Origin of the sequence: Marinomonas algae (assembly GCF_047525555.1) — a bacterium.
Taxonomy (GTDB): Bacteria; Pseudomonadota; Gammaproteobacteria; order Pseudomonadales; family Marinomonadaceae; genus Marinomonas.
In genome coordinates this window covers 783,872-896,424 of the sequence record NZ_JBLIXK010000001.1, presented here as the reverse complement: position 1 = coordinate 896,424, position 112,553 = coordinate 783,872, and the positions used below count along the sequence as shown (strand labels likewise).

Below are 112,553 nucleotides of genomic sequence, written 5' to 3'. Positions count from 1 at the left end.
ATCGAGCCTAAATGCCAACTCCAAGCCAATAGAAGGAATCCACGGAATAGCCGCTTGGAAGCGTTCTCCTTGGACAATGTCACCAGCGTTCATCAATACCAGTACTAGCGTTAATGCTGGTAACACCGCGGTCAGAAAGGCACATTCAGTGCGGCTAAGGCGGTTTGAAATAAGTGGGATTAAGGTTCCTAATAATGGAAGAAAAGGTAGCCAGATAAGAGAGTTCAAGAAAAAAGCTCCTCTACTATTAAGAATAAGTCAAAATCAAAGGATGGTGCGCGCATGGTTATCGTCCTAACAGGCGGTCTCATATGTGCTGCTTTCTACCAACTAAATTGAAAACAATGTGGATTTAAGAATAAACAAGCATAGCCTTTTACTAATCGAATCAATAGTCTAAAACCAAAGACATAAGAAAAATATCATAAATGCTTGGAAAAATATTACTATTTTAGAAAGAGGGTAACAGAAAAAGTTCCTTCGTTTGCGCCTTTAATGAGTTGCCCTTCGAAAAAAGAGACCTGCCTTTCCTTTTCAAAAAAAACTTACGCTTATCGTATTGAGGAAAGAAACGTAATTTGCCCTAATTTTCGTTTCTTTGAAGCTTATGTTCGGGAATTATCTTCTTCAAATTAAAAAATAAAATTCTTTTGTAATATTTTTGATCCTTGTAACGACTAACTTCATATACCTAATACTTAAACGCCTTGCTTATGGCTCCTTTCCTGTATGGAAAGAGCATGCAATACCGTTATTCGAATAAAGGAGTGAACTTTGATCGCTGAGTTACAGGCCTTTCTTGCTGAAGGGCAGTCTTCAAATATCCTATTGTTTTTCGGCATTATTTTGCTGTCTTACTTTTTGGAAGATTTAGCGATTGTGACGGCTGGTACTTTGGCGGCACAAGGAAGCATTATGCCTACGACGGCGCTTTTAGCTGTTTTTGTTGGCATTGCAACAGGGGACTTTCTACTTTATTGCCTTGGCCGTTATGGGCGTAAAGTGCGTTTTTTACGTTACAAGGCGTTGACGAATCCTTCCTTTAAAAAGCTGCGCGCTCGCTTCCACCATAATGCTTTTTTAAACCTTTTTATCATTCGATTCATTCCAGGTTTAAGAAGTGTTGGCTTTACTCTAAGTGGCTTTTTCTCGATTCCTTTGTTCGTATTTTTCTGTGCCGTGGTTTCAGCAACGGCAATTTGGACGGCGGCCATCTTCTACGTCATTTACTTCCTCGGTAGCCAAGCTTGGTTGCAAACGACTCAATACCAATGGGTCTTGATTCCTATCGCGATTGCCGTCTTTTTCATTGTTAATCGTCTAATTAATAAATCATTTACTAAAGGTCTATCATGAATTCGATGTCAGATATTCGCCTCATACCATCAGATAAAATCAATGCTGGCATGCCCGTTCTTGAAATAGATCAAGAGCGAAGCGTGTCCCGCTATGAGTTTTTCCCTAGTTGGTTTTTCTACACGCCAGTGGTATTGCAAAGCTTATTACAAGGTGTGTATTACCGTGATTTTCGATTGCCTTTGGTTGCCAATCCAAGCATCAAATTGAGCGGCATGGTTGGTGAATCCAAGCAAGATATTATGAATTTGGCGGGCTCGGTTGCATCACCTTGGATTTCTCCGTTTGTAACGCAAACCAAAAACCAAGAAGGTGTCTCTAGCCAAGCTTCCCATGCTTTGGCTGCAATGCAAGCCGCTGACCTGTCTTTTCCTGTTGTTGCCAAGCCAGATTTAGGTTGTCGTGGTGTTGGCGTTAAGCTGCTGCGTAATGAAAGCCAGCTTGAACAATATATTGCAGACTTTCCTGATAACGCGCGATATCTGTTGCAAGAAAAAGCGCCTTATCAAGCGGAAGCGGGTGTGTTTTATGTGCGCCAACCTGGCGAAGCGCAAGGCAAGATCATTTCGATCACATTGAAATACACGCCTACTGTTGTAGGCGACGGCCAGCATACATTGAAACAACTGATCGAGCGTTGCCCGCGCGCAGGTCAACTTAGTCATCTATATTTACCTCGTCACACAGATAAGTTGGATTGGATTCCAGAAGACGGCGAAGAGTTCCAACTTGCTTTTGCTGGCAGCCACAGCCGAGGTTCTATCTTCCGAGATGGCAATCAATACATTACAGACGAGTTAACTCGCAAGCTGGATACGATTCTTCATGATGTAGAAGGTTATCACTACGGCCGTTTGGATATTAAATTCGATAATCTTCACGACTTTATGAAAGGTGAGAAATTCACCATTTTAGAACTTAATGGCGCAAGCAGTGAAGCTGCCCATATTTGGGACAGAAATACGCCACTGAAAAATATATTCAGCATGCTCTTAACTCAGTACCGACTTTTATACGCGATTGGCGCGAAGCAAAAGAAACGAGGGCACAAACCGCCATCTTTTAAAACTTTATTAGCCGCTTGGCGCGAAGAGAAAAGCTTAACCGAACATTACCCAAGTACTGACTAAGTAGGAATAAGTCCATCGGGTTAATGAATTAACGAATGAAAGAGAATTGTATGTTTGCTACACCAAAGAATCATCAAGGCGTGCCAGTTGGCCGAGAACTGCCAGTGCTACAAGGTTGCATAGAAGCCTTAGAACAAGGCCATGAATGTTTGAGTTCATTAACGGACGATCAATATTTATGGTCTGCGCCACCGCATGTTACCAGTACGATTGGAGAGCACTTTCGTCATCTCTTGGATTTATTTCATGCGGTTTATAACGCCTATCATTTGCATGGACAGAGTCAGAATGCCCCAGAAATGATTGATTATGATTACAGACGTCGCGGTCACTCGGTGGAAACTTCGCGTCAGCGTGGTTTATCCGAAATTGAGCACTTAATTCATTGGTTAGAAAGCGTTTCACAAAAGCAGCTTAAAGCGACGGTTACATTATCCACAGAAGTTTCTTTAACCCACAAACAGTCTCAGCAAATGCAGTCCACTTTAGAGCGTGAGCTAACGTTTGTGGCACTGCATGCGAATCATCATTTTGCTATGACGAAAGTCACCATCAGCTTGTTGGATATTAAAGTGAATGATGACTTTGGTTTAGCGCCGGCTACTTTGTCCTATATGAGAGGCCAATAATCATGTGTTCTGTTACTTGGCTTGTGAATAGCAAAGGCTATGAGATTTTCTTTAATCGTGATGAGCAGAAGGCGCGCGCCGCCGCTTTGCCTCCACGAGTTCAAAATATGGACGACATGAAAATTCTGATGCCAATTGACCCTGTTGGGCAAGGGAGTTGGATTAGCACAAACGAGGTGGGTTTGAGTCTTTGCTTATTGAACAACTATCAAGGTCAAATGCCTGAGCACGTGTTGTTTAGCCGTGGTTTGCTGCTCAAAACTTTGTCGAAAGAAAAGAGTATCAAAGATGTTTGCATGGCATTTGAACGTTTATCTTTGCCTCAATTCGCTCCTTTTATCTTGTTGGCGTTTGATCTCAGTATTTGTCAGCAAGGCCAGCCAGTAATGGCCATTAAATGGGATGGCGTCGATAAAGTCATCGAGCCGATTGAAGCGCCGTTGTTTTCTTCTGGCGTAAAGTTGGAGGAAGTGATGGCTTATCGTTACGCCATTTATGACCAAGTGGTGGGCAGCGAGCCGACTCAAGAAAGTCTGTTAGCTTTCCATCAACATCATCACCCAGAACATTCTCACTTGTCTGTTTGTATGCATCGTGACGATGCTGAAACAGTCAGTTTTACGCGTGTTTCTGTATCTGCAAAAACGCAAAGTATGTCTTATGTGGCTGGAGCGCTTTGTGGTCATTTGACCCAAGAATCTCTTGCTAAAAATACCGTCAGTTTCCCTAACAAAAAGGCGTTAGAAGTCGCCCTATAAAGGAGTGTAAATATGAAAATTGTACTTTCAGTTTTGTTATTGGTTGTAAGCCAATTTAGTTTTGCAGCCGATGCAATTTCAACTGGTTTTTTAAGCAATAAAGCTGTGAGTGGTTACGATACCGTCGCTTACTTTACGGAGAATCGTCCAGTGAAAGGAAGCAGCCAGTATAAAACAAAATATCAGGGCGCAAACTGGTATTTCTCTTCACAAGAGAACTTGGATTTGTTCCTCGCTGAGCCTGAAAAATACGCGCCTCAGTATGGTGGCTATTGCGCTTGGGCGATTTCGGCTAAAGGTGATTTCGCTCCTTCTGACCCTGAAAAATGGGCGATTGTAGACGGCAAATTGTATTTGAACTACAACCAGTCGGTGAAAGAAAAGTGGGACGCTGATCGTGCTTTACACATTCAACAAGCCGATAAAAACTGGCCTAACTTAATAAAATAAAAAGGAAATATTTATGTCATTTCAGCCAAGCAAGCATCTTCCAGCCGTTTTTATTGGTTTTGTCTTTGTGCAGTCTTTGTTCTTCAAATTTACTGGCTCATTCGAAACTGAGTACATTTTCGGCACGCTAGGCGATTGGTCTGGTTTGGAATTATTCGCACAATATGGCGCCTATGTGATTGGCTCGGCTGAACTGATTGCGACCATATTATTGTTCTCTCGCTGGCACGGTCTTGGTGCTTTGATGGCGGTCGGTATTATGTCCGGCGCGATCATCTTCCATCTATTTACACCGTTAGGCATCGTGATGCCTGAGTTCAATGAAGCGGGTGACATAGTCGGTTATGACAATGGTTTATTGTTCGGCATGGCTTGCTTGGTTTGGTTATCGGCTGCTTTCCTATCGCTGCGAGACCTGAAAAGCGAATCTGGCGTTTTGAGCCGCTTGTACACGACATTTTTTAAATAATAATAAACCGTATAAATAAGAGAAAAGAGTATGATGAATAGCCCATTTCGTTTACCAAGAATAACGCCTTTTGGCTTAGGTGAGAGCTTCTTGGAATGGGTGACGGGATTGAGCAAGCTAGATGGCTTTTATCAACAACGTCCTGAAACACATTCCACCTTTGAGTTCATGAATTACACATTGAAAGCTTTGAATGTGGAATACAGCATTGCCTCAGGTTCGTTGGATACTATTCCCAAAGAAGGTCCTGTTGTGGTGGTGGCAAATCACCCATTGGGCGCGATTGAAGGTGTGATTGTGGCAGACATGCTTGCAGAAGTTCGCCAAGACGTGAAAGTACTGGCGAATGAAATGCTAAAGCGCTTGCCTGAAATCAGTGATCTATTTATCGGTGTGAATGTCTTTGGTGGTGATAAAGCAAAGAAAACCAACAGCTTAGCGATTCGTGAAGCCAATAAGCATTTAGCGGATGGCGGCTTGTTAGTGATATTTCCGGCTGGTGAAGTGTCTACTTATCCTAAAGGCAGCAAGGTGCTAGCAGATGTAGAATGGCGCAACTCCGTCGCTAAGTTTGTTAGTCGTAGCCAAGCGACAACCGTGCCTATTTTTATTGATGGCAAAAACAGCTCTCTGTTTTATCAGGCTGGGCGTATTCACCCTTTGTTGCGTACGGCTTTACTTGGTAAAGAGTTGCTTAATAAACAATCGAAAACCATTAATTTATCTGTCGGAAATGCGATCCCTTTCTCTGAGCTAAAAAGCTTTGAAGATGAAAAGGATTTAGTGAATTATCTCAGGCTGAATACTTACCTAATGAGTCCAGATCGTAAAGAAGCTGAGCTGGATGCGCCACAAAGTCATGACTTACCTATTATTGCGCCTATTGAGACCAATCTTTTATTAGATGAATTGACTCAGCTACCAGAAGATGCCTTGTTGCTTGAGCAAGGGGATTTTGCTGTTTATTGCACGCCTACGAAAAACATTCCTAACTTGATGCAAGAGATAGGTCGTATTCGAGAAGAAAGCTTCCGCGGCGTTGGTGAGGGAAGTGGCCTTGCGTGTGATCTCGACCAATACGATGAGTATTACCAACAATTGTTTGTTTGGCACAAAGAAGACAAACAAATCGTCGGCTCATATCGTTTGGGTTTTGTCGATCAATTGATGAAAGAGCGCGGCTTAAATGGTTTGTATTCCCGTAGCTTGTTTCATTACGATGAAGCTTTTCTCAATACCTTGGATCAAAGCATTGAAGTTGGCCGTTCTGTGGTCGCGGAAGCGTATCAGAGGAACTTGAATTCCTTACTGTTGTTATGGAAAGGCATTGCGGCCTTGGTGTCGCGTCATCCTAAATACACGCATTTATTTGGCCCTGTTAGCATCAGTAATGACTACAGTGAGAATGCCCGACAACTGATGGCGCAAGCTTTGTCTTTACATCATTACGATCAGGAAAAAGCGCAATTGGTTACTGCTTCTACGCCATTGCGAAAACGTACTACAGAATTCTGGCAACCTAACTTGCTGTCGGCTTTGGCCAGCGTAGAGCTGTTATCAAAAATATTGGCTCGCATGGAAAATGGCAAAGGCTTACCTGTTTTGTTGCGACAATATTTGAAGATGAACGGCAAGCTTGTCAGCTTCAATGTGGATCACGCTTTCCATGACACGCTTGATGGTTTGATCGTCGTGGACTTACGACAAGTGCCGCTTAAAACCCTTGGCAAATACATGGGAAGAGAGGAAGCGGAAACCTACTTGGAAAAGCATCATAAAGAAGAAACCTAAGCGCGTCGGTTACAGATAAATAGGCAATGCTTTTCGTTTGATGGCTTGCCTAACCGACAAGTGTGTGTGGATGTCTTTAACACTGGTTATTTTATGGAGTTTGTTTGTAAAAGCTTCATAGCCTTTTAAATCTGCGCTAACAACTTCTAATAAATAATCATACGACCCTGAGACAATATGACCATTAATCACTTCCTCCATATTGTCTAGGGCGGTCTCAAACTGATTAATCGATTCTTCTTGGTGATTGCTTAAACTCACCTCAACAAAAAATGTCATCGAAATGCCTGCTTTGGTTTTATTCAAGTTCGCTTGATAGCCTTCAATATAACCTTCGTCTTCAAGGCGTTTTAAACGTCGTGCACATGGTGAAGGTGACAAGCCAACAAGGTCTGATAACTCTGCTGTAGAAAGGCGACCTTGGCTTTGGAGGATTTCTAAGATGTGGCGATCAATTCTGTCCATGCTTTTCTCTCTTGGCGATTTACACTAAAAAAATACCATCTATTGATGGTAAGCACTAAGCTTTCTCTAATTCTATATCATTATTGCCGGATAAAAGCGTACAAGTTGACGGATAATTTCACGAAATCAAATTTTGGAAATTACCTTCTAGGACAAACTGTATGCTGCGAGTTACTGCGCCGAGTGAGAAGCCGAGATTTTTATCACCTTTAGCAAAAGGCTATTTGGTGATGTTAATGGTGCTGCTGATCTGGTCTGGATTGGCTCTAACTGTGCGCGGCATAAGTATGTCGCCACTGCAATTTATTGATGTCGCTTTGATACGCTTCGCGGTTCCTGTGATTTTATTCGCTCCTTTCATATCGGCTCATTATGCTGAGATAAAACGAGCTCGAGTGTCCGACTTGTTATTTATCCTACTGGGTGGAATTCCTTTTCTGCTCTTCGCGGCACTGGGAGCAGAAACAGCACCAACGGCTTATGTTGGAACCATATTGGCTGGAACTCCGCCGCTCTTCGTTGCCGTTTTGAGCTTTGTAGTTTACCGAAAAAGCCTTCCTATTAAGCGCGCGCTTGCTTTATCTCTGATCTTAATGGGCGTTGTAGTGATGGTTGTTGGGCGATCAGATGTCATGTCTGCCAACATTCATCATGGTGTGCTTTATTTGCTGAGCGCGGCCATTGTGTGGGCGTTTTACACAATAGGCTTAATACGCGCAGGCCTTAGTGCTATTAGCGTTGCGATCATTTTATCTTATAGCTCATTTCTTATTGTGCTGACGTTGCTCTTGCTCGGTGTTTTCCCGACATCATTGGGCAGCTTTTCTTGGCAAGACGCTCTGCCTTTTATCTTGGTTCAAGGTTTGGGTATTGGTGTGTTGGCGACATTAGGCTTTTCATACGCTGTTCAGCGTTTGGGTTCGGCAAAGTCATCTGTCATCGGATCCATTTCTCCAAGTGTGACGGCATTATTAGCTGTTCCCATCTTTGGCGAGTCACTAACTGTGGCGATTGTCGGTGGAATTTTGCTGACCATCGCTGGCGTCATTTTATCTAATCGTATTTAATTTCTAGGGAGTAAAAGCAATGTTGGCTCAATTACCGCACATGAAAGGCGACCCTCTTTGGCAGATTCTAAGTGAATTCAATGAAGACTCTAGAGCTGAAAAAATAGACCTTTTAGTGGGAGTTTATCGTGATGAAACAGGGCACACTCCAATGATGAAGAAGGTTCAGGAAGCCGAAAAACAGCTGGCTGAAGAAGGTGCATCAAAAGCCTATCGCATGCTTTCAGGTAACATGACATTTAACCGTCAAATAGCAAAGTTCTTATTAGGAAATAATCGTTTAGATGACCATTGCACCATACAAACTGTGGGTGGTTCTGGCGCATTGCGAGTATTAGCGGATTTCATTGCCAAATTGTCCCCACAAGCCACAGTGTGGAATACCGAACCAGGCTACCTAAATCATCGACCATTAATGGAAGGTGCAGGTTTAACTGTAGAGCCGTTTCGCTGGGAAGACAAAGGTGGTCAGTTAGACATAGAAAAATGCTTGATGGATTTAGAAGGTGCGAAAGAGGGCGATATTCTCTTGCTTCATGGTTGTTGTCATAACCCAACAGGAATAGACCCAACTCTGGATCAGTGGCAAGAGTTTATCGACTTGTGTCAGAACAAGAATCTGATACCTCTGATTGATATGGCGTATCAAGGTTTTGGTGATGAGCCTAGTCAGGATGCGGCGGGCCTACGATTGGTGCTTGATCAAATGGATTTTGTCTTGATCGCCAGTAGTTGCTCAAAAAATATGGGCTTGTATTGTGAGCGTACAGGCGCGGCGCTGGTTGTTACCAAAGATCAAACTCGCCATAACGACATTCGTGCTTTGTTAGAATTAATCACCAGAGCGAACTACTCTATGCCGCCAGATCATGGCTCAGCCATTGCTGCCATGTTACTGGATGACCCTAAAGACTGGTTGAGAGAGTTAGCTACATACCGTAATCGTGTTATTCAAATTCGCCAAGCATTAACCGATGCTTTGATGGCGCTCGGCGCGCCAGAAGCTTTTCGAAGCATCGCAAAGCAAAAAGGCATGTTCTCGCTATTGCCACTCAGCCAAGAGCAAATGATGAGATTAAAAGAGGAATTTGCTATTTATGGTGTGCCAAATGGCAGGGTCAATATTGCAGGGCTTAATACTTCGCAAATCCCAAGATTGGCTCAAGCTATTATGGCTGTCGTGTGACAAATATATAGGCATAAAAAAACCACCCTAAGGTGGTTTTTTTGAATTGGTGAAGATGGGGGATTCGAACCCTGTCTGAAATATTATAAAAATCAGTAAGTTATTGGTTTGTGGAGATACATATACAGTATTTTTGGGCGTTTTTAGTGGTTCGGTTGTCGGATGCGTGTCATTTCATACAGGCGTATAGTTAAATTTGAAGTCACTTTGGCAAGGAACGGCTTGATACAATTTAATGATAGGATTGTGACTATTGGCCCATTTTTCTATGTAGCTAATTGTATCTGCACTTGCATTAGCTCCAAGGTAAATACCTTTGACTTTCTCTCTTGATAGCGTAAATGTGTGAATATCTAACTTCTTAGCATCAAGGCTATCTTTCTTAGGAAAAGACTTTAATGGTGCAATCCATCTATACTCTGATTCATGCTTCCAAGAATTATCTTTTACAAAAAACGTATTGAATATATCTGATCTGTTTTTAGGTCTTTTATGAGTATATATGACCTTGTCAAATCTAGAAGCATTGAAAAAATCAATGCCTTTTTCTTTTGGGATCTCTATTGATTTATGATCAATGCAGACCATAAAGCCAGTATGATTTTCACCATAATATGCCCATAATGATCTATGGTCTTTTTTTCTGCTGAAAGACAGTATTCCAAAGAGGTGCGCTGATAGTTTTTGGGAACTATCACAAAAATCTTGTGCTATATCTGGTAGGATTAAATCATGAATCAAGATCTTCGCGAGTGGCTCAACTTCCATCTCATCGAGTTTCTTATCCATTGCTGTTATTAGTTCCTGAGGATACTCCTCTATTACAGGGGTTAATTCAAATGGGTCATTTAGTGCTTCTTTCTGTGAAAATCGAAAGCTAATATCTCCTGATTTTAATAAGATGAACTCTTTTGACTTAGGTGGGTAATATTTATAAAGCTTCATAACTTTCCTTGTTTTATTTAATATTTGATAATGGGTTTAGTCTTGTGGCTTCCTCTAGTAAGTCGGGGGCTAGGTGTGCGTAGCGCATGGTCATTTTTATGTCACTATGGCCGAGTATCTTTTGTAAGGTCAAGATGTTTCCGCCGTTCATGATGAAGTGGCTGGCGAAAGTGTGCCGTAATACGTGGATGGCTTGGCCTTTTGGTAGTTCGATTGTTGTTTTGGCGAGTGCGCAGCGAAAGCCAGCGATATAAAGCTATTTTAGGTTTTGAGGTGCATCTTCCCCTTGCGTAACAATTTTATTGTCTTTCCACATGACATTATATTGCCCGAGCTTTTTCTTGCGTTCCAAGGCTGCTTGAACTGCCTTTTTTAATGTGATTTGGGTTGATGCTACAAGCGCATTTTTAGAAGGAGTTGTCATAATTAGCCTCTTGAATTTATAACTTAGTATAAGTTGCACTACAAACTAATAGTGACACTTAATTATAAGAAGCGCTTTTACTTCTGTGGTGTTAATAAAGTATAGGCCAATGTGCCAATGTGCAGCTTGATTTTAAGACATAAAAAAACCACCCTAAGGTGGTTTTTTTGAATTGGTGGAGATGGGGGGATTCGAACCCCCGTCCGCCAGTCCTCTGCCATCGGATCTACATGTTTAGTCACTTCTATTGTTTGACCACGAACCGCCCGAAGGACAGGGTGTTAATGGCGAGCCTACTTAGTCTTAGAACCTTATCCCTAGGCGGGGCATCAGTTAGCATCTTGTAATTTATGATACTGCGGAATCTCTGGCTACAAGCAACCTGAGGGCAGCACACTAGCAGGGGTTTAGGCTGCTAAAGCGTAGTTTTCGTCGTTTGCGACTATATAATTGATGCGGGGGATTTACGAGATCACGCATCACTCTCGACATGCACCTCAGGTTTTGTAACCGGCGTCGAAACCAAGTCATCCCCGAAGTTGCGGCCATTCTAACGGAAACCAAGTGGTTTCGCTAGACGTTCACCGTCTTAAACGCTGTGTTTCATTAATCGTTCTTTATCTCGAGCCCAGTCGCGCTCTTTGGCTGTATCGCGTTTATCGTGATCTTTTTTACCTGTCACTAGGGCCACTTCACATTTGATTTTGTTGCCTTTCCAGTAGAGCGCCATGGCGGCACAGGTTTTGCCTTTTTGTTCCGTCACTTGGATGATGCGATCAATCTCTTTGCGATTTAGCAACAGTTTGCGCTGACGCACTGGCTCACAAACCACGTGAGTGGAAGCACTTAATAGTGGTGTAATGCGCGCACCGACTAACCAAGCTTCGTTTTGGTGAATGATAACGAAGGAGTCAACCAGTTGGGCTTTGCCTTCACGTAGGCTTTTCACTTCCCAACCTGATAACGCTAAGCCGGCTTCGAATTTCTGATCGACAAAATAGTCGTGCTTGGCGCGTTTGTTGAGGGCGATGGTGCCTGTGCTGTTGGATTTTTTCTTTGCTTTACTCATAGTGGGAAATTATACGGTCGATAGAGGTAAAAACCTATGCTTTTCTTGAGGTATGCGCTCGAATGTAAGAAAATTCATACCTATTAGTTATTTTGATTGGTTAGGTGTTGCGAATGTGTCGCTAGGTTTGTATTTGCCACCTATCCTTTAGTGTCCTTATTGTTATTTAGAGCGTAATTTATGCCGGAAAGTCGATGTTTACAAGGTATCTGGTCCAGTCCGTGGATATTTATTTTTGCGGCGAGCGGATCTGCGGTCGGGTTGGGGAACATTTGGAAGTTTCCTTATGTGCTAGGGCAAAATGGTGGTGGCGCTTTTTTGTTGGTGTATTGCCTGTGTTTGCTCTTGGTTGGCTTGCCTGTTTTGATCGCAGAAGTTGCTTTGGGTCGAACCGTACGCTCTAACCCTATTGATACGGTAAATGATTTAAGTGAGCGCCGTATTGTCCATTCCGCTTGGGTGATTGTGCCTTGGATCGCCGGCATAACGGGCTTTTTGATTCTGTCGTTTTATAGTGTGATTGCGGGTTGGTCTCTTGCTTATTTAGAGAGAGCCATATCTGGTGATTTCATGGGGATTACAAGCTCTTCTGCAGCCGATATGTTTACTGGCTTGTTGGCTGAACCGACTGAAATGCTGTTGTGGCATTCCGTGTTTGTGGTGTTGGTTGTGGTGACTGTAGGTCAGTCAGTTACTCGTGGCTTGTCTGCTGTTGTGCGGTTTTTATTGCCTGCGCTCGTTATCACTTTGGGGGCATTGGCTGTTTATTCTGTCTCAATAGGCGATATGGATTCCACGCTACGCTTTATGTTCCAGTGGTCTTGGCAAGATGTCACGTTTGATGTGGTTCTTGCTGCTGTTAGTCTTGCGTTATTTAGCTTAAGTGTTGGTATGGGCGCTATGTTTGCTTACGGTGCCTATATCAGTAAGCGTATGTCGATTGCCCGTGCTTGTACGATTGTCGTTGGCGTAGATTTGCTGGTGGCTTTGTTGGCAGGGCTAGTGATTTTTCCTTTGGTGTTTGCTTTTCAAATTGATGTGGAAGCAGGGCCAAGTTTGACCTTTGTTTCTTTGCCTATCATCTTCGGCAATTTAATTGGCGGTCAGTTCTTTGCCAGTATTTTCTTCTTATTATTGGTGATAGCAGCATTAACTTCAGCGATTTCTATGTTGGAATTGTTTGTCGCTTGGCTGCACGAAAAGTTCTACATTGCCCGTTTGAAAGCCGCGTTTTTGATGGGCGTGTTGGTTTGGTTTGTCGGTGTTGCCGTGCTGTTGTCTTTTAATCATTGGGACAGCGATATTGTTTTAGGGCTGAACTTCTTTGAAGTGTTGGACTCAGTAACCTCGTTGATTCTATTACCTATTGGGGCGATTCTTTTGTCTATATTGGTGGCTTGGTTTATTCCGCATTCCATGTTGCAAAATGAGATGATCACAAAGCGCCTTAGCCATTTTCAATGGTGGTATAAAGTCCTGAAGTATATAAGTATTCCTGCAATGGTGATGATTACGGTTGCAGGTTGGATAGGAGTTTAGTTTGAGTCATGTAGAGCGGTTTGCTCATGTTAATTATAGTTGCGAGCAGATGTTTGCTTTGGTTAATGATGTTGATGCTTACCCAGAGTTTTTACCTGGTTGTTTAGGCTCTAATTTAATTTCACAAACAGCAACAGAGATAGTGGCGTCTTTAGATGTTGGTAAAGGACCAGTGAAACAATCCTTTACAACAAGAAATACATTAGAGCAGTACAATCGCATCGAGATGGCTTTGGTGTCTGGGCCATTCAAAAGCTTGCATGGCGTTTGGACTTTTACAGAACTGTCACCGACAAGTTGTAAAATTATGCTGAGTATTGAGTTTGAGCTGAGTGGTATGTTGAAGTTCGCCTTTGGTGGGGTGTTTAGCCAAGTTGCTAACGCCATGGTGGACTCTTTTAGTAAACGCGCAAAAGTAGTGTACGGTGAATAGAGTATGAGAGTTGAAGTAGCTTATGCTGAGCCTGATAAGCAAAAAATTGTAGCCTTAGAGGTTGAAGAGGGCTGTACTGTTCGCGATGCAGTACGTCGTTCAAATATAACGACATTTTTTCCTAACATTGATGTGGAAACGATCAAGGTAGGTATTTTCGGTAAAGCGGTAAGAAATGCTGACGATCAAGTATTAAAAGAAGGTGAGCGTGTAGAGCTGTACCGAGAACTGAAGGTTGACCCTAAACAAGCTAGAGCCAACCGAGCAGCAAAAAACAGCTAAGCTTAGTTGTTTTTGATTTGTGTTAAAACACCGTCACTGAAGGTAAGCACTAGGTTGTTCACTTCACTGGTTTTGGTGTCTGTTGCTGGATGAAGAACAGTAAACATATAATGCCATTCGTCTGGTTTAAATGTGTCTCTTATCATAGGATTACCTAGTAGGTAAGTGACTTGAGATTCAGACATGCCAACTTCTAGCTGTGATAGTTGCTCCTGTGTCACAAGGTTCCCTTGAGTAACTGGAACTTTGTAAGGTGTAAATAAACTGCATGCACTGAGTGAAAGTGCGGCACATAAAATTAAAACTGATTTTTTCATTTGTATTATCCTTACTCTGGTGTGCTAATGATAAAGTAATTATCAACAAGAACGAATAGAGAATGACTCATGACTAGCGAAAATCAAGAGCTAAAGAAAGCGGGACTCAAGGTAACTTTGCCACGAGTGAAAATTTTACAGATCCTTGAGAGTGCAGGCGAGCGCCATATGAGCGCTGACGATGTATATCGTACTCTGCTTGATCAAGGCGAAGACGTAGGTTTAGCAACGGTTTATCGCGTGTTAACTCAATTTGAAACAGCGGGCTTGGTTCAGCGTCATCACTTTGAAGCTGGCACAGCGGTGTTTGAATTGGCGAAAGGCGATCATCACGATCACATGATTTGTTTGGATAGTGGTCGAGTAATTGAGTTTGTTGACCCTATTATTGAAAAACGTCAGCACGAAATCGCGGAAGAGCATGGCTTCGAGATTGAAGACCACAGTTTGATTTTGTACGTACGTCCAAAACAAAAGTAAGCACTGGCTTTTAAAAGATTTACTCTTTAAAGCTTTGCTCTATAAAAAAGGAGGTTAAGTTTAATGCTTAACCTCCTTTTTATTTCGCTGTGTGGTAACTTTTTCTGAGTTATTGAAGCTGTACGTTACCTAGCATTTCTCTGGCGTGGGCGAGCGTTTGTTCTGTCAGTTCTAAGCCGCCAAGTAAACGGGCAATCTCTTGTGTGCGATCTTGATCTTTGAGTAAGTCCACTTGTGACGAAGTGGCTTCATTAGACACGTTTTTACTTACTCTTAAGTGTTGATTACCTTGCGCGGCCACTTGAGCTAAGTGAGTAACGCAGAATACTTGGCCACGTTTACCAACAGATCGCAACATGCGTCCAACCACTTCAGCAATACCACCACTGATACCCACATCGACTTCATCGAAGACGAGGGTTGGAATAATAGACGTGTGTGCTGTGACCACTTGAATGCCCAAACTGATGCGAGACAATTCACCACCTGACGCAACTTTCCGTAAAGGTTGAGCGGGTTGCCCTGGGTTGGAAGCAATCATGTATTCAATGTCTTCGAAACCATTGGCTGTGACTTGGTTTAATGGTTGGCATTGAATAAAGAATCGAGCATGAGGCATGCCTAGACCATGAATTTGCTCTTCTACTTTTTTGGCTAAATCGTCTTTGGCTGTGATGCGTTTTTCTGTCAAAGTTGTCGCCAATGCTGTGAGTGTTTCATAGGCTTGTTCTTCTTTTTCTTTCAACGCTTCTAGGCTTTCTTCGCTGCCTTGCAGTCCTTCTAACTCTTCTTCAACGCTTTCTCTCAGTGAAATCAAGGCTTCTGGTAAGACTCTGTGTTTGCGTGCTGTATCGTAAATGTCGGACAAACGTTGCTCTATTTCAGCTAATCGCTCTGGGTCTTGCTCTAGGGTATCTTGGTAATGATGCAAACTGTCCGCGGCTTCTTGCGCTTGAATGAGAGCGTCGTTCATCATTTCCAGTGCGCTTTCTAGCTCTTTTGTTGCAGGGCGAATTTGGCTTGCGCTGCTAAGAGCTTGATTCAGTAGAGAGCAAATATTGCCTTCGTCGCTATCAATTAAAATATTGCTGGCTTGATAGGCTTTTAACTGAGAGTCGGCAATGTTGGATAAAAAGCTCTGCTCGTTTTCAAGAGATTCAATTTCACCTTCTTTTAAGTCAAGGCGTTGCAACTCTTGTGCTTGATAGGACAGAAGTTGAACTTTTGCGTCTTGTTCAGAAGATCGACTCTGTTTTGCTGACAACTCTTCTTTTAGCTGTCGCCAAATGGTGTGCTGAGCGCTAACTTTTTTTGCTAGATCAGTGAGTTGCCCATAAGCATCCAGTTGTTGCCTTTGAGCATTTTTTTTAAGTAGCGACTGGTGCTCATGTTGACCATGAATATCAACTAGATGGCTGCCAACTTCTTTTAAGTCGCTCAAAGTGCATGGGCGGCCATTAATATAGGCTTTTGAGCGACCTTCTTTGCTGATGACACGACGTAAGATGCAATGCTGATCGTGCTCTAGATCTCTTTCTTCAAGCCATTCATGTACGTGCGGATAATGCTGTATATCGAAGCTCGCACTGATATCGGCTTTTTTCTCTCCGTGCCTGACGACAGCAGCATCCGTACGATCGCCTAAACAAAGCGATAAAGCATCCACCATAATGGATTTACCAGCACCGGTTTCACCTGAAATCACTGTCATGCCTTGTTTAAACTCAAGCTCTAGGGCTTCAGCAATCGCGAAATTGGAAATAGCAATGCTAGTCAGCATAGAGGGCTCCAAAAGAGAAAAAATACATATGGTTATTTATACAGTAGTTGGCTGTTTTTTGACAAGTGCTAGAGTCAGTTATTTCTTTTCTTTTGTTCTGTGTAAAGAGTTTAATAGTATTGGCTGGTGCTTAGAGAAACAGGGTAGTATTGTGTATCTAGTTAACATATTTGGAGAATAAGGCTAAGGATGGGTATGCAGGTGAAGAAGAAAAGACTGACTTTGTTGGTGTTCATTAATGCGCTTTCCTTGGGTGCTATTGCCCTACTTATTATTTCTGCTTTATGGGTAGAAAGTATTTATGAAAAATATGAACTAGACTCCAATCGCCTTGAGCGATCCCATATCAGTCAAGTCAGATCTCAACTGAAAAACCGTGTAGATACACTGGTTAACCTCGCTCAGTATCGAAACAATAAAATTGAACAGGATCTTAAGGATGACTTAAAAAATCGGGTTTATGAACTGAATAGCCTGATGATGGATATTTATACCAGTAATAAGGGTATTAAGTCGGACGATGAGATTAAACAGCTGATACGCGAAACAGTGCGAGGCCTTAGATACAATCAAGGACGAGGTTATTACTTTATCGATACTTTGCAGGGGGATGTAATTCTTTACCCTGTTTACCCTAAATCAGAAGGCACCAATTTATATGATCTGCAAGATGATCTAGGAAATTACCCGCTGCGAGACGAAATAGAAGTAGTGAAGCGTCATGGTCACGGCTTTACAGAAGGTTATTGGAAAAAGCCAGGTGACTCTGAGAATCGCTTTAAGAAAATTGTCTATGTGAAAAAGTTTGCGCCATATGATTGGTATTTCGGAACAGGCGAATACGTCGATGTTGTAAGGCAATCGGTTCAGGAAGAAATGCTGGATTATGTGGATCAACTTAGATTTGGTGAACGTAATAAAGAGTATGCTTTTATTCATGACCGAAAAGGCGTGCAGATTGCGAACGGTGTTTATCCAGAACTAATTGGTAAAGAAAACTATGATCTGACGGATGCGAATGGAGTGAAAATCATCCAGCAGCAATTAGCCTTGACGGAAAAAGCACCGTTTTATGGTTTTTTCTCGCATTTATGGCCAAAAAACACCATGTCTGATCCACAAGGTTATTACAACTCTTTAACTTATGTGGCTGCGATTCCTGAATGGGATTGGGTTGTCGGATCGAATGTCGATATGACTGAGTTACAGGCTGCAATAGAGAAAAACCAACAAGAGCTGAATGACAGATTGCAGTCGAGTATTTTGAATATTTTGTTGTTAATGTTTGGTTTGGGGTTACTTGGTGTTTTGGTGGCGCATTTTACGACCAAGCGGATTCGGCGAGGTATCGAGTTTTTCTCGGATCATATGCAGAAAAGCTCCGCACGAATGAATCTAATTAATCATGACGACGTGACTTATCAAGAGTTTGACGACCTTGCTAAAGTCTTTAATGAAAAGACGGAAAAGATTAATACATTGCTGCATCAAGATGACTTAACGGGCTTATTTAACCGACGGTTTGTTGACGCTAAGCTGCAAGCCTTATTGAACGTCCCAGTATCTGATCAACAATCGTTGGCATTGATCCTTTTTGATATTGATCACTTCAAAAGAATCAACGATGAGTATGGTCACTTGGTTGGGGATGATGCCCTATGTGAAATAGCAAAATGTATCCAATCACAAACCCGTAAACAGGACTTTGTTGGGCGCTTTGGCGGAGAAGAAATACTCGTTATTTTGCCAGATATCTCTAATGATGAAGCCTTGGAAGTAGCGGAGCGTATTCGAGAAAAAGTCGAGAGCTTAACTATTGAAGGTATTGATCGAGTGATTACTGTTAGCGGAGGAATCAGCTGCCGATCTGGAGAAACGCCAGACAAAATGATCACTGAAGCAGATAATAAGCTGTATCAAGCGAAGAAAAATGGTCGTAATAGAATAGTGTCGTGACAATTTATTATTTTTGAACCTGAGTTTGTTGTTCTGTTTAATATTAAGGGCTGCTGTTGCAGCCCTTTTTTATGCTTGTTTTTATTCAGTTTTTTTTATCGGTGGTTGTTCTTTTTTATGCTTTATAAATGAAGTTAAAAAATCCCATAAAATTAATGCGGTTTTACTGTTGAAAGGCAAAAAGCTGTCCCCATATAACCACCACAGAGAATGAATTGTTTCTGTTATTTGGAGTAAAAGATGAGTGATCAGCAGAAAAATCCTAACCTAGAAACGGAGCCAGACTTGAAAAGCGAAACACAAAATGAAGCAGTAGAAGAACTTTTAGAGCCTGAAGCAGAGCTACTAGAAGAAGTTACTGAGAATGATGAGCTTGCTAAAGCATTAGAAGAGGTTGCTCAGTACAAAGAAGCAGCACTTCGTGCTCACGCTGACGCACAAAATGTTCGTCGTCGTGCAGAGCAAGACGTTGAAAAAGCGCACAAGTTTGGTATTGAGAAATTTGCCAAGGCAATTGTTGGTGTTGCAGATAACCTAGAGCGAGCTCTTGCGTCTACGGCAGCAACCGATGAAGAAGATCTTGTTCGTGAAGGTGTAGAGCTAACGCTTAAAGATTTGCTTGAAACCCTAGCGCGCTTCGAAGTGAAAGCGATTGATCCACATGGCGAACCGTTCAACCCTGAATTGCATCAGGCGATGACTATGGTGCCAAATCCAGAACTAGAACCGAATACAGTAATGGATGTGGTACAGAAAGGTTATACGCTTCATGGACGTCTATTACGTCCAGCAATGGTAGTGGTTTCTAGCGCAGCATAATTTACTGTCATTTTTTTGACACTAGGCGCTTGAAATACTCAGAAGCGTACCCAAATACAGAATTATCATTGAAATAAACGAAATTATTGGAGATACAAACGATGGGTAAAATCATTGGTATTGACTTAGGTACAACGAACTCTTGTGTTGCTGTATTAGATGGCGAGAAAGCTCGCGTTATTGAAAATGCTGAAGGTGATCGCACCACGCCTTCCATCGTTGCTTTTGCTGACGATGGTGAAGTACTTGTTGGTCAATCAGCTAAGCGCCAAGCAGTAACTAACCCAACAAACACTTTGTTTGCGGTTAAGCGTTTGATTGGTCGTAAATTTAAAGACGACGTTGTTCAGAAAGACATCTCTATGGTGCCTTACAAAATTATGGCTGCAGACAACGGCGATGCGTGGGTAGAAATTAAAGGCGACAAGAAAGCGCCACCACAAATCTCGGCTGAAGTTCTTAAGAAAATGAAGAAAACAGCGGAAGACTACCTAGGTGAGAAAGTAACAGAAGCAGTTATCACGGTACCTGCTTACTTTAACGACTCTCAGCGTCAAGCAACAAAAGATGCTGGTAAAATTGCGGGTCTAGAAGTGAAACGTATTATCAACGAGCCAACAGCAGCGGCTCTTGCATACGGTCTTGATAAGAGCTCTGGCGATTCTACTATCGCGGTTTATGACCTTGGTGGTGGTACATTCGATATCTCTATCATCGAAATCGCTGACGTAGATGGTGAGAAGCAGTTCGAAGTATTGTCTACAAACGGTGATACTTTCCTAGGTGGTGAAGACTTCGATATGCGTGTTATCGAATTCTTGGCAGCTGAATTCAAGAAAGATACTGGCATCGATCTACACAACGATCCATTGGCTCTACAGCGTCTTAAAGAAGCGGGTGAGAAAGCGAAGGTTGAATTGTCTTCTTCTTCTCAAACAGAAGTTAACTTGCCTTACATCACTGCAGATGCGACGGGTCCTAAGCACTTGAACGTTAAATTGACTCGTTCTAAGTTGGAATCTTTGGTAGAAGAGCTTGTGATCAAGTCTCTTGAGCCTTGCCGTCAAGCATTGAAAGACGCTGAATTGTCTGCTTCTGATATCGACGAAGTTATCTTGGTTGGTGGTCAAACACGTATGCCATTGGTTCAAGCGAAAGTAACTGAATTCTTTGGTAAAGAGCCACGTAAAGACGTAAACCCTGATGAAGCGGTTGCGATCGGTGCTTCTATCCAAGGTGCGGTATTGGCTGGTGACGTAAAAGACGTTCTTCTTCTAGACGTAACGCCTCTGTCTCTAGGTATCGAAACCATGGGCGGTGTTATGACTGCTTTGATCGAGAAAAACACGACGATTCCTACTAAGAAATCTCAGACATTCTCGACTGCAGAAGACAACCAAAATGCGGTAACTATCCACGCATTGCAAGGTGAGCGTAAGCAAGCGGCTCAGAACAAATCTCTAGGTCGTTTCGACTTGGCTGATATTCCACCTGCTCCACGTGGTGTGCCACAAATTGAAGTAAGCTTCGACATCGATGCTAACGGTATCTTGAGCGTGTCTGCGAAAGACAAAGCAACAGGTAAAGAACAGTCTATCGTGATCAAGTCTTCTTCTGGTTTGAGCGATGAAGAAGTCGAAAAAATGGTTCAAGACGCTGAAGCGAATGCGGAAGAAGACCGCAAGTTCGAAGAGCTTGTACAAGTTCGCAACACAGCTGACGGCATGATCCACGCGACTCGTAAAACATTGACTGATGCGGGCGATAAAGCGACTGAAGAAGAGAAAGCAGCGATCGAAACAGCGATTTCTGAACTTGAAGAAGCGCTAACATCTAACGACAAAGAGAAGATCGAAGAGAAAACCAATGCGTTGACTCAAGCGTCTGGTTCTTTGGCTCAGAAGATGTACGCTGAAGCGGAAGCAGCTGGCGCAGAACAACCTGCAGGCGAACAAGCTACTGCTCAGGATGACGCTGTTGACGCAGAATTTGAAGAAGTAAAAGACGATAAAAAGTAAGCGTTAAGTTACTTATATCGTTCCCTCTTTTTAAAGAGGTTGTTTATAGCAGGCACGGTTCTAGGACCGTGTTTTGCTATTTACAATTTGCTCAGATAACGATTTTTGTAGTCTGAATTTTTAAGTTCAGACTTTTATTGTTTAAATTTTATGATTCAGACTTTTCAATTCGGGAAACTCCTGCAATGAGCAAAAGAGACTATTACGAGGTTCTTGGTGTCGCCAAAGGCGCTGATAAGAAAGACATCAAAAAAGCTTATCGTTCCTTAGCGAATAAGTATCACCCTGATAAGAACCCAGATAATCCAGAAGCGCTGGAAAAGTTTAAAGAGCTTGCAGAAGCTTATGAAATTCTGTCATCCGATGACAAGCGTGCAGCTTATGATCGTTTTGGTCATGAAGGTGTAAACGGCCAAGGCGGCGGTTATGGCGGCGCGGGTGCGGGTGGCTTTAGCGATATTTTTGGTGACGTATTCGGTGACATCTTCGGTGGCGGAGGTGGCGGTGGCCAGAGTCGTACTCGTCGAGGGTCAGATTTACGTTACACGCTAGAACTTGATCTTGAACAAGCGGTTTGGGGATGCGAAGAAAAAATCCGTATTCCAACACTAACGAACTGTAAGAAATGTGATGGTTCTGGTGCCAAGAAAGGCTCTACACCGAAAACCTGTGGAACCTGTGGCGGCGCTGGTCAAGTTCGTATGTCACAAGGCTTTTTCTCTGTTCAGCAAACTTGTCCAGAATGTCATGGTCAAGGTCAGGTTATTTCTGATCCATGTTCAGATTGTCATGGCCAAGGTCGAGTACAAGAATACAAAACGCTTAATGTTAAAATTCCAGCGGGTGTTGATACAGGTGACCGTATTCGCTTGTCTGGTGAAGGTGAAGCCGGATCTCAAGGTGGCCCAGCAGGCGACTTGTTTGTTCAAGTTTCTGTTAAACCTCACAGTATTTTTGAGCGCGATGGCGCGAATTTATATTGTGAAGTGCCAATTAGCTTCACGACTGCAGCATTAGGCGGTGAAATTGATGTGCCGACATTAGATGGTCGTGTGCGTTTGAAAGTCACAGCTGAATGTCAGACAGGCAAATTGTTCCGCTTGCGTAATAAAGGTGTTAAACCTGTTCGCGGTGGTCCAGTAGGTGACTTGATTTGTAAGGTTGTGATTGAAACGCCTGTGAACTTAACGTCACGTCAGAAAGAGTTGTTTACTGAATTGGCTGAAAGCATGGGTGAAGGAACGGATCATTCACCTAAGCAAAAAAGCTGGTTTGATGGCGTGAAACGCTTCTTCGACGATATTAAGAAGTAAGTGGTTTTCTAGGTCACATTGGATATAAAGTAAAAAAGGCGCTTATTTAGCGCCTTTTTCTTTTAGTAGGTAATCAATGTGGTTACGCAGCAAGTTCGCAGCATTGGTAAAGCTTTTGTTATTCGGAATAATAAAATCCGCTTTATTACGAATATCAATGGTTTTCAGGGCTGCTTGACGAACGTGGCGCATGTAGCGGCTTGTTACTTCGTTTACATCACGGCCGCGCTCTGCAATATCACGCTTTAGGCGTCGTACAATGGCGATGTCCATGTCGGTATCAACAAACAGAAGATAATCGACCGCATCACGAATACCTGGGTCTTGGAACATCATGTGACCTTCCACCAGCACAACGTGTGTTGGGTCTAGATTGCGGTAACCAGTACGCTTGTGTTGTGAATGATCATACACAGGAATTTCATTTGGCTGCTGGCGGTTTTTGCAGTTATGGATAGCCAGAGTAAGACTTTCAAGATCCAATGAACTCAAATCGTCAAAATTATAGACGTCAGGGTCAATGCTACCGCAACCATTGTAGAAACTGTCTTGGCATAGAACGGTGATTTTGTCGCCTTGTCCTTCTGCTAATAAAGAACAAAGTCGACTTTTCCCACTTCCTGAGACGCCAGTGATACCAATAACAAGTGCCATTTATTACCTCAAATAAATAAAGCTCAAAAATAAATCGAGCTTAGAAAATAAAGTTTTGCAACGCCTTGAGTAGAAGGCGCTTATAGTGTTGTATTATATATCAGATTTGGTGTTTTTTGCCTGTTTAAACTGGATGATGTTTTAGAGGGAAACTATTAATGCGAGAAAGAAAAGCGTCAATTGTGTTTATCTGCCTGCTTTTTTTGAGTGGGTTAGGAAGTTTATCTGTTTATGCTGCAACTCAGAGCGCTGTAGGGACTTCAAGTTACGCTGAATTGTTTGGTTTACGATTCAACGATTTAAGTCTAAGCAGATTAAATAGCAAGCTGCGAAGCATGGGAATAACAAGTTATCCGTCCTATAAAGAAGGTCAAACCAGCTACAGCTTGGGAACAGAAGGAATCTTAGGCGTAACCAATGCTACCGTGTTCACAAATTCATCTGGATATATTCAACAGGCTTTATTGTCTGGCGTAGTTGAGAGCAATGAAAAGCGCCAATCTCTTGGTAAATTGTTAGAGCAGAAATACGGATCGCCAGCAGCGGGTTATTTATCTGATGGTATTGGCAAGGCGAGATGGCTTTTCCGAGAAGGCACGACGATTGAGCTGCGCAATACCACTTTTGATGTGTCGCTCGCTTATGTGGATGAACGACCTAGAGTGCAATCTAGATCGGGAAAAATTGATGTAGAGGCTTTGTCTCGAAAGAACCAATAGCATTGCTGGCAGTTGTAAATATTAACTCTTAATTAGAAAGTTGTTTGATTCATTAACCATGCTTATTCTCGATTTAAATCTTCGTTTAGCTCACCTTGTTCAATCTCATTTGCATGATATTTCTTTGGCACTAGTGGCGACTTGTTTGGTCATTTATGGCGACAAAATAAATGGTTTTCTGAAGAAGCTGGTTTCTTCTTGGATTTTCATTGCGCGAGTGTCGGCTTTTATTCTGATGTGTACTTTTGGATACGGCTTACTGACGCTTTGGAGTCAGCCATTGGTTTACTGGGGGATTACACAAGTAGATTTGATATATCGCCCTGTTCTTGTGTTCGCTTGCTTTTGTTTATTGGGGATTTTAGCTGAACGAAAGCGCCATTTATAAAATAATTCATGAAAGTTTCTACCAGTTTTTGTTGCCAAATTACCACATAACCTTGTTGTTTTTAGGTGAATTAGCTTTTGCTTTGAGATTATGTGGTAAAGTTTCTAGCCCTTTCTATTTATTTCGTTATTTCTCTAAAAAAACACTCTAAATTACCGATTTTAAAGGTTTTTTGTTGCCTTGTTACAATTTGTTTTTGTCTTAATCTGCCGTTAAGCTGCGATCATATTTTGGTTTGACAGTGTGTTTTCGAGGGGCAGAACATGACAAATACTTGGTTACAAACACTTGCTCAGGCGGAATCAATGATTCCTCTTTTGGGTAAACTTGGGCGTGAAAAATCAGTGAAAATTGAATTGGCTGGTAATCCATTAATGGCTGATTCAGTGACAGGTTTGATGGCGGCTTTTGATCAGTATCCTGAATTAGATCTCACTCAAGTGTATCAAGTGTTAGAGCAAGTATTAGCAAGCGATGTCTCTCATACCGTTGTTGAATTAGAGTCTTTGCTGGCTGAAGCGGATATTGCATCTGTATTGGCTGCGAAGCCTAAAAATGGTGCGGAAACACCTGTTGTTTTATATGGCTTTGGTCGAATTGGTCGTTTATTGGCTCGTCGAATGTGTACTTTGGGACACACTACGCCGGGGATGAATTTGGCGGCTATTGTGGTTCGTAAAGCTTGCGACAATGATTTGTCCAAGCGTGCTAGCTTGCTTAAATATGATTCTGTACATGGCGTCTACGAAGGCTTAGTGAAAGTAGATGAGGTTAACCAAACCTTGGTCATTAACGGTTCGCCAGTAAAGATTATTTACGCATCTGACCCTGCAGAAGTGGATTATCAAGCTCATGGTATTGATGACGCTCTGTTAGTGGATAACACAGGTCGCTGGCGTGATCGTGATGGGTTGAGCGTGCATTTGAATCGACCTGGTATTAGTCGTGTTGTATTAACGGCACCCGGCAAAGAAATGAAGAACATAGTATTTGGAGTGAATGATAGCGATGTTACCGAAGATGACCGTATCATTTCCGCTGCATCTTGTACGACCAACGCCATTACTCCAATTCTATCTGTGTTAGAGAACGAATACGGCATTGAGTCTGGTCATGTAGAAACCGTTCATGCGTACACCAATGATCAAAACTTGATTGATAATATTCATAAGGGTGATCGTCGTGGTCGTGCTGCCAGTATGAATATGGTGATGACAGAGACTGGCGCAGCGAAAGCGGTTTCAAAAGCCATTCCGACATTGGAAGGAAAGTTAAGCGGTAGCGCGATTCGAGTGCCAGTAATTAACGTTTCCATTGCGGTATTGAGTTTGAATTTAAAATCCGCTGCGTCAGCAGGAGAAATAAATCAGCTGTTAAAGCGTGCTTCCAACAGTGCTGAGCTGACAGGTCAAATTGGCTACAGCGATGGTGCCGATGCTGTGAGTTCTGATTTTATTGGCTCTCAGCAAGCGGGTATATTGGATTCTTTATCAACCAAAGTGCGTGGTAACCAAGCGATTTTGTATGTCTGGTACGACAACGAATACGGTTACAGCTGCCAAGTGGTTCGCTTAATGGAGAAGTTGGCTAAGCTCAACGCTTCCAATGAAAAGAAAGACGTGACGTTACAAACAGATCAAGCGGCTTAAGTTCATCACAGAAGTCTCTTTGTAAAAAGGCGACCTTAGAAGGTCGCCTTTTTTATGTTTTTGATATTCGCTGCTTTCTAACAGGCGTTAGTTGTCGAGCAAGAGTTTCACAGAAATAGCCAGACACATAATGATAACCATAGGTCGAATCAGAGTTGCTCCTTTGGTTATAACGAGGCGTGATCCAACCTGAGCACCAAACCATTGACCAAATCCCATGGCAATGCCCAATGCCCAAACAATGTGCCCACTGAAGGCAAACATAGCTAAAGAAGCCAAGTTGCTGGTGGCATTTAGTACCTTAGTATGAGCCGTTGCGGAAACAACGGTTAACCCCATAAAACAAAGATACGCAGTAGAAAAGAATGCTCCAGTTCCTGGTCCTATTAGTCCATCATAAAAACCAATTCCTGTACCAATGATCAATGAAAACTGTAAGTTGGTAAGAGAAAAACGGCTGGCAATATAAGGCTGAACTTTAGGTAAAAAGAAAAAGAAAATGGCCACAGCAATGAGAATGATAGGAACGGCTTTTAACAACAAACTACTGTCTAAATAAGAGACTAGCAAAGTACCAGAAATCGCTCCTATTGCCGTCATGGCAATAGCGAACCACATATCAGAGAGCTTCACCTGGCCTTTCTTAATAAAATGGTACGACGCAGAAACTGTTCCCGCGCAACCTTGTAATTTGTTGGTTGCTAAAGCCTCAGCTGGAGACAAACCAGCGGCCAATAAAACAGGAACCGTAATGAGTCCACCACCGCCTGCAATGGCATCGATTGCGCCGGCAAAAAAAGCGACAACAAAGAGTAGAAGATAGACCCAAATCGATATATCGAAAAACACTAAATCCATAAAGGCCATGAAATCTATTCCTTGTTTGCAAGATTGGGGGAGAGGATTCAGTAGAGCAAAAAAAATCTACCTAAGCAATGACTTAGGTAGATTGGATGGTGAACATTTATAAAGGTGATATTTGAAGCTTTTTAGATTTTGCTTTGTAGGTAGCTTTCAAGCTCGGCGACTTGCTCATCAGTAAATTCCAAACCTAGCTTACTGCGTCGCCATAGAATATCTTCTGCAGAATGAGCCCATTCATGCTTGATCAAATAATCTACTTCGATTTGGTATAAAGAATGACCGAAATCTTTTCCTAAATCACTTTCTGAGTTCGCTTTATTTAATAACAGATGAGTTAAGGTACCGTAACTGTGAGCAAAACGACGGGCAAGAGCGGCGCCAATAAATGGATAATCTTGCTGTAGCTTTATGGCAAAGGCATCTAAAGACATATTCAAATCGCCACCAGGTAATGGCTTGCTATGAGTCCAAGCGTCACCAAGGTTAGCAAAATAAGGCTCCAGTTTGCGCATAGCGGATAGGGCAAGTTTTCTGTAGGTCGTAATTTTGCCACCAAAAATACTTAATAATGGCGCTTGGCTTTCTTGATCATCAAGATGCAAGGTGTAATCTCGTGTCACCGCGGATGGATCTGAAGATTCATCTTCCAATAACGGACGCACACCAGAATAACTCCACACAACATCTTTTGATGTTAGATTCTTTTTGAAGTGATCGTTGGCCACATTCAAAATGTAGTTAGTTTCGTCATCATTGATGGCGACCTCATTTGGATCGCCTTTGAACTCAACATCGGTTGTGCCTAACAAGGTGTAGTTTTCACGATATGGAATGGCAAAAACGATACGCTTGTCGGTGTTTTGCATGATGAAAGCATTGGGGTGTTCGTAGAGTTTAGGAACCACTATGTGGCTACCTTTGATCATGCGGATGCCGTAAGGCGCTTTTTGTTCTAACTTGGTTTCGATAAAAGATGACACCCAAGGGCCGGCAGCATTGACGAGTGCTTTCGCTGTCACGCTATGAACTTCCTTCGTGATTTGATCTTCTAGATCAATAAGCCATTCGCCGTTAACTCGCTTTGCGCTGGTGCAGCGGGTGCGAGCAAAAATCTGAGCGCCGTTTTCTTGAGCGCTCAAAGCATTAGTAACGACCAAACGAGCGTCATCTACCCAGCAATCCGAATACTCAAAACCTTTTGTGATGTCTGTTTTAAGTGGACTGTCGTTGCCATATTTCACGCCTTTTGAACCTAGCAGCGTTTCGCGTTTACCTAAATTGTCATAGAGGAATAAACCGATTCGGATAAGCCAAGCAGGACGTAAATGTGGTCGATGTGGCATTTGGAAGCGCATTGGTGTGACGAGATGAGGCGCGATTTTTAAGAGCACTTCTCGTTCGTTCAAGGCTTCTTTCACTAAACGAAACTCATAATGCTCTAAATAGCGTAAACCACCATGAATGAGTTTACTGCTCGAGGATGAAGTTGCATGGGCCAAATCTCCCATTTCACAAAGGCCAACATTTAGGCCTCGTCCAGCAGCGTCTGCCGCAATGCCTGTGCCGTTGATTCCACCGCCAACGATAAATACATCAAAATGGGATTGGTTCATGCTAAGCCTCGTGATTACGAAAATGATATGTTCGAAATCGAACATTTGTTTTCGATATTAAACCTCATAAGACAGGAAGACAACCTGCTATTGTGAACTTTTGATGATTTATTAGACGAATAAAAGTTTCAGGCCCGTGACGTTTGAGCCTATTTAGGCGTGCAAAGTTCTAATCGAACATCATGCTCTTTCATTAAATTGATAATGGCTTTTGGTGGTTGTTCATCTGTGAAAATACGATCAACCTGAGTAATGTTTCCTAGACGAACCATAGCATTTCGGCCAAATTTTCCGCTGTCTGCAGCAAGGAAAACGGTTCGAGAGTTGGAGATGATGCTTTGTGCGACTCGAACCTCTTGGTAGTCATAATCCAATAACGAACCGTCGTTTGGGTCAATGCCACTGATGCCGATAATGCCGAAATCAACGCGGAATTGATTGATGAAATCAATGGTTGCTTCCCCCATGACACCGCCGTCTCTGGAGCGTACAGTGCCGCCAGCAATGATGACGGTGAAGTCTTCTTTCCCGCTCAAGATAGCAGCAACATTCAGGTTGTTGGTGATAACTTGTAAACCTTGATGGTTCAATAATGCACGAGCAACGGTTTCAGTTGTTGTCCCGATATTGATGAATAAAGAAGCGTTATTGGGGATTTCTGCTGCAATGCGTTTTGCTATTTGCTCTTTTGCTGGCAGCTGCAATATTTGTCTTGTGGCATAAGCAACATTGGTGGTGCTGGAGTCATAACTGGCGCCGCCATGATGTCGGCGTATTTTATCCGCTTTTGCCAATTCATTAATATCACGTCGTATGGTTTGTGGCGTGACAGCAAATTGGCTAGCCAGTTCGTCGATTGTCACATAGCCTTGGTCTTTTACAATGCTGACAATCTTGTCTTGGCGGGAAAGTTGACTCATGTTGTTTTCTTCTCCTTGCAAAGGTTACTGCTTGCTTAATAGGTACGCATTGGTTTTTAATGTGTATATTCGTATTTGAATATTTATGTTCAAAAAACAAAACAAAAACAATAAATCATTCACTTTTTGAATGGTTGTGATTTCAAAGAGAATTCACTATGCCTAATTATATTCTTGCTATCGACCAAGGTACCACCAGTTCCCGCGCTATTTTATTTGATGAGAAAGGCTCGCGAGTAGGCCAATCTCAACAAGAATTTCCTCAAATATTTCCAAACGATGGTTGGGTTGAGCACGACCCTGAAGAGATTTGGTCATCGACTTTATCGGTTTGTCAGTCTGTTCTCAAGGATACAGGGATAGATGCGCAGGCGATAGCGACCATAGGCATTACCAACCAACGTGAAACAACCATTTTGTGGGATACAGAAACAGGCAAGCCGGTTTATAACGCCATTGTTTGGCAAGATCGTCGCACAAGTGAGTTTTGTCAGGCTTTGAGTGAGCAAGGTCTTGGTGAGAAGGTTCAAGAAAAAACTGGCTTATTAATTGACCCTTATTTTTCGGCGACAAAAATCCGTTGGGTTTTAGATAATGTTGAAGGTGCACGAGAAACTGCCAAAGCTGGGCGTTTGGCTTTTGGAACGGTTGATAGTTTTTTGCTGTGGCGATTAACCAATGGAGCGTCTTATAAAACTGATGCCACCAATGCGGCTCGTACAATGGCATTTAATATTCATACTCAAAAATGGGATAGCGAGCTAATTGACGCTTTAGGCATTGGCGATGTGCTGTTTCCTGAAGTAATGGATTGCAGTGCCGACTTTGGCGTTATTGATTCTTCTTGGTTGGGTGCGGAAATCCCAGTGAATGGTATTGCTGGTGATCAACAAGCGGCTTTAGTTGGTCAAGCTTGTTTTACTCCAGGAATGGTGAAAAGTACTTATGGAACAGGATGTTTTCTTATCTTGAACACAGGCGATAAACCGATTCGTTCGGAGCATAAGTTACTGACAACAGTAGGTTATCGTTTGAATGGAAAAGTTTCTTACGCGTTAGAAGGCAGCATTTTTGTCGCGGGTGCAGCGATTCAATGGCTACGCGATGGTTTGAAATTGTTTTCAGATGCGAAAGAAACCCAAAGCTTAGCTAAAAAAGCCTTGAATGATGACTCGGTTTATCTTGTTCCTGCATTTACTGGATTGGGTGCGCCTTATTGGGACCCTGATGCGCGTGGTGCCATGATAGGTTTAACCAGAGACACAAGCGTTGAAGATATTGTGAGTGCTGGGTTGCGTTCTGTTTGTTATCAAACAAGAGATTTGGTTGGTGCTATGGCGCAAGACGGTGCCACTTTCAGCTCACTAAGAGTGGACGGTGGTATGGTGATCAACGATGTGATGGTGCAGTTTTTAAGTGACTTGCTTGAGATAACAGTTGAACGACCTCGGGTTACAGAAACCACTGCGTTGGGTGCTGCATTTTTGGCGGGCTTGCATACAGGCTTGTTTAAGTCTTTGGATGATGTGTCTACTCTTTGGCAAGCAGACCAAAGTTTTGAACCTTCTATGGAGAAAGGAACGGGCGATAAGTTGTATAAAGGATGGCAAAAAGCGGTAGACAGAGTACGCACAAAAAGCTGATTGCATCTAGTTTACGTTTTACTACATGTGAGGGCTTGTATCACTGAGTTATTGCCGCTAAATTTTGTTTACGAATGGATTTTAAAAAGGTTTGAAAATGTCAAAACAGTTTGCCGAAGTACAACAAGACGATTTTATGAAGTTTGGCGGTGAGCGCCCAAGTTATTTAGAAATTGAAGACGCGTTAATGGCGCTAGGCGGACATGGCGTTAATGGTAATAACTTTAAGAACGAAATGGTGAAGTTAGCCGGTTGGACGGGTGGAGCGTTAACCACTTACGCTCAACGCGCAGCGGTTGCGCAAGGTGCCTTTAATAAGATCCGAGAAGCGCTTCCAAAAGCAAAAACAGCAGATGAATTAAGAGCTTTATTAGCCGGATCTTAATGGCCAGAACTTAACCTAAACCGTTAAGTAATAAAAAATAAGGGAGAAATGATTTTCATCGTTTCTCCCTTATTTTTTGCGGTGGTTTGAGCATGCGATTATTCTGCGTCTGCGACCGCTCTTATTCCGTATTCTTCATCTAAAATGCGCCCGATAACGTTATCACCAGCAAGGTGATGAGCGTACTGCATGTGTAAACAGCGGATTTGATCCCAGTTTGCAATACCACCAATACCTAGTTTTTCGAATAAAGGCTTAAAGCCCTTTTCTTCTATGATGGCTTTATGTTCGTCGCTCATAACTTCCCAACGGCGAGCAACATAATCGCGATGAGAGGCATGGTAAGCTTCTCTTAATGTTTCGTCTTCTTTTATGCGTTGCTCTAGTTCTTTCACCACACCTTGGCTTTCTATTTTTGCCAATGCTTTATCTATGGCTTTGCTTGATAACCAGTAAAGTGTTGGGAATGGCTGATCAAAAACCCAAGTTTCCATTTCTAAAACTTGTGGCGTGCCATTAGGAGAGTAGTGAGCAATGGCGTTAATGCCATTTGGCGCTCGTCCTAATTGTGCGGCAATAATATCGAGATCGTGCTGAGAGAGTGTATTTGTCATCTTGTCTTAATTTCGTGGGTGATTGTGTGTGAAGCTGGCTTTGTCTGTTTTCAGTTTAGACATTAGCTTTTAGATTGTGAAAGCTGGAAAGCTTGCGGCGAACTTTTGTATCCATTCTGCGGCGGCTTCATTGTAATTGAGTCTACGGCCTGCAATTTTTGCTTGGCGTCGATAATGCTCAATCTGGGAGAGTTGTTCGATCATGCGAACACAGTAACATTCTTCTTTGGTCGGGAATTCAATTGAGATTCGATAACCATCCATTTCCTGCTCGCATTGGACAACACGACCAGATACGCAGAAATTAGGGTCTATCTCTTCTAATGTGATTCTTACCGAACGTCCATTATCAAAAGGACGAGAGGTGAAGGATGTAATACCGACAAACCCAGCTCTTTCCTCATTAATCTGAGGGAATGGCTGATCCTCAATTAGAGTGATCTCTAATGGAAGGTCTCTCGGATGTGCAACAAATTCCATCGCAACAAGCCAGCTACTATTATTTTAGACAGTTAATTAAGTTATCGGCCGATAAAGCCAAGTGTTTAAAAAAGAATGCGAATTGTACGCTTTTTGTTCTGTCTGTACAGACGAATTTTAAGATGTCAGAACGTCTTTTCATAATCTCTACTTATATAAGATGAGTCGTGTTTTATGGGGTAAAACTTATTCATTCTGCTCTAATTGTTGGTGGCAAAGTTCCCCGAGCATTTTTAGTGCGCTATCTGTGGTGTTGTCCCAATTCTGAGCGTAGTTTAATCGGAAATGATGGTGGAATTGAGCTGTTAAACTAAAGGCTAGTCCAGGTAATAAGCCAATGCCACTTTTTAATGCTTGGGAATGTAACGTCATCGTATTGATCGTGTTAGGGAGCGTCACCCAAAGTAAGAAACCACCTTTTGGTGTTGAGGTTTTTGTACCTTTAGGGAAATGTTCAGCAATTAAATTCTGACAGCGAGTGAGGTTTTCTTGATATGCAGCTTGTGTTTTTCGTAAATGACGATCATAAGCGCCGTTTTCAAGAAAATTGGCGATGGCAGTTTGTGTGAGAGTTGGAATCGCCAAAGATTGAACATAGGCTTGATGTTCTATTTGGGCTTGGAACTTCCCGCCGACAATCCAGCCGATACGAAATCCTGGTGCGATGCTTTTGGAAAAAGAGCTGCAATAGATAACATTGCTGTTTTGGTCATCGGCTTTTAACGCACGCTCTCTTTTATCGAAATAACTGAGCTCTCCATAAACATCATCTTCAATAATGGTGAAGTTGTGTTGCTCAGCTTGTTTGATAATACGTTGTCTTGCTAAGTGATTAAGTGTGGCGCCGGTTGGGTTTTGGTTGTTTGGGGTGACGATACAAGCTTTAATCTCCCATTCTTTGGCGGCTTTTTCTAATAAATCTAAATCAATGCCCGATTCAGTAGAGCAAGGTATTTCAATGGCTTTAAGATTGAGTGCTTCAATTGCTTGCAACAAACCATGATAAACAGGGCTTTCTATGGCTACCGTATCACCCGATTTGGTAATGGCTTGCAAAGAGAGCATTAAAGCATTTTGGCAGCCTAATGTGATGGTGATGTCGTCCGGCTGAAGTTGGCAACTGCTGTCTAGCATCCGAATTGCAATTTGGCGACGCAAGTTGAGCGAGCCAGGTGTGAATTCATAAGCCGCACAAATCTCAGGTTCTAAACGCATTAATCGACCGACAGAGCGTTGTAATTGTCGTATCGGCAGAAATTGGCTATTGGGAACAGGGGCGCCAAATTGAATGATTTTCTCGTCTTGAGATGTTTGAAGCAAATGCTGCAGTCGAGTTTGCATAGAACCGTCATTGCTTGCGGGTTCTATTTCTGTGCTTTCTGGCGTTTGGCGCTGTGTTTCTAGAACAAAGTAGCCTTTTTGTGGGCGAGCTTTAATGATGCCTCGGTCTTCTAAAAGACTGTACGCTTGAAGTACCGTGGCCACACTTACTTCCATGCGCTTACTTGATTTTCTTACCGATGGAATCTTTGCTCCTGGTAAAAAAATACCTTCATGAACTTGGAGCTCAATTTGATTGGCAATTCTTTCGTAAAGAGGTGAATCCATAAAGTGTGAGTCAAAGATTAAAAACAAAGGGTCAATCTATCAGATTGATGAATCGAAAGAAATCGATCTTAGTATTAGGGGGATTTTGTTTACTAAAAAATATTTTTATCCTTGTCATCTAATGAAAATAGAATGATGTTATAGTTTCTTGATTAAATGGTCAGATTATTGCATTGGCATTTCTGCTCCGTACTTTTGAGTACAAAAAGTTTATACAATCGAAAATTTAGAGGTCGATTATGTCGTTGTCTGTTATTCAGAGAATTTTATTTGGTTTTGGCATTCTGCTGTTGCTTTTGCTAACAATTGCAGCGTCCGGTTTTATAGGGATTAATAAAATCGAAGACAGACTAGGAGTGGTCACCGGTAAAGTTGCAGACATTAATGCGACGGCTCACCATTTAAAAGAAGAGTTGAGTTTGGCCAATGGCGCTGTTTTACAATATTTATTGAGCAACTCCTCAGAATCATTAGAAGGCTTGTCGAACAATTTCGATGGTTATAAGCAAGGTTTTATTGATGTTTCTTCTTCATTAGTCGAAAAGCTTCAAGGCTTTCATGCAATGGAAGAAGCTTTAAAAGGTATAAATACAGAAGCAGAAGTTTTCTTTGGTTATACAGACACGGCGTTTTCAAATCATAAAGAAATGTTGTTTGTACAAACTGTGATTGCTGAACAGAAACAAGAATTGAAAGATACGATGATTTTCATGTCTGAAGATTTAGCCATATTAGAAGAAGATGGCGAAAATTTTGAAGTTCAGTTTTCAGCGTCTTATATGCAAAGTCGATTACAAAGCTTGCAAGCCTCTGTATCCGATTACTTTGATTTAACCAGCTTGAGTGATATGGAGGCGCTTCGTGATTCTATGGCTTCTACGATTCAAGGTATGCGAGACAAACAAGTTTATCTTAAAGACAGCAACATCGATGGTCTTTTAGATGAGGTTGAGCAAGGCGTCTTGTCTGATGACAGCGTGATTACTAAGTACTACAACAACACTCGTTTAGCCCAAGAGTCAGAAGTATTGGCTCAAGAGTTGTCTAGCAGCATGAATTTAATTAATGAAAATGTACAGACGCTTTTATCTGAAACAACACTCATGAGTGACAACGCAACGCAAGAAGCAAACGATGCTGCCAGCATTTCTCAGTCAATTATGGGCGCTGTTTTAGTGGGCTCGATTATTATCGCGGTTCTGGTTGCTTTGTGGGTTAGTCGCAGTATTCGCCTACCATTGAAAGAAGTGATGAGTGTGCTAGGGAAAATTGCCGATGGTGATTTCACTCAACGCAGTAAAGTTGCCACGAAAGACGAATTTGGCGAGTTGTCTACTTGGGTAAATGGCTTGGTGACCAAATTACAAAGCGTGATGACAGACATTGATCAGGCGTCGAATAAAGTCTCGGAATCCGCGGGTAACAACGTACATTTGGCGAATGATGCCAAGCGTCTAATGAGTTCTCAAAATGATCGTACGACGGAAGTGGCATCGTCCATAACTGAAATGGCTGCGACGGTGAACCAAGTTGCGAAAAGCTCAGAGATTATTCTGCATCAAATACAAGGTGTGGACCAAAGAGCCGCACAAAACCGTGAACAAATGGATTCAAATATCGAGACAATCGAGAAGTTACTTCTGAAAATTGAAGAGTCTACACTTGTTGTTAACCAACTTGATGAACATTCGAAAAACATCGGTCGTATCTTGGATGTGATTCAAGAAATTGCTGAGCAGACGAATTTACTGGCGTTGAATGCGGCAATAGAAGCTGCACGAGCAGGAGATCAAGGTCGAGGATTCTCTGTGGTGGCGGATGAAGTGCGTACTTTGGCAAACCGAACTCACAGTTCAACGGAAGAAATTCAAAGTGTGATTGTTCAGTTGCAACAGGGTGTGACTAAGACGGTAGGCAGCATGGATGAAAGCCGTAAGAGCGCGAACGACAGCGCCGAAGAAGCACGCTTAGTTGGAACCTCATTAGCTCAGTTACAAAATGAAATGGCGGAAATTCGTGACCTGAGTATTCAAATTGCTACAGCGGCGGAACAGCAATCAACCGTTGCTCAAGAGATTAGACAAAATGTGATCGAAATATCCGAAATGTCAGAAGAGGCTGCGCTTGGTTCAGATAAGAGTGAAAAAAGCAGTGAAGGCTTGTCAGAACTTGCTTCACATCAGAAACACTTGCTCAGCCAATTTAAAATTGTTTGATGGTTTTTTTAGGGCGTTACGTTAATATAAGCGCAATTTAATTATCCGGAGATACAGTGAATGTCGATTCTGATTGGTGATATGTTGCCACATGGTTCTTTTCAGGTAATGGGAGAAGAAGGCCCAGAAACAATCGATGTAACCGAGTTTTTCACAGGTAAAACCGTATTAATGTTTGCTGTTCCAGGTGCGTTTACTCCGACATGCAGCACGAGTCACTTGCCTGGTTTTGTTGTGCATTTTGACGATCTAAAAGAAAAAGGCATAGATGACATTATTTGTCTTTCCGTGAACGATGTTTTTGTCATGGATGCGTGGGGTAAAGCGAATAACGCCGAGAACCTTATTATGGCATCGGATGGTTTGGCTGAACTTACCTGCTCATTAGGGTTAGAGTTGGACATTTCCGCCGCTAAAATGGGGATTCGTAGTCGCCGTTACGCCATGCTTGTTTCGAATGGCATTGTTCAGCAGCTTTGGCTGGACGAGCCAGGTGAATACAAGGTGAGCTCTGCCGAATACGTATTGTCTCAATTATAACATTGAGGTGTATATTGAGTTTCAGAAAGCGCTCTTAGAGAGCGCTTTTTTATGTCTTGTGTTTGATGCTAGGATTAACTGTATTAGCAACGTTTTCTGGGAATAAATAATTATGCCTAAAATTATGGTCTTAAATGGCCCGAATTTGAATTTACTTGGTACTCGTGAACCAGAAACTTATGGTCATGAAACCTTGTCTGATGTAGAGAATTTGTGCCGAGAGACTGCGGCTTCGCTAGGCTACGAGATTGATTTTCATCAGTCTAACTATGAAGGTGAGCTAATTGATTTAATTCATCAAGCTGGCCTTTTAGTGAAAAGTGGAGAATTGCTTGGGGTTGTGTTTAACCCAGCTGCTTATACACACACTTCCGTGGCGTTACATGATGCGATTAAAGGCGCGGCGGTTCCGGTTATTGAAGTGCATATTTCAAATGTTCATACGCGAGAAGCTTTCCGACATCATTCTTATATTTCTTCTGTGGCAGCAGGAATTATTGTCGGAATGGGAGTGCAAGGGTATGCATTGGCCATTCAAGGTTTAGTGCAGAAACTGAAAGGCTAAGCTTAGTTTTATAATGAAAAAAGCCGAAGAATGGATTCACCTTCTTCGGCTTTTTTGATCTTGTGGGGAATGCTACTTGCTGGTTACTTGAAACTGACCAATCAGAGAGTTCAGCTTCAATGCAGATAAACCCACTCGGGATGAACGGTTTTGCAAGGCGTTAATAGAGCGCTTCATTTGCTCTGTTGCTGCGCCCATTTCTTGTACCGTATCCGCGTTGGCTTTATTGGTATGATTCAGTGACGAAATGGCTTTAAAAATGGCATCGACTAATTCATACAAGGCTTTGTCGCCAGTATTGGTTTGTTCATTCGCTTGAAGGTTTTTATCGACATTCTCAGCGCCTTTTTCCATGAAGGCGACCGCTTTACGAGTTTCTTCCTGAATGCTTTCTAGCATTGCCTGAATTTCCTCTGCGGCGAGAGCGGTTTTGGACGCCAAACTGCGCACTTCATCAGCAACGACTGAAAACCCACGGCCATGTTCGCCAGCACGTGCGGCTTCAATAGCTGCGTTTAACGCGAGCAAGTTTGTTTGGTTAGTAATGTCCGAGATGGTTGAAATAATGCCAGCCACTTCGTTGGTTTTTTGATCTAACGATTTGACTGAATCGGCTGTGGTGCGAACGACATCGCGTATTTCTTGGGTGCCACTTTTTGCAGAAGCAAGGCGAGATTGTGTTTCGGCCACCACTTGATCCATAGTTTGCTTTAGTGACTCTGCGGTTTGAGAGGCATTTTGCACATCTGATATTTGCTGTTTGAAAGCCTGTAATATGCTATCTACGGACGTTTCTAAATACTGAGACGCTTGCTTTGCTTCTTCGTTGGTGCGAACCATAAAGTCGTTGGAACGCTTCACGTTTGAGCTGGCAGAAATGACTTGCCCCATTGTGTTGTCTAGATTGTCGATGAAGCTGTTCATCCAGCGACCCATGTCGCCTGTTTCATCGTGTGTCAGTTTATCGTCCAGACGTTGTTGTAAGTTTCCTTCCCCTTCCGCAATAGTTTGGATAACTTCTGTCATCTTGTTCATATTATCGCTGATTTTTTTGGTACCAAACTTGTTAAACAGGATGCCTGTGACCGCTAGGCTAGCAAACGCAGAAAGGCTAGTAACCGCAACGGAAAGGTTGCTGTAAGATTGCAGCGCAGCGCTCACAATCAACGGTGTGCTAGACGCTAATAAATAGCTTTTCATGAGTTTAATGTTAATGGATCGGCGACGATACACTTCTTCTAAATCACCTTCACACATCATGCCCCAAGTGTCTGTGCTGCCTTTTAATTGGAATGTTGTGCCTTTGCCGATAACGGGAATGTGGCGATAGTCTGAATAGCCAGGGTAAGTAACAAAAAGGTTTTGACCCTTTTTGATGGTTTCACGAACTCCAGGGTGAAGTTCTTTTGTCGCTGGGTCTGTGAAGCGGATTTCAAATTCCGTGTGGTTATTAACTTTTACCACTCCCCAATCGGTGGTTACTCCGCCTTTTAAGTTTTCTCCGTGGCTGAAAGCATCATCTTCAAAGCGAGACCGAGATAATGCTGTGCCAGGTAAAATGCTTTTGTCGAATTCTGACTTCACCATGAATAAATAATTGTCGCCAGACTCTTTATAGATATGACCTGCTTCACGTTGGATTAAGTCACCTAAAACATCGTTAGGAACGCGAGCACAAACAGCGCCCACATTGACGCCATTTTGCTTAATAGGTAGATAAAACATCAAAGTAACAGCGTCGTGGAATTTAGAGCTAGAAGGTCCGATGTCTAAGGTGTTTGGGTCAATGTAGGGGCCGTGTAGAAATTCGGCTTTTAAACCTTCTGTGACGGCTTTTTGATTTGCTTCTACTGTGTTTAAGCGAGCATTGGTTGTTGATTGGATTACCTTTCCTTGCGCATCAATAACAAAATATTCAGATACATCAGGTACGATATCTAATCTTTCTTGAAGCGTCTTTGTCGAGATATTAGGGAAGGAATCACTGACCAGATCCAATAGTACTTCTAACTGTGACCACTGGCTGTTTACCCATGTTTTTAGGAGTTTTACGCGAGTGCTAGAAATGCTCTCAAATGTCTTTTCGACATTTTGATACATCTCTTTATTTAGGTGACATGACCAAAAAAGAGAAAAACGACCATTACTTCCAAACCAAGGTAGCCAACTAAGTTCTTGTGCTGATAGCGACATCTGACTGCTTTTCAAATTCATATTTCTACTGCTCCGTTGCTCAAATGCTACCTCGTTGCAGCATTCATTTAGGAGTAGTGCGAAAAGCAATATGTCTGCCAGACTATTAGTCTGTGAATGATTTTGGTGCGATCTTCTGAGGAACTATAAAAAAGCATTATGTTTATTCTGCAATAAAACTCAAAAATAGTGTTTTATTAAGCAAATAAATGTCGCTTTTTGTTAAGAAACGTTGGTTTCATGTGTGTTTTTCGTGAAATCGCACTTATATTGGTCGTTTCGCCTCTCTTAGAAGACCCTTTGTTTTGTTTTGGTGCGATTAGAGATTTGTCGTTTCCTGTTTAGAAAACGCTTCTCTTGTAAGGTTTTCTGAGGCTGTTTCTTTTGCAACCACGTTGTCTTCAATTCGAATGCCTCCATATTGCATGAACTGCTGTATTTTTGATAAGTCGCAACCATGGTTGCGTATCTCGGCTTGCATTTTTTCTAGTAGCATGGGAATAAAATATAAGCCCGGTTCAATAGTCACCACCATATTTTCTTCTAGTGTACGAGTGCATCGTAAGAAGGGCGCGTGTTCAGCGGGAAGACTTAGGTTTCCAGCTTTGTCTGCTTGGTGTCCGCCCACATCATGAACCTGTAAACCAAGTAGGTGACCTAAACCATGAGGGAAAAAGACTTGAGGGATTCGTTTCTCAAGTTGCTCTTCAATACTGAGAGAGCAGATTTTGTGTTCATGTAATAAGGTTGAAATGCCGATTAAGGTGTCTTGATGTAAGGCTCTATATTCAACGCCAGGCAGCACCTTTGCACAAAGAGATTGTTCCATCTTGTCTAGACTGTCGACCAAGGCGCTAAACTCATCGTTATGGCGAACAAAGGTACGAGTAATATCACTGGCGTAGCCGTGTTCACTGGCACCAGCATCAATTAGTAGCGTGCGAGAATTAGTCTGTCTTTCTATGGCTTTATACTCATAGTGTAAAACCGCGGCATGCTCATCCAAACCCACTATTCCAGCATATGGCTCTTGAAGAGCGTGTTGCTGACTTGCCTGTAGAAAAGCCAGGTGAATCTCTAACTCACTCATACCATCTAGAAAAGCGTGTTTGGCCGCAATATGGCCTTTCGCCGCTCGATAATTTGCTTTTTTTATCGCATTTATTTCAAAGGGAGTTTTTACGGCTTTGCTGAAATCTACGTAGGCTTTTAGGCCGTCACAAGGAGTTGAAAAACTCATAGGTTGAGGTCCAAGCCAAGCAGTTTTTTCTGGAAGCTCTGCAAACCATTTATCAGCCTTTTTTGCTTCTACTATGTTCCAGTGCTGTTGCCAATCACCCGCAGGAACGGGATTTGGTGCGTGCCAGAAATCATCTCTCACAGGCCAAACCAAAGTCGGTTTTTGTCCTGCTTTTATAATTAAGTAAGTTTCAGCGCCGAGTGTAAAAGGTAACCATTGTTGGGCGCCAGAGTAGGCATGGAATGGGTGTGTGTGATCATCTTGAAAGTAGTAGCTTTTCTCTCCAGACGCCAAAACAATGGCATCTAGATTGAAATGAGAGAGAGCATCTTCATAACGATTTGTGAGTTCAGTCAAGTGTGCTTGATAAAGTGTCGTCATAATCAGAAATTGCCTGTCATTCGTTAAGAGTGTGTTCGTCTCTTTGAGTGTTCCGCTTTGGAAAGGTGAAATAGCTAACGCACTTATGAAGGGTCTTTAACAATCCACTTTTGCACGATAAACATAGACCCGCGATAAACTAGAAATGAGCATAATAGTGCTGCAAAGACGAGTACCACGTTATTTTGGTTGCCTAGAAACATCTTAAATAAGAAGAAGAAAGAGAGAGTTAATATAATTCTAACTAGGCTACCAACGGCTTGCATGATTCTTGGAGAACGTATCACTTTTATTATTTCCCTTATTCAATTTGAACCTGAGACTTTCCCATAAAAAGCATTGGAAGCCAATTATTTAATCGGCAAAGAGACGAGCGTTACATAGTCTTTTGCGTTGTCAGTTTGGGTTGTTCCGACTTCAAATATCTCCACACCATAAGAGCGCTTATTATGCTTTAGCTTATTGAGTCTTCGATAGTTGTGAAGTACGTGCCAAGCTAAAGATAGGTTCTGATATGAGCCAATATAACGTAGTTGTAGATACTTCCCGCGCAAGACAATTCGCTCTGGGCATAACACACAGGGAACCACATTTTGTACAGGGACGCCGAGACGGCCAGAGAAATAATGGTGAACAATATCGGCTTTTTTGTACAAAGCAAAACAGGGTCCTGCTGGTGGGTTTTCTGGTCCTAATTCTGTAATCAAATCATGAAAGCCTTGGTGCATTTTTTGTGACATAGGTTGGTCGCTCACGACAAAAGGGCGAGTGACAGCGTCTAGGTTTTGCAGCTTGTTCTGACCAAGCCATTCGAAAGACGGAAGAGAGTGTTCTCTTGCAGATGTTGGGTTGTATTTTGCCAAATAGGCTAAGAGTTCCAGTAGCGCCAGTTCGGCATCTTTGCTTGCTCTTACTTTGTAATCTTTTCCCATCCAACGTTTAAAGAAAGGCAGATCTCCCGTTATTTGAATGGTGATTAAGGTGTGTTCCTTTTGTTTGCTTAGATCAATATTAAAATGTACGTCATTCGGAAAAAACGCCGGTGCTTCTAATATAGAATGAAAATAGTGAGTGCCAGAGCGAGCAGGTTGCAGTGATAGGTGACTTTCTTTTGTTAAGTGCCCACGCCATACTAAGCAGGAAGGTAAAACGGTTCGGACTCCAGAGCTATGATATTCATAGAAAACATCCAGATCTTTGTCGTACAGAAGCCAAGGCAGCCAGTTTTTCCAGTTGGTTAAATCGCTTAGGTCTTCAGATATGACTTCAATAGGTACATCAAGAATGGCACTTTGTCGGCAAAAAAAGCGCCCTTTAAAGAAAGATGAATAAAAACATAATAAGAGAATGGTAAGTGTGAACAGGAATAATATAACGAGCATAGCTATTTTTTCCTTCATCAATAATGTACTTAAAACATTCTCTTACTGCTGTTTTTAATAAATGATTAAAGACAATAGAGTAGAAATGTCTTCTCACAGCATAGTGTTTAATATCAGGTTTTGGCAATAGACTGTTTAAACAGAATGACGTTATATCGAGGTAAAACTAAGATGAAATCGACATTAGTATGGGATTGGCCAATTCGTATGATGCATTGGCTGATGGTTTTGCTGTTTACCGGATTGATTATAACGGGCAAGTCTGACGCAGATTATATGCAATATCATTTTTATATGGGTTACGGCTTATCTGCCGTCATTATTGCGCGGGTTCTTTATGGTTTTTTTGGTTCCCATTACGCGTTATTTGGTCAGTTTGTAAAAGGCCCAAAAGAAATCTTGTCCTATGCCAAGGATTTTCTATTCTCTCGACCTAAAAAGTACATTGGACACAATCCTTTAGGTGGCTTGATGGTCGTTGCCTTGCTTTTAGCATTAACGGTTCAGTGGGCAACAGGCTTGTTTAACAGTGATGATATCTTCTGGTTTGGGCCTTTTAGTTCGCTCGTATCGGAAGATATGATTCAGCGTTTTTCCTTTATTCACCACTTGTTACCAGATTGGTTGCTGGGAATGGTCGCCATTCATATCTTGGCGGTTTTTTATCATGAACTTTGTTTAAAAGAGAGACTTATCGATGCCATGATTTTAGGAAGGAAAAAACATGGTATGAAGGCAAAAGCAGTTAAAACGCCACGTTGGGGCGTTATTTTTTCATTAACCATGGGGCTTGCTTGGCTTGTCGCGCTTTGGATGATGCCAATATAAAAACAGTGCGCTCTTGTGGTGATGACAAGAACGCACGGTTTTATTGTACTGATATTTTACAGCACGGATATTTACAGAACTGAGATGACGGTATCTTTTGAAAGACGAGACTTCGCTAAAGGCAGATTGTAGTCTTGTGCTTCATCTGCGTATCCCATGGCAAGCGCCACATCACACTGATAACCTTCTAATTCTTCAGAGAATAATTCGCCGATCAATTCTGCATCGACACCTTCCATTGGCGTTGAGCCAATGCCTAAGCGCGCTAGAGCATTCATTGTATTGCCCAGTGCGATATAAGTTTGAGCCTTGGTCCAAGCCGCGTTATTACCAGTCTCGTCTGTGTTCATATCGACAAAAGCAAAAGCACCAAAAGACGCTTCTCGGTTTTCTTCTGGCGTGCGGCCAATCTGAATATCGGTGTCGATCACTTTAGCGTAATCGTCGCGGCTATAATGGGTTTTATGAGCGAACAGTATGATGTGTGACGCTGCTTTTGCGTGTTTCTGGTTGAACTGAAACTTGTTGGCAAAGGTATCGTGGAAACGTTGTTTTGCTTCGTCACTTTCTATAACGACAAACTTCCAAGGCTGAGAGTTAATCGAAGAAGGAGATAAGCGCAACGCGTCATAAATGACGTCTAGATCTTCATTCGAAATGCGTTTAGAAGCATCGTAATGTTTAACGGTATAGCGTTTTTCTAATTCAGTAATCATTGGGTGTGTCATATTGATTCCATCTAAAAAAGGTCAAAGTGAGCTCTTACATAAGAGAATGACGCCATCTTAACGACTCTTTATCTAACAAAAAACACAGCTTTTATTGAATTATTCTCAAAAAATAATTGATAATGAAGGTGTTATTTCTATGAGGTTTAAAGCATGCAGCTCGAAGATCTTCAAGTCGTGTTAAAAGTGGCAGAGTTTCGTAGTATTACGGCGGCCGCAAGGCATCTTGATATGCAAATGGCGACAGCCAGTGCGGCAGTAAAGCGTGTTGAGTCTGCATTGGGCGTTGAGTTGTTTGTCAGAACAACGCGCCACCTGCGCCTTTCTAGTGCTGGCGAGCGGTATTTGCCACAATGTGAAGCCGCTTTGTCTATGTTGGATCAAGCCAAGCAAACCATGCGAAATGATTTGGATATTATCAGTGGTGAAATTCGTATTGCGGTGTCATCCGATTTAGGCCGAAATCTGGCGATTCCTTGGGTTAACGAATTCATGGAACAGCATCCAGACGTCACGTTAAGAGCACACATCAGCGACAGTAATATTGATTTTTATCGTGATGCATTAGACATGGCGTTGCGTTATGGGCCGCCTTCCGACTCGAATTTATATGGCTTCAAAATTTGTAATGTGCCAAGAATAATTGGCGCTAGTCCAGAATACATCCAGCAATATGGCGCGCCTTCACACCCAAAAGAATTGGCCAATCACAAAGGCTTATTTTATCAACTCCAAGGTATATTGAACGACACTTGGTTGCTCTCAGAAGGTGAGCAATCGTACAAGGTAAAACCCAAAGCAAGCTATGCGGCGAATGATGGCGATTTAGTTCGGCGTTGGTGTGTGGCAGGAAAGGGCGTCGCAATAAAGTCTTGTTTAGATGTTGCACATGATCTGCTCGATGGACGCATAGTACCACTGCTGTCTGAATATGATATTCCTCAAGGAGAGCTTTGGCTTGTGTGCCCCAGCCGCCAATCTATCACACCAATTGTTCGACTTTTACGAGACTTGTTTAGAGAGAAAACGAGAGCCTTGCTCATGGCCTTAGTGGAAAAAGGCCTGTTAGACAAACGTGTCTTGGATGATTAAGTACATATAAAGAAGCAAGCCGGATCAGTGGCTTGCTTTTTCAATGAGTGCTTTATAGCTCAGGATTTGCTCTTAACGAGACTTTAGGTAATCCAGCATTGTGTCGGCATCGGACACTTCGAATGGGTCGCTTGGAGCGTTATCTTGGTAGCCTGCTTCAGAGAACAATTTGGTGATTGCACCGTTCTCAACAAACATGGAGTAGCGCCAGCTGCGCATGCCAAAACCTAGGTTGTCTTTTTTCACTAACATACCCATTTGGCGAGTGAAATCGCCGTTGCCGTCAGGTAGCAAGAATACGTTTTCAGCGTTTTGGCTTTTGCCCCACTGGAACATAACAAAGGCGTCGTTTACAGAGACGCAAATGATCTCATCAACACCTTGCGCTTTAAACTCTTCATAAAGTGCTTCGAAGCGTGGTAGGTGAGAAGTAGAACAAGTTGGTGTGAATGCGCCTGGCAAAGAAAATACAACGACTTTCTTGTTTGCAAATAAATCAGCCGTTGTTACGTCTTTCCATTCAAACGGATTAGGGCCGCCAAGAGCTTCGTTGCGAACACGGGTTTTAAAAGTGACATTAGGTACGTGAGTGATCATGTAGTTTTCTCATTTAGGAGGTTAATAAAAAGGGATATAAATTTTCATCGATTTAAGAAACCGCGATTTTGAAGGAAGTTTAGCATATGTTCGCGTTTCTTTTTCTGTACTGCGTTCGCGGTTTGTTCTGACCAGTTGCTGCTTTTTTGATTATCGCCACGGCTCTGATAATAAGCCTGCATTTGCGCATCATAAGCTTTCACGTCTTCAACACAGCGAGACGCGTCATAACGGTCCTTGTGTAAAATAACATCCACAGGCAAACGTGGTTTCAAATCTGGCTTCGCGTCAGGGTAACCAAGACATAAGCCAAATATTGGATACACTTGATCTGGTAAATTCAAAAGCTCAGCGACTTGCGCAGGGTCGTTACGAATGCCGCCAATAAATACCGCGCCAAGGCCAACCGATTCTGCGCCCAGCATCAAGTTTTGCGCCATGAAGGTGGCGTCTGTTGTTGCCGCAATAAAGTGTTCTGTGTTGCCTTCCAGTTTTCCCAAACCTTGTTCTAAGCTGCATTGCTCAACGCGTGTTAAATCGGCACAAATCACCAGAAACTCTGCCGCAGATTCAACCCATTTCTGCCCGCCAGCCAATGCTGCGATCTTTGCTCTGTTCTCAGGGGTGGTCACTTGTACCAAAGAGTAAGCTTGAATAAAACTAGAAGACGCAGCGCCTTGAGCGGATTTAATGAGTTCGATAAGTAACGAAGCCTCTATCGCTTTGTCTTGGTATTGGCGAATGGATTTGTGGTTTTGTTGAGCCTGAAGAATAGGATTCATCGTGGGTTTCCCTGAAGAAATGAAACCAAATCTTAGAGCCTACACAGACTTTGGTCAAAGGGAAATCTTGATACATTTGTGCAAATGAAGCGAAGAAAAGCGCCGTTCAATTAGGCGCTTTTCTTTCGTTGTAGAAGGTTTCTATAAAGTGGTGTTTTCATTTAGAAACGATATTCTGCACCGACACTGGCTTGGTTAAAATCTGTCTCAAATTCAGAATCAGAAGACACATTGTCTGCGTTTAAGTCTACGTCGTACCAAGTGTATTGGGCATTGACGAGCAAGTTTTTCGTGACTTTAAAGTTTACGCCAGCGCCCGCAAAGAGACTGGTGTCGTCTGAATTACCGGAAAATCCGGCCACGTTATAATCTGTTTCCTGCCACAGCTGACCCGCTTTTGCGAAGACTTCTAGAGTTTGACTGAGTGGAATCGTACCTTTTACGGCTGCGGTGTAACCTGTGGTTTCTGCGTTTGCTAAGTCGTTGCCGTAACGGCCGAAGTTAATATAACTGCCTTCTAATGCAAGGAATGAGTTTAAGCGATAACCCAATATGCCTTGTGATACGTTGTTGCTATCATCAAATTCGTCGTCACTTTCTACTTTGAGATAACCATAATTACCGCCGACATAAAAACCACTGTTATTCTCTGTTGAACTGTCTGCTTGTACTGCTGCGCTGTAAGACGCTAAAGCAATGCTACCTGCGATGACGGGAATGAAAAACTTCATGTTATTACTCCTTTTAGTTACTGTTTTGAGAATGCCTTAAAACGAGTTTCTACTGTGGAGCAGCGCTTTCGGAGTGGCTAGGTTTTCGGGCTTTTTTACAAGTTAGCTTCACTTTCTATGCGCTTAACCTAGATAAGACGCACTTTATTGATACTCGAATGAGAGTTGCTTTTAAAGAATTGAAGTAAAGAAAGACCAAAGAATAGAGCGTTAGAAGAAGTGCTTAAAAAAGAAAAGGTATCCGAAAAAAGGAGGAAAACGGATACCTTTAATAAAGGGACAAACCTGAAAAACGATAAACTAGTGGTAATCTTTGCTAGCGACTTCTCCCCATAGGTTTTCGATTGTGCTGTCTCGTCGGCAACTTAATCGATAAAAGCCGTAACGGGTTGGGTTTTTCTTGTAGTAGCTTTGGTGGTATTCCTCAGCAACATAGAACTCAGTGGCAGGAAGGATCTTTGTCACTATGTCTGCTTCGAAGGGTTTTGTTTCTTCGACATTGGCTAATGAAGCTTCAAAGACAGCTTTCTGTTCTTCATTTTGGTAAAACATGGCTGTCTTGTATGGGGAGCCTTTGTCGCAGAATTGTCCATTTGGATCAGTTGGATCAATGGTTTTCCAGAAATAATTCGCTAAGGCTTCTAAGGAAACAACCTCATCATCAAAGGTGATTTCAACCGCTTCATAATGACCTGTACCTTTCCCTGCAACTTGTTGATAAGTTGGGTTTTTCGTATGGCCACCAATGTAGCCTGAAACGGCATCGCTCACGCCTTCTACGGCTTCGAAGTCGGATTCAACACACCAAAAACAGCCGCCAGCGACTATCATTGTTTGAGGGGCGGCGTGTGCGAGGTTAGCGAACGCACTGGCTCCTAAGAAGGCAGTTAGCGCTAAGGCTGGTTTGAGGCGAAAATGCATTGTCATCTGTTGTCCTTCTAATCTGGGAAATGGGTTTATGACCAATTGATTCATATTTGATCTGTTGTGAATAACGTAAACAGTCCCATAAAATGAATCTATACACTTTAGACGTACGCTGTCTTGGGTTTCTTACAAAGAATATAAGTAATGGAGAATCGAATGAGCAAAGACTCTAATCTAGATCAAAACTATGTACCGCCAAAAGTATGGAAGTGGGAATCCGAAAACGGTGGCAAGTTTGCCAGCACGAATCGTCCTATTGCTGGAGCAACTCATGAAAAAGTATTGCCTGTCGGTAAGCATTCATTACAGCTTCATTCTTTGGCGACACCAAATGGTCAAAAGGTGACGATTCTTCTAGAAGAGTTATTGGCGCTGGGTAAAACAGAAGCCGAGTACGATGCGTATTTGATCAATATTGGCGAAGGCGATCAGTTCTCGTCTGGTTTTGTGGAGATTAATCCGAACTCAAAAATTCCAGCACTAATGGACAACAGCACAACACCGCCAACTCGCGTGTTTGAGTCGGGTTCTATCTTGCAATATTTGGCTGAAAAGTTTGATGCTTTTATCCCAAAAGACTTCAAAGCAAAAACAGAATGCCGCAACTGGTTGTTTTGGCAAATGGGTTCTGCACCTTATTTAGGTGGCGGCTTTGGTCATTTTTACCATTACGCGCCTTTCAAAATGCAATACCCGATTGACCGATTCGCGATGGAAGTCAAACGTGAATTAGACGTTCTGGATAAGCATTTGGCGGAGAATACTTACTTTGCTGGTGAAGAATACTCCATTGCAGACATCGCCATTTGGCCTTGGTACGGCAACCTTGTATTGGGTAACTTGTACGAAGCGGCTGAGTTTTTAGACGTAGCAAGTTACACCAATGTTGTTCGTTGGGCGAAAGCGATAGAAGCCCGTCCTGCTGTTAAGCGCGGCCGTATCGTTAACCGTTCTTGGGGCGATGTTTTCTTAAAAGAACGTCACGATGCCTCTGATTTTGATGGATTAGAATTGCCATAAGTTCTTAATCCAGTCAGTAATGTTAAGGGAGAGCTTGGAGACAAGTTCTCCCCTTTTATTGCTCTCGGTCATAAGAAATTGTTATTTCTGACTAAGGTCGCCATATTTGTGTTTATTCGGTTTATAATTTTAATAAATCATACAAATACAATAAGGACAGATTAATGGCATTTGCAGGCACCTTTATTTCCGCTTTCCCCATTCTTCTATTAATTTGGTTAATGACCAAAAAGCAGGCGGTACCTTCTCATATTGCTTTGCCCGTGACGGCTTTATTAGTTGGTTTGATTCAGCTGTTTTATTTTCAAGCCGATGGCCGTTTATTAATGGCTAATACGCTGTCTGGTATTTTATCTGTATTAACGCCTATTTCTATTGTGGCTGGGGCGATTCTTCTGAACCGAGTATTGGCATTTTCTGGGGCGGAAAGCGTGATTGCTCGTTGGTTGGAATCCATTAGCACCAATGCTGTGGCTCAGCTGATGATTATTGGTTGGGCGTTTGCTTTCATGTTAGAAGGCGCTTCTGGCTTCGGTACGCCTGCTGCGATTGCTGCGCCCATGCTGGTTGGGCTTGGGTTTAAACCTTTGCAAGTGGCGATGTTGGCTCTGGTGATGAACTCTGTTCCTGTGACATTCGGCGCGGTTGGTACACCTATTTGGTTCGGTCTTGAAGCGTTGAACCTGAGTTCAGAACAATTACTTGATGTTTCTTCTCAGACAGCTTTAATTAACTTAGCAGCAGCGTTTGTTGTACCTATTATTGCGCTTAAATTTGTCGTGAGCTGGGCATTAATCAAAAGCAATATTCTTTATATTCTGTTGAGTATTTTGTCTTGTACCTTGCCATATTATTTCTTGGCGACATTCAATTATGAGTTTCCTGCTTTGATTGGTGGGGCGATCGGTCTAATGCTGAGCATTATGCTAGCTAAGCGTGATGTCGGCCTTAAAGCGGCTGAACAAGACGCTGCCAAAGGTGAAAAAGTCCCTCTTAATAAGCTGGTGATTGCCTTGTTTCCATTAGGTTTGTTAATCGTGATTTTGATCGTTACGCGCATTGGTCAGCTTGGCATTAAAGGGTTATTAACAGACGGCAACACTTGGTTCGGATTCGATGTTGGTAGTGCGTATTTTAGCGTGAGCCAATCTCTTATTTTGTCCCTAGAAGGCATTCTGAATACATCTGTTAATTGGTCTTATAAAACCTTGTATGTTCCGGCTTTGATTCCCTTTTTGTTAGTGGTCTTGATCTCAATCCCACTATTAAAAATGACGAGAGAGAAAGTCAAAGAAGCTTTTGTGGACACAGGCCGACGAATCAAAATGCCGTTAGTGTCTTTGGCTGGCGCTTTAATCATGGTCAACTTCATGATGTTAGGTGGCGATCACTCTCCGATATTTCTTATTGCCAATGCGTTTGCCAATGTGACTGGTGATAGTTGGTCTTACTTCGCGGCTTTTCTTGGTGCGCTTGGAAGCTTCTTTTCTGGTTCTGCGACCGTTTCTAATCTAACCTTTGGTGGGATTCAATTCAGCATTGCTGAGCAAGTTGGCTTGCCTGTGACAACCGTGCTTGCCTTGCAATCCGCTGGTGCCGCTATGGGGAACATGGTTTGTATCAACAATATTATTGCGGTTTCTACCATCTTGGGAATTGTGAATAAAGAAGGTTATATTATCAAAAAAACCATTGTGCCAATGATGGCTTATGGCGTAATTGCGGCTTTGGTTGGTTTTGTTCTTTTATTAATGTAGAAAAGGTTTTAACGTTATGAAGCCACTTTTTTAAGTGGCTTTTTTGTTTTTACATGGAAAGCATGGCAGGAGAAAGAGTGTGGCTGAATTTCTGATTCTTGGAGCAGGTATGGTTGGCGTATCCAGTGCGTTGGCTTTGCAGGCGCGCGGGCATGACGTGGTGCTGGTGGATCAACAGCAAGCCGGATGTGAAACAAGCTACGGTAATGCGGGTGTGATTCAAGCAGAAGCGGTTGAACCTTACGCAATACCGAGAGACTTTAAAACATTAAGCCAATTTGCATTGGGATTAAACAATGATGTGCATTGGCGTTTGTCTGGTTTAACCTCAATGTTGCCAGTGTTATGGTCTTATTTTAATCATTCCCAAAAGCGTAAACATCAGCTTATTTCTCAAACCTATTCCCAGCTTATTGCTCGCGCGACAATTGATCATCAAGCCTTGATCGAAGCCTCAAACAGTACAAACCTGATGACTAAAAAGGGCTTTTCGGTATTGTATCGAGATGAAAAAGGCTTTGAATCAGGAGTCAAAGAAGCTAGCCATTTACATCAAGAATACGGTGTTTCATCCAATGTATTTAGCGGACAGGAATATAGTGAACAAGAGCCTGCTTTGTTACAGACACCGACTGGTGTTGTGCATTTCACTGATAGCTGGTCGTGTTCTTCTCCTGGGGATTTGACCAAAGCGTATTGCCGTCTATTTGTTGAGCGAGGAGGGCGATTTAGCCAAGGCAAAGCGAGTAGCCTTAAAGAACTTAACAATGGCTGGTCGATAGAAACTGAAAACGGCGTGATGCAAGCGGAACAAGTGGTTATTGCTCTAGGTCCTTGGTCTCCCGAGTTTTTAAAAGCCCTTGGCTATGACATCCCTATGATTTACAAACGTGGCTACCATGCGCACTTTGTTTCGTCTGAGCCATTGAATCGACCGTTTTTAGATGCCAGCAATGGCTTTGTTGCGTCTTCGATGAAAGACGGAATTAGACTCACCACAGGCGCGTCTTTGGTGAAACACAATGCGCCTATTGAAACGAGCCAGCTAGATCATGCATCACGAGCATTGGCAGAACTATTCCCCATTGAAGAACGAGTAAAAGAACCGCAATGGTTTGGTACACGACCTTGTATGCCGGACATGCTCCCAGTTGTTGGGCTGGCGCCAAAACACAAAAATATGTGGTTTCACTTTGGACACGGACACCAAGGTTTCACACTCGGCCCAACCACCTCAGAACTGCTTGCAGAATTAGTCGAAGGGCGCTCTAACCCGTTACTGGAAGCGTTAACACCGACGCGGTTTTAGTTGCGGTTTGGGGTTATAAAAAACACATCAACACCTCGCTTCGGCGTGCAAGCACGAGAAGCTTCGCTCGGTGTTGATATGTTTTATATTTCATTGGTTACTAGTTATTCTTCACTAGCTCCAAATAATGCTCGATTCCACCAATTTTATCTTCCGCATGGTGGTTTACGTACAAAACGGTTGTTTCTGAACCTTGGCAGATTTTCTCGATGAGGGCGAGGACGAGTTGTCTATTGAGGTCGTCTAGGCCGAGGCAAGGTTCGTCTAGTATCAGTAGTGGTGGGTGTTTGACCATGGCGCGGGCGATGAGGAGCAGGCGTTGGTCGCCGTAGGAGAGTTTGTTGAAAGGCGAGTCGGCGCGGTCTTTCATACCGAGTAGTGCAAGCCATTCGTTGGCGATTTTCTTTTGGTTGTCGGTGGCTTTGGAATACATGCCGATGCTGTCGTAGAAGCCAGAAATAATCACATTTCGGCAGCTTGTGCTGACGCGATATTCCCATTGCAGAGCGGTGGAAACATAGCCGATAAACTGTTTGATCTGCCAAATGCTTTCTCCGTTGCCACGCTGGAATCCAAACACAAAAATGTCGTTCACGTAGCATTGTGGGTGATCGCCAGTGATCAGCGATAGAACGCCTGTTTTACCGCTGCCATTTGGCCCGCTGAGTTGCCAGTGTTGGCCTTGTTCTATTGTCCAGTTGAGTTTGTCGACAATGATGGTGTCTTCGTATCTGATGGTGACGTCTTTTAAGCGAACCAAAGGTTGAGCTGGATCGAGCTTTGGCAATTGGTTGCTTGAGTCGGCTTCTGGCACCTCTAGTTCCGTGGTTTTCAAATGCAATAGTTGATGCAGTTCATTAAACTCGGTGGTGTCTTGTCGATCAACTATAAGAGATAACCCGCCTTGGTCTTTGCCTTGTTTGTCCATGTAAGCAATGTGAGTGATGAAGCTTGGCATTTCATCAAGGCGATTTAACACCATCACAATAGGGACCTGATTTACGATGGAAGCAAGATGTTCTTGTAACATCTCTAAGGTGTTGGCGTCTAAACCATCGAAAGGTTCGTCTAAAATCAGTAAATCGGGCTGATTGGCTAGAGCGCGAATCAACATCACCTTGCGGGTTTCCCCTGTTGAAAGCTTGCGAAAAGCGCGATCAAGTAGGCTGCTTAAGCCGAACTTTTCCACCAATTGCTCTGCTAGATTTTGGTCTGAGCAATAATCAAAAATCATTTCTCGTACTGGCGTGCCGATGGCGATCACGTCCATGATGTCCGCATCGTCTTTTTTTAGCTCTTCCGCAATGAGTTCCGCTTGTGCCTCAAAAGACACCAAACCAACGTTTTCTGGCAAGCCCGAGACTTGGCCTGTAGTGATGTCGCCCATGCCAGCCAATACTGCTGCCAAAGCGGATTTACCAGAGCCGTTCGAGCCTGTGATCATCCAATGTTGGGAAGCTTCTAGCGTCCAATTGATGTTGTTTAAGGTGAATTTCTCATCGAATTGAACAGTGGCGTTTTGAAGGCTGATGGGTGATATAGACATGAATGGCTCTTGTTGGTTTAGAGAAAGTGTTAGTCGAGAAAACATTGCTGAAATATTGCTTTGTTTTCTGTGGCGGATTTCACCTTTCCAGATAAAGAGGTTAAGAAATCGGCCATATTGGTTTTTTCTTCTTGGCTCCAGTGTAAAGGGCGAAGTATTTTTTCGCCATCGGCGTGGAGCCTTTCTTCGTTTAGTTCTGAGTAAAAGTCGATGACGTCGGCCAGTGTCTCAATGCTGCCGTTGTGCATATAAGGCGCTGTTTGTGCGACATTGCGCAATGAAGGCACTTTGAATTCTCCCCAATTACGATGCAGGGTTTGCAAATGCTGTGTTCGTAAGGCGTTGTTTTTGCTTGGGTCATCATTGTATCTACCCAATAGATTGTAAGGGTCTTTGCGCAAAGATTGAATGCCTTGATAGCGACCTTTATCAACACTTTGGCCATTATTCGTAAAAAACGGGACGCCAATGTCGCCAAATTCTCCATTGGTGAAATTTGGCCCTGAATGACAAAACACACAACGGCCTTCACCGACAAAGAGCTTTAAGCCTTTTTGGGCACTTATTGATAAAGCGGGAGTGCTTGTGTCTTGTTTGAGCAACTGATCTCGATAACGGTCAAATGGGCTTTTTCCAGTGCGAATGGTTTCTTGATAGCTGGCGAGCAGTTTGCCCAGAGTAATCAGGAAGGCTTCTTCCGAAAGATCCTGCAGAGTTTGTTGGGTTGTTTGTCGGAAGGCACATTGGAAATAAGCGTCTTGTTCTAATGTGGTTTTTAACGTGCTGATGTCTGTGTGCATTTCTGTTTCAGCCAACATTGGGCGAATGCTTTGTGACCATAAACTGTCGTGTTCTCCTCCCCAGCCGTACCAAGGTCTGTGACCAATATTGATCAAGCTGCTGGTGTTGCGGTGCAATACATTCAAGCCTTTGTTAAGGGCGATACCATCTTGAAACGCTTGGTTTGGCTGGTGGCAATCTGCACAAGAGATAAACGAGTCCGCTGATAAACGGCGATCAAAGAAGAGTTGTCGACCAAGTTCAATGGCTTGCTCTTGTTGGGAAAAACGATTGCTGGAGTCTGGATTTGTTTCTACAGGCCAAGGGCCCAGAGATCGAATGAAAGCCATGTCTTGTTCGTTGAATTCTACTTCGGCACAGGCGTTTGTTATGCCAGCTAACATCCAAGTAAAAAGAAAAAAACGAAGCATTATCATAGAGTTAGGTTATAGGGTTACGTCGTGTTCAAAATGGTATTTTTGACCATCGGACACGAAGGAAAGGCGCAATCGCCATACGCCAAACATGTGAAAGAGAAAACCAGCGCCTTTATATTGCCCAGGTTTTTCCATCACAAAACTAGGGCGATAATTCATACCATGATTGTGAGCAGGCATGATGGCGGAAGCGGAAATGTCGCCAGTGAAGGGCTGTTCTCCCTTGCACGATAACACCTGTAATTCAAAAGGTCGTCCGACGGTGAGATCTTTTGACCAGCGAATGGCGATGCTCATGTCTTTATCTGCCAGTGTTATGTAGCCGTTTTCTGGCAGTGAGCAGGCGAGGCTGTATTGACTGCTAATAAGTAGCAAGAAAGCGCCAATGCCAAGAATGCGTTTCCTACTTTTAATACTCATTCATGTAATGCCCATTCAGCCAACGCCAAGGCATTTTTATAGGCAATTTTCTCAGCCACATCCTTTGGTAAATCCGCTAACCATTCTCGGCTCCAATCGGCGTGATCAATAATGTAATACCAGCGTTCAGGGGAGAAAGTATCGGTGCCGACCATGATTCGATCAGGAAAGGCTAAGAAAAGTTCGCGCCATTCACTTTCGACTTTCCCATTGGAGGCGTGTTCATTGCGAAAGGCTAAATCAGCGGTTAAATTTGGGTAGCGTTTTAGCATATCGGCAATGGTGTACGGATCATCAAAACCCGAATGCGCCCATAATATTTTGGCGTTTGGGTCTTGAGCAAAAACATGTTCAACGGCATCCGAATCACCGTGTAAATGGAGGAAAAGCTGGTATTCAGAAGCCAGCTCAACGACTCGGCGCATGACGGGTAAATTCGCGTTGTCACCGTAAATATGAAACTCACCAATGCCCGCATAGGTGTTTTTCGCTAGTAATTCTTCAAGCATGGGAATAACGGATTCATCACGAAACCAAGTGCCTGTTTCACCGCGCCAACGGTAAGGGCGCAACACAGGCACGATTAAATCTGGCGCTTCTGCGTAGAGCATTTGAGTGCCTTCATCGCTGGAACTCGACACAAAGGCTTTTTGTAACCCCGCATCCCGTAAAATGCCGATGGCTTTTTTCGGCGGTGTGATTGTCCAAGCATCGTGACTGTAATGGATGTGTGTATCTATGATTGGCGTTTCTGCCTGAGCGAACGTAAAGCCGAACGTAAAAACACAACTTAATAAAGAAGCCGTTAGATACTTCATTTCTTTTCTCCCAATCAGCGATGACATGGCGTGTTTAAAAAATGATCTTATATGCATTCTGCCAAGCGGAGGCAAAAAAGCCAAGGCTCGAAGGAGGAGTTTATAATAATGATAGGCGGTAGAATGAAAGTATTAAGTGTTTGACCAAAGTCGGAGTAAGTTAGAGTGCGTTTTACTGATTTTATCAAAGGCAGTAGTTTTTCCTTGAGATTTCATGACTTCTCGACGAGCTTCATCAAGATCACTAAGAATCTCTCTTTGTTCCGCATTGCGAACATAACTTTCTAACCAAGTGACAGCAACGAGGCGAGACCCTTCTGTTACGGGTTCTACTCGATGTAGATAAGTCGATGGGTAGATAATCGCACTCCCTATAGGAAGTTTATATTTTAGTGTTGTGGTTCCCATATCAATTGTAAGTTCACCGCCTGTGTAGTTATCAGGGGAATCTAGAAAAATAGTGCAGGATAGATCAGACCGCATGATATGTTGATGGCCCATAAGAGCATCGTCTACGTGACTTCCATACCCATTTCCTTTCTGACTTTGGCTAATCAGAAATGGTGCAATATCTTTTGCGTAGGTAAATGCAGAGAAATGAGGGTGGGAAAGAAGTGCTTGGCTTAGAATGCTGAATACCTCATCAGAATATTCTGAATCAGCATGCCATTGATCGTTTGTTTTTACGGATTTAGCAGCCCATCCTGCAGTATCTTTTCCGGGAGTAAAATGGCCTTGCTTTAATAGTTTTTTGATCTTGGAAATGTCTTTAGTCGATACAATGTTTTCGAGAATTTTGATCATATTATGAATCTATATAATAAGTAAAAAAAGAGTGGGCATATATTATGCCCACTCAGCAAATATTTATAGACGGTATTTAAAGCTCATATTGATAGAACGAGGTTCGCTTACTACAACGGCATCTCCGTTTGTTGTACCGTAAATACGGTTTTCATCTAACAAGTTTTTCACTACGAAAGATAAATCCCAATCTTTTGTTTCATAGTAAGTACCAAAGTCAAACTCGGCATAACCTGGAATAACAATATCATCATCGTCATAACGGCTAGATTCAGTACGTATTCCAAGTGCTAGACGGATTGGTTGGTTTGCTAATGAGTAGCTATTCCAAATGGTTAGAGCATTAAATGGTGTTAACTTTGCTTGTCTACCTGCATCATCACCTGTTGTGTCATGAGCATCAGTATAAGCATAGTTAACTTGACTGTAGAATCGATCAGAGAAATGATAAAGTGCATTTAGTTCAACACCATGAGAGCGAAATACTTCACCGAGCTCTTGCGTGAGAATCGTTTCTCCATCAGAACCTGTTTCTCTAGATGTCGGATTTTTTTGATTGATGTAGAACAAAGCAACGCTGGCGTTTAGCTTTTTATTAAGAAAGTCTCCCTTAATACCAACTTCATAGTTATCACTTTCTTCTGGCTCATAGTCAACGCCGTCTTGACCATATTGAACTACATCAGATACATCAACCGGCTCATATGATTGGCTGTAAGAAGCAAACGCATTCATGTTAGGGTTAATCTTATAAACAGCGCCAATATCGTAAGCCAAATTAGAAAAATCTGAACTGTAAGCTCCATCAGATTCTTCTCCGGTGTAATCCATATATCCCAAGCCCAAAGCAAGAGTTAAATCGCCGAGATTAATACGGTCTTTTACGTAAATATTTACTTCTTTGTCTGTGGAAGTGCTTGCGACAGAGTTTGCCTGATCTATTAATGAAACACCGCCGTCAGTTGCATCATTAAAAGATGTACTGAATGAATTACTTGGATTGTCATATGAGGTATATACCGCTTCACTATTATCTTGGAACGCACGCCCAAAAGTAGTCTCTCTATCAAGGAAATTAACACCTGCTATTAGATGGTTTTCCACCTCAGAAACTTTGAATTTTCCTTGAATATTTGTATCAAGTAAAAGGTGTTCGATTTCACTCTTTGCATAAACCCACTTGAGGCCGACTGTGTCATTTCCAACACCATTTACACTTGTTGTAGCATATAAGTCTCTAGTCTCAGAGTCTGTATTTACCAAGGCTGCATGAGCATTAATGGACCAATCATTTTCAAATATGTGTTCGAAAGTGACTTCTGCTGTAGTCGCTTCGTTATAGCCTGTACTATCTTCACTACCGTAATAATAACTACGGTCAGCAACTTCACCATACCTATTTGTTGAAATACCTAAAGTGCCGTTGATGTAATTACTTGAAAAATAACCATCAGTCCAGCTACTGGTACCTACACCTTCTTCATTTTTGTATTCAAAGCGGGGGGTTATTTTTGTACGATCACCTATTTTAAATGTTAAAGAAGCATCAATGAATTGATCTTCACTGGTGCGTACATCTTGAGCTTCTTCACCATCTGGTGTTACACGAGTAATAACACGATATAAAACATCGTCACCAATTAATTTACCTGTGGAGTCTACATCTACATTGACTTGGTTGCGGTCGAAATAGCCTACGTCATCAGCTAAATAAGAGCGAGTGCTGATACCTAAGGTAGTTTCCGATTCTTCTTGAGGTTTTTTAGTGACAGCGTTGATCGTACCGCCAGCGATACCAGAACCATACAAAATACTATCAGCACCACTTAGGAAAGTAACAGACTCTAAGTTATAAGAACTTGGCAATGCTGAGCCTGTTCCAGCCTCACCACCTTGTAGGGAACGCAGACCATTGACCAAGAAAGTTTCAATATTATTCTGAATACCTCGAACAATACTGAAACGAGCTGCGGAGGCCTCGGTATGAAATCCAGCCTGATAAGCTGAAGCTTCACGAATGTCTGTTGCAGCTAAATCACTAATTTCTTCTTCAGATACTTGAACAACTGAGCGTGCAGTGTCTTTTAATGAGATATTCATCTTTGTTGCAGTTGAGTTAATGGCATCAACTCCCTCTTCGGTAGAAGAGGTGCCCGAAACTACTAGAGTATCTAGTTGTGTTTCAGTTGCTTCTTCAGCAATGGCTGCAGAAGACAAAGCAGTTAATAGTGCTGAGCCTACAGTTAAGCTGGTTAAATATTTAGGTTTTCTAGTGAGCTGATTAGACATCATTTTTCCTTGTCGAAATTAAGTAGTAAAAATGGACTTTTTGTGTAGATTTAATAAATTATGCGCATAATAATGCAGATGAAAATCATTTTCATTATCTTTTTGTGGAAAATGTGAAATAAGTATGTAGAATCCGCACGCATTGACGGCTTTCGAGTATTCAGTGCGGGGTTAGATTTCGAATAATCAACGCAATTGAAAGACTTGAAGCTATAACAAAAATGATTCTGTGATGTTTTTGAAAGGAAGATTAAATAGTTATGTTGAAATTTAAGAAATTGATGGCGTTGTCATTGGTGATGTTGTCGACTTCGGTGATGGCTGATGAAGTGAGTATTAGAACAGCAAAAGGTGATGTTATGGTACCTGCGGAACCAAAAACATTAGTGGTATACGATCTCTTGTCTCTTGATACTTTAGATGCGTTAGGTGTTCAGCTAAAAGGCAAGCCTGTTAAAACCTATTTAGATTACATTGATAATTTTGTAAAAAATCCGGTTCCTATCGGTGCGTCTTCTGCCCCAAATTATGAGGCAGTTGTTAAGATGAATCCTGATCTGTTCATCATTGGTGGTGGTTCTTCTAAATTGATGGAGCCTTTATCTAACATCGCACCGACCATTGATATGTTTGTACGTGGACACGATCATGTGGATCAAATGCTGGCTCGTCTTGAAGACCTCGGTAAAATTACCGGTACTGAAACGAAAGCAGCGGAACTTGAAGTTGCCTTTTTAGAGCGTTTAGAAGAAGCCAAGAAAGCGGTAGTCGGCAAAGGTAAAACACTGATTGTGCTAACGAATGGTGGGAAGCTTTCTACTTATGGTGCTACTTCACGTTTTGGTTGGTTATTTACTGATGTCGGTTTGGAAGAGTCTGTCAAAGGCGTGGATGAAAAAACACACGGAAAAAGTATTTCTTATGAGTTTATTGCTCAAGCCAACCCTGATTACATTCTTGTTATAGATCGTTCTGCCGCGATTGGCCGTAAAAGTGAAGCCGCTGCTGTGACGCTGGATAACCCATTAGTAGATGGCACAAAAGCTGCGAAAAACGGTAAAGTAATTTTCCTTTCTCCTGGTCCTGCTTACACCACAGGTGGTGCATACCAAGGAATGATGATTATGCTAGAAGAAATTATTCAAGGTTACCGCTCTTAATTACTCATGCCATATTCCATTATGATTGTGCTCTTGCTTGCCCTGTCTGGGGTGAGCATGTTTATTGGTGTGGGCAATGTGTCCATTGCAAATTTATTGGCATTCGATGACAAGGCATGGGAAATGCTTTTGGTAAGTCGTTGGCCTAGAACCGTAGCGATTCTACTTACGGGTGCCAGTATTACGGTTTGTGGCGTGATTATGCAGTTATTAGTGCGTAATCGCTTTGTTGAGCCGAGTACGACAGGTACTACAGAAGCGAGCATGATTGGTTTACTCATTGTGGCTATTTGGTTTCCTGAATGGCCTCTATTTGGAAAGATGTCTATCGCGGCCTTATGTGCTTTGATTGGCCTTCTTGCCTTTTTACAACTCACCCGAAATTTACCACGAGAGCAGCCTTTATTGATTCCATTGGTAGGGTTGATCTACGGTGGTATTTTGGGTGCTGTTGCTACCTACTTTGCTTTTCAGACAGACCTTTTACAGTATCTCAGTATCTGGCTCACGGGTGAGTTTTCTGGGGTAATTGCTGGTCGTTACGAGCTGCTTTGGATTGCCGGAGGCTTTACCTTATTTAGTTACGCCATTGCAGATCAGCTCACTATTGTTGGTTTAGGGGAAAGAGCCAGCCAATCACTGGGGTTAAATTATCGCTTCATGGTTATGATTGGCGTGGCCACAGTCGCGATTACTTCTAGTTTGGTGGTGGTAACCGTTGGTGTGTTGCCCTTTATTGGCTTGGTTGTTCCTAATTTAGTGTCGCGCTTTATGGGGGATAATTTAAGGGAAAGCCTTCCCTTAGTGGCGGGTTACGGCGCGGTATTTACCTTATTTTCTGACATCCTAGGCCGTACTCTTCGTTACCCTTATGAAATTCCTGCGGGGACGATATTTGGTGTGGTAGGAGCGTTGATTTTCTTATGGTTGATTTTCGGGAGGAAACGCTATGAGGGATAAACGTATTCTAGGTTTGTTAATTGCCTTAATTGCTGTGGTAGTTGTGCTTTTTAGTTGGAACCTAACGACCCATGTTCGATTTATTTTAGAGCTAAGAGCGGTCAAATTGGGAGGGTTGTTAGTGGTTGGAGCCGCTATAGGTATCTCAACTGTTTTGTTTCAAACTATCAGTAATAATAGGGTATTAACGCCTTCTATTATGGGCTTTGATGCTTTGTTCTTGCTGGTTCAAGCCTGCCTGATTTTCTTTCTCAGTGGTATTACTTACGCCCATTTACCCAGTGATATTTTGTTCTTCTCGAATGCTTTGCTAATGCTGGTTGCTTCCGTTGCTTTGTTTTCGATTGTATTGAAAAAAACACGGCATGATATACAACTGATGATTTTGGTTGGTGTTATCTTTGGTTTGGTGTTTAGGGCATTTACGAGCTTCATACAGCGCCTTATCGATCCTTCTGAATTCGCTATTTTACAAAGTGTGATGTTTGCCCAATTTGGTGGAATAAGCCGGACTGAGCTGCTTTGTGCATTATCACTATTAGTGTTGGTGTGTGTATGGGTGGCGAGAAAATGCAAAGTGCTTGATGTCATGCTTTTAGGGCGAAGAAGTGCTTTGTCACTGGGAGTGGATTACGACCGTTTGCAGTTTATGGTGTTGTGCGCCATTTCGATTTTGGTGTCCATTTCAACCGCTTTGGTGGGGCCAATCGTGTTTCTTGGTCTTTTGGTTTCTGTCTTAGCTCACAGTTTAATGAAAACTCACCAACATGCGCTTTTATTACCCGCTTCTGCCATGATATCGGCGCTCATTTTATTGTTAGGGCAAGCACTCTTTGAGCACATATTAGAGAGACAATCGACTTTAACCGTGGTGATCGAATTCGTAGGAGGATTATTCTTCCTAATACTTTTATCAAAAGGAAAAATTAAATGATATCCGTGTCTGAATTAACTCATACCCTAGGTAATAGAAGGGTTTTAGATGAGGTGTCTGCTGATATTCCAAAAGGAAAAATCACTGCTTTAATTGGCCCCAACGGTGCAGGTAAATCGACCTTACTGCATTTGATTGCTCGTCATAGTCCAATTCAAGCTGGTTTTATTCATCTTGATGAAGAGGATCTAACAAAAATATCGGCGACTGACATGGCATTACGTATGGCAGTGGTTGCCCAAGATTTAGGGGTTTCAAGTCGACTAAGGGTGAAAGATTTGGTGGCGTTTGGTCGTTGGCCGAAGCACCATGGCCGTCCAACGGATAAAGATCGAGAAGCGGTGAAACAGGCTCTGGAAGAGTTCCATCTAGTGGATTTACAAGAACGTTTCTTAGATGAAATATCAGGAGGACAAAAGCAACGGGCATTTGTCGCTATGGCGTATGTGCAAGATACCGATTGGCTTTTATTGGATGAGCCGCTTAATAACCTTGATATTCGTTATGCAAAATCCCTCATGCAACATTTACGTAAGATGGCGGAAGAGAAAGGCAAAAGTATTGTGATTGTGATCCATGATTTGAACTATGCACTGGCGAATGCGGATTACTTTATTGCAGTGAAAGAAGGGCAGATTGCCTTTGCCGGCGAAACCTCACAAGTGGTGACATCAGAAGCCTTATCTCATCTTTATGAAGCGGAAGTGAATATTATTGAAAAGGATGGAAAGCGCTTTGCTTTCCATCATTAAGACCGAATTCACAGCCTTCATTGCGCTTTTTGGGCTGCTCTTTCTTTTTCTAATTGGATAAAAAAGTCTAAGTTAAGAGGCACTTCTTCACCTAGCCATGCAGTTAACTCAGTATGGTCATACATGTTGTCGCCAGATAGTGCGTGAATAAAGATGGTTAACCCTTGCCTGTTTTCATCTAACCACGGGATAAAAGTGTCAAAGTCTTTTGCATCTACGCTTATTTGGCAGCTCCACATTGGATGTGGTCCAACGAGCTTTTCGTGAAAGTTACCGACCTTTAAGCCAAACTTACTGTTGGATAATTCGCATAATTCTTTCGCTATCAATTTTGTTTCTTCATTAAAATAGACGTGAGCATGGTAGCGTTCGTAGGTGTTTCGAATGTTGAGTGTATCGAGCATAAATAAGATTCTTTTTGGTGAGTGCTGCCGCAATAAAATGAAGAAAACTAAAGCGTGTATTGTAACAAAAAAAGCCAAGGCAAATGCCTTGGCTTTTTTAATGTTTAATTCTTTTGGAAAAGATTAAACGATTTTTTTCATGTCAGCCATGTGACCACGAAGAACCGCACCAATAGCTTCTACTGGGTGAGAGCGAAGCGCTGCGTTTACTTCGATTAGACGAGCGTTGTCTACGCCGTTGTCTTCTACAGAAAGACCTTTACCGATCACGTCCGTTTTGATGCCTTTCATGAAGTCGCCTAGTAACGGTAGGCAAGCGTGGTTGTATAGGTAACAACCGTATTCCGCTGTATCAGAGATTGTCGCGTTCATTTCGTACAATTTCTTACGAGCGATTGTGTTGGCGATAAGTGGCGTTTCGTGTAGAGACTCGTAGTAAGCAGACTCAGCGATGATGCCTGCAGCTGTCATCGTTTCAAACGCAAGTTCAACACCCGCTTTCACCATAGCCACCATCAAGATACCGTTATCGAAGAATTCTTGCTCAGAGATTTCAACATCGCCAGCAGGTGTTTTTTCGAAGTTTGTTTCGGCTGTTTCTGCGCGCCATCCAAGAAGGTTTTTGTCATCGTTCGCCCAGTCTTCCATCATTACGCGAGAGAAAGTGCCGTTGATGATGTCGTCTTGGTGCTTGTTGTAAAGCGGACGCATGATCACTTTAAGCTCTTCAGCAAGGTCAAATGCTTTGATCTTAGCTGGGTTAGAAAGACGATCTAGCATGTTTGTCACGCCGCCGTATTTCAATGCTTCAGTGATAGTTTCCCAACCGTATTGGATAAGTTTAGACGCGTAACCTGCATCAATACCTTCTTCAACCATTTTGTCGAAGCAAAGGATAGAGCCAGTTTGCAACATACCACAAAGGATAGTTTGCTCACCCATAAGGTCAGATTTAACTTCCGCGATGAAAGAAGACATTAGAACGCCTGCTTTGTGACCGCCAGTACCAACAGCGTAAGCTTTTGCTAGAGCAAGACCTTCGCCTTTAGGATCGTTGTCTTCGTGAACAGCGATAAGCGTTGGAACACCAAAACCACGAACGTATTCAGCACGTACTTCAGAACCTGGGCACTTAGGCGCAACCATGATTACGGTTAAATCTTCACGGATTTGCATGCCTTCTTCTACGATGTTGAAACCGTGAGAGTAAGATAGGCAAGCGCCTTGCTTCATAAGCGGCATGATTTCGTTAACAACTGGTGTGTGTTGCTTATCAGGTGTTAGGTTCAATACAACGTCAGCCGTTGGGATAAGTTCTTCATAAGTACCAACAACGAAACCGTTTTCTGTTGCGTTTTTCCAAGATTGGCGCTTTTCAGCGATCGCTGCTGCGCGCAAAGTGTAAGAAACGTCTAAGCCAGAATCACGTAGGTTCAAACCTTGGTTAAGACCTTGAGCGCCACAACCGATAACAACAATTTTTTTGCCTTTAAGCGCTTCAACGCCTTCAGAAAATTCAGAGCTATCCATGAAACGACATTTTGCTAATTGAGCCAATTGCTCACGTAGTGGCAAAGTATTGAAGTAGTTATTAGACATTTTTACACACCTGTAATTGATGATTTTAGTCGATGCTTCTTAGCTGACTTACTTTAGTTGATAAGTACAGCACATCGATATTTAAAAAAGGTTACACATATTTTGGGGTGAAAAATAAACCCTTTCATACGGTAGTGAGGCTACTTTATAGAAAATACTTTATTTCGTAAATTGATATATTTGCAATATAATGTCCCATATATTGCAACACTAATTATATGAGCGACTTCTATGAATATTCGAGCGTTGAAACATTTCTTATCCTTGGCTGAAAGCCTGCATTTTGGGCGTGCAAGCGAGGAGTGTCATATCAGTGTTTCTGCCTTGTCTCGTAATATTCGACAGTTAGAAGAAGAGCTGGGTGTTGTATTGTTTAACCGAGATAATCGAACGGTGACTTTGACGCAAGAAGGGCAGAAGTTTGTTGAATACGCCCGAGAGACAAGTAGTCAGTGGAATTTGATTCGTCATGAATTAACTGGCAATTCGGACCAACTAAAAGGTGAGATAAGCCTGTATGGTTCTGTTACTGCCAGTTATAGCTTTTTATATGAATTGCTTCGTCGTTTTCGTGTGACGCATCCGAGTATTGAAATTAAGCTTAGAACAGGCGATCCGGAGCACGCAATTGCACATATTTTGGATGGCAAGGAAGACATTACCATTGCGGCGCGTCCTGCTATTTTACCGCGTAATTTGGCTTTTAAACCGATTGCTATCTCGCCCTTATTATTCATCGCGCCATTGGAGCAGCAGTTGCCGAATGTACCCACCACAGCGCCAGTATCTTTGGAAGAGTGGTCAAAAATTCCGATGATTTTATCTGAGAGTGGTGTGTCTCGTGTTCACGTTGATGATTGGTTTCATTCTCATGGAATTACGCCAAAAATCTATGCACAGGTAACGGGAAATGAGGCGATTGTGAGCATGGTAAGTTTGGGATTTGGAATTGGTGTCGTCCCTAAAATTGTTTTAGACAACAGTCCATTAGTAGATCGTATTAAGGTGTTGGACGTACTGCCAAAGCTAGAACCTTATGATATTGGCTTGTTCACATTAAAAAAGAATTTAAAGAATCCTATGGTCGAGGCTTTTTGGGATTTAATAAAAGAGGAGGCTTAAAATCGCCCCCTCTTTATTTGCTTTTACTTAATGAAAGTAAATTGGCTTATTGAAAGTCAGCTTACTTCCAACCACCTTGGTCCATCAGTTTAACTGCTTGGCGGTTATTCTCACCCAAGACACTCAATGAAACGTTATCAGATTTGAACTCACCAAATTTGGCTAAGCTTGCTGGTGGCGCCACGCCTTCAACAACAGGGTATTCATTGTTAACGTGGGCGTACCATTCTTGGCTTTCAGTACTTGTTAGGAACTCGATTAGCTGTTTTGCATTATCAGTGTTTTTGGAAGCGGTTGTAATACCAATGCCACTGACATTGACATGAGCACCACGCTCACCAGATGCTTGGTTTGGCCAGAACATATTTAGCTTTTCAAACACAGCGCGATCTTCTGCTTTATCGCTTGAACCTAAACGACCAAAGTAATAAGTGTTGGCAACGGCGATGTTACATACGCCAGCGGCAGCGGCTTTAATTTGGTCCGTATCACCGCCTGCTGGTGGACGTGCAAAGTTAGCTACAAGACCTTTAATCCATTCTAAAGTTGCTGCTTCGCCTTTAGCGTCAATCATAGAGGCAACAAGAGATTGGTTGTAAATGTTGCTGGAAGAACGAATACAGATTTGTCCTTTCCATTTTGGATCCGCTAAATCTTCATAAGTGGATAAGCTGTCTGCAGACACTTTTTCTGGGTTATAAAAAATTACTCGAGCACGTTGAGATAGTCCATACCAGTAACCGTCACGGTCATGAAGGTGCTCAGGAACAACCTTATCCAATTGTTTTGTTTCAAAAGGCTGAAGTACGCCAGCTTCTTTTGCACGATACAAACGACCAGCATCAACAGTGATGAAAACGTCAGCAGGGCTAGCAGAGCCTTCAGATTGTAAGCGGCTCAATAATGCATCTGCTTTACCTGTGATTAAGTTCACTTTGACGCCATGCTCTTTCGAATAGGTTTCTAAAAGTGGAGCGATAAGGGCTTCACTTCGAGCTGAGTACACGTTGACTTCGTCGCTTGCGTGAGCTGGTAAGCTGCTTAACGCGAGTAGAGCAGACGTCGCTGTCAACGTGAAAAGAGAAGTGCTTTTGTTTGAAAACGAAAGTGGTTTTTTTATTGAACGCTTCATTTATTCAGTACCTATCTATAGAAAAAATTGAATTAACTGTGTTGTGCAGCCTTATAGACTAACAGTAATGAAAATCGTTCCTGTTATTTTTTGTTTTTTCTCGTCTGATCTTGAGTGAAAAGATGGATGTAATGAAGTGTGTAGTTTTGATGGTTTTTTGATATCTAATGTGTCCTCTGTTTTGTAAGGGAGAGCGTTAGTTTCATCGGTTTATTTATTTAAATACACTGATTTTAAATAATATATTTATTTTTTAAGGTTATGAAATATAAGGCTTTATTTGAAAACTAAAAAAGCTGACTTTTTAGTCATAAAATGATTTTTTAAGGGATTGTACAAATTTTATTATATCTTTATGCCGGAGTTTTAATTTATCTCTTGATAGTTTGAGATCAATAATAGTGTTAGTAATAAGTTCATTATTTTGGGGTTTTATATAAAAAAATGTCGTTTTATTGATTTTCAAGATATTATAAAATAATTACAAAACATTACTTAGGGAAAATGCTTATGCGACTGATTAATATGGGGTTTAAAACTAGTTTAATAGTAACGGTTGTGCTTTCGTTGCTCATTACTTTATCTATCTCTGCTCTCTTTTCATATCAGATGATTAAGGAACAAGTTGGTCGCAATGTTACTAATGAATTGCATTTCTTCGTAGAGGAAGAAGCCCATAGTATTTTGTTGATTTTTCAGCGAGCAGAAGAAGCGGCTGTCGCTGTAGTTAATCTATTTAATAAAGAAGGTTACGGACCAAAAGAATACCCTGCAGCGCTTATGGCTTCCGCTCAAGCTGGTGCAGTGTCTAAATTCACATTAGGGTTTGAGGACGGCACTTCCTATTCTTCTAAACCATCGAATAAAACGTTTCCTGGCGGTGTCGGTATTCCTGAGAAATACGATCCAAGAATTCGTCCTTGGTATAAAGAAGCGAAAGCTTCTCCTGGTTTGTCCCACAGTAAACCTTTTTTCACCAATTCAGGTGATCCTATCTTGTCAGTGTCTCATACCATAGGAGACGGTGTTTTATCTGCAGATGTACGCTTTAGTAACTTACAAGCTCACCTTGAAGAACTTTTTGAAGAATTAGGTATTGTGAGTTTTATTACAGATAAAAGCGGGTTGATTATCGCTTCCACTCTCGAGCAAGTTGTCCCTAAAGAAAACATAGCTGACTCTTCTATGTATGACTTTTCACAGGGCTTAATTGCATCTGAAGAGAAGCAAGCTGAGCTTACGCTGAATGGTGCGAACTTACTCTTTTTAGTAGAAGAAATGACGCTGATTAATAATGGTCATTGGAATTTCTTTGTTGCCGTTGATCGAGATAAAGCATTTGCTCCTGTTGCTGAATCCACTGCTAAATTGCTGTCTATCTTAGTGGTTACCGCGATTATTGCGGTGCTTATTATATTGTTTATTATTCGTGTGATTTACAAACCTATTCACTCTCTACGTGAGTTAATTACAGGGCTTTCTCAGGGTAATGGCGACTTAACTCAGCGTCTAGAAGTGAATACAAATGACGATATCGGTCAAATCGCTTTGGGTATAAACCGCTTTATTGAGCAGCTCCAAACCATGATGAAAGAAGTAAGAAATGCTTCTGAACAGCTTTCAGGTCGCGTTGTGAAAATCTACGAGAAGAGTGAAGAGAACTCCGTAGTTTTATCTCAGCACGCAACAGAAACAGAGCAAATTGTGGCTGCTGTTGAAGAGCTTTCCAGCTCAGCAGCGGAAGTTGCAGATAACTCAATGACCGCTGCGTCGTCAGCGAATGAAGCGAAAGAAAACAGCAGTAGTGCTAATGAGCGTTTAACACAAGCGCAGGCGAAAATTAGCACTCTTGCAGAAGAAATTTTGCAAGCGGCTGATAATGTTAAGAAAATGGATAATGAAACCAATAATATTCAATCTATTGTTGAAGTGATTGGTGGTATTGCCGAGCAGACAAACTTACTGGCTTTGAACGCGTCAATTGAAGCAGCTAGAGCGGGCGAGCAAGGTCGAGGTTTTGCCGTGGTGGCAGATGAAGTTCGTGCTCTGGCAAACCGAACACAAGACAGCACAACAGAAATTGGTCAAGCGCTGGGCGGTTTACAAAAAGAGGCCGGCAGTGTTGTTAGCGCCATTGCAGAAACAAAAAATACCTGTGAAACAACGGTCGAAGTGGCTGAGTCTGTGTCGCAGATTTTACAAACATTGAGTGAGCATATTATTGAAATAAATAATATGAACGCAGAGATATCGAGCTCTTCTTCTGAACAAAGCAAAGTTATTCAAACAATTAGTGAGAATATTACGGAGCTTCATGGCATGGTTGAAAAGCTTTCGACCATTGGCAATGGTCAACATGAAGAGGTGCGCCACATTTCAACCATTAATGAAAAACTTGGCGATATGATTAGTAAATTTAAGTTATAAGAAAACACAGGCTCAGTTGTCTTTCCTCTTGCTCCCTTTGAGTGAGACAACTGAGTCTGAGTTATTTGCCCTCTCACCTGCACATAATTCCCATTTGCGCCTTTTTATAGTGCGATAAATACCTTGTTCATAATTCTTTATCTTTTCTTGTTGTTTTATCTGTCGCTTAAAGCGCCAAATAAATTTCTTTATTAATCAATCTGGTAAGTGTTACTTCTTATCGTTATTCCCTTCTTTTTTAATTTTTGGCATTTCTTTTGCTCAATCCTAGATGCACTAATATGGTTTTACTCCATTTAGTGCTTCTGTTGGCCAACGTCGGTTGACACCATTTATGGCAACGTCGCCCACTACTGAATCGCTCAGTGGTATCTGATTAGTCTCCTTTTTTGCGAGAATCTAATGAGGTAGGCGTTTGTCTGTCCGTATGATTTTTCCTATCAAAAAAATTCTCTTCAGCTTCCTCTTGATGATTCTTGCCGTTAGTGGTCATGACATTTTGTGTTGCTAGATAAACCCTTGCTCGTAAGGACGTGATGCGTTGAGTGGCTCTTGTGTATGCAATGAGTGCTTCAAGGAAAGATGGCTTTGGGTTTGACTTTACTTTTGTGGAGGAAAGCAGATGAAGAAAATTGATGTTACAGAAGCTATTTTTGCTGCCAAGAAAGACAAAAACCTTACTTGGGAAGCCATCGCAGAAGCGGTTGGTATGACGGACGTTTGGGTGACTTCTGCCTGCCTTGGTATGAATAGTTGTACCGAAGAAGTTGCAGACAAGCTCGTGGCGTTTTTAGGGCTTCCTGAAGCCGCAAAAGCAGCCTTGATGGAATACCCAACAAAAACATGGAATGAAACCATTCCTCAAGATCCTCTGATTTATCGACTTTATGAAGTGGTTGGCGTTTATGGACCGACTTTAAAAGAAGTGATTCAAGAAAAATTTGGTGACGGGATTATGAGCGCGATTGATTTTTCTATGTCGGTAGAAAAAGAAGAAAACCCAAAAGGGGATCGTGTAATCCTGACCTTAAATGGTAAATTTCTACCTTATAAATCTTGGTAGCTACAAGCTGACGAGAAAAGTGTAATAAACAAAACTGAAACGCAATTTATTAACATTGATAATACAGAGAGGACTTTATGGCTTATATAGAACCAAGTGAATTTGTGACCAAAATGGTCGATTCAGGCGAGCAAAAAGTGTATATGTCGACAAAAGACACTTTTATTCGAGCTTTTATGGCAGGTGCAATTTTAGGTTTGGCGGCTTGTTTTGCCATTACGGTTATTACACTGACAGGCAATCCGTTATTAGGGGCTATTTTGTTCCCTGTTGGTTTTATCATGCTTTATCTCATGAAGTTTGACTTGCTAACAGGTGTGTTTACTCTCGTTCCATTGGCGTTATTTGATAAACGACCAGGCGTGACGCCAGGGCAAGTGCTTCGCAACTGGGGATTAGTCTTTATCGGTAACTTTGCAGGTGCATTGATGACAGCATTCTTTATGTCATTTATCTTCACTTACGGTTATGCGACAGATGGCGGCGCGATTGCTGCGAAAGTAAGTACAATCGGTGAATCTCGTACTTTGGGTTATCAGTCTCATGGTGCTGGTGGTTGGTTTACTATCTTCATTCGTGGCATGTTGTGTAACTGGATGGTATCTATGGGCGTGGTTGGCGCGATGATTTCTACCTCAGCTGGTGCAAAAATGGCCGCGATGTGGATGCCTGTTATGTTGTTCTTCTACATGGGCTTTGAGCACTCTATCGTGAATATGTTCTTGTTCCCATTCTCTATGATCATGGGTGGCGAATTTACTTTTGTTGATTACTTGATCTGGAACGAAATTCCAACAGTATTGGGTAATTTAGCGGGTGGATTATTGCTGGTTGGTTTGCCTTTGTATCTTACTCATGTGAAAACGTCCAAAGCTCGTACACTGTCTTAATGTGTTTCAAGTTCAGTTAGATATTGAGTAACCTGAGAGCCCTGTTATTTCCATTGGATAGCAGGGTTTTTTTTACTTTGTTGGCAATTATTGTTGTTACTTGAAGAAAATGGAATGAAGGAAGCTTATGAGTAAGCCATTGAGCGTCAGTATTGGCAGTGCCACAGACAAAGGCAGGAAAAAGGTAAACCAAGACTTTCTGGGAAATTCGGTTCCTGTTGAGCCTTTATTGAGTGTGAAAGGTGTTGTGGTTGCGATTGCCGATGGCATCAGCTCTAGCAAGGTGAGCCAAGTCGCCAGTCAAACGGCGATTACGGGCTTTTTGGAAGATTATTATTGCACTTCTGATGCTTGGTCAGTGAAAACCTCAGGTCAAAAAGTGGTGAAATCAATCAATGCTTGGTTGCACGCTCAAACTCAAAATAGCCCTTACCGTTTCGAGAAAGACAAAGGTTATATCTGTACTTTCAGTGCCTTGGTACTGAAGTCTAATAGCGCTCATATTTTTCATTCTGGCGATAGCCGAATATACCGAGTAACAGGATCAGCATTAGAGCAATTAACGCAAGATCATCGACGAGTTGTCTCGGAAGATGTGAGCTATCTAACCCGTGCTTTAGGTATTGATCAGACGTTAGAAATTGATTATCGCGTTGACCCTATTGCTGAAGGCGACTTGTTTTTATTGGCAACAGATGGCGTTTATGAATTCGTGAATGTGGCTCAGATCTTGGAATGCATTGCTGCAACAAACACATTAGATGACGCGGCTGGGCGCATTATTTCGTTGGCGTTAGATGCGGGCAGTGATGATAACTTGAGTGCACAACTGGTTCGTGTTGAGCATCTTCCTACGTATCAATTAGACGAAGTTCAACAACAAGTGACTGGCTTGCCTTTGCCGCCTCAGTTAGCTGCAAGAATGGAGTTTGATGGTTATGAAATCATTCGCCCAATTTACGTAAGCAGCCGCAGTCATGTTTTTTTGGCGCGAGATAAAGACACAGATCAAACTGTTGCCCTTAAAGTGCCGTCGGTGGAGCTAGGATCAGATAAAGACTATCTAGAAAGCTTCATGATGGAAGATTGGATAGCCAAACGCGTCACCAATCCACATGTGGTCAAAGCCATAGAATCCACTCGGAAACGCAATTACTTGTACGTGGTCACGGAATATCTAGAAGGCAAATCCCTTGCTCAATGGATGATTGATAACCCCAAGCCGAGCTTAGAGCAAATCCGTAATATCATTTCTCAAATCGCCAAAGGTTTGCAGGCGTTTCATCGACAAGAAATGATTCATCAAGACATTCGACCTGCCAACATCATGATAGATAGTACGAATACTGTGAAGATCATCGACTTTGGTTCGACCTATATTGCTGGAGTCACCAACACAAAAGACGAAGAGTTGCTGAAAGGTACTATGCGTTATTCGGCACCGGAATACTTTCTTGGGCACGCGGGGACAACACGCTCCGATATTTATGCTTTGGGTGTTATTGCCTATGAAATGTTGTCTGGTGGAAAGTTCCCTTATGGGGTGAATATTGCTCAGGCGAAAAGCGTCAATGCACAACGTAGGATTCAATATACAAGCTTGATTAATGATGAATCTGAACTGCCAATTTGGATCGATGACGCCTTACAAAAAGCCTTACAAGTTAATCCGTTGAAACGCTACGAAACCTTGTCGGAGTTTGTTTATGATCTCCATCATCCTAACAAGGCTTTTTTGAACCGAACTCGACCGCCACTTATACAGCGCAATCCTGTGATGTTCTGGCAAGGTGTGTCTTTTAGTTTGCTTCTCATCATCGTTTTCATGTTGTTAGAAATTCAATAACAAGATTGCTTTCGATTAATCAAAGAGACAGGTTCAAAGTTAGCTTCTGCATGCTTTAGTCATGCCGTATACTGACTAAAAGCATTCAGAAGTGCATCATTATTCATGTCACCATTGATGCCGTTTTAGTTGATTTTTAAAGAGAATAATTATGATAAAAAGTAAAATCATCCACCCAGAATTACTTCGCTGTTTAGCAAACTGTGGCCACAAAACTAAGATATTGATTGCAGATGGAAATTACTCCTTTGTGACAAATTCGTCACCTCAAGCCAATATCATCTATCTGAATTTTATGCCGGGAATGCTGGCAAGTACGGATGTTATGGCGGGAGTCTGCGAGATGATTAACGTGGAAAGCGCGACCATGATGTCTCACCCTGCGGATTTTGAAAACACCATTATTGATGAATACAAATCCATGCTACCAGAAGCCGTCGTTATTGATTATTTAGAGCGTGCTGACTTCTATTCAGCGGTAAAAAGTGATGAGACTCTGTTGGTTATTGCAACCGGTGAACAGCGTCGATTTGCGAATATATTACTGACAGTGGGTGTTGTTTTTTAATAAAAAGCCACTTCATTTGAAGTGGCTTTTTGAGTTTTAATTATTGAGTGATATAAAGCTCAATAATTAAAGTTGAATAATAACGTGTTCACCATCGATAGTGAGTTCTAAAGTGTTGCCGATTAATTTATGCGACACTTCTGTTTTGGCTTGCCCAGCTTTACTTGGCACTAGCAAAGTAAGAATGTTGTGCTCTTTCTTCGCTTTGAACTTCGCTTCCACATGACGGTGAACTTCTAAATCTGCGTATTCCGCTGGGTCCACTTCACCGAAGCCTTCTACGTTCTCAATTGACAATATGTCATCTTTACAATCGTTGATGAAGGAAACGTCGAGCACGGCTTTTTCACCGATAATTTTGAATCTGTCACCGCCAGTTTCTGTGCCAAATGTTGTGTGCAGGTTCCAAGTTAGATCTTGCTCAACTTTCATTGTGGCTGTGTCACGCATGACAAAGACCTTGCCTTTTGCAAACCAGATTTTACGTTTGTAGCTTTCTAAGTCTGGGTTGTGGAATTGGTAAGACGTGGATGCATCACCTTCGACAAACAAGACTTCAGATTCTGTATCGTAGTCGCTGATTTTACCACCAGCTTCAATACAGTAACGATCTTGGTGTACACCTTCGAACTTAGATGTGGTGTTTTCTGCGTACTGACCTTTGCCATCAAATAATGGTAGGTTTTTAGAGAAAGTACGACGACGCCATTTGATGTGCATGTCCACACCAAAGCCACCGTAGTAACCTGTGATTGCCGCTAATGTGTCACCAAAAGCATGCAAGGTGTAAGCGTTCTGGTCACCGTGTGAATGGCTGATAGAGCCAAATGGACTACATTTGTAAACCATGTGGATATGCTCATCACGGTTTGTCATGTTGCTATGGAAGGCCGCCCAACCAGTAATTGGGAAGACTTTAAGTAGTGGTTCGTTAGACGGTGCCACTTCTGGCATGTCGTTCCATAGATAATCAAAACGCAAATCATCATAACCAAAGTCCCACCAACCGAAGTTGTAGAATTTCGTATGTGCTTCTGTATCACGTGCTTTAAGCTGGTTGTAGTACCAAATGTATTCCGGCTTGTTATTCACACCGGCAAAGTGCTTGATGTTGTAAGCCAGTTTTAGGCCAGGGAAGTCACCAATACTGGATTGGTCACAGAAGCTTGCACGCTTCGAGTGAACCGGCATACAGTAAAGAGGGAAGTCGCCCGTATTCTTGTAGAACTCTTTGTTGAACATGTTAATCGACGTGTAGCTTTTTAGTAGGTCAAAAGACTCCCCAAGGAAGGCCATTTGCGTGTTCCAGTAATCTGGACCTTCTGCCCATGCGCCGTCTTGACCACCCCATGGTGGGTAATGTTTCGCATAGTACTCAATGCCGTATTCGATGTACTCACGAGCTTTTGGATATTCATTGTATAACGCGATACAGGTTGGAATAACCGCCGAGCTGATACTACGCACACCGTGGCTGTTTAGCGGGTTTGCTAACAAATCTACGGTTACTTGTAAGTGGTGCATGATTTCTTCTAAGCGAACCACTAAAGCTTGTTTAATAGTCTCGCGTTCTTCTTCTGTGAAGTAGGCGTGCAACCAATCGTAACCCCAAGCCATTGCCGCGATAACACGGAAAGCCGCTTCGTCGTTATAACCACGAGATGTCACGCCTTCTGGATCGTATGACGCAAGTTGTAATGTCCATGCTTTTGCCTTGGCAATGATGGCTTCGTCTTCTAATACGATACCTGCAATAGATAGATTACGTGTGGCATTGAACGCTTCTTGACAGCTAACGTACATTTGACGCCAGTAAGGACGCCATAAAGAGGCTTTACCAACGGTTTCTTCTGGGTAAGGTTGTGGCTCAGCGTAAGGTGCTGTGTCTAAGAACTTGTTGGTGGAGTTCGCCATAAAAGCGTCAAACTTGCAGTAGCTTGGGTCTTTTTTCAGATTCTCACGAAATGCAGCAAGGTCTTTGCTTTGTACCAATAAGCGTGGATGTTCAACGCTTAGGTTATCCAGAAAAGAAAGGTCAATATCCGCTTCTTGTACTTGGATTGGCATAATATCCACAAGGTTACCTGCAGATTTGTCGTTCTCTAGTTTGATGGCTTTAATTGCATCAAATGATTTATCTTTAGACATTGTGGGTCTCCATTTAAAATTATTTTAATAAGTCTTTATTCGCACAATTTTTTGAGATGTCGCCATTTAAAGCATTGATAAGATTATCTACGGCACACATCACCATATTGAATCGAGTTTCTGCCGTCGCTGAGCCGATATGTGGGAAGACGACAGCGTTATCTAATTTGCACAGTGGTGAGTCTGCTGGCAGTGGCTCTACTTCAAAAACATCCAAACCAGCAGCCTTGATTGTGCCTTGCGTTAAGGCGTCAATCAGAGCCGATTCGTCTATGACTTTTCCCCGAGAGCCATTAATGAAAATGGCACTCTTTTTCATCATGGCAAATTCGTTTTTGCCAATCAGGCGTTCGGTCTGAGGCGTTAATGGCGTCATCACGCAAACGAAATCAGATGTCTTGAGCAAAGATTCCATATCCATATAAGAAGCGTTAAAATCTTTTTCAGCTTCTTCTTTACGGCTACGGTTGCTGTATTGAATTTTCATGTCAAACCCAAGGTGAGCACGTTTGGCAATGGCGTATCCAATGCGTCCCATACCAATAATGCCTAAGGTTTTACCATGAATGTCGGTGCCAAAATGTGCTTCACCAATGCTGCTTGTCCAACGGCCTTCACGAACCATATTCGCCATTTCTACGGCACGTCTTGCTGTGCACATAATGAGCGTAAATAGAGTATCGGCTGTGGTTTCATTTAGCACATTGGGCGTGTGCATTAGGGGAATATTGCGCTGTGCAAGATAAGGAAGGTCGTATTGATCGGTACCAACAGAAATAGTGGAAGCTGCTTTCAAATTCGGAGCGTACGCCAAAACCTCAGCGTCCATTTTTACACTGGCACCAATCAATCCTTCCGTTTCAGCAAGCGCAGAAAGAAACGCACTTTTATTGTTGTCATTTATTCCATCGAAATAAGTGACATTAAAGTGCGCTTGCAGTTTCTGCAGCGCTTGCTCAGGAATCCCTTTGTATAAAAGGACGTTGCGTTTCATCTTACTTAAGCTTGCTCTAACTCGATTAGCTTAGCGCGAGTCGGAAGGCTTTCGCTGTCGCCACGTACTTGTACTGCTAATGAGCCAAATAAGTTACCGCGACGTGCTGCTTCTGCAACGCTTTTTCCATCCAATAATGCAGAGATAACGCCAGTAGCAAAACTGTCGCCAGCGCCCACTGTATCGACAACTTTTTCTACTTTGAAACCTGCTACTGTGCCAGATTCGCCTGCCGCTGTTTTGTAAAATGCGCCTTCTGCTCCTAGTTTAACGATGACGGTTTTCGCGCCATTGCTTAGGTAGAAGTCTGCAATTGTTTCTGGGTCTTCACTGCCTACAAGGATTTTACCTTCTTCAACACCAGGTAAAACGATGTCGCTAGCAAAAGCCAATTCATTAACCGTTTTGATCATGGTTTCTTGGTTTGGCCACAATGTTGGGCGCAAGTTTGTATCAAAGGTAATGCTGCAGCCTTGTGCTCTTGCGTACTCTAGCGCTTTAAAAATCGCTTCTCGCATAGAGCTAGAAACCGCAGCGGCAACACCTGTTAAATGTAGGTGAGTGTCTGCTTTAAATAAGCTTGCATCAATATCATTGGCGTTCAGCGTTGATGCTGCTGAGTTACGACGGAAATATTCTACTGCTGGATCGCTGCCGTCTGTTTGACTGGTTTTCATCATGAAACCTGTAGGGTAATCCGCAGTTTCAGAGATAGAGTCTGTGTTGATGTTTTCTTTGCCGATCGCATTGCGGATAAATTCACCAATGCAGTCGTTGCCCACTTTGCTGACGTAGTTAGATTGGAAGCCAAGGCGCGCCATACCAATTGCGACGTTCACTTCTGCGCCTGCTAAGTAGCGAGAGAACTCTTCAACGTCTGCTAGTCTTCCAGGTGTTTTTGCAACGAATAGTCCCATTGCTTCACCGAGTGTTACAAAAGATTGTGCTTGGTTATTTTGCGCCATGTTTATTATTCCTATCTTATTATTGCCGTCATCGAGGTCATTTATTGTAGACCTGTTATATTTTGATCAAGAAGATAACATGGAACCGATTCCAAAAACAGCGAAATCCGTTCTATGTTGATTGTCTAATAACCAATTCCGCAGCCAACTTGATGTGTTGTGTTGGTTCGTTATTGCCTTGAATGCGCGTTAAAAGGCGGTTACAGGCAGTTTGTCCAATGTCTTGCGTAGGTTGACGCATGACAGTTATACCGCCTTCAAACAATTGCACCCATTCAGGATCATCGATTCCAATTAATCCAATATCTTGGCCTGCTTTAATATTCAGCTTTTTCAACGCTTTTGCCGCGCTCATGGTGGCAACACCATTAGTGGTAAAAATGGCTTTTTTACGATTTGGACTTGCTTGTAAAAAGTCGTTAATCGTTAAGCTCATACAAGGCTCACTCATTTTGTCTGTTTCCACAATGTCGCAAGTCATGTCTTCCTGTTCTGCAACGAAAGCTTGAATAGCATCAACGCGTGCACGTCGAGGTTCAATGGTAAGAGACTCAGTGATGACCAAAATGTCTTCATAGGATTTGGATAGCAGATGTTCGCAGGCTTGTTTAGCGGCGGCTTCGTTATCCAAGCCGACCGAATCAAATCCAAGTGAGGTGTTAATGCGGTCAACCAAGACAAGAGGGCAAGTGAGCTTGGCTAAGTTGTCGAGCTGTTTTGGCGCCATGGCTGCGATATTGACGATTATGCCGTCTACTCTATGTGCTTCTAATAAGTTTAAGTAACTGTCTTGTAAGTCTTTTTCATTGTCCGTGTTACACACCATCAGCATGTAACCTTCTTGGCGACAAACATGCTCTATCCCTTTCAATACATCGATCGAATAAGGGTTGGTGACATCGGCAAACATAAGTCCAATGAGCTTCGAGTGACCGGCTCGTAACATTCGAGCGGAGTGATTTGGACGGAAATCTAAATGGGCGATAGCGTCTTCAATTTTCTCTCGAAGCTTTTCCGATAACTTGTTTTGTTCGCCATTTAGATAGCGAGAAACACTGGTCTTTCCGACATTAGCGTATTTGGCGACATCAGAAATGGTGGTGAAATTTTTGTTCGGTTTCTTCGGCAATGTTTTGTCTCAGTATTTGAATGAAATGAGAAAGTCCCACAGAAATGAGTAATAGGTAGGTGTTTTATCTACTTTAAACTATGATCCTAGTAAGGTGCAATTGTAAGTCTCAAATCTGTTTTCATCCCGCACTTGGGCTTTTTTAGAGCTCTTTTTTAATGGCAGGAATCCTATGAAAATTTTCAGTTGTCAGCAATGTGGTCAAACCGTGTTATTTGAAAATACACATTGTGAGCAATGTTCGTCTGCACTGGGCTTTTTGCCTGATCAGTTGGTGCTTAGTGCGTTAAAGTCTGTCGATAACGCTTGGTATGCCTTGGCGGACACATCGGTTCCGGTTAAGCGTTGGTATTACTGTGAAAACCATCAGCATCAAGTATGTAATTGGCTGGTGGAAGAGGGTGGAAGTTCATTTTGTGTGGCGTGTGATTTGAACCGCCATATTCCTAACTTAGGCAAAATAGAAGAACGCCAAGCGTGGCAGCAGTTGGAGTTTGCCAAGCACAGATTAGTTTATTCTTTGTTGCGCCTTGGCTTGCCTTTAGTCAGTAAGAAAAAAGCGCCAGAAGAAGGTTTATCATTCGATTTTATTTCTGAAAATAATGTGGTGCCAGAAGATGTGAGCCCAATGACTGGGCACGCTTCAGGCCAAGTGACTATCAATGCGGCAGAAGGTAACTCAGTAGACCGAGAGCAAATGCGCGAGGATATGAATGAGTCTTATCGAACAGTGATCGGTCATTTTCGACATGAGATTGGACACTATTATTGGGATTCATTGGTGTTTGATGATGAACAGACTTTAGCTGAGTTTCGCACTTTATTTGGTGATGATACGGCAGACTATGCTGAAGCGTTAGAAGCTCATTACAAGGCGCCAAATGCAGAGTGGCAGCAATCTTTTGTGAGTGTGTATGCTTCATCACACCCTTGGGAAGATTGGGCGGAAACGTGGGCGCATTATCTGCATATCGTTGACACATTAGAAACCGCCAGTGATTTGGGATTGAGTTTTCAACCTATTGGATCCAATCGACAAAATCTGGCTGTTATGGTGAATATCGATCCTTTTAGTCATGATGATTTTGAAGAAATTTTGGCTCAGTACATTCCTTTAACTTTTGCTGTGAACAGCCTAAACAGAGGAATGGGGCAACCAGATTTGTATCCTTTTATCTTGGTGCCAGCGGTGCGTCAAAAATTGGCCTTTATTCATAAATTGCTTCGATCTCAGTCGAAATAAATGGGTTGAGCGGGTGAGGTTTTTACTTATTCATAGCTGTGGAGAGGCTGATCCGTTATCATGCTCGCTGCATAGGAACGGGTTCGCCTGTTTCCTGACTCCCAATATTTAGGACCCCAATGAAAAAGACATTTAAGTTATCTCACCCAAAAATTGCCTATCCTCGTTTAATTGAAGCGACAAAATCGGAAGTTAAAAAATATCTAAAACGAGAGCGTAATAAAAGCTTGCCTGATTACGCAGATTTTTGGGGTTTTGATTGTAAGTTTGGCGCAACAGAAGATTCAGCAGAAATCATTCATGTTGCTCAGATTAACGAAAAAATCAGTTTTGCAGAAAGCCAAGAATGGCAAGCGTTTTACTTAGAAATCATCGCAGCGCCAGCGCAACGCACTAAGCGTCCTGTATCAGAATCTAATGATGTTGATGACGAAGAATAGAGACTGAACGAACATAGCTATTCAGTTTGATGAGTGCATTACTTTTAAAAGACAGATCAACCACTATTGATCTGTCTTTTTTTGATTCTAACGATAGCCTTGAGCTTGCAGCTTAAATAAATGTGCGTATTGCCCTTGCTGAGCCAACAAAGAGTCGTGAGTGCCTCGTTCTTTTATTTCACCATGTTCCATGACAATAATTTCATGAGCAAGGCGAACGGTGGAAAATCGATGGGAAATGAGAATCGCCATTTTGTCTTTTGTGTGTTCTTGGAAGTGTTCAAAAATACTGGCTTCAGCTTGGGCATCCATGGCCGCTGTTGGCTCATCTAATACTAAAATATCGGCTTCTTCTCTCATAAAGGCGCGAGCTAAGGCGATTTTTTGCCATTGACCGCCAGATAGTTCTTGCCCGTCTTTAAACCAGCGTCCAAGTTGTGTCTTATAGCCATTTTCTAGTTGATCAATAAAATCGGTTGCCTTGCCGAGTTCAGCGGCTTTTTTCCAACCAGATTCATCTTGGAACCGAGCATCATCGCCTGCACCAATGTTTTCACCGACAATCAGTTGATACCTTACGAAATCCTGAAAAATCACGCCAATGCGCTTTAATAGCGTTACTTCGTCCCATTCAATTAAATCTAAACCATCCAACAAAATGCGACCTTGAGTTGGGTGATAAAGGCGAGTCAGTAGTTTAATAAGCGTTGTTTTACCTGAGCCGTTTTCGCCGACAATGGCGAGACTTTGCCCTGGTTTTATATGCAAATTAATGTTGGATAAAGCCGCGGTTTGACTGCCAGGATATTGAAAAGAAACTTGTTCGAAACGAATGCCATCGTTTGGTTTTGGTCCAGTGGTTAAACCAGTTGTCGAAAACGGTGTTTCTTGTTCTAGATATTCGTATAAATTGGACAAATAAAGGTTGTCTTCATACATGCCACTTATTGCGGTAAGTGAGGCTGAAACGGCACTTTGCCCTTGTTTGAATAACAATAAGTACATGGTCATTTGACCTAATGTAATCACGCCCAAAATGGTGTCGCTGACAATCCATGCGTAAGCGCCATAAAACACCAAAGAACCAATTACACCTAAAACAAAACCCCAATTTTCGCGTCGTAAAATGAGCCGTTTACTTTCTTGGAAAAGCTTTTGAAAAATATCCGCATAACGTTGCAAAAAACGCCCACTTAATTGATATAAGCGAACCTCTTTAATGTGGTCTTCTCTGGCCAATAATGTTTCTAAATAGTTCTGCTGCCTTACTTCTGGTGAACGCCAGCGGAACATTAAGAATGCAGCACTGGAAAATTTTGCTTCTGCGATAAAAGAGGGAAGTGCGCCACACACAAGCAATATCAAAGCCCAAGGAGAAAAGTGCCATAGCAAAATCGCAAAGCTGGATAATGAAATGGCATTTTGCAGTAGCGCAAAGGTTTTATTCACTAAGGCAAGAGGGCGGCTAGAAGCTTCTCGACGAGCGCGTACGAGCTTGTCGTAAAACTCAGAATCTTCAAAATGAGAAAGCGTCAGGGTTTGGGCTTTCTCCAAGATCAACATATTGACCTTATGGCCTAATAAACCTTGAAGTATCGCTTGCTGAGCCGTTAGTGCTCGCTGAGCAGCGGCAATGATGAGAACCAAAATACCTTCCAATATCACATACTTGAAGGCGGTTTGATAATGGAAAACACCTTCTTGTTCGTAGGTATTTATAGCGGCTAAAACCGCATCAACAATGAGTTGGCCAACGTATGCCATTGCAGCAGGCACAATCCCTGCGATTAAAGTGGCAATAGCTAAACCTATGGTTAAGGCGGGTGATGTTTTCCAAACCAATTCAATGGCTCGTCGGCTATAACGAAAAACACCCAACATATTTTTATCGACGTTATTTTTAGGTGCGGCAACAGGCTTCATTCATCATCCTAGCGAGAAAAGAGACAAGCAATTTATAGGCTTAGTATACGCCATATGTGGCGCTTCTCTGCTATCGATGAATAACTGAAACAAGAAATAAAACGAAACCAGAAGTGATGAAAAAGGTGTTGTGAGTGAGAACAACGCCTTCCATTTAAGTATATAAATGGAAGGCGTAATAGCTGACAAAAATACTATTTTAGAAAAATAGCCATGAGAAAAGTTGAATGACGCCAGCAAAAACACCCACTAAAACGAGCAAGATCAGTGTGTTAATAAGGTACTTGAGGCGCTTGTAAGCTTTTCTGTTGGTTTTTTTAAGCTCTTTGCCTTTTTGTAGAAGTGGTGCGACAGACTTAAATATTTGGTTGGCTAAACCGCCTTTGTCTTCATGAGTGTTAGGCACAACAGAAGCTCGCATTAGCAATTTGTAGCTGATGTTAATCAGTTTTCCTAATGGATTGACGGGGCGGTTAAAGTCACACATTAAAATAAGGCGACTTTTTTCTGTATTGTTTTTGACGAAATGCAGATAGGTTTCATCAAACAAAAGATCCTTTCCGTCTCTCCATGAATACTGCTCTCCATCGATATTAATGAAGCAGTCATTGCTATTCGGGGTTTCTAACCCCAAATGATAACGTAGCGAGCAAGCAACAGGATCAAGATGGCGCGTAAGTTCTGAATTGGCTGGCATGTAAGCAAACATGGCACCATTAATGCTTTTGATCTTACTGAGAATTTCAACGGTTTTAGGGCAGCTCTTCTGAGCGGAAGTGTGGGAGTAGCCATACCATTTTAGATAAAACTTACGCCATCCGTATTTATGGAAGGTTCTAAAGCCAACGTCATAATAGGCATCTGAGCCAAGAGTATTGATGCTTTCTAGCTCTCCTTCCTGTTGGAGAGCCAATGCTTCATCTCGTATTACTTCCCAATTAGCTCGTAGCTCATCAAGTTCTTTGTATTGCAAGGTATCAATAATTGGGCGACGGACAGCTTTAGATGAAAACAAATACAGCAAGCAGTTAAGTGGTGCAAAAATCGGCCAACCTTTTCGTAAATATTCAGTCCAGTTGGCGTATCGAACGCTGCCTCTGTACGTATAAATGTAATACATAGAGCATAGACTGAAGCCCACTAAAAGAATCAATATGACGGCGAGGTACATTTTTTATCCCTATTAAAATACAGCTGTTCATTTTGTTTGCTAATTATTTACCAATTAGATCAAAATATGAACCTTTTAATGGGGTTTTGTACACATTTCGTTTTTTATTTGTAAGTTTTATTCCTAAGCGGCATCACTTTCTACGAAATCACTGGCCTCGTCCTGATCGAAGATGACGGTAGTTTCCTCTTCTTCATAAAAGCTTTCTTCATCGGGTTCTATGATTAAGTCTTCTAATGGCTTTTTAGGTGCAGCATCAGCTAAGTCGAGCTGTGTGCTCTTTTCGACATTTTTATCATTGGATTTTTTCGTGCTTGGTCGAGCTTTCTTTTTCGGCCCCAATATATCTAGAAGAGAGTCTTTATTCTCTGCAAGGTACATGGATAAGGCTTCAACTTGGGTTGAGTTATCCATAAGAGAGCTGCTGTCCAAGACTTCATAAAGCGCTTCGGCCGTGTCCAAAAGCTTATCGTAGGCATCAGCTTCCGCTTTCAAAATAAAAGTCATTTTTTCAATTCCATCACGTTCTACAACATATTGAGTAATTACAGGCATAATCCACCTCCAAAAATAATACTGTATAAATATACAGTATTATTTTCTCTATTGTCCAATGCTTTTGTTTGTTGATTTTGCCAATGATTGCTAAAGTGGCGCTCTTGATAAAGGAAATGGTTTTTATGCAATTCGACTTATCCCAATTAGATTTTTCTGTCGTAACTGAACATATTGAAGTGACTTTAACAGTGGCTTGGGCACTGCTTTTTTATGTCGTAAGACGCTATACAAAACGTCTAATTCGTTTGAATCAGACGATAGAACACGATAAAAAACGTCAGCGAATTAACACCGTAGACAATATTTTCAACCTCTTTCTGGTTGTTGGTTTTATTTTAATTTGGTCGTCTGAGCTTCAAAATATCGCCATTTCCATCGCAGCATTCATGGTGGCATTGGTCATTGCAACGAAAGAGTTTATAGCTTGCATTGTGGGTGCTTTTTACCGGGCCAGTACAAGGCCTTACCAAGTAGGTGATTGGATTCGTATTGCCAACTATGAAGGTGAAGTCACCGACAGCGATTGGCTTTCTACGACTCTGTTTGAAGTCGATTTAAAAGGCGGTAGCTATGCATATACAGGTCGTACTACCGTAGTGCCAAACAGTGTTTTACTCGTTCATACTGTGCAAAACCTGAATTATATGCGCCGTTACGTTACTCATAATTTCTCTATTTCACGTAATACGGATGATGTGAATTTATTTGTGATTAAAGAGCAGATACTGGAGAAAATTCGCGAATACAGTGAGCATTTCCATGAAGTAGCGATTCGCTACAACAGCTTAATTGAAAAACGTTTGGACATTAAAATTTCAGGCCCTGAACCTCGTGTTCGAATCACGACGACGCCAGAGGGTTACAACATATTCACCGTGTCTTTGTTCTGCCCAACAGAAGAAGCCGTAGGTATTGAGCAAAAGGTGACAGAAGATTTTATGCGGTTTTGGTATGAAGAGCGTAATACCAATTGGAACCGACAGAGTGAATCGAGTGAGGCAAGTAAATGAAGATCTTTCAGCGAGCTTTAACACTGACTTTATTAGCAAGCACTTTACTGTTAGGCGGCTGTAATAGCTTTTTAGTGAGTGAAGAGGAAGTCAATCAAGAGGTTAAAAAGCAGCTTGAAGAATCACAGCAGAACAAAATTACCTTCAACATCGATGGTAATGTTTTGAACTTGGATTTGTTGGTGACAGAAGCGGACATAGATTTCACCGCCCGTGATGGTGGCTTGGTTATTGTGGATTTAGTGAGTGATTTAAAAGGGACGTTAACGGCATTTGGTCAAGAGTTTTCATTGACTACTGTGGTTCGCCCATCGTTTGAGTCTGGTGTTCGTATTGAAGGCGATAAGCTCTACTTAGTTGGCCCGAGAATCACAAAAATAGACGTACAAGGCTCTACTTTTAGTGAGCAAATGTTACGTTCAACGCTGGGTTCTTTGCATGGCGATTTGGAGCAAGCGCTGGCTCAGCATTTTGCTAAGTATCCTGTGTATGTTCTGAATCATTCGCCATTTGAAAAAGCAGCCGGAGCGTTGGTGAAAGACATTATTATTAAAGAAGAATCCCTAGAGCTCTCTATTTTCTAGTTAAGTTCTTAGGTTGCCTTTATAATGCCGCGCTAAAATGAGCAGTAATGCTTTCCCCCAGAATGAAGAATAGAGGAAACCCTATGCCGATTGCAGATAATCAAGTTGTTCAATTTCACTACACATTACGTCATGGAGAAGACTTGATTGAGACGTCCGCGGGCAATGACCCAGCTGCGTATCTTCACGGTCACAGCAACATTGTTCCGGGACTAGAAAAAGCAATGGAAGGCAAAGAAGTAGGTGATGAATTTGAAGTAACAGTGCCTTGTGCTGAAGCTTATGGCGAGCGTCATGAAGATCGCACACAGCAAATGCCAATCAAACACTTGCAAGGCGCGAAACGCTGGAAACCTGGCATGGTTGCTATGGTACAAACAGACAAAGGCATGCGTCAGGTAACCATCATCAAAGCCGGTCTGAAACATGCAACGGTTGACTTGAATCACCCATTGTCAGGAAAAGATCTTACATTCAATATTGAGATTGTTGAGACTCGTGACGCAACCAATGATGAGATTGCTCACGGCCATGCACACGGTGTAGGCGGTCATCACCACTAGTAATTATTGAGTGAAAGAAAGCCTCTGTTGCGTTTATCGCAGCAGAGGCTTTTTTGTAGGAAAAAACGGTGACGAGTCAAAAAAATGAAAATTAATAAGAATCGTTATCAACTATCTTGACAGAACTTTCTTCTAGGTACATATTGATAATAGTTATCATTTATATGTTTGAAAGGAGAAAGCAATGACTCGCTACTTAGTGCCATTCTCAGTACTTGAACAAACCATTCAGGCGGGTCAGTGTGCAGACTCGCCAGAGATTCTCGACCATTACCTAACGCTAACAACAGAATACGCTGAGCGCCTGAGTATTCCTGATGCCACATCACTGCATCAACGAGTCTTTAACGTATTGCTTGATACTGTTTGCGATACCAGCCTTCCTCCTCACTGGCGTCAAACTTGCCTTGATAAAGTGTACTTACCTTTATCACAGCTAAAACGCTTAATCGTGACGTATCAAGATGCCAGAAGCTATTTCAAAATGGAGCACAGTCTGCGTACTTTGAGCCATTACTTTATTTCTTCTTACTAACAATAAGGACACATCATTAGAATGAAAATGCGTATTGAAAAAGACAGCATGGGTGAATTAAACGTACCTGAAGACGCTTTATATGGCGCGCAAACTCAAAGGGCAATCAACAATTTCCCCATCAGTGATGAGCCACTTCCAGAAGCTTTTATTCGCTCTCTTATCTTAATCAAAGCAGCCGCGGCACGAGCTAACCAGAGCTTAGAGTGCATTACACCAGAACAATCAGCGGCTATTCAAAATGCCTGCGATGATTTGCTGAACGCCAAAAACTTAATGCAGCACTTCCCTGTGGATGTGTTCCAAACCGGTTCCGGTACCAGTTCAAACATGAACGCTAATGAAGTTATTGCGACGCTAGCAACCAAATACCATGGTTTGGATATTAACCCGAATGACCATGTGAACTTTGGACAAAGCAGTAACGATGTTATTCCAAGTGCTATTCATGTGAGTGCCACATTGGAATTAACAGGGCATTTGCTTCCTGCGTTGGAATACTTAAAACAAGCCATTATTCAAAAAGGCGATTCTCTGGCTGGCTTTACTAAAACAGGCCGTACCCATTTAATGGACGCTATGCCAGTGCGTTTGGATCAAACTTTCCACGCTTGGGCAGCGCAATTACAAGACAATATAGATAATCTGAAACACCTAGAAAGCAAAACATCACAACTCGCGCAAGGTGGTACGGCAGTAGGAACAGGGATCAACGCACACCCTGAGTTTGCCTCTCTATTTGCAAAAGAACTGTCTGATTTAACCAAGGTGACCTTTACACCAGGTCAAAACTTTTTTGCCTTGATTGGCTCGCAAGATACGGCTGTTGCTTTGTCTGGTCAGCTAAAAGCCGTCGCGGTCACTTATATGAAAATTGCCAACGATTTACGCTGGATGAACTCCGGCCCATTGGCGGGATTGGGGGAAATTACCCTAGAAGCCTTACAGCCAGGTTCATCCATTATGCCAGGTAAAGTGAATCCAGTGATTCCGGAAGCCACAGCTATGGTCGCGGCGCAAGTTATTGGCAATGACGCAGCGATTACGATCGGCGGTCAATCCGGTAACTTTGAATTGAACGTCATGTTGCCAATGATTGCGAAGAACTTGCTGAATAGCATTAAACTACTGGCAAACAGTGGTCATTTGCTAGCAGACAATGCCATTACCACATTGACGGTAAATGAAGATAAGCTAAATGAAGCGTTACATCGTAACCCGATTCTTGTTACCGCATTAAATCCAATCATTGGTTATAGTAAAGCGGCTGAAATTGCGAAAACTGCGTATCGAGAAAAACGCCCAGTAGTGGATGTGGCCGAAGAGCAAACGGATTTAAGTCGAGATGAGTTAATGGCTTTGCTTGATCCTGCTAAGTTAACAAACGGTGGTTTGTAATTACTGAAAAGGATTTCATAATTTGGTTATCCTCTTTTCCAAATTTTGAAATGAGCCAGCCTTGAGCTGGCTTTTTTGCTTTTGAGTGCAGCGTGTTTATAAACACTTGCTCATAAATACGCTGTATTGATCTAGTTGATAATCTGCAAAGGGGCCGCATTCTTCAAAGCCGTGTTTGCTGTAGAGGTTTCGTGCAGGCGCAAAGAAGTTTTGAGTACCTGTTTCTAAACTGATTTTAGTGAGTTTGTTTTGCTTGGCGCTTTCCAAAATGAATTGCAAAAGGTGAGAGGCGACGCCTTTGTTACGAGCAGCTTCGGTGGTGCGCATGGACTTAATTTCACCTTCTTGATTGCCTAAGTCTTTTAGTGCGCCACTTCCTAATAAGGTATTGCCTTCCCAGATGGTCCAAAAGGTAATGTTTGGTTGTTGAAGTTCGCTCAGGTCAAGGGCATGAACACTTTCCGCTGGTGAAGTGGCGTACATATCGTCAAGGTGCTCGGTTAGTAATTGTCGTACTTCAGGGCCAGATAAATCATCCACTCGGATTTCCATGAGCTTGCTTCCTCTTCGTAATAAATAACGTGTTAAATAATTTATACCTTTTTAAAAGTCATTTTTGAACTCTTTAGAAATCACTTCTGTACTCTTCAAAAATCACCTCTCTACTCTGCTAAGATATCGGCAAAGGCAAGTCAGTAGGTATACTGCTTTAAAGAAGACACTATTTTGTAGGCACACATGACAAACAGATTGAGTTTACGAGCCGCGACCTTGCAAGACGCAAAGACATTGTTGGCGTGGCGTAATGATCCACAAACACGGGCGGCGTCACACAACACAGACAAGGTTCGTTTAGAAGATCATCTTGCTTGGCTTGAGTCCTCTTTAAAGAAGCCAGAACAGCGACGTTTATGGATAGCAGAATTAGATGGCAAGCTGGTGGGAACCTGTCGAGCCGATAAAGAAGGCGATGGATGGGAGTTGTCTTGGACCGTTGCTCCAGAAGCGAGAGGACAAGGTGTTGCCCATAAGATGCTGTCGCAACTCATCGAAAGCTTCCAGCAACCACTGACGGCTCAAGTCAAAAAAGACAACATGGCGTCCATGAAAGTGGCTGAACGCTTGGGGTTTGTTGTAGAGAAAGAAGAAAACGGTGTGTTTTTTTATCGCTGTTAGTGAGGAAACTCAGTCGTCAAACCGAATGCGCACCTTTGCCTTAGCGTCGCCTTTTTTCTCTTCTGAAGGTTGGCGCAATGGCTCAACCAGTTTTTCTAATCCATTGATCTTGATTTCCAACGCCAGTTGCAGCCATTGACCCAAATTACCACTTGGCCAGCCTTTATTCGCAAACCAGAGTAAATATTCTTCGGGTAAATCCACCAATACACGACCTTGATACTTACCAAAAGGCATGGTTTGACGGGCAACTTGAATAAGATCTTCTTGGGAAAACATGACGCTCACTTAATCATTAACAGTGGTCGTATTTAAACATAAAATACGAAAAAAGCCGCCTTCTACTTTTCAATAGAAAGCGGCTTTGATTTCATATCAGTATAGTTAGTTTAGATTAAGTCTACTGAGCCCAAAGGTTACGAAGTTTTGGAACCACAAAATTGGTAACCCTATCCAGAATCACCACACTCATTATTGCGATGGCAGCCATTGGGAAAAGAAGCGAAACAGGTAATAAAAACCAAACTGCGTGTTTCCAACGAGCAAGATTTTTTGGCATTGGCGGCGGTGATAATGTGAGGCTCGTACTTGGTCGACGCTTCCACCACATGATCACGCCCGAAACGCATAATAAAATCACGGATGAGGCAAAAATAGTACAAAGGATAAGGTTCCATACGCCAAATAACCCCATGTGTAGAGCAATACCCACAGCCATGGATTTTGCAAACCAGTTGTAATCCATGAAACCGACATCCGCTAAAACAGATCCAGAATAGCGGTCAAAATGCACGGTTCTGTCGTCCCATGCGTTCTTAATGTCTTTGCCCATTGTACTGGCTGTGGCGGTGTAAACGCCCACGTCATTTTTGGGGAAATGTACTTGGAACTGTGTAAAGCCCATTGCTTTTGCATCAGCAACCACTCGATCAAGAGTGATACTGGTTGGACCATTTGCTGTTGATTCCGGCAGCGGCGCTTGTTCAAGTCCCCAAGGGATTTGCTTCAAACCTTTAACATTTAGATCTTCATGGGTAAGGGTAGAAGAGACGCTTGATGCACTTTTTGCCATCGGAAAAGTGCTCCATGCTTGTGTTAGCTTTCCACCCCAGACGCTTGCCCAAGACAAACCAGAAATGCAAAAGAAAAGTAAAATAATGGCAACCCACACACCAACAACACTGTGTAGATCACGCCAAAAAACACGTCCATTCTTTTTACTAACGGTAGTAGCGGCTTTTAGTTTCGATTGGCCTTTTGCTGGCCACCATAAAAACACACCTGTCAGGATAAGAAGAACTGTAAGGCTGGCGGCAATCTCAATCATTCGATCACCAGTTAGTCCCATCATGAAGGTGCCATGAGTATCGTCCGCCCAAGAATATAAGGACAGCGAAATACTCAGGTCACCTAAGACTTCACCTTTGTATGGGTCGACAAACACTTGAATAGTGTCATCCTCCGTTTGCACTTGAAAGCGTGTTGCTTCTTCTGGTGCGGCTGGAAGGTAGAAGCGTGAAATCGAGTCGTCAGGGTAGTTTGCCATCACCAGCTCATATTGCGCCTCGTAAGAAATAGGCTGATCAGTCACTTGCTCGACTTGATATAAGCCTGAATTCTGAAAACGCTCAAAAATCGGTGCATACAGCATGATAAGGCCGGTTATCGCCAGCATGATTAAAAAAGGCACGACGTAAAGGCCAGCGAAAAAGTGCCAGCGCCAGACTGACATGTAAAAAGATTTTGAACCAAACATCTAATAGATCCTTGTTAGATTTGGGCATAAAAAATCATCATGCCCCAATCTCATATCAGGGCATCATGTAAATGTTGTAAATGTGTTATGTATGAGATGGATAATCGGTGGACCTCTAGCCTGAACGCCGTAAATTGTAGAGATAGGCGATGCCTGAATATCATGAATAATCGGTTGAGAAGCTTTTACAAGCGCCGAGTTATGTTCTAAACGAAACTTTGTATCAAAGAAAAAGTGAATGCATGGACAGCCTTCGGCTTCGTGATCTTCTGCGCTTTGAGTCGAAGATTCAGAGTCGCTTAAGCCCATTTGGTGATCAGCGTGCGAGATCATATGGTGGTGAGCGTGATGATCAGAATGATGAAGGTGAGTCGAGCTGGAGGTAGGCGGATTAAACTCATGAATCATCACGCCTTTAGTGGCGCAAAGCATGACATAAATGCCATTAAACACGCCGATATTATTTATGACAGGGACAGTAAAATACGCCAGCCAGCAAACAAGCAGTAAAGATATGGCGTGATTTTTTCGAGTCATAAAATATAAGTAATTGCTATTTTTCGGGGAATCTACGCGTCTGGGAGTGAAATATCAAGCTAATAGATGCACATTATTTGCTTATATCATCCAGTGAATAAGCCGAAAGTGTCTTATCGAAAGGTGCTGTTTTCAGCAAAGCGAGCAATTAAATAATCGCAAACAGCGGTTAATTTAGGCGATGCTTGTCGCACTTTCGGGTAAACCAACCAAACTCCGCTGTAAGGGTATTGATACTGAGGTAAAAGGGCGATTAACTTTCCTGAAGCGAGATCGTCATTGACGTAATAATCTGGTAACTGTGCGACTCCTAAGCCTTTTTTTACGGCATCTAATAAAGCCAAGCCTGAGTTACTGCGGTACTGGCTGGTGATCTTAAGCTCTTTTCTCTGACCATTTTGTTGAAACTGCCAATGGTTTTTTGACCCAGTTAAACACTGGTGTTTGTTCAGTTCTGTCAGTGTATGTGGCATGCCGTGTTGATCTACATATTCTCGTGAGGCACAAAGATACTCGACACGATTGCATAACCGGCGAGACAAATGGCTGGAATCCTTCATGGAACCCATGCGAATCGCCAAATCGTAGCCTTCTTCGATTAAATCCACAGGGCGGTTGGTTAGGTGAAAATCCAACTCTATTTGTGGGTGCGTTGATAAAAAATCGTTCATTAACGGTGCGATATAACGCTCACCAAATGTGGTGGCGCAGGTCATTTTAAAACTGCCAATAGGCGCTTGGTTGAGAGACGAAATCACTTCTTCTGCACTACTCAGTGCGCTGGGTAAGTCTCGGCAATGCTGATAATAGAGCTCGCCAGACTCACTTAAACGAATTCGTCTTGTGGTGCGGAATAATAGTGTTGTACCGAGATCTGTTTCCAGTTGAGAAACTAATCGACTGATGTGTGAGGCGGAAACATTTAATTGACTGGCCGCAGCGGAAAAACTCCCTTGGCGCACAACTTCAACAAAGGCTTCCATGGCTTCCCAATTTTTCATAAATGTCTCTTTATTTTCAGAGTTAGTTAATTGTTACATTATAACTAAAATGAGGCTTTTTCAAATGATTGTTGTTATATGGCAATAATCATTTTCTGAAATAGCTATTATCGCGCTAATTTTTTAGGACTAAGCTCTGTGTAACTGGTAATTAAAAACACACACTTTGGAGAACACTATGAAATGTAAAGCCGCTGTCGCTTGGGGCCCAGGCCAACCACTTAGAATCGAAGAAGTTGACGTACAAGATCCGCAAGCAGGTGAAGTCTTGGTTCGCATGGTGGCAACGGGCGTTTGTCACACCGACGCCTTTACCTTATCGGGTGAAGATCCAGAAGGCATTTTTCCAGCTATTCTTGGTCACGAAGGCGCGGGCATTGTTGAAGCCATCGGTGAAGGCGTCACGTCTTTAAAAGTGGGCGATCACGTTATTCCGCTTTACACCGCAGAATGTGGCGAGTGTAAATTCTGTAAATCAGGCAAAACCAACTTGTGCCAAGCGGTTCGTGAAACCCAAGGTAAAGGTGTTATGCCAGACGGAACAAGCCGTTTTAGCATCAACGGCGAGCCAATTTACCACTACATGGGCACCTCTACATTCGCGGAATACAGCGTGGTAGCGGAAGTGTCTTTGGCGAAAATTCACGTAGACGCGCCATTGGAAAAAGTCTGCTTGCTCGGTTGCGGTATCACCACGGGCATTGGCGCAGTATTGAACACAGCGAAAGTAGAAGAAGGCGCAACTGTTGCCGTGTTTGGTTTGGGCGGCATTGGTTTGTCGGTTATCCAAGGCGCACGCATGGCAGGCGCGGGTCGTATTATCGCCATCGATATCAACGAAGCGAAATTCGAAATGGCGAAACAATTCGGCGCGACAGACTGCATCAACCCGAAAAAATTCGACGCGCCAATTCAGCAAGTGGTTGTCGACATGACAGACGGCGGCGTGGATTACTCGTTTGAATGTATTGGTAACGTAGATCTTATGCGTTCAGCGCTTGAGTGTTGCCACAAAGGTTGGGGCGAGTCCATCATCATCGGTGTGGCGGGCGCAGGCCAAGAAATCTCCACTCGTCCATTCCAATTGGTCACTGGCCGAGTCTGGAAGGGCTCCGCATTTGGTGGCGTAAAAGGCCGCAGCCAATTACCGGGTTATGTGGAAGACTACATGAATGGCAAAATCGAAATCGACCCATTCGTGACCCACACAATGGGCTTGGAAGACATCAACAAAGCGTTCGATTTGATGCACGAAGGTAAGAGTATTCGTACCGTGATCTTATTTGATCAATAAGGAATAGAACGATGGAATTACTGTCTAGCACAAAAAGCCATGGCGGTTGGGTGAAACGCTATCGCCATGAAAGCGCATCGGTAAAAGGCGACATGACCTTTGCGATCTACTTGCCACCGCAAGCGGAAACACAAAGCGTGCCTGTGTTGTATTGGTTGTCAGGTTTGACCTGTACAGATGAAAACTTCATCCAAAAAGCTGGCGCGTTTCGTAAAGCGGCGGAGCTAGGTTTGGCGATCGTTTGCCCAGATACCAGCCCGCGTGGCACGGACTACCCGAATGAACACGAAAGTTACGACTTCGGCTCTGGTGCGGGCTTCTATGTGAACGCCACGGTTGCGCCATATTCGAATACGTATCGCATGTACGATTACGTGGTGAGCGAACTGCCAAGCTTGATCGAGGAAAACTTCCCCGTGACAGACAAACGTTCGATCACAGGCCATTCCATGGGCGGACATGGCGCCTTGATTTGTGCCTTGAAGAACCCAAGCAAATACCAGTCGGTTTCGGCCTTCGCGCCCATCGTCAACCCAACCAATTGTCCTTGGGGCGAGAAAGCCTTCACTGGATACTTGGGCGAAGACAAAACTACTTGGAACGAATGGGACGCGACTTACTTGGTAGAAAACTTAGTTGAGAATTTAGGAGAAAACGCAGAACGTCTGCCTTTATTCATCGACCAAGGCGAAGCCGACAACTTCTTAGTGGAACAACTAAAGCCTGAAGCCTTAGAAGCCGCCTGTGAAAAAGTCGGACACCCAATCACGCTACGCCGCCAAGCGGGCTACGACCACAGCTACTTCTTCATTGCCAGCTTCATCGACGAGCATTTAGAACACCACTCTAAAGCCTTGAGTTAATCATCGCCTTAGAATAAAAAAGCGAGCTCCGGCTCGCTTTTTTATTGACTGATACTTACCTGATTGGTCTGAAGGGTCGAACCCCTTTTTGATCCTCATAACTTGCAACACTAAAGTTTTGATCAAAAAGGGCTTTGACCCTGAGTTCATAAACGTAGTGCACGATGAGCAAAGCATAATCTGCCATCTCACGTAGGTTGGTCTTTAGACCAACAAAGGGAGCATTAGCTCTCTCATGGATAAAGGACTAGCGACGCGACTGAAATAAAGGAAAAACCGCGCGCGGCTTTTTAGAGATATTAAAATTGACAGACTCGACTTAGAGCGAGAATATGCAAGACATACAAAGGGAAGTGTTAATTTCAACGGTCTGAAAAAACGCTTCGTACAAAGTCGCTTAAATGGCAGAGTAAATTGTTAGGAAGCCAAAATAGGAGTATGAAATGAGTGAAGGAAACAGTCTGATAAATTTCGGTGACCTATCGAAGCCAGCAACGGTACTTATTGACAAAGTTTCCAATGCTATTGGTACCTTGTATGAGCCAACAAAGATTAAGCGTGTCGCCAAAGCTGAGGTCGAGGCGACTAAAATAAGAGCCCTTGGGGAAATAGAAGCAACTGAAATTCAGCAGAGAGCGATGGAGCGACTAATTTATGAGGAAGGTAGAAAGCAAGAGAATATTGAATCTATAACTGCTCAAGCAACAAATTCTTTGAATAATGATGCTTCGCCTGAAAATGTGGAAGATGATTGGATTTCACATTTCTTTGAAAAGTGCAGAAATGTATCCGATAGCGAAATGCAGGGGCTTTGGTCTAGTTTGCTTGCGGGAGAGGCAAATAAGCCCGGATCTTATTCTAAGAGAACCGTAGATTTAATTTCTACACTCGATAGACCTGATGCGCATCTGTTCACCAAGCTATGCAGCTTTTCTATTTCAGGAGGTGATGTTTTTCCTTTGATCTTAGATCACAAAGCAGAAATATATACAAAAAACGGGATTAACTTTAGTGCTCTAAACCATTTAGAATCTATCGGACTTATCAAGTTTAATTTCCTCCAGAACTTTCAACTACAAAATTTACCGAAAAATGTAACGTTAATTAGCTTTGGCATCCCTATTAATTTTGTAATGCCTAAAGAATCAAATAACAACCTAGAAATCGGTAATGTCGTTTTAACTCAGGCAGGCCAACAGTTAGCACCAATATGTGGTGCTCAACTCAATCCGGAGTTTCTTAACTACATGCTTGAACACTACAAAAAGAAAGGAATTGAAGCGGGCGTACAGCTTCCTAACAATCCAAGGCAAGGGACGCCAAAAAGCGGCTCCCCTGTTTGAGGCGTTACACCTCAAAAAAGCTTTTTGACATCTCTGTAAAAGTTTTCGTGTGAGCCAAGTGTGAGCAATTCAAGTACCAAAGCGCCATCTTCATAGCTGTAGCCCAGTAAGGTCAGTTGTTTGGCCATTTTGAATTTATAGACTCGCATGAAAGAAAGGTCGCCTTTCTTTTGTTCTCCCAGTTTTGGCTCTTCCATTAAGTCGCGGATCGCCTTATCAAGATCTGTCTTCTGGTTTTTGTGAAGCTTCTTGACGGCTTTTTTAAAACTAGAGGTTTGTAATACTTGGATGTTATTCGCCAAATTCGTAGGCCTCTAATTTACCTGCTTCTTTTTCTGCTTTGGCGATAATGGCTTGCTTTACAAACTCATAAGGAAGGTCTGGGTTGTCTTCCATCATTTCACCAATTTTCGCCCAATGTTCGATTTGCTTTGGTGGTGTTCGGTTGAGTGCTTTAGCCATAATGGTCGCTTTCTCAACTAAGTCTTGGTCTAGTCTAATGCTTGCTGTTGCCATGATTCTTTCCTCATTGATTTTTATCATTGTAGTAAGTTGCTACAGGTGTGGCAATGGGCTTCATCAGGAAGATGCCGCAAAAAATAGTAAGATTAATTAAGTTATGAGCGATTTGGTGGGCAATAAGCCTCCCTCGTAGACAATTGTAAAAAAGCCCATATCGTTTGATACGGGCTTTTTGATTTAAACGTCAGTGACTGGTAACAAGGTGTCTTGTGCGTTTTCTATCTCTTCGGCGATGTCTTCGTCATCTTCCGAGAAGTAGGCGACGTGGAACATGGCTTCGCCTTCTTGCACGAGCGGGATGTTCTGTTGGCCTATTAATATGCCAGCTCGGCTTGCGATAACCGAGTCAATAATGTCACCGTATGGGTTACCAATATTGGCTAAGGTGTCGCCTTTTTTAATCTGGTCGCCGAGCTGAAAATGGTTATTCACCACGCCGCTTGCGTTCGCTCGTAACCATTGGCTGCCGTTGGCAACAAACGGTGTAATGGCTTTTTTACGAGAGGATGATTTACGCATCATGCCCAAATGTTGCAATACGTTGGTGATGCCTTTTATACCAGCCAAAATGGAAAACTCATCAAAACGCAGCGCTTCACCTGCTTCATATAACAAGACTTTGGTTTTGTGTCTTTCGGCGGCTTCACGCAATGAACCGTCAATAATATTGGAGTTCAATATCACAGGTACACCAAAAGCTTGCGCCAGTTCTTTGGTTTCCGCGTCCGATAAATCAGCACGAATCTGTGGCAAGTTAGAGCGATGAATCGCGCCTGTATGCAAGTCGATTCCGTAGTCGCAGTGCTTAACAATTTGATTCAAAAAGGTATAAGCCACGCGACCAGCCAAAGAGCCTTTTGCTGAACCAGGGAAGCAACGGTTTAAGTCTCTTCGGTCTGGCATGTAACGGCTTTGGTTCACCACGCCGTAAACGTTCACCATAGGCACAGCAATTAAGGTGCCTTTGGTGAGTTTGAAGTTCTTTTGGTTGATCAGACGACGAATGATTTCAACACCGTTTAGCTCATCGCCATGCACCGCCGCGCTGATAAAAACAGTCGGCCCTTCTTTTTTCGCACGAGTGATATAAACCGGCAAAGATACATCGGCACCGGTATAAAGTTTAGCAACGGGTAATTCGATTTTTTTCGTTTCCCCTGGCGCGATGTCAAACTCGCCTATCGATAATATCGCCATAACTTTCTCCTGTATTTCTTTAATGGCCAATGTGGCTTATTGGTCTCTTGGTAGGTTGACGTTTTCTTCGATAAAGTCGAAAACCATACCTGCCACATCTTTGCCTGTTGCAGTTTCAATGCCTTCAAGGCCTGGTGAAGAGTTCACTTCCATCACCATTGGGCCATTCTGAGAGCGAAGTAAATCAACGCCACAGAAGTTTAAGCCCATGACTTTTGCTGCATTGATGGCGGTTTCTTGCTCTTCTTGAGTCAATTTAACGATCTCAGCGCTGCCGCCACGGTGTAAGTTAGAACGAAACTCGCCGTCTGCGCCTTGGCGTTTCATCGCGGCAACAATTTTACCGCCGACTACTAAACAGCGAATGTCTGCGCCGCCGGCTTCTTTAATGAATTCTTGCACAAGAATGTTGGCTTTTAATCCCATAAAAGCTTCGATAATGGCTTCGGCGGCTTTGGTTGTGTCAGCCAATACCACGCCAATGCCTTGTGTTCCCTCAAGCAATTTAATTACAACTGGCGCGCCACCGACGTTTTTGATCAAGTCTTTGATGTTGTCTGGTTTGCTGGCAAAGCCTGTTCTTGGCAAGCCAATACCTTTACGAGATAACAACTGCAAAGAGCGTAATTTGTCGCGAGAACGGCTGATCGCAACAGAGTCGTTTACGTTAAAGGTACCCATCATTTCAAACTGGCGAGCCACGGCGGTACCGTAAAATGTAATAGACGAGCCAATGCGTGGAATGATGGCGTCGTATGTTGGTAGCTCTTCACCGTGATAGCGCACTGTTGGGCGGCTGCTGGTGATGTCCATGTAGCAATGTAATGTGTCGATGATGTCGACTTGATGGCCTTTGGCTTCACCTGCTTCTTTCAAACGTCTTGTTGAATAAAGGTTTGGGCCTCTTGATAAAATGGCAATTTTCATAGTGTTTTCCTCTGTGGCTCGCCCTTATTAGCAAGGCTGTTTGATTTGATCGGCGCAGTGTATAGTTGAAAGTTCAAACAACAAAACGATATATTATGATGTCTTTGATCAAAAAAATTGATTGGTGAGTAAGCGTGAAAATTGAGTTATTACAGACCTTTTTAGAAGTCAGCCGAACCTTAAATTTCAGAATGGCGGCGGAAAATCTCTTCATCACGCAATCTGCGGTGAGTGCTCGAATCAAGCTGTTAGAAGACGATCTTGGGGTTTTGTTGTTCGATCGAAGTCATAAACATTTAAAGCTGACGCCAGAGGGAAATCGCTTTATAAAGCACGCGAACGAACTGATTTTTATGTGGCAAAAAACCAAGCACGATGTGGGCATTGCAGAGAATGACACATACCAATTGACCATTGGTTCCATGATGTCGATTTGGGATATCGTGCTACAAGATTGGCTGCAGAAAATTCATCGTAATTTAGAAGACGTGAGTTTATTCACCAGTACTTATTCCACGCCAGAACTGAACAAAAAAGTGCTGAGTCGAGTCATCGACATTGCCTTTGTGTTTGAACCGCCTTTCACGGAAGATTTTGTGACAGAAAAGGTCGCTACCGTTCCTTTGCATTTGGTGACGACCGACCCAGATTACAATGGCGTGGGCAAGTTAGAAAATTATGTCATGGTGGATTATGGGGAGTCGGTCAATATTCAACACATGCGTGCGTTTCAAGATTCGCCACCAGCAAAGCATCGTATGAGCCAGCCAAGAATCGCACTCAATTACATATTAGACGCGGGCGGAAGTGCTCATTTGCCACGACAAATGACGTTTGAATATGTACAGAAAAACCAGCTGTTCATCATTGAAGATGCGCCAGTTTATTCCCGAGAGATCTTCGCTATTTATCTAGCGAAAAGCCAAAAAGTCGACATCATTGAGCAAGCCATAGAGCTGTTTCCTTACTTGTCTCGATGATACTTTATGAAAGCTGAAACGCTTTACAGGATTCGATTAATTGGTCGATGTCCATGTGTTGCTCGGCGCTGTCTGCAAGTCGATTGATTTCACTGCCCATACGGCGATAAACGCCACAACACACATCGTAGAAGCCATCCAGATAACCGCAATGTAGCCGAATGCGCCTGCTAATGCTGTGCTTGCACCAGATGTGATGATTCCAATGAGCATGAGAGCACTGGCTTGAATGGTGAAGTCGGTTGCTGGAGTGCTTGGGTCTGTTTGGTCCATCATTAAGGTGTATAACACTGCAGGTATCGGGGAATGGAAAATAAAATACGTGATAAGGCATGCGTATACAGTGAGTGTGTCATTCACACCGTAAGCAGGAATGAACAGCACCAACAAAAATAGGGCTTGCGTAGACATTAAACCAAGTAGGGCTTTGCGCCTTCCAACAAGCTGAATGAGCTTTCCTGCAATTAACGCTGAGACGATGCCGAACGGTGTTGCCACAAGGTATATGGCTGTTCCTATGCTGCTTAAAGACCAGCCTAAATCGACAAGCATAGGATTAATGATGGCGTACGCCATACCACCGCCAATTGGGTATAAAAACAAAAGAACCAGCCATGGCTTTGATACGTACCGCCAAAAACTCAATAAACGTTTATAGCCCATGATTGGTCGTACTTTTCCTGTTGGTTCTTCATACCAAAGCAGTTGAAGCCAAGAGATACTGGTCAATCCGGCCATAAGTAACATGCTGCCGAGCCATCCAATTGTTGGATAAATCGTCAACACTAAACCACTGCCAACCAAACTGCCAAACATGGTGCCAGCTTGCTGTATGCCATTCCCCACTCCGCGGCTGTCCACATTGAGAAGGCGGCAAGCTAAACCATCCACTGCTATATCTTGAGTCGCTGAAAAAAAGGAAAAAGTGGCGCAAAGGGACATGACTAAGACAAAGTCGGTTGAGAGGTTGTAAAAGCCCAGAATAATTAAGTTGATCATCATGGCGGCCTGTAAAATCAGCAGCCAAGTTCGGTAATGACCAAATCGACGTAATGAAAAACGGTCAATCAAAGGCGCCCAAAGAAATTTAAACACCCAGAAAATACCGAGACTATAGACAATACCCAATTTCTCTAAAGGCATGCCTTGACTGCGTAAAATAGCCACCAATGCCACCAATAAAAAGCTAATCCCTACATATTGTGTTGCGTATAAGCTAAACAATAACGACCAAGTAGAGCGTTTATATGTTGTCATTTTTTACCTCTAAATTTAGGTGCTGGCATGGCCTTTTTCACTTTGGCTGCTCTTCTAAAAGGTGCGTGTTGATTGTTTCTTGTATGTCATTACGCCAAGCATCATCATGGCTAAAAACATCTGTGTCAGGTTGCTGGGCTAACCATTCAAAGGCGTCATGGATGGAGGGAAATATGCCACCGGGAATACCAAATACTTTTGTGATACTCATGTTTTTCATGCGCTCATATTGGTCTTCTGGTACAACAATCACCATACTTTTTATAAAGGTGCGGAATTTATGATCGGCGCCTTCGTTCATCCATGTCTTGGTCATTTTGCCAGCGCCCGAAGGGGGATGAAGGGAATCCGCATCATCAAAAAAACGTATCACATGAATGGGCTTTTCATCGGCAAACCAATTATCCCAATGGGTTAATGACTCCACATGTTGTTCCATGGTGGGCTTGCCTTTAGCAATAGCGAGCATTAGGGGCCAGTGTTTGGTTTCATGGATTAATAGGCTCATAAAAATCTCCGTAAAAAAGCCCTGTGTTAAATTAGCCAAAGTTGGCCCCTGTGTTTACTTAATGTGTCTGTGTTTAAAGTGTATATTCCACTCCTACTAGGAAAGTGCGTGGTTGTAACAATACGGCCGATGTTGAACGTTGATAAATAATGGCGTCTTCATCGAATAGGTTGTCTATGCTAGCGAACCATTCAGCATTGCCCATTTGATAAGTGGCTCGTGCATTGGCGACAACGTACGAATCTGTTTTTGATGCTGATGCATTATTTGGGTAGGTGTAGTAACTACCTGAATAGCGTAGATTTAAGTTGGCTGTCCAATTGTCTTTGTGCCAATCTAGATTGATGCTAGAGGTAACGGAAGGGGCAATTGCAAGATCATTACCTTCTAAACTGGTATCGCTAGAAAACTCAACAATCTCAGTATTTAGAAAGCCTAAACTGCCTGATAGGGTAAATTCATCGGAGAGTATTGCTGTTAGGCCTTGTTCAAAGCCCCAAGTATTTACCTTGTCTACATTGGCAATTAAATACGAAAGATCGTTATCAAAATCGCCAGTTGAACTATAGGCGAGCTGTAGGTCTTTATAGCGAGAATAGAAAAGGTTTTGGCTACTACTTAACTTACCCTGTAAAAGCTGCTGACGACCATAGATTTCATAGGTCCAAGAGGTTTCTTCTTTAAAATCATAATCCTGTACAGCAAACGAGCTATCAAAATAGATGCCTGCTCCACCAGCATTGTAGCCTTTTGATATTTGTGCACCCCAGCTAATAGTTTCAGATTGTTGCCAATTGATGCCAATTTTAGGCAGAAATTCTGAATAATTTTCATCGTAATCAAAGTCGTTACTTGTTGTGCCATTACTGTAAACGCCGCCATCACGTTGCCTTGATTCATGCTCTTGACGCCCACCCATTGATAGAGTTAGGGTATCTGATAAGCTAAACGACCCTTCAATATAAGCGCTGAGTGCTTCTGTATCGTCATTGTAGCGATATTTAGTAGAGAATAATTCAGTATCTTCTTCTTCTGCTGCATTGTAGTAATAGATACCAGCGACAAGGTTTAAAGTTTCATTTCCATAATAGAGCTGAGGTTCTAGAACTATCTCAGTGGTATCAATGTCTACATTGGTAAAGTTGTCTGCCGTTGTTCGAATAAATTCTGCGTTTGTTAGCGAGGTGTTTAATCGGAAATACATGTCAGAGGTGAGATCCTGTGAATAATCTAAAGATACTGTGTCTGCGATAGTGTTATGGTAAGCCTGTCCATCAAAAGTAAAGGCTTTTCTGTCTTCATAAGGAGCTGCTACGGTTTCTAAGTGTGGTCCAGCGTAGTCTGTATGAGATACTCCTAACAGTAATCGTTTGTTGTCTTCTGAATCCGGTTCTATCAGTAACTTACCTCTTATGTTTACACTTTCATACCGACTCACATCATCTACATTATCTGTTGATCCGTATTCAACAGTGGAATCTCTTTCTTTTACGTCAGCAGTCAAACGATAAGCTATGGTGTCATCATCACCAATGGTTCTGTTAACTGCTGCGGACAGTTCTTGTGCATCGTAATTCCCAGCGGCGGCGCGCAAAATGGTTTCATCTTCATAAATTGGATCGTTTGTTTTGATGCTGATTGTACCTGCCATTGCATTGCGGCCAGATAATGTACTTTGGGGCCCACGCAGTACTTCAACTTTCTCTACATCAAATAAATTGGTGTCACTGTAAACAATTTCATTAAAAGACAATGGTCTGTCATCCACTTCGTAGTTGAGCCTTTGTCTACCACCTGCGTAAATGGCAATAGTATTTTGTGCGGCACCTGTTCCGTCTATGCCTCGCACTGTTGCGGCTGTTCCTGTACCTTCGACTAAATTGATGTTAGAAGTTGAGTTTAAAACGTCTTCAGCAGAATTTAAGCCCGCTTGATTTTTAAGCGCTTCTTCATCAAATATTTCAACACTTTGCGCACTCTCTTTTGTGGACTTGTTGAGCAACTCGGCACTAACAACGATGGTGTCTAAGTTGACAGTTTCAGTACTGTCATCAGCCATGGCTATATCACTCATCAGCACCAGTGGTAATAGCAGTTTTCTCAGTTTTTCCTGTTGAGTCATTTACTTCTCCAAATAGTCTAATTGATAATGCTTATCAATTAGACTAACATCGGTTTTTAGCTCATGACCACTCCAATAGCAGGAAAATACTCCAAAACGAGGGATAATTAAATGATGTCTCAGGTTAATAATATACAGAGAAAAGAATCTGATGGCTGGTCAAATGAAGTTGACGATTTTAACGCCAGAATGGCTGAATTAGAGGCAACACCTTCTATCTCTGTGTCCGATCAGAAAGGCATGGCAATGCTTGCTCATGCACGTTTTTCCCCATTTGAAGGTGAATTTGAGGCGGCACCTTTTTTAATGCTAACACTGTGTACTGCAAAGGTTGGAAGAATACACAGGTCTGGGGAAGGGCCATCACTTGAAGGTGTATTACGCCCAGGTACTTTCACGATGGCGTTACCAAACACGTCTGTTTTTGGTTCTTTTCCTGGTACAGACATGCTGGGGATTGCGGTGAATTTGAGCGCTTTAAATTCTCTTACAGAACATACATATACAACGGAAGATTTCATTCCAGCAGCCTCTCAATTGCATAACGATGTGTACCTTAGTTCGGTTATGAATGCATTATGGCGTGATGCTGAATTACATGGCCTATCAAGCGCTTTTTTTGAACATGGTCTGAATTCGATTCTCAAACATTTGAGTAATGTTGAATATAAACCTATGTCGAAAAAATCGGTTTACTCTTTAAGCAAGCGACATCTTGAAACAGTGCTTGACTATATCGAAAGTAGCGTGTGCAGTGATGTCAGTGTTGCTGAATTAGCCGCACTCGTTGGGCAAGATACTCATAGTTTTACTCGTTCATTTACTATGGCCATAGGGTACACGCCATATGTGTACTTTACCTTACGTAGAATGGAATATGCCAAGCGCCTATTATGCCAAGGTAACTTAAATATCACCGATGTGGCGGTCAGTATTGGCTATTCAAATCCAAGTAAATTTTCAGCGGCTTTTCGTCGAGTTGTTGGTGTGACTCCAAATCTATGGCGTAAGGAACATATTAAACAATAAAACTCATCAACTTCATCAAATTACTACTTCCAATAGCCTGTGTTTTCAATAAAACATTTCAGGCTGAGTCACACTCATGACAAACCTTATTTTTGAATGAGCTTCATATTTTGATGCGATTTTAAATACCTGAATGGTGTAAGCGTATTTTGTGTTTGAAAAAAGGATTTTCTATAAATCAGTAAAGCCGTGAAACCTTTTACATTGCTCTATCAGTTTGTCGATGTCCATGTGTTGTTCGGCGCTGTCGGCGAGTCGATTGATTTCACTGTCGCGGAATTGGTCGTAATCAAAATGATTGGCTTCTTGTACGCCTGACCATTCTAATAATGCACTGAGGGCTTCTGGGTGATCAAAAACACCATGAAGATAAGTGCCAATGATCTTGTTGTCTGCTGAGATAAAACCTTCTTGTTCGCCGTTTTCAAGAGTCGAGAAATGACGGACTTCTTCGGCAAAACGCGATACGCCTGAGTGAATTTCGTAGCCAGTCAGCTGGCTCGTTCGGTTGTTTAGGCTAAGAGTGCCTTTGCGCTGTTTGAGTTGTTTGTCTTTTTCTAAAACAGTTTCCATTGGAATAAAGCCAAAGCCTGACGATTCCGTGTTGGCTTGGTGATTTTCTAAGCCTAATGGGTCCAGAAGTTTTTCTCCTAGCATTTGAAATCCACCGCAAATGCCGATGATTTTTCCGCCGTATCTTAAGTGTTTGTTCAAATAACTTTCCCAGCCTTCGTTACGTAAGAAAGCCAAATCGCTCTGTACACTTTTGCTGCCGGGCAAGATAACCAAGTCGGCTGGTGGAATGACTTCATTCGCGCCAACCAAGGTTACTTGAACATCTGGGTGAAGGCGCAACGCGTCCCAATCTGTATGATTGCTGGTGCGCGGCATGATAGGAATCACTATGTTGAGCTTGGTGTTGGTTCCTGTTTTGAGTGGGCTTTTGGTGACAGCGTCTTCCGATTCTAGGTGGAAGCCAGTTAAGTAAGGCAAAACTCCTAAAACTGGTTTTCCTGTTCGTTCTTCGAGCCAATCTAAGCCGGATTGCAACAAGCTAATGTCGCCACGAAAACGATTAATCACAAAGCCGATCACGCGATCTTGCTCACTCTGACTGAGCAATTCCAATGTGCCGACAAGGTGAGCAAATACGCCGCCTTTGTCTATGTCGGCAATGATGATAACAGGACAATCAACGCTTTCGGCAAACCCCATATTGGCGATATCGCGGGCGCGTAAATTGATTTCGGCTGGGCTGCCGGCACCTTCGATCAGCACGGCGTCGTATTGATCAGCAAGTCGATAATAGGATTCTAGCGCGGCTTCTTTGGCGACGGTTTTGTATTCGTGATAACCAACGGCGTTCATGTTGCCAATGGCTTTGCCCTGAATGATGACCTGCGCGCCTGTGTCTGTGTTTGGTTTTAGTAGAATGGGATTCATATCTACGTGGGCTTCTAAACCGGCGGCGTAGGCTTGTACGGCTTGAGCGCGACCAATTTCGTTACCGTCGTTTGTGACGGCGCTGTTGAGTGCCATATTTTGCGGTTTAAAAGGCGCGACCTTGATACCGCGTCGGACAAGTAAACGGCACAAAGCGGTTACTAGGGTACTTTTTCCGGCGTCCGAGGTTGTCCCTTGGACCATTAAGCTAAAAGCTAGCATTCAGTTCATCACGCTTTAAATCAATAAGGTGATAGAATTCTACCTTACCTTCTTGTCTTGTTAAGTGAAAAAACGACCTATATTTATGATCCTTTCTAATTCAGACAGTATTTTTACTGGTTTCTTTGAGGTGTTTTCCACCACCAGCTTAATTCTTGTGGCGGCGTTGGTGTTGGATCGCCTGTTAGGCGAACCAAAAAGCTGGCATCCACTTATTTGGTTCGGTCGTTGGGTGGATCTTTGTCGCCAATATACGCAATCGCCTTTAGATGAAAACACTCAGACACAACGCTTGTCTGGCGTTCAAGCTTGGCTGTTGGCTGTGGTGCCTTGGCTAATTCTTCTGTTGGTTTTGTTTTGGTTGTTACCCAATTGGCTAGATCATGCTCTGTCTGTGATTGTTTTGTATTTCGCCATTGGTTGGCAAAGCCTGCGGGAACACGCGTTAGCCATTTATCAGCCTTTGTCCACAACGCCAATTACCACAGAAAAACTGGATGAAGCACGCTTTGCCGTTAGTCATATTGTTAGCCGAGACACCAAAAGCCTGGATGAATCGGATGTGGCGAAGGCGGGCATTGAATCCGTTTTGGAAAATGGCAGCGATGCGATTTTTGCACCGATATTTTGTTTTCTTATTCTGGGCGCTCCGGGTGTTTTGTTGTACCGACTGGCGAATACGTTAGACGCCATGTGGGGCTATAAAACAGCAGAGCTTTTGCACTTTGGTTGGTTTGCGGCGCGTTTTGATGATGTATTGAATTATGTGCCAGCTCGATTAGTGATTTACAGTTACGCAGCTTGCGGCTACTGGCATAAAGCGATTCGTAGCTCACGCCGTGAGTCTGCGCGTTGGAAAAGTCCAAACGCTGGCCCTGTTATGGCGGCTGGTGCGGGCGCTTTAGGTATTTTACTGGGTGGCGAAGCTCAGTATTTTGGTAAAACAGAAACGAGGCCCGTTCTTGGTGATGAAGAGAGCGATGACAATATGAAGCCTGAGCCAAGGCATTTAAACGAGGCGATTTTACTGGTGGATAAAAGCGTGTATTTATGGGGATTGGTAATATGTCTTCTGGTCTAACTCCTACTGAAAAAGTGCTTTCTGGAAAAGAGTCTTCTGAAAAAGCGGTTTCGAAACTCAATTCAGCGCCACCGAAGCACGGTGGAGATTTGGCTTATTGGCAGCGTAAGGTTGGTAATCAAGCTTTGAATTGGCTGGATTTATCTTCTGCTTGTAACCGTGAACCTTGGCCCATTCCGACCATAGAGCCGGAACATTGGATGTCTTTACCTGATCAAACCGCTTTGCTAGACACCGCAGAAAACTATTATGGCCGCCGACCGGCGGCGCTAGGTGCCGGTTCTCAGCACATTATTGAATCTTTACCTTTGCTAATAAAAGAGAACAAAGAGATTAAAGAGAGTCGCTCTCTGAAAAGTAACATCGTTTTTGTGCCAAGAATCGGTTACCAAGAGCACGCTTTTGCTTGGCAGAAATGGGGCTTTGAATTGGCTTATTACGATTCGATTGCCACCTTGCTTGATGAAAACTTTGCTGTGGCTGTGATTATTCAACCAAACAATCCAACAGGCGAATGGACAGAGGCCGATACCTTGTCTGCGGTGATTCAACATGCAGAACAGCTGGGCGCTAGTTTGGTCGTCGATGAGGCTTTTATTGATCCTTGTCCAGAGCGCAGTTTATTGGCGCAGAATGCGGTTGAGTTATGGCCTGAATCCTTGTTTGTGTTGCGTTCTGTTGGCAAGTTCTTTGGTTTGGCTGGCGCTCGTGTAGGCTTTGTTTTCTGTGCGGATAAGTGGCAAACAATACTGAAAAACTTAATGGGCCCTTGGCCTGTTGCGACGCCGAGTTTGCATTTAGTCTGCTTGGCCTTTGCGGATGTGGAATGGCAAACGCAAGCCATCGATTCTTTGAAACGCCGCCAGACGGCTTTTATTGAGCGAGTGATGCCTAAGTTCAATACGATCTTTGATTCTCAAGACAGCGTGCTGAATCCTCTTTTCATTACTTGGACCTTAGACAGCCATGAATACGCGGAGCAGGTGTTCGACATGCTGCATCAGGTCGGCATTCATACTCGACTTGGCGAAGGTTGGATTCGTGTTGCCTTGCCGGCTATGGAAGAAATTCCTGTGCTCGATAAAGCGCTCATTCAATTGTTAAGAGGCGCGGGCGGGCAGAATCAAGGCCCAAATACTGGAATGACAAGAGGAGAATTGGCATGAAGCATTTAGTGCTTGGTGGTGTTCGCAGCGGCAAAAGTGCTTTTGCTCAAGAGCAAGTGGCTGCATCTGGTAAGCCAGTTTGTTATGTGGCGACTTCCCAAGTATGGGATGACGACATGGAAAAGCGGGTTCAATTGCATAAAGAAAATCGCCCTGCGGAATGGCGCTTAATTGAAGAACCGCTTGCGCTTGCGGATGTACTAAACTCACTGAACTTTCCTGATCAAGCTGTCATTGTGGAATGCTTTACCTTGTGGCTGACGAATCTTCTTTGCCTGGAAGACGAAGATCGATTGGAGCAAGAGAAGCAGGCTTTATTGAAAGCAGTAGAAGCATTTCAAGGTGACTTGGTTTTGGTGTCCAGTGAAGTCGGGTTGGGCATTATGCCAATGAACGCTTTAGCAAGGCGATTTGCCGATGAAGCGGGCAGTATGAATCAATCTTTAGCTAAATTGACCAATCGGGTAACTTTTGTTGCGGCAGGCCTACCTATGCCGTTAAAATCGGATTTTTAGAAATGATTTCTTTAAAAACGGCCTCATAAAAACTGATAGTGCGAAAGCGTAGGAACTTCAATGACCCCTTATTCAAAAGATTTCCCTGTATCGTGGGAAGAGTTACACAGAAATGCACGTGCTTTGTCTTGGCGTTTGCTTGAACAAGGTCCATGGAAAGGCATCATTGCAATTACCCGTGGTGGCTTGGTTCCTGCTGCTATTTTATGCCGTGAGATGGACATTCGCCTGATCGATACGATTTGTGTCGTGAGCTACAAAGAAGGCGAAGCGGGCGAAGGTGCCATGAAACAAGGTGACCTGAACGTACTAAAAGGCGTTGAAGGAGATGGCGAAGGTTTTATCTTGATCGATGATCTTGTTGATACTGGACGCACAGCGGAAAAAGTTCGTGAAATGCTGCCAAAAGCACACTTTGCAACGATTTATGCAAAACCTGCAGGTAAGCCTTTAGTGGATACTTTTATCACGGAAGTAAGCCAAGATACTTGGATTCGTTTCCCTTGGGATATGGAATACACTTTTTCTACGCCACTTGCTGACCGCCAAGGTAAGTAGTCTCTTTTCTTAATAGGCTTTTAATGGCTTATATCAAATAAAGTGGAAGAATTTGCAAATTAACACAAATCTCTCATTTTATTTACGTTCTTTTCAGCTAACTTGTCACAAATACTTTTGTAAAATAAACGATTCAAAATGCTTTTTTTTGAGTCGTTTATTTTTTATTGCTCCTATTTCAAGACACTAAGGATTTAATTATGGTCAAAGTGCTAACCCGAGTTCTCCTTACTGGCATGTTATCGTTTGCGATTGCTACGCCTGTCTTGGCTGAAGGCTTCGTTGCTCGTGCTCAATTCTCGACAGCGGTTATCGATCGTGAACCCATTGATGATATCGGTAATGTTGTAAAAGTGGAGTACGGTGAAATTCAACGTGTGTACTTCTTTACGGATTTGCGAGAAATGTCTGGGCATCAAGTTGTTCATCGCTGGAAGTTAGACGGTGAAGACCAAGCGGATGTAGCGTTTGAAATTGGTGGTGATCGTTGGCGTGTATGGTCAAGCAAACGTCTGATGCCAGGATTTGATGGTACATGGAGTGTCGATGTGGTGTTGGACGGTCAAGTAATTGATAGCCGTTCATTCGATTATGTAGATGAATATTAAAAAATGGTGCATCCTTAAACGATAAGCTTTTTGGTCATTGAGAAATAGGAATGACCTCGATGTAACGCTATTGATTAAGGATTACTATGCCTCATTTACGTGTTCGTGGACTGTCTTTTGATGAGTTAGAATCAGTTGCTGATATTCTCATTGAAAGTATGGCCGAAATAACCGATACACCTAATTCTCACTTTACGCTTGAATACCAACCGACGACCTATCTTGTCATGGGCGGTGCTTCTCCTGCTTATCCATTTTTCGATATTTTATGGTTTGATCGTGGTGATGAAATAAAGCAAAAAGTGGCTTCTTTGATTGAGGAACTATTTCGACCTTTAGTGGACAGCGGTCAAGATATTACCGTTTTGTTCCATGATATTAAGGGTAAGGATTACTACGAAAACGGTGAACATTTCTAAAAAAACGCCTTCTTAAAAGAAGGCGTTTTTGTTTGTAGAGCAATGAAATATAGGCTTAGCAGTCGAATTATTCGCCGTGATCTTCTCTCACCATCTCAGCCCCTTTTTCCGCCACCATCATAGTGGGAGCATTAATATTGCCTGAGGTGATGTTTGGGAAAATCGATGCGTCGATGACTCTAAGTCCGTCCACTCCGTGTACTTTTAAACGATTATTCACGACCGCACTGTCTGGGTTTGGCCCCATGGCGCATGAGCCACATAAGTGGTAAATCGACCCTGCATTCTCACGATAATATTTCATCATGGATTCATCATCATGCACGGCTGTTTTACCCGGAATCACTTCTTCTTCGGTGATTTCTTGCAGCGCTTCAGTGTCCATCAATTTTCGAATTAAACGACTGCCTTGCAATACTTCTTCGTAATCTTCCTTGGTCGATAAGTAATTTGGCTTTATGAGAGCAGCATCTTCAGGGTTATCTGATGCGACTTCTATGCTGCCTCGACTGGTTGGTCGACAGGAGTTAAATGCCACTAAAAAACCAGAGTATGGATCTGGGTTCATGCTGGCATTTGGGTCGTTCGGAATACGATAAGAGATCGGATTGAAATAGAGCTGAATGTTCGCCAAAGGGCTGTCTTCAGAACCTTTCAGAAAGCCACCCGCCTGATTCACACTCAAAGAAAGAGGGCCAGTGCGATTCAATAAATATTGTCCAAGCGCTTTTGCTTGAGACCAATAAGAAGAGAACACATCATTAAGCGTCTTCACATTGGCGCGATAGTAATAGCTGACACACAAGTGGTCTTGGAGGTTTTGGCCGACCGCAGGAAGGTGTTGCTTCACAGCAATGTTGTTTTTCTGCAATAACGCCTGATCACCAATGCCTGAAAGCTGTAACAGCTTAGGTGA

At 42.7% G+C, this 112,553-nt stretch carries 111 protein-coding genes, 1 other RNA gene and 1 pseudogene (2 of these 113 running past the window's edge); 59 read left to right on the top strand and 54 right to left on the bottom strand.

The genetic code is table 11. From position 1 onward, the window contains the following. Positions 1-228 carry the 5' end (the start) of a monovalent cation/H+ antiporter subunit A gene (locus tag ACMUMQ_RS04215; protein ID WP_414680756.1) on the bottom strand. The gene continues 2,571 nt to the left of window position 1, outside the view, so 228 of the gene's 2,799 nt are visible here — the first part of the coding sequence; its start codon is at positions 226-228; its stop codon lies off the left edge, out of view. A 546-nt stretch (positions 229-774) separates the two neighbouring features. On the opposite strand from ACMUMQ_RS04215, the gene ACMUMQ_RS04210 reads away from it, so the two are divergent. The 7 genes from ACMUMQ_RS04210 to olsF are packed head-to-tail and all read left to right on the top strand — an operon-like array spanning position 775 to position 6,583. Continuing rightward, positions 775-1,356 (top strand): DedA family protein, encoded by a 582-nt coding sequence (locus tag ACMUMQ_RS04210; RefSeq protein ID WP_414680755.1) that lies wholly within the window; start codon positions 775-777, stop codon positions 1,354-1,356. Further along, entirely contained in the window at positions 1,353-2,486 is a 1,134-nt protein-coding gene (locus ACMUMQ_RS04205) for a D-alanine--D-alanine ligase (protein WP_414680754.1), read from the top strand. The genes ACMUMQ_RS04210 and ACMUMQ_RS04205 overlap by 4 nt, the downstream gene beginning before the upstream one ends. A gap of 50 nt (positions 2,487-2,536) precedes the next feature. After that, entirely contained in the window at positions 2,537-3,115 is a 579-nt protein-coding gene (locus ACMUMQ_RS04200; protein WP_414680753.1) for a DinB family protein, read from the top strand. Positions 3,116-3,117: 2 nt separating this feature from the next. Continuing rightward, complete coding sequence (locus ACMUMQ_RS04195; RefSeq protein ID WP_414680752.1) at positions 3,118-3,873, top strand: NRDE family protein; 756 nt, start codon at positions 3,118-3,120, stop codon at positions 3,871-3,873. A gap of 12 nt (positions 3,874-3,885) precedes the next feature. Continuing rightward, positions 3,886-4,323: a YHS domain-containing (seleno)protein gene (locus ACMUMQ_RS04190; protein ID WP_414680751.1), complete on the top strand. Its 438-nt coding sequence runs from the start codon at positions 3,886-3,888 to the stop codon at positions 4,321-4,323. 13 nt (positions 4,324-4,336) lie between these two features. After that, positions 4,337-4,792 carry a hypothetical protein gene (locus ACMUMQ_RS04185; RefSeq protein WP_414680750.1) on the top strand — a complete coding sequence of 152 codons (456 nt, stop codon included), beginning with the start codon at positions 4,337-4,339 and terminating at the stop codon, positions 4,790-4,792. A gap of 30 nt (positions 4,793-4,822) precedes the next feature. Further along, entirely contained in the window at positions 4,823-6,583 is a 1,761-nt protein-coding gene (olsF, locus tag ACMUMQ_RS04180; protein ID WP_414680749.1) for an ornithine lipid synthase, read from the top strand. Positions 6,584-6,592: 9 nt separating this feature from the next. Here the strand turns inward: olsF and ACMUMQ_RS04175 are convergent, their stop codons facing one another. Continuing rightward, positions 6,593-7,048: an Lrp/AsnC family transcriptional regulator gene (locus ACMUMQ_RS04175; RefSeq protein WP_414680748.1), complete on the bottom strand. Its 456-nt coding sequence runs from the start codon at positions 7,046-7,048 to the stop codon at positions 6,593-6,595. 161 nt (positions 7,049-7,209) lie between these two features. On the opposite strand from ACMUMQ_RS04175, the gene ACMUMQ_RS04170 reads away from it, so the two are divergent. Both ACMUMQ_RS04170 and ACMUMQ_RS04165 read left to right on the top strand, forming a co-directional pair. After that, positions 7,210-8,115 (top strand): DMT family transporter, encoded by a 906-nt coding sequence (locus ACMUMQ_RS04170; RefSeq protein WP_414680747.1) that lies wholly within the window; start codon positions 7,210-7,212, stop codon positions 8,113-8,115. Positions 8,116-8,134: 19 nt separating this feature from the next. Continuing rightward, complete coding sequence (locus tag ACMUMQ_RS04165; protein ID WP_414680746.1) at positions 8,135-9,301, top strand: amino acid aminotransferase; 1,167 nt, start codon at positions 8,135-8,137, stop codon at positions 9,299-9,301. A 174-nt stretch (positions 9,302-9,475) separates the two neighbouring features. Here ACMUMQ_RS04165 and ACMUMQ_RS04160 read toward each other — a convergent pair whose 3' ends face one another. From ACMUMQ_RS04160 to smpB, 5 genes and pseudogenes are all read right to left on the bottom strand, one after another. Further along, positions 9,476-10,246 (bottom strand): DUF2971 domain-containing protein, encoded by a 771-nt coding sequence (locus tag ACMUMQ_RS04160; protein ID WP_414680745.1) that lies wholly within the window; start codon positions 10,244-10,246, stop codon positions 9,476-9,478. Positions 10,247-10,259: 13 nt separating this feature from the next. Continuing rightward, a pseudogene (locus tag ACMUMQ_RS04155) lies at positions 10,260-10,487 on the bottom strand (tyrosine-type recombinase/integrase); the annotation flags it as partial. Between the two features lie 15 nt (positions 10,488-10,502). Then, a complete protein-coding gene (locus ACMUMQ_RS04150; RefSeq protein ID WP_414680744.1) occupies positions 10,503-10,670 on the bottom strand; it encodes a hypothetical protein in 168 nt (55 codons plus the stop codon). Between the two features lie 173 nt (positions 10,671-10,843). Then, positions 10,844-11,205: a transfer-messenger RNA gene (gene ssrA, locus ACMUMQ_RS04145) on the bottom strand. 54 nt (positions 11,206-11,259) lie between these two features. After that, the gene (gene smpB / locus ACMUMQ_RS04140) at positions 11,260-11,739 is read right to left on the bottom strand and encodes an SsrA-binding protein SmpB (RefSeq protein ID WP_414680743.1); all 480 of its coding nucleotides are present in this window, start codon (positions 11,737-11,739) and stop codon (positions 11,260-11,262) included. A gap of 180 nt (positions 11,740-11,919) precedes the next feature. Between smpB and ACMUMQ_RS04135 the strand changes: the two genes are divergently transcribed. From ACMUMQ_RS04135 to ACMUMQ_RS04125, 3 genes are read left to right on the top strand one after another with little or no spacing between them, the layout of a single operon-like run. Then, positions 11,920-13,278, top strand: a complete 1,359-nt coding sequence (locus ACMUMQ_RS04135) for a sodium-dependent transporter (RefSeq protein ID WP_414680742.1) — start codon at positions 11,920-11,922, stop codon at positions 13,276-13,278. A gap of 1 nt (position 13,279) precedes the next feature. Continuing rightward, positions 13,280-13,711: a type II toxin-antitoxin system RatA family toxin gene (locus tag ACMUMQ_RS04130; RefSeq protein ID WP_414680741.1), complete on the top strand. Its 432-nt coding sequence runs from the start codon at positions 13,280-13,282 to the stop codon at positions 13,709-13,711. Positions 13,712-13,714: 3 nt separating this feature from the next. Next, positions 13,715-13,993, top strand: a complete 279-nt coding sequence (locus ACMUMQ_RS04125; protein ID WP_317005133.1) for an RnfH family protein — start codon at positions 13,715-13,717, stop codon at positions 13,991-13,993. Positions 13,994-13,995: 2 nt separating this feature from the next. Here ACMUMQ_RS04125 and ACMUMQ_RS04120 read toward each other — a convergent pair whose 3' ends face one another. Further along, positions 13,996-14,310 (bottom strand): outer membrane protein assembly factor BamE, encoded by a 315-nt coding sequence (locus ACMUMQ_RS04120; protein WP_414680740.1) that lies wholly within the window; start codon positions 14,308-14,310, stop codon positions 13,996-13,998. A gap of 69 nt (positions 14,311-14,379) precedes the next feature. On the opposite strand from ACMUMQ_RS04120, the gene fur reads away from it, so the two are divergent. Further along, a complete protein-coding gene (gene fur / locus ACMUMQ_RS04115) occupies positions 14,380-14,790 on the top strand; it encodes a ferric iron uptake transcriptional regulator (protein WP_317005131.1) in 411 nt (136 codons plus the stop codon). Positions 14,791-14,899: 109 nt separating this feature from the next. Here fur and recN read toward each other — a convergent pair whose 3' ends face one another. After that, positions 14,900-16,570, bottom strand: coding sequence for a DNA repair protein RecN (gene recN, locus ACMUMQ_RS04110; RefSeq protein WP_414680739.1), 1,671 nt, complete (start codon positions 16,568-16,570; stop codon positions 14,900-14,902). A gap of 195 nt (positions 16,571-16,765) precedes the next feature. Here recN and ACMUMQ_RS04105 point away from each other — a divergent pair, with 195 nt between their 5' ends. The 4 genes from ACMUMQ_RS04105 (at position 16,766) to dnaJ (ending at position 22,676) form a co-directional block, all read left to right on the top strand. Continuing rightward, positions 16,766-18,526 carry a sensor domain-containing diguanylate cyclase gene (locus ACMUMQ_RS04105; RefSeq protein WP_414680738.1) on the top strand — a complete coding sequence of 587 codons (1,761 nt, stop codon included), beginning with the start codon at positions 16,766-16,768 and terminating at the stop codon, positions 18,524-18,526. A gap of 240 nt (positions 18,527-18,766) precedes the next feature. Then, positions 18,767-19,345 (top strand): nucleotide exchange factor GrpE, encoded by a 579-nt coding sequence (gene grpE, locus ACMUMQ_RS04100; RefSeq protein ID WP_414680737.1) that lies wholly within the window; start codon positions 18,767-18,769, stop codon positions 19,343-19,345. Between the two features lie 101 nt (positions 19,346-19,446). Beyond that, positions 19,447-21,363, top strand: coding sequence for a molecular chaperone DnaK (gene dnaK, locus ACMUMQ_RS04095; protein WP_414680736.1), 1,917 nt, complete (start codon positions 19,447-19,449; stop codon positions 21,361-21,363). Between the two features lie 185 nt (positions 21,364-21,548). Then, positions 21,549-22,676: a molecular chaperone DnaJ gene (dnaJ, locus tag ACMUMQ_RS04090; RefSeq protein WP_414680735.1), complete on the top strand. Its 1,128-nt coding sequence runs from the start codon at positions 21,549-21,551 to the stop codon at positions 22,674-22,676. 42 nt (positions 22,677-22,718) lie between these two features. On the opposite strand, the gene ACMUMQ_RS04085 is transcribed toward dnaJ, so the two are convergent. Then, positions 22,719-23,330: a uridine kinase family protein gene (locus tag ACMUMQ_RS04085; protein ID WP_317002744.1), complete on the bottom strand. Its 612-nt coding sequence runs from the start codon at positions 23,328-23,330 to the stop codon at positions 22,719-22,721. 335 nt (positions 23,331-23,665) lie between these two features. On the opposite strand from ACMUMQ_RS04085, the gene ACMUMQ_RS04080 reads away from it, so the two are divergent. The 3 genes from ACMUMQ_RS04080 to ACMUMQ_RS04070 all read left to right on the top strand — a co-directional run bounded on the left by ACMUMQ_RS04080 (position 23,666) and on the right by ACMUMQ_RS04070 (position 26,086). Continuing rightward, on the top strand, positions 23,666-24,049 hold the full coding sequence (locus ACMUMQ_RS04080; RefSeq protein ID WP_414680734.1) for a hypothetical protein: 384 nt from the start codon (positions 23,666-23,668) through the stop codon (positions 24,047-24,049). A 58-nt stretch (positions 24,050-24,107) separates the two neighbouring features. Continuing rightward, a complete protein-coding gene (locus ACMUMQ_RS04075) occupies positions 24,108-24,437 on the top strand; it encodes a DUF3392 domain-containing protein (RefSeq protein WP_414680733.1) in 330 nt (109 codons plus the stop codon). A 263-nt stretch (positions 24,438-24,700) separates the two neighbouring features. Beyond that, positions 24,701-26,086 (top strand): glyceraldehyde-3-phosphate dehydrogenase, encoded by a 1,386-nt coding sequence (locus ACMUMQ_RS04070; protein WP_414680732.1) that lies wholly within the window; start codon positions 24,701-24,703, stop codon positions 26,084-26,086. An 87-nt stretch (positions 26,087-26,173) separates the two neighbouring features. On the opposite strand, the gene ACMUMQ_RS04065 is transcribed toward ACMUMQ_RS04070, so the two are convergent. From ACMUMQ_RS04065 to ACMUMQ_RS04055, 3 genes are all read right to left on the bottom strand, one after another. Then, the gene (locus tag ACMUMQ_RS04065; protein WP_414680731.1) at positions 26,174-26,953 is read right to left on the bottom strand and encodes a TSUP family transporter; all 780 of its coding nucleotides are present in this window, start codon (positions 26,951-26,953) and stop codon (positions 26,174-26,176) included. Positions 26,954-27,075: 122 nt separating this feature from the next. Further along, positions 27,076-28,563 carry a glycerol-3-phosphate dehydrogenase gene (gene glpD, locus ACMUMQ_RS04060; RefSeq protein WP_414680730.1) on the bottom strand — a complete coding sequence of 496 codons (1,488 nt, stop codon included), beginning with the start codon at positions 28,561-28,563 and terminating at the stop codon, positions 27,076-27,078. A 149-nt stretch (positions 28,564-28,712) separates the two neighbouring features. Further along, positions 28,713-29,483, bottom strand: a complete 771-nt coding sequence (locus ACMUMQ_RS04055; RefSeq protein ID WP_414680729.1) for a DeoR/GlpR family transcriptional regulator — start codon at positions 29,481-29,483, stop codon at positions 28,713-28,715. Between the two features lie 158 nt (positions 29,484-29,641). Here ACMUMQ_RS04055 and glpK point away from each other — a divergent pair, with 158 nt between their 5' ends. Continuing rightward, positions 29,642-31,126 (top strand): glycerol kinase GlpK, encoded by a 1,485-nt coding sequence (glpK, locus tag ACMUMQ_RS04050; protein ID WP_414680728.1) that lies wholly within the window; start codon positions 29,642-29,644, stop codon positions 31,124-31,126. 97 nt (positions 31,127-31,223) lie between these two features. Continuing rightward, positions 31,224-31,511 (top strand): hypothetical protein, encoded by a 288-nt coding sequence (locus ACMUMQ_RS04045; protein WP_414680727.1) that lies wholly within the window; start codon positions 31,224-31,226, stop codon positions 31,509-31,511. A 98-nt stretch (positions 31,512-31,609) separates the two neighbouring features. On the opposite strand, the gene ACMUMQ_RS04040 is transcribed toward ACMUMQ_RS04045, so the two are convergent. From ACMUMQ_RS04040 to ACMUMQ_RS04030, 3 genes are all read right to left on the bottom strand, one after another. Continuing rightward, positions 31,610-32,125, bottom strand: coding sequence for a DUF501 domain-containing protein (locus ACMUMQ_RS04040; RefSeq protein WP_317002755.1), 516 nt, complete (start codon positions 32,123-32,125; stop codon positions 31,610-31,612). A gap of 69 nt (positions 32,126-32,194) precedes the next feature. Then, entirely contained in the window at positions 32,195-32,605 is a 411-nt protein-coding gene (locus tag ACMUMQ_RS04035; RefSeq protein WP_414680726.1) for an energy transducer TonB, read from the bottom strand. Positions 32,606-32,791: 186 nt separating this feature from the next. Continuing rightward, the gene (locus ACMUMQ_RS04030) at positions 32,792-34,213 is read right to left on the bottom strand and encodes an aminotransferase-like domain-containing protein (RefSeq protein WP_414680725.1); all 1,422 of its coding nucleotides are present in this window, start codon (positions 34,211-34,213) and stop codon (positions 32,792-32,794) included. Between the two features lie 239 nt (positions 34,214-34,452). Between ACMUMQ_RS04030 and ACMUMQ_RS04025 the strand changes: the two genes are divergently transcribed. The 3 genes from ACMUMQ_RS04025 to aroQ all read left to right on the top strand — a co-directional run bounded on the left by ACMUMQ_RS04025 (position 34,453) and on the right by aroQ (position 37,534). Continuing rightward, on the top strand, positions 34,453-36,429 hold the full coding sequence (locus ACMUMQ_RS04025) for a methyl-accepting chemotaxis protein (RefSeq protein WP_414680724.1): 1,977 nt from the start codon (positions 34,453-34,455) through the stop codon (positions 36,427-36,429). A 60-nt stretch (positions 36,430-36,489) separates the two neighbouring features. Next, complete coding sequence (locus tag ACMUMQ_RS04020; protein WP_414680723.1) at positions 36,490-36,969, top strand: peroxiredoxin; 480 nt, start codon at positions 36,490-36,492, stop codon at positions 36,967-36,969. A 112-nt stretch (positions 36,970-37,081) separates the two neighbouring features. Further along, a complete protein-coding gene (aroQ, locus tag ACMUMQ_RS04015; protein WP_414680722.1) occupies positions 37,082-37,534 on the top strand; it encodes a type II 3-dehydroquinate dehydratase in 453 nt (150 codons plus the stop codon). A gap of 72 nt (positions 37,535-37,606) precedes the next feature. Here aroQ and ACMUMQ_RS04010 read toward each other — a convergent pair whose 3' ends face one another. The 3 genes from ACMUMQ_RS04010 to ACMUMQ_RS04000 all read right to left on the bottom strand — a co-directional run bounded on the left by ACMUMQ_RS04010 (position 37,607) and on the right by ACMUMQ_RS04000 (position 42,730). Continuing rightward, entirely contained in the window at positions 37,607-39,748 is a 2,142-nt protein-coding gene (locus ACMUMQ_RS04010) for a methyl-accepting chemotaxis protein (RefSeq protein ID WP_414680721.1), read from the bottom strand. Positions 39,749-40,046: 298 nt separating this feature from the next. After that, positions 40,047-41,348, bottom strand: coding sequence for a Xaa-Pro dipeptidase (gene pepQ, locus ACMUMQ_RS04005; protein ID WP_414680720.1), 1,302 nt, complete (start codon positions 41,346-41,348; stop codon positions 40,047-40,049). Between the two features lie 350 nt (positions 41,349-41,698). Beyond that, positions 41,699-42,730 carry an AraC family transcriptional regulator gene (locus ACMUMQ_RS04000; protein WP_414680719.1) on the bottom strand — a complete coding sequence of 344 codons (1,032 nt, stop codon included), beginning with the start codon at positions 42,728-42,730 and terminating at the stop codon, positions 41,699-41,701. Between the two features lie 171 nt (positions 42,731-42,901). Here ACMUMQ_RS04000 and ACMUMQ_RS03995 point away from each other — a divergent pair, with 171 nt between their 5' ends. Next, complete coding sequence (locus ACMUMQ_RS03995) at positions 42,902-43,558, top strand: cytochrome b/b6 domain-containing protein (RefSeq protein ID WP_414680718.1); 657 nt, start codon at positions 42,902-42,904, stop codon at positions 43,556-43,558. A gap of 71 nt (positions 43,559-43,629) precedes the next feature. Here the strand turns inward: ACMUMQ_RS03995 and ACMUMQ_RS03990 are convergent, their stop codons facing one another. After that, positions 43,630-44,286, bottom strand: coding sequence for a nitroreductase family protein (locus ACMUMQ_RS03990; RefSeq protein ID WP_414680717.1), 657 nt, complete (start codon positions 44,284-44,286; stop codon positions 43,630-43,632). Positions 44,287-44,439: 153 nt separating this feature from the next. On the opposite strand from ACMUMQ_RS03990, the gene ACMUMQ_RS03985 reads away from it, so the two are divergent. Beyond that, positions 44,440-45,378, top strand: a complete 939-nt coding sequence (locus tag ACMUMQ_RS03985; protein ID WP_414680716.1) for a LysR family transcriptional regulator — start codon at positions 44,440-44,442, stop codon at positions 45,376-45,378. A gap of 72 nt (positions 45,379-45,450) precedes the next feature. Here the strand turns inward: ACMUMQ_RS03985 and ACMUMQ_RS03980 are convergent, their stop codons facing one another. From ACMUMQ_RS03980 to msrA, 4 genes are all read right to left on the bottom strand, one after another. Next, a complete protein-coding gene (locus ACMUMQ_RS03980) occupies positions 45,451-45,975 on the bottom strand; it encodes a peroxiredoxin (RefSeq protein ID WP_414680715.1) in 525 nt (174 codons plus the stop codon). A gap of 44 nt (positions 45,976-46,019) precedes the next feature. Next, complete coding sequence (gene nfsA / locus ACMUMQ_RS03975; RefSeq protein WP_414680714.1) at positions 46,020-46,757, bottom strand: oxygen-insensitive NADPH nitroreductase; 738 nt, start codon at positions 46,755-46,757, stop codon at positions 46,020-46,022. Between the two features lie 161 nt (positions 46,758-46,918). After that, the gene (locus ACMUMQ_RS03970; protein ID WP_414680713.1) at positions 46,919-47,488 is read right to left on the bottom strand and encodes a porin family protein; all 570 of its coding nucleotides are present in this window, start codon (positions 47,486-47,488) and stop codon (positions 46,919-46,921) included. Positions 47,489-47,788: 300 nt separating this feature from the next. After that, positions 47,789-48,415 (bottom strand): peptide-methionine (S)-S-oxide reductase MsrA, encoded by a 627-nt coding sequence (gene msrA / locus ACMUMQ_RS03965; protein WP_414680712.1) that lies wholly within the window; start codon positions 48,413-48,415, stop codon positions 47,789-47,791. Positions 48,416-48,571: 156 nt separating this feature from the next. On the opposite strand from msrA, the gene yghU reads away from it, so the two are divergent. From yghU to ACMUMQ_RS03950, 3 genes are all read left to right on the top strand, one after another. After that, positions 48,572-49,435 carry a glutathione-dependent disulfide-bond oxidoreductase gene (yghU, locus tag ACMUMQ_RS03960; RefSeq protein ID WP_414680711.1) on the top strand — a complete coding sequence of 288 codons (864 nt, stop codon included), beginning with the start codon at positions 48,572-48,574 and terminating at the stop codon, positions 49,433-49,435. A 164-nt stretch (positions 49,436-49,599) separates the two neighbouring features. Next, positions 49,600-51,192 (top strand): L-lactate permease, encoded by a 1,593-nt coding sequence (locus tag ACMUMQ_RS03955; RefSeq protein WP_414680710.1) that lies wholly within the window; start codon positions 49,600-49,602, stop codon positions 51,190-51,192. A 79-nt stretch (positions 51,193-51,271) separates the two neighbouring features. Then, complete coding sequence (locus ACMUMQ_RS03950) at positions 51,272-52,501, top strand: NAD(P)/FAD-dependent oxidoreductase (protein ID WP_414680709.1); 1,230 nt, start codon at positions 51,272-51,274, stop codon at positions 52,499-52,501. 100 nt (positions 52,502-52,601) lie between these two features. On the opposite strand, the gene modF is transcribed toward ACMUMQ_RS03950, so the two are convergent. The 6 genes from modF to ACMUMQ_RS03920 all read right to left on the bottom strand — a co-directional run bounded on the left by modF (position 52,602) and on the right by ACMUMQ_RS03920 (position 59,595). After that, positions 52,602-54,047: a molybdate ABC transporter ATP-binding protein ModF gene (gene modF, locus ACMUMQ_RS03945; RefSeq protein ID WP_414680708.1), complete on the bottom strand. Its 1,446-nt coding sequence runs from the start codon at positions 54,045-54,047 to the stop codon at positions 52,602-52,604. A 29-nt stretch (positions 54,048-54,076) separates the two neighbouring features. Next, on the bottom strand, positions 54,077-55,258 hold the full coding sequence (locus ACMUMQ_RS03940; protein WP_414680707.1) for a cytochrome-c peroxidase: 1,182 nt from the start codon (positions 55,256-55,258) through the stop codon (positions 54,077-54,079). Between the two features lie 15 nt (positions 55,259-55,273). Continuing rightward, positions 55,274-55,684, bottom strand: a complete 411-nt coding sequence (locus tag ACMUMQ_RS03935; RefSeq protein WP_414680706.1) for a hypothetical protein — start codon at positions 55,682-55,684, stop codon at positions 55,274-55,276. After that, the gene (locus ACMUMQ_RS03930) at positions 55,681-56,502 is read right to left on the bottom strand and encodes an amidohydrolase family protein (RefSeq protein WP_414680705.1); all 822 of its coding nucleotides are present in this window, start codon (positions 56,500-56,502) and stop codon (positions 55,681-55,683) included. The genes ACMUMQ_RS03935 and ACMUMQ_RS03930 overlap by 4 nt, the downstream gene beginning before the upstream one ends. A 132-nt stretch (positions 56,503-56,634) precedes the next feature. Continuing rightward, on the bottom strand, positions 56,635-57,306 hold the full coding sequence (locus ACMUMQ_RS03925; protein ID WP_414680704.1) for a Fe2+-dependent dioxygenase: 672 nt from the start codon (positions 57,304-57,306) through the stop codon (positions 56,635-56,637). A 63-nt stretch (positions 57,307-57,369) separates the two neighbouring features. After that, positions 57,370-59,595, bottom strand: a complete 2,226-nt coding sequence (locus tag ACMUMQ_RS03920; protein ID WP_414680703.1) for a TonB-dependent siderophore receptor — start codon at positions 59,593-59,595, stop codon at positions 57,370-57,372. Between the two features lie 260 nt (positions 59,596-59,855). Between ACMUMQ_RS03920 and ACMUMQ_RS03915 the strand changes: the two genes are divergently transcribed. From ACMUMQ_RS03915 to ACMUMQ_RS03900, 4 genes are read left to right on the top strand one after another with little or no spacing between them, the layout of a single operon-like run. After that, entirely contained in the window at positions 59,856-60,755 is a 900-nt protein-coding gene (locus ACMUMQ_RS03915) for a siderophore ABC transporter substrate-binding protein (protein WP_414680702.1), read from the top strand. A 6-nt stretch (positions 60,756-60,761) separates the two neighbouring features. Next, positions 60,762-61,715 (top strand): ABC transporter permease, encoded by a 954-nt coding sequence (locus ACMUMQ_RS03910; RefSeq protein ID WP_414680701.1) that lies wholly within the window; start codon positions 60,762-60,764, stop codon positions 61,713-61,715. After that, positions 61,705-62,649, top strand: coding sequence for an iron chelate uptake ABC transporter family permease subunit (locus ACMUMQ_RS03905; protein WP_414680700.1), 945 nt, complete (start codon positions 61,705-61,707; stop codon positions 62,647-62,649). The genes ACMUMQ_RS03910 and ACMUMQ_RS03905 overlap by 11 nt, the downstream gene beginning before the upstream one ends. Continuing rightward, on the top strand, positions 62,646-63,401 hold the full coding sequence (locus ACMUMQ_RS03900) for an iron ABC transporter ATP-binding protein (protein WP_414680699.1): 756 nt from the start codon (positions 62,646-62,648) through the stop codon (positions 63,399-63,401). Before ACMUMQ_RS03905 ends, ACMUMQ_RS03900 begins: the two co-directional genes overlap by 4 nt. A gap of 17 nt (positions 63,402-63,418) precedes the next feature. Here the strand turns inward: ACMUMQ_RS03900 and ACMUMQ_RS03895 are convergent, their stop codons facing one another. Then, on the bottom strand, positions 63,419-63,805 hold the full coding sequence (locus tag ACMUMQ_RS03895) for a DOPA 4,5-dioxygenase family protein (RefSeq protein ID WP_414680698.1): 387 nt from the start codon (positions 63,803-63,805) through the stop codon (positions 63,419-63,421). A 123-nt stretch (positions 63,806-63,928) separates the two neighbouring features. After that, complete coding sequence (gene ilvC / locus ACMUMQ_RS03890; protein WP_414680697.1) at positions 63,929-65,404, bottom strand: ketol-acid reductoisomerase; 1,476 nt, start codon at positions 65,402-65,404, stop codon at positions 63,929-63,931. Between the two features lie 231 nt (positions 65,405-65,635). On the opposite strand from ilvC, the gene ilvY reads away from it, so the two are divergent. Beyond that, positions 65,636-66,526 carry an HTH-type transcriptional activator IlvY gene (gene ilvY, locus ACMUMQ_RS03885; protein WP_414680696.1) on the top strand — a complete coding sequence of 297 codons (891 nt, stop codon included), beginning with the start codon at positions 65,636-65,638 and terminating at the stop codon, positions 66,524-66,526. Between the two features lie 61 nt (positions 66,527-66,587). Here the strand turns inward: ilvY and ACMUMQ_RS03880 are convergent, their stop codons facing one another. Further along, positions 66,588-67,658, bottom strand: coding sequence for a Fe(3+) ABC transporter substrate-binding protein (locus ACMUMQ_RS03880; RefSeq protein WP_414680695.1), 1,071 nt, complete (start codon positions 67,656-67,658; stop codon positions 66,588-66,590). A 510-nt stretch (positions 67,659-68,168) separates the two neighbouring features. Here ACMUMQ_RS03880 and ACMUMQ_RS03875 point away from each other — a divergent pair. The 5 genes from ACMUMQ_RS03875 (at position 68,169) to ACMUMQ_RS03855 (ending at position 74,452) form a co-directional block, all read left to right on the top strand. Continuing rightward, complete coding sequence (locus tag ACMUMQ_RS03875) at positions 68,169-70,085, top strand: methyl-accepting chemotaxis protein (protein WP_414680694.1); 1,917 nt, start codon at positions 68,169-68,171, stop codon at positions 70,083-70,085. Positions 70,086-70,707: 622 nt separating this feature from the next. Then, positions 70,708-71,148 (top strand): cyanase, encoded by a 441-nt coding sequence (gene cynS, locus ACMUMQ_RS03870; protein WP_414680693.1) that lies wholly within the window; start codon positions 70,708-70,710, stop codon positions 71,146-71,148. Between the two features lie 77 nt (positions 71,149-71,225). Further along, entirely contained in the window at positions 71,226-72,038 is an 813-nt protein-coding gene (locus tag ACMUMQ_RS03865) for a formate/nitrite transporter family protein (protein WP_414680692.1), read from the top strand. Between the two features lie 127 nt (positions 72,039-72,165). Beyond that, the gene (locus ACMUMQ_RS03860) at positions 72,166-73,884 is read left to right on the top strand and encodes a bifunctional protein-serine/threonine kinase/phosphatase (protein WP_414680691.1); all 1,719 of its coding nucleotides are present in this window, start codon (positions 72,166-72,168) and stop codon (positions 73,882-73,884) included. A gap of 151 nt (positions 73,885-74,035) precedes the next feature. After that, positions 74,036-74,452: an RbsD/FucU family protein gene (locus ACMUMQ_RS03855; protein ID WP_414680690.1), complete on the top strand. Its 417-nt coding sequence runs from the start codon at positions 74,036-74,038 to the stop codon at positions 74,450-74,452. A gap of 66 nt (positions 74,453-74,518) precedes the next feature. Here the strand turns inward: ACMUMQ_RS03855 and ACMUMQ_RS03850 are convergent, their stop codons facing one another. From ACMUMQ_RS03850 to ACMUMQ_RS03835, 4 genes are all read right to left on the bottom strand, one after another. Further along, complete coding sequence (locus ACMUMQ_RS03850; RefSeq protein ID WP_414680689.1) at positions 74,519-76,600, bottom strand: DUF4962 domain-containing protein; 2,082 nt, start codon at positions 76,598-76,600, stop codon at positions 74,519-74,521. 19 nt (positions 76,601-76,619) lie between these two features. Then, a complete protein-coding gene (locus ACMUMQ_RS03845) occupies positions 76,620-77,594 on the bottom strand; it encodes an NAD(P)-dependent oxidoreductase (RefSeq protein WP_414680688.1) in 975 nt (324 codons plus the stop codon). A gap of 5 nt (positions 77,595-77,599) precedes the next feature. After that, on the bottom strand, positions 77,600-78,559 hold the full coding sequence (locus tag ACMUMQ_RS03840; RefSeq protein WP_414680687.1) for a sugar kinase: 960 nt from the start codon (positions 78,557-78,559) through the stop codon (positions 77,600-77,602). A 112-nt stretch (positions 78,560-78,671) separates the two neighbouring features. Then, complete coding sequence (locus tag ACMUMQ_RS03835; RefSeq protein ID WP_414680686.1) at positions 78,672-79,688, bottom strand: LacI family DNA-binding transcriptional regulator; 1,017 nt, start codon at positions 79,686-79,688, stop codon at positions 78,672-78,674. Between the two features lie 172 nt (positions 79,689-79,860). Between ACMUMQ_RS03835 and ACMUMQ_RS03830 the strand changes: the two genes are divergently transcribed. Both ACMUMQ_RS03830 and ACMUMQ_RS03825 read left to right on the top strand, forming a co-directional pair. Next, a complete protein-coding gene (locus ACMUMQ_RS03830) occupies positions 79,861-80,931 on the top strand; it encodes a zinc-binding metallopeptidase family protein (protein ID WP_414680685.1) in 1,071 nt (356 codons plus the stop codon). Between the two features lie 119 nt (positions 80,932-81,050). Next, complete coding sequence (locus ACMUMQ_RS03825; protein WP_414680684.1) at positions 81,051-81,371, top strand: DUF6172 family protein; 321 nt, start codon at positions 81,051-81,053, stop codon at positions 81,369-81,371. Between the two features lie 87 nt (positions 81,372-81,458). Here ACMUMQ_RS03825 and ACMUMQ_RS03820 read toward each other — a convergent pair whose 3' ends face one another. The 3 genes from ACMUMQ_RS03820 to ACMUMQ_RS03810 form a co-directional block, all read right to left on the bottom strand. After that, positions 81,459-83,294, bottom strand: a complete 1,836-nt coding sequence (locus ACMUMQ_RS03820; RefSeq protein WP_414680683.1) for an ABC transporter ATP-binding protein — start codon at positions 83,292-83,294, stop codon at positions 81,459-81,461. 199 nt (positions 83,295-83,493) lie between these two features. Then, complete coding sequence (locus ACMUMQ_RS03815; RefSeq protein WP_414680682.1) at positions 83,494-84,465, bottom strand: aspartyl/asparaginyl beta-hydroxylase domain-containing protein; 972 nt, start codon at positions 84,463-84,465, stop codon at positions 83,494-83,496. A gap of 123 nt (positions 84,466-84,588) precedes the next feature. Beyond that, positions 84,589-85,020, bottom strand: coding sequence for a YebG family protein (locus tag ACMUMQ_RS03810; protein ID WP_414680681.1), 432 nt, complete (start codon positions 85,018-85,020; stop codon positions 84,589-84,591). Between the two features lie 125 nt (positions 85,021-85,145). Here ACMUMQ_RS03810 and ACMUMQ_RS03805 point away from each other — a divergent pair, with 125 nt between their 5' ends. From ACMUMQ_RS03805 to ACMUMQ_RS03785, 5 genes are all read left to right on the top strand, one after another. After that, positions 85,146-86,033, top strand: a complete 888-nt coding sequence (locus ACMUMQ_RS03805; protein WP_414680680.1) for a mechanosensitive ion channel family protein — start codon at positions 85,146-85,148, stop codon at positions 86,031-86,033. Beyond that, positions 86,030-86,617: a DUF1439 domain-containing protein gene (locus ACMUMQ_RS03800; RefSeq protein ID WP_414680679.1), complete on the top strand. Its 588-nt coding sequence runs from the start codon at positions 86,030-86,032 to the stop codon at positions 86,615-86,617. The genes ACMUMQ_RS03805 and ACMUMQ_RS03800 overlap by 4 nt, the downstream gene beginning before the upstream one ends. A gap of 83 nt (positions 86,618-86,700) precedes the next feature. Further along, complete coding sequence (locus ACMUMQ_RS03795) at positions 86,701-87,180, top strand: FKBP-type peptidyl-prolyl cis-trans isomerase (protein WP_414680678.1); 480 nt, start codon at positions 86,701-86,703, stop codon at positions 87,178-87,180. Between the two features lie 184 nt (positions 87,181-87,364). Continuing rightward, positions 87,365-87,715: a hypothetical protein gene (locus ACMUMQ_RS03790; protein WP_414680677.1), complete on the top strand. Its 351-nt coding sequence runs from the start codon at positions 87,365-87,367 to the stop codon at positions 87,713-87,715. A 21-nt stretch (positions 87,716-87,736) separates the two neighbouring features. Further along, entirely contained in the window at positions 87,737-89,113 is a 1,377-nt protein-coding gene (locus ACMUMQ_RS03785) for a class II fumarate hydratase (protein ID WP_414680676.1), read from the top strand. Between the two features lie 96 nt (positions 89,114-89,209). Here the strand turns inward: ACMUMQ_RS03785 and ACMUMQ_RS03780 are convergent, their stop codons facing one another. Beyond that, positions 89,210-89,665: a GNAT family N-acetyltransferase gene (locus ACMUMQ_RS03780; protein ID WP_414680675.1), complete on the bottom strand. Its 456-nt coding sequence runs from the start codon at positions 89,663-89,665 to the stop codon at positions 89,210-89,212. A gap of 186 nt (positions 89,666-89,851) precedes the next feature. Here ACMUMQ_RS03780 and ACMUMQ_RS03775 point away from each other — a divergent pair, with 186 nt between their 5' ends. Further along, a complete protein-coding gene (locus tag ACMUMQ_RS03775; RefSeq protein ID WP_414680674.1) occupies positions 89,852-90,289 on the top strand; it encodes a GNAT family N-acetyltransferase in 438 nt (145 codons plus the stop codon). Between the two features lie 9 nt (positions 90,290-90,298). Here ACMUMQ_RS03775 and ACMUMQ_RS03770 read toward each other — a convergent pair whose 3' ends face one another. The 4 genes from ACMUMQ_RS03770 to ACMUMQ_RS03755 form a co-directional block, all read right to left on the bottom strand. Then, a complete protein-coding gene (locus ACMUMQ_RS03770; RefSeq protein ID WP_414680673.1) occupies positions 90,299-90,568 on the bottom strand; it encodes a DUF3820 family protein in 270 nt (89 codons plus the stop codon). Positions 90,569-90,689: 121 nt separating this feature from the next. After that, complete coding sequence (locus ACMUMQ_RS03765) at positions 90,690-92,045, bottom strand: PepSY-associated TM helix domain-containing protein (protein ID WP_414680672.1); 1,356 nt, start codon at positions 92,043-92,045, stop codon at positions 90,690-90,692. Between the two features lie 63 nt (positions 92,046-92,108). Further along, positions 92,109-92,582, bottom strand: coding sequence for a hypothetical protein (locus ACMUMQ_RS03760; RefSeq protein WP_414680671.1), 474 nt, complete (start codon positions 92,580-92,582; stop codon positions 92,109-92,111). Positions 92,583-92,695: 113 nt separating this feature from the next. Beyond that, complete coding sequence (locus ACMUMQ_RS03755) at positions 92,696-93,583, bottom strand: LysR family transcriptional regulator (RefSeq protein ID WP_414680670.1); 888 nt, start codon at positions 93,581-93,583, stop codon at positions 92,696-92,698. A gap of 178 nt (positions 93,584-93,761) precedes the next feature. On the opposite strand from ACMUMQ_RS03755, the gene ACMUMQ_RS03750 reads away from it, so the two are divergent. The 3 genes from ACMUMQ_RS03750 (at position 93,762) to ACMUMQ_RS03740 (ending at position 97,083) form a co-directional block, all read left to right on the top strand. Beyond that, positions 93,762-94,877 (top strand): S-(hydroxymethyl)glutathione dehydrogenase/class III alcohol dehydrogenase, encoded by a 1,116-nt coding sequence (locus ACMUMQ_RS03750; protein ID WP_414680669.1) that lies wholly within the window; start codon positions 93,762-93,764, stop codon positions 94,875-94,877. A gap of 11 nt (positions 94,878-94,888) precedes the next feature. Next, positions 94,889-95,740 carry an S-formylglutathione hydrolase gene (gene fghA / locus ACMUMQ_RS03745; protein WP_414680668.1) on the top strand — a complete coding sequence of 284 codons (852 nt, stop codon included), beginning with the start codon at positions 94,889-94,891 and terminating at the stop codon, positions 95,738-95,740. Positions 95,741-96,183: 443 nt separating this feature from the next. Continuing rightward, on the top strand, positions 96,184-97,083 hold the full coding sequence (locus ACMUMQ_RS03740) for a DUF2806 domain-containing protein (RefSeq protein WP_414680667.1): 900 nt from the start codon (positions 96,184-96,186) through the stop codon (positions 97,081-97,083). An 11-nt stretch (positions 97,084-97,094) separates the two neighbouring features. On the opposite strand, the gene ACMUMQ_RS03735 is transcribed toward ACMUMQ_RS03740, so the two are convergent. The 4 genes from ACMUMQ_RS03735 to rimK form a co-directional block, all read right to left on the bottom strand. After that, positions 97,095-97,385 (bottom strand): type II toxin-antitoxin system RelE/ParE family toxin, encoded by a 291-nt coding sequence (locus ACMUMQ_RS03735; protein WP_414680666.1) that lies wholly within the window; start codon positions 97,383-97,385, stop codon positions 97,095-97,097. Further along, a complete protein-coding gene (locus ACMUMQ_RS03730; RefSeq protein WP_414680665.1) occupies positions 97,375-97,599 on the bottom strand; it encodes a TA system antitoxin ParD family protein in 225 nt (74 codons plus the stop codon). The genes ACMUMQ_RS03735 and ACMUMQ_RS03730 overlap by 11 nt, the downstream gene beginning before the upstream one ends. Positions 97,600-97,782: 183 nt before the next feature. Next, positions 97,783-98,802: a succinylglutamate desuccinylase/aspartoacylase family protein gene (locus ACMUMQ_RS03725; RefSeq protein WP_414680664.1), complete on the bottom strand. Its 1,020-nt coding sequence runs from the start codon at positions 98,800-98,802 to the stop codon at positions 97,783-97,785. Between the two features lie 36 nt (positions 98,803-98,838). Beyond that, positions 98,839-99,729 (bottom strand): 30S ribosomal protein S6--L-glutamate ligase, encoded by an 891-nt coding sequence (rimK, locus tag ACMUMQ_RS03720; protein WP_414680663.1) that lies wholly within the window; start codon positions 99,727-99,729, stop codon positions 98,839-98,841. A 134-nt stretch (positions 99,730-99,863) separates the two neighbouring features. On the opposite strand from rimK, the gene ACMUMQ_RS03715 reads away from it, so the two are divergent. Then, the gene (locus tag ACMUMQ_RS03715; RefSeq protein ID WP_414680662.1) at positions 99,864-100,709 is read left to right on the top strand and encodes a LysR family transcriptional regulator; all 846 of its coding nucleotides are present in this window, start codon (positions 99,864-99,866) and stop codon (positions 100,707-100,709) included. Positions 100,710-100,745: 36 nt separating this feature from the next. Here ACMUMQ_RS03715 and ACMUMQ_RS03710 read toward each other — a convergent pair whose 3' ends face one another. The 3 genes from ACMUMQ_RS03710 to ACMUMQ_RS03700 form a co-directional block, all read right to left on the bottom strand. Continuing rightward, positions 100,746-101,966: an MFS transporter gene (locus ACMUMQ_RS03710; RefSeq protein ID WP_414680661.1), complete on the bottom strand. Its 1,221-nt coding sequence runs from the start codon at positions 101,964-101,966 to the stop codon at positions 100,746-100,748. 37 nt (positions 101,967-102,003) lie between these two features. After that, positions 102,004-102,474, bottom strand: a complete 471-nt coding sequence (locus ACMUMQ_RS03705; protein WP_414680660.1) for a hypothetical protein — start codon at positions 102,472-102,474, stop codon at positions 102,004-102,006. Positions 102,475-102,547: 73 nt separating this feature from the next. Then, on the bottom strand, positions 102,548-104,596 hold the full coding sequence (locus ACMUMQ_RS03700; RefSeq protein WP_414680659.1) for a TonB-dependent receptor: 2,049 nt from the start codon (positions 104,594-104,596) through the stop codon (positions 102,548-102,550). Between the two features lie 111 nt (positions 104,597-104,707). Here ACMUMQ_RS03700 and ACMUMQ_RS03695 point away from each other — a divergent pair, with 111 nt between their 5' ends. Next, positions 104,708-105,625 carry a helix-turn-helix domain-containing protein gene (locus tag ACMUMQ_RS03695; protein WP_414680658.1) on the top strand — a complete coding sequence of 306 codons (918 nt, stop codon included), beginning with the start codon at positions 104,708-104,710 and terminating at the stop codon, positions 105,623-105,625. A gap of 171 nt (positions 105,626-105,796) precedes the next feature. Here the strand turns inward: ACMUMQ_RS03695 and ACMUMQ_RS03690 are convergent, their stop codons facing one another. Continuing rightward, positions 105,797-107,290 carry a cobyric acid synthase gene (locus tag ACMUMQ_RS03690; RefSeq protein ID WP_414680657.1) on the bottom strand — a complete coding sequence of 498 codons (1,494 nt, stop codon included), beginning with the start codon at positions 107,288-107,290 and terminating at the stop codon, positions 105,797-105,799. Between the two features lie 85 nt (positions 107,291-107,375). Between ACMUMQ_RS03690 and cbiB the strand changes: the two genes are divergently transcribed. The 6 genes from cbiB to ACMUMQ_RS03660 all read left to right on the top strand — a co-directional run bounded on the left by cbiB (position 107,376) and on the right by ACMUMQ_RS03660 (position 111,637). Further along, complete coding sequence (gene cbiB / locus ACMUMQ_RS03685; RefSeq protein ID WP_414680656.1) at positions 107,376-108,371, top strand: adenosylcobinamide-phosphate synthase CbiB; 996 nt, start codon at positions 107,376-107,378, stop codon at positions 108,369-108,371. Continuing rightward, complete coding sequence (locus tag ACMUMQ_RS03680) at positions 108,356-109,537, top strand: aminotransferase class I/II-fold pyridoxal phosphate-dependent enzyme (protein WP_414680655.1); 1,182 nt, start codon at positions 108,356-108,358, stop codon at positions 109,535-109,537. The genes cbiB and ACMUMQ_RS03680 overlap by 16 nt, the downstream gene beginning before the upstream one ends. Beyond that, a complete protein-coding gene (cobU, locus tag ACMUMQ_RS03675; protein WP_414680654.1) occupies positions 109,534-110,052 on the top strand; it encodes a bifunctional adenosylcobinamide kinase/adenosylcobinamide-phosphate guanylyltransferase in 519 nt (172 codons plus the stop codon). Before ACMUMQ_RS03680 ends, cobU begins: the two co-directional genes overlap by 4 nt. Positions 110,053-110,112: 60 nt before the next feature. After that, positions 110,113-110,610, top strand: coding sequence for a xanthine phosphoribosyltransferase (gene gpt, locus ACMUMQ_RS03670; RefSeq protein WP_347982783.1), 498 nt, complete (start codon positions 110,113-110,115; stop codon positions 110,608-110,610). Positions 110,611-110,810: 200 nt separating this feature from the next. Further along, entirely contained in the window at positions 110,811-111,218 is a 408-nt protein-coding gene (locus ACMUMQ_RS03665) for a DUF2914 domain-containing protein (protein WP_414680653.1), read from the top strand. Positions 111,219-111,304: 86 nt separating this feature from the next. Continuing rightward, on the top strand, positions 111,305-111,637 hold the full coding sequence (locus ACMUMQ_RS03660) for a DUF1904 family protein (RefSeq protein ID WP_317004919.1): 333 nt from the start codon (positions 111,305-111,307) through the stop codon (positions 111,635-111,637). A gap of 67 nt (positions 111,638-111,704) precedes the next feature. On the opposite strand, the gene ACMUMQ_RS03655 is transcribed toward ACMUMQ_RS03660, so the two are convergent. Then, positions 111,705-112,553: the 3' portion of a GMC family oxidoreductase gene (locus ACMUMQ_RS03655; RefSeq protein WP_414680652.1), read on the bottom strand. It continues 783 nt past the right edge of the window; 849 of the gene's 1,632 nt are visible here — the last part of the coding sequence; the start codon falls outside the window, past its right edge — the gene reads right to left on this strand; its stop codon occupies positions 111,705-111,707.

What these genes read in the sequence shown, in the direction of transcription:
- ACMUMQ_RS04205 (WP_414680754.1), top strand. Translation starts at nt 1,353, where the DNA reads ATGAATTCGATGTCAGATATTCGCCTCATACCATCAGATAAAATCAAT.
- ACMUMQ_RS04200 (WP_414680753.1), top strand. Translation starts at nt 2,537, where the DNA reads ATGTTTGCTACACCAAAGAATCATCAAGGCGTGCCAGTTGGCCGAGAA.
- ACMUMQ_RS04195 (WP_414680752.1), top strand. Translation starts at nt 3,118, where the DNA reads ATGTGTTCTGTTACTTGGCTTGTGAATAGCAAAGGCTATGAGATTTTC.
- ACMUMQ_RS04190 (WP_414680751.1), top strand. Translation starts at nt 3,886, where the DNA reads ATGAAAATTGTACTTTCAGTTTTGTTATTGGTTGTAAGCCAATTTAGT.
- ACMUMQ_RS04185 (WP_414680750.1), top strand. Translation starts at nt 4,337, where the DNA reads ATGTCATTTCAGCCAAGCAAGCATCTTCCAGCCGTTTTTATTGGTTTT.
- olsF (WP_414680749.1), top strand. Translation starts at nt 4,823, where the DNA reads ATGATGAATAGCCCATTTCGTTTACCAAGAATAACGCCTTTTGGCTTA.
- ACMUMQ_RS04175 (WP_414680748.1), bottom strand. Translation starts at nt 7,048, where the DNA reads ATGGACAGAATTGATCGCCACATCTTAGAAATCCTCCAAAGCCAAGGT.
- ACMUMQ_RS04170 (WP_414680747.1), top strand. Translation starts at nt 7,210, where the DNA reads ATGCTGCGAGTTACTGCGCCGAGTGAGAAGCCGAGATTTTTATCACCT.
- ACMUMQ_RS04165 (WP_414680746.1), top strand. Translation starts at nt 8,135, where the DNA reads ATGTTGGCTCAATTACCGCACATGAAAGGCGACCCTCTTTGGCAGATT.
- ACMUMQ_RS04160 (WP_414680745.1), bottom strand. Translation starts at nt 10,246, where the DNA reads ATGAAGCTTTATAAATATTACCCACCTAAGTCAAAAGAGTTCATCTTA.
- ACMUMQ_RS04150 (WP_414680744.1), bottom strand. Translation starts at nt 10,670, where the DNA reads ATGACAACTCCTTCTAAAAATGCGCTTGTAGCATCAACCCAAATCACA.
- smpB (WP_414680743.1), bottom strand. Translation starts at nt 11,739, where the DNA reads ATGAGTAAAGCAAAGAAAAAATCCAACAGCACAGGCACCATCGCCCTC.
- ACMUMQ_RS04135 (WP_414680742.1), top strand. Translation starts at nt 11,920, where the DNA reads ATGCCGGAAAGTCGATGTTTACAAGGTATCTGGTCCAGTCCGTGGATA.
- ACMUMQ_RS04125 (WP_317005133.1), top strand. Translation starts at nt 13,715, where the DNA reads ATGAGAGTTGAAGTAGCTTATGCTGAGCCTGATAAGCAAAAAATTGTA.
- ACMUMQ_RS04120 (WP_414680740.1), bottom strand. Translation starts at nt 14,310, where the DNA reads ATGAAAAAATCAGTTTTAATTTTATGTGCCGCACTTTCACTCAGTGCA.
- fur (WP_317005131.1), top strand. Translation starts at nt 14,380, where the DNA reads ATGACTAGCGAAAATCAAGAGCTAAAGAAAGCGGGACTCAAGGTAACT.
- recN (WP_414680739.1), bottom strand. Translation starts at nt 16,570, where the DNA reads ATGCTGACTAGCATTGCTATTTCCAATTTCGCGATTGCTGAAGCCCTA.
- ACMUMQ_RS04105 (WP_414680738.1), top strand. Translation starts at nt 16,766, where the DNA reads ATGCAGGTGAAGAAGAAAAGACTGACTTTGTTGGTGTTCATTAATGCG.
- grpE (WP_414680737.1), top strand. Translation starts at nt 18,767, where the DNA reads ATGAGTGATCAGCAGAAAAATCCTAACCTAGAAACGGAGCCAGACTTG.
- dnaK (WP_414680736.1), top strand. Translation starts at nt 19,447, where the DNA reads ATGGGTAAAATCATTGGTATTGACTTAGGTACAACGAACTCTTGTGTT.
- dnaJ (WP_414680735.1), top strand. Translation starts at nt 21,549, where the DNA reads ATGAGCAAAAGAGACTATTACGAGGTTCTTGGTGTCGCCAAAGGCGCT.
- ACMUMQ_RS04085 (WP_317002744.1), bottom strand. Translation starts at nt 23,330, where the DNA reads ATGGCACTTGTTATTGGTATCACTGGCGTCTCAGGAAGTGGGAAAAGT.
- ACMUMQ_RS04080 (WP_414680734.1), top strand. Translation starts at nt 23,666, where the DNA reads ATGGGAATAACAAGTTATCCGTCCTATAAAGAAGGTCAAACCAGCTAC.
- ACMUMQ_RS04075 (WP_414680733.1), top strand. Translation starts at nt 24,108, where the DNA reads ATGCTTATTCTCGATTTAAATCTTCGTTTAGCTCACCTTGTTCAATCT.
- ACMUMQ_RS04070 (WP_414680732.1), top strand. Translation starts at nt 24,701, where the DNA reads ATGACAAATACTTGGTTACAAACACTTGCTCAGGCGGAATCAATGATT.
- ACMUMQ_RS04065 (WP_414680731.1), bottom strand. Translation starts at nt 26,953, where the DNA reads ATGGCCTTTATGGATTTAGTGTTTTTCGATATATCGATTTGGGTCTAT.
- glpD (WP_414680730.1), bottom strand. Translation starts at nt 28,563, where the DNA reads ATGAACCAATCCCATTTTGATGTATTTATCGTTGGCGGTGGAATCAAC.
- ACMUMQ_RS04055 (WP_414680729.1), bottom strand. Translation starts at nt 29,483, where the DNA reads ATGAGTCAACTTTCCCGCCAAGACAAGATTGTCAGCATTGTAAAAGAC.
- glpK (WP_414680728.1), top strand. Translation starts at nt 29,642, where the DNA reads ATGCCTAATTATATTCTTGCTATCGACCAAGGTACCACCAGTTCCCGC.
- ACMUMQ_RS04045 (WP_414680727.1), top strand. Translation starts at nt 31,224, where the DNA reads ATGTCAAAACAGTTTGCCGAAGTACAACAAGACGATTTTATGAAGTTT.
- ACMUMQ_RS04040 (WP_317002755.1), bottom strand. Translation starts at nt 32,125, where the DNA reads ATGACAAATACACTCTCTCAGCACGATCTCGATATTATTGCCGCACAA.
- ACMUMQ_RS04035 (WP_414680726.1), bottom strand. Translation starts at nt 32,605, where the DNA reads ATGGAATTTGTTGCACATCCGAGAGACCTTCCATTAGAGATCACTCTA.
- ACMUMQ_RS04030 (WP_414680725.1), bottom strand. Translation starts at nt 34,213, where the DNA reads ATGGATTCACCTCTTTACGAAAGAATTGCCAATCAAATTGAGCTCCAA.
- ACMUMQ_RS04025 (WP_414680724.1), top strand. Translation starts at nt 34,453, where the DNA reads ATGTCGTTGTCTGTTATTCAGAGAATTTTATTTGGTTTTGGCATTCTG.
- ACMUMQ_RS04020 (WP_414680723.1), top strand. Translation starts at nt 36,490, where the DNA reads ATGTCGATTCTGATTGGTGATATGTTGCCACATGGTTCTTTTCAGGTA.
- aroQ (WP_414680722.1), top strand. Translation starts at nt 37,082, where the DNA reads ATGCCTAAAATTATGGTCTTAAATGGCCCGAATTTGAATTTACTTGGT.
- ACMUMQ_RS04010 (WP_414680721.1), bottom strand. Translation starts at nt 39,748, where the DNA reads ATGAATTTGAAAAGCAGTCAGATGTCGCTATCAGCACAAGAACTTAGT.
- pepQ (WP_414680720.1), bottom strand. Translation starts at nt 41,348, where the DNA reads ATGACGACACTTTATCAAGCACACTTGACTGAACTCACAAATCGTTAT.
- ACMUMQ_RS04000 (WP_414680719.1), bottom strand. Translation starts at nt 42,730, where the DNA reads ATGCTCGTTATATTATTCCTGTTCACACTTACCATTCTCTTATTATGT.
- ACMUMQ_RS03995 (WP_414680718.1), top strand. Translation starts at nt 42,902, where the DNA reads ATGAAATCGACATTAGTATGGGATTGGCCAATTCGTATGATGCATTGG.
- ACMUMQ_RS03990 (WP_414680717.1), bottom strand. Translation starts at nt 44,286, where the DNA reads ATGACACACCCAATGATTACTGAATTAGAAAAACGCTATACCGTTAAA.
- ACMUMQ_RS03985 (WP_414680716.1), top strand. Translation starts at nt 44,440, where the DNA reads ATGCAGCTCGAAGATCTTCAAGTCGTGTTAAAAGTGGCAGAGTTTCGT.
- ACMUMQ_RS03980 (WP_414680715.1), bottom strand. Translation starts at nt 45,975, where the DNA reads ATGATCACTCACGTACCTAATGTCACTTTTAAAACCCGTGTTCGCAAC.
- nfsA (WP_414680714.1), bottom strand. Translation starts at nt 46,757, where the DNA reads ATGAATCCTATTCTTCAGGCTCAACAAAACCACAAATCCATTCGCCAA.
- ACMUMQ_RS03970 (WP_414680713.1), bottom strand. Translation starts at nt 47,488, where the DNA reads ATGAAGTTTTTCATTCCCGTCATCGCAGGTAGCATTGCTTTAGCGTCT.
- msrA (WP_414680712.1), bottom strand. Translation starts at nt 48,415, where the DNA reads ATGACAATGCATTTTCGCCTCAAACCAGCCTTAGCGCTAACTGCCTTC.
- yghU (WP_414680711.1), top strand. Translation starts at nt 48,572, where the DNA reads ATGAGCAAAGACTCTAATCTAGATCAAAACTATGTACCGCCAAAAGTA.
- ACMUMQ_RS03955 (WP_414680710.1), top strand. Translation starts at nt 49,600, where the DNA reads ATGGCATTTGCAGGCACCTTTATTTCCGCTTTCCCCATTCTTCTATTA.
- modF (WP_414680708.1), bottom strand. Translation starts at nt 54,047, where the DNA reads ATGTCTATATCACCCATCAGCCTTCAAAACGCCACTGTTCAATTCGAT.
- ACMUMQ_RS03940 (WP_414680707.1), bottom strand. Translation starts at nt 55,258, where the DNA reads ATGCTTCGTTTTTTTCTTTTTACTTGGATGTTAGCTGGCATAACAAAC.
- ACMUMQ_RS03935 (WP_414680706.1), bottom strand. Translation starts at nt 55,684, where the DNA reads ATGAGTATTAAAAGTAGGAAACGCATTCTTGGCATTGGCGCTTTCTTG.
- ACMUMQ_RS03930 (WP_414680705.1), bottom strand. Translation starts at nt 56,502, where the DNA reads ATGAAGTATCTAACGGCTTCTTTATTAAGTTGTGTTTTTACGTTCGGC.
- ACMUMQ_RS03925 (WP_414680704.1), bottom strand. Translation starts at nt 57,306, where the DNA reads ATGATCAAAATTCTCGAAAACATTGTATCGACTAAAGACATTTCCAAG.
- ACMUMQ_RS03920 (WP_414680703.1), bottom strand. Translation starts at nt 59,595, where the DNA reads ATGTCTAATCAGCTCACTAGAAAACCTAAATATTTAACCAGCTTAACT.
- ACMUMQ_RS03915 (WP_414680702.1), top strand. Translation starts at nt 59,856, where the DNA reads ATGTTGAAATTTAAGAAATTGATGGCGTTGTCATTGGTGATGTTGTCG.
- ACMUMQ_RS03910 (WP_414680701.1), top strand. Translation starts at nt 60,762, where the DNA reads ATGCCATATTCCATTATGATTGTGCTCTTGCTTGCCCTGTCTGGGGTG.
- ACMUMQ_RS03905 (WP_414680700.1), top strand. Translation starts at nt 61,705, where the DNA reads ATGAGGGATAAACGTATTCTAGGTTTGTTAATTGCCTTAATTGCTGTG.
- ACMUMQ_RS03900 (WP_414680699.1), top strand. Translation starts at nt 62,646, where the DNA reads ATGATATCCGTGTCTGAATTAACTCATACCCTAGGTAATAGAAGGGTT.
- ACMUMQ_RS03895 (WP_414680698.1), bottom strand. Translation starts at nt 63,805, where the DNA reads ATGCTCGATACACTCAACATTCGAAACACCTACGAACGCTACCATGCT.
- ilvC (WP_414680697.1), bottom strand. Translation starts at nt 65,404, where the DNA reads ATGTCTAATAACTACTTCAATACTTTGCCACTACGTGAGCAATTGGCT.
- ilvY (WP_414680696.1), top strand. Translation starts at nt 65,636, where the DNA reads ATGAATATTCGAGCGTTGAAACATTTCTTATCCTTGGCTGAAAGCCTG.
- ACMUMQ_RS03880 (WP_414680695.1), bottom strand. Translation starts at nt 67,658, where the DNA reads ATGAAGCGTTCAATAAAAAAACCACTTTCGTTTTCAAACAAAAGCACT.
- ACMUMQ_RS03875 (WP_414680694.1), top strand. Translation starts at nt 68,169, where the DNA reads ATGCGACTGATTAATATGGGGTTTAAAACTAGTTTAATAGTAACGGTT.
- cynS (WP_414680693.1), top strand. Translation starts at nt 70,708, where the DNA reads ATGAAGAAAATTGATGTTACAGAAGCTATTTTTGCTGCCAAGAAAGAC.
- ACMUMQ_RS03865 (WP_414680692.1), top strand. Translation starts at nt 71,226, where the DNA reads ATGGCTTATATAGAACCAAGTGAATTTGTGACCAAAATGGTCGATTCA.
- ACMUMQ_RS03860 (WP_414680691.1), top strand. Translation starts at nt 72,166, where the DNA reads ATGAGTAAGCCATTGAGCGTCAGTATTGGCAGTGCCACAGACAAAGGC.
- ACMUMQ_RS03855 (WP_414680690.1), top strand. Translation starts at nt 74,036, where the DNA reads ATGATAAAAAGTAAAATCATCCACCCAGAATTACTTCGCTGTTTAGCA.
- ACMUMQ_RS03850 (WP_414680689.1), bottom strand. Translation starts at nt 76,600, where the DNA reads ATGTCTAAAGATAAATCATTTGATGCAATTAAAGCCATCAAACTAGAG.
- ACMUMQ_RS03845 (WP_414680688.1), bottom strand. Translation starts at nt 77,594, where the DNA reads ATGAAACGCAACGTCCTTTTATACAAAGGGATTCCTGAGCAAGCGCTG.
- ACMUMQ_RS03840 (WP_414680687.1), bottom strand. Translation starts at nt 78,559, where the DNA reads ATGGCGCAAAATAACCAAGCACAATCTTTTGTAACACTCGGTGAAGCA.
- ACMUMQ_RS03830 (WP_414680685.1), top strand. Translation starts at nt 79,861, where the DNA reads ATGAAAATTTTCAGTTGTCAGCAATGTGGTCAAACCGTGTTATTTGAA.
- ACMUMQ_RS03825 (WP_414680684.1), top strand. Translation starts at nt 81,051, where the DNA reads ATGAAAAAGACATTTAAGTTATCTCACCCAAAAATTGCCTATCCTCGT.
- ACMUMQ_RS03820 (WP_414680683.1), bottom strand. Translation starts at nt 83,294, where the DNA reads ATGAAGCCTGTTGCCGCACCTAAAAATAACGTCGATAAAAATATGTTG.
- ACMUMQ_RS03815 (WP_414680682.1), bottom strand. Translation starts at nt 84,465, where the DNA reads ATGTACCTCGCCGTCATATTGATTCTTTTAGTGGGCTTCAGTCTATGC.
- ACMUMQ_RS03810 (WP_414680681.1), bottom strand. Translation starts at nt 85,020, where the DNA reads ATGCCTGTAATTACTCAATATGTTGTAGAACGTGATGGAATTGAAAAA.
- ACMUMQ_RS03805 (WP_414680680.1), top strand. Translation starts at nt 85,146, where the DNA reads ATGCAATTCGACTTATCCCAATTAGATTTTTCTGTCGTAACTGAACAT.
- ACMUMQ_RS03800 (WP_414680679.1), top strand. Translation starts at nt 86,030, where the DNA reads ATGAAGATCTTTCAGCGAGCTTTAACACTGACTTTATTAGCAAGCACT.
- ACMUMQ_RS03795 (WP_414680678.1), top strand. Translation starts at nt 86,701, where the DNA reads ATGCCGATTGCAGATAATCAAGTTGTTCAATTTCACTACACATTACGT.
- ACMUMQ_RS03790 (WP_414680677.1), top strand. Translation starts at nt 87,365, where the DNA reads ATGACTCGCTACTTAGTGCCATTCTCAGTACTTGAACAAACCATTCAG.
- ACMUMQ_RS03785 (WP_414680676.1), top strand. Translation starts at nt 87,737, where the DNA reads ATGAAAATGCGTATTGAAAAAGACAGCATGGGTGAATTAAACGTACCT.
- ACMUMQ_RS03780 (WP_414680675.1), bottom strand. Translation starts at nt 89,665, where the DNA reads ATGGAAATCCGAGTGGATGATTTATCTGGCCCTGAAGTACGACAATTA.
- ACMUMQ_RS03775 (WP_414680674.1), top strand. Translation starts at nt 89,852, where the DNA reads ATGACAAACAGATTGAGTTTACGAGCCGCGACCTTGCAAGACGCAAAG.
- ACMUMQ_RS03770 (WP_414680673.1), bottom strand. Translation starts at nt 90,568, where the DNA reads ATGTTTTCCCAAGAAGATCTTATTCAAGTTGCCCGTCAAACCATGCCT.
- ACMUMQ_RS03765 (WP_414680672.1), bottom strand. Translation starts at nt 92,045, where the DNA reads ATGTTTGGTTCAAAATCTTTTTACATGTCAGTCTGGCGCTGGCACTTT.
- ACMUMQ_RS03760 (WP_414680671.1), bottom strand. Translation starts at nt 92,582, where the DNA reads ATGACTCGAAAAAATCACGCCATATCTTTACTGCTTGTTTGCTGGCTG.
- ACMUMQ_RS03755 (WP_414680670.1), bottom strand. Translation starts at nt 93,583, where the DNA reads ATGAAAAATTGGGAAGCCATGGAAGCCTTTGTTGAAGTTGTGCGCCAA.
- ACMUMQ_RS03750 (WP_414680669.1), top strand. Translation starts at nt 93,762, where the DNA reads ATGAAATGTAAAGCCGCTGTCGCTTGGGGCCCAGGCCAACCACTTAGA.
- fghA (WP_414680668.1), top strand. Translation starts at nt 94,889, where the DNA reads ATGGAATTACTGTCTAGCACAAAAAGCCATGGCGGTTGGGTGAAACGC.
- ACMUMQ_RS03740 (WP_414680667.1), top strand. Translation starts at nt 96,184, where the DNA reads ATGAGTGAAGGAAACAGTCTGATAAATTTCGGTGACCTATCGAAGCCA.
- ACMUMQ_RS03730 (WP_414680665.1), bottom strand. Translation starts at nt 97,599, where the DNA reads ATGGCAACAGCAAGCATTAGACTAGACCAAGACTTAGTTGAGAAAGCG.
- ACMUMQ_RS03725 (WP_414680664.1), bottom strand. Translation starts at nt 98,802, where the DNA reads ATGGCGATATTATCGATAGGCGAGTTTGACATCGCGCCAGGGGAAACG.
- rimK (WP_414680663.1), bottom strand. Translation starts at nt 99,729, where the DNA reads ATGAAAATTGCCATTTTATCAAGAGGCCCAAACCTTTATTCAACAAGA.
- ACMUMQ_RS03710 (WP_414680661.1), bottom strand. Translation starts at nt 101,966, where the DNA reads ATGACAACATATAAACGCTCTACTTGGTCGTTATTGTTTAGCTTATAC.
- ACMUMQ_RS03705 (WP_414680660.1), bottom strand. Translation starts at nt 102,474, where the DNA reads ATGAGCCTATTAATCCATGAAACCAAACACTGGCCCCTAATGCTCGCT.
- ACMUMQ_RS03700 (WP_414680659.1), bottom strand. Translation starts at nt 104,596, where the DNA reads ATGACTCAACAGGAAAAACTGAGAAAACTGCTATTACCACTGGTGCTG.
- ACMUMQ_RS03695 (WP_414680658.1), top strand. Translation starts at nt 104,708, where the DNA reads ATGATGTCTCAGGTTAATAATATACAGAGAAAAGAATCTGATGGCTGG.
- ACMUMQ_RS03690 (WP_414680657.1), bottom strand. Translation starts at nt 107,290, where the DNA reads ATGCTAGCTTTTAGCTTAATGGTCCAAGGGACAACCTCGGACGCCGGA.
- cbiB (WP_414680656.1), top strand. Translation starts at nt 107,376, where the DNA reads ATGATCCTTTCTAATTCAGACAGTATTTTTACTGGTTTCTTTGAGGTG.
- ACMUMQ_RS03680 (WP_414680655.1), top strand. Translation starts at nt 108,356, where the DNA reads ATGTCTTCTGGTCTAACTCCTACTGAAAAAGTGCTTTCTGGAAAAGAG.
- cobU (WP_414680654.1), top strand. Translation starts at nt 109,534, where the DNA reads ATGAAGCATTTAGTGCTTGGTGGTGTTCGCAGCGGCAAAAGTGCTTTT.
- gpt (WP_347982783.1), top strand. Translation starts at nt 110,113, where the DNA reads ATGACCCCTTATTCAAAAGATTTCCCTGTATCGTGGGAAGAGTTACAC.
- ACMUMQ_RS03665 (WP_414680653.1), top strand. Translation starts at nt 110,811, where the DNA reads ATGGTCAAAGTGCTAACCCGAGTTCTCCTTACTGGCATGTTATCGTTT.
- ACMUMQ_RS03660 (WP_317004919.1), top strand. Translation starts at nt 111,305, where the DNA reads ATGCCTCATTTACGTGTTCGTGGACTGTCTTTTGATGAGTTAGAATCA.